The sequence below is a fragment of the Pontibacter lucknowensis genome, from assembly GCF_900156415.1.
Lineage (GTDB): Bacteria > Bacteroidota > Bacteroidia > Cytophagales > Hymenobacteraceae > Pontibacter > Pontibacter lucknowensis.
Genome location: NZ_FTNM01000004.1, coordinates 173015 through 288357 on the forward strand (window position 1 = coordinate 173015; position 115343 = coordinate 288357).

The 115343-nt window shown below is 51.3% G+C and carries 106 protein-coding genes and 1 tRNA gene (2 of these 107 running past the window's edge); 52 read left to right on the forward strand and 55 right to left on the reverse strand.

All coding sequences use genetic code 11. The features are described 5' to 3' along the window. On the forward strand, positions 1–494 hold the 3' portion of the coding sequence (locus BW972_RS13865; RefSeq protein ID WP_076422571.1) for a DinB family protein. It extends 49 nt beyond the left edge of the window; the window shows 494 of its 543 coding nt (coding positions 50–543); its start codon lies beyond the left edge, outside the window; its stop codon occupies positions 492–494. A gap of 12 nt (positions 495–506) precedes the next feature. Here BW972_RS13865 and BW972_RS13870 read toward each other — a convergent pair whose 3' ends face one another. From BW972_RS13870 to BW972_RS13890, 5 genes are all read right to left on the reverse strand, one after another. After that, positions 507–1490: an ABC transporter ATP-binding protein gene (locus tag BW972_RS13870; protein WP_076422572.1), complete on the reverse strand. Its 984-nt coding sequence runs from the start codon at positions 1488–1490 to the stop codon at positions 507–509. Between the two features lie 3 nt (positions 1491–1493). Then, positions 1494–1880, reverse strand: a complete 387-nt coding sequence (locus tag BW972_RS13875) for an SRPBCC domain-containing protein (protein ID WP_007652404.1) — start codon at positions 1878–1880, stop codon at positions 1494–1496. Positions 1881–1901: 21 nt separating this feature from the next. Further along, positions 1902–2117, reverse strand: coding sequence for a VF530 family protein (locus tag BW972_RS13880; protein WP_076422573.1), 216 nt, complete (start codon positions 2115–2117; stop codon positions 1902–1904). Between the two features lie 85 nt (positions 2118–2202). Next, positions 2203–3411, reverse strand: coding sequence for a porin (locus BW972_RS13885; protein WP_007652400.1), 1209 nt, complete (start codon positions 3409–3411; stop codon positions 2203–2205). A 265-nt stretch (positions 3412–3676) separates the two neighbouring features. After that, positions 3677–4876 (reverse strand): phosphoglycerate kinase, encoded by a 1200-nt coding sequence (locus BW972_RS13890; RefSeq protein WP_007654840.1) that lies wholly within the window; start codon positions 4874–4876, stop codon positions 3677–3679. A gap of 817 nt (positions 4877–5693) precedes the next feature. On the opposite strand from BW972_RS13890, the gene BW972_RS13895 reads away from it, so the two are divergent. The 4 genes from BW972_RS13895 (at position 5694) to BW972_RS13910 (ending at position 11578) form a co-directional block, all read left to right on the forward strand. After that, a complete protein-coding gene (locus tag BW972_RS13895; RefSeq protein ID WP_076422574.1) occupies positions 5694–8420 on the forward strand; it encodes a D-alanine--D-alanine ligase family protein in 2727 nt (908 codons plus the stop codon). Positions 8421–8640: 220 nt separating this feature from the next. Further along, positions 8641–9417: a PASTA domain-containing protein gene (locus BW972_RS13900; protein ID WP_040573912.1), complete on the forward strand. Its 777-nt coding sequence runs from the start codon at positions 8641–8643 to the stop codon at positions 9415–9417. A 50-nt stretch (positions 9418–9467) separates the two neighbouring features. Continuing rightward, positions 9468–11279, forward strand: coding sequence for a T9SS type A sorting domain-containing protein (locus tag BW972_RS13905; protein ID WP_076422575.1), 1812 nt, complete (start codon positions 9468–9470; stop codon positions 11277–11279). Further along, the gene (locus BW972_RS13910) at positions 11276–11578 is read left to right on the forward strand and encodes a rhodanese-like domain-containing protein (protein ID WP_007654834.1); all 303 of its coding nucleotides are present in this window, start codon (positions 11276–11278) and stop codon (positions 11576–11578) included. The genes BW972_RS13905 and BW972_RS13910 overlap by 4 nt, the downstream gene beginning before the upstream one ends. A gap of 614 nt (positions 11579–12192) precedes the next feature. Here BW972_RS13910 and BW972_RS13915 read toward each other — a convergent pair. Then, on the reverse strand, positions 12193–13479 hold the full coding sequence (locus BW972_RS13915) for a site-2 protease family protein (protein WP_076422576.1): 1287 nt from the start codon (positions 13477–13479) through the stop codon (positions 12193–12195). Further along, positions 13466–14098 carry an HAD family hydrolase gene (locus BW972_RS13920; protein WP_076422577.1) on the reverse strand — a complete coding sequence of 211 codons (633 nt, stop codon included), beginning with the start codon at positions 14096–14098 and terminating at the stop codon, positions 13466–13468. Before BW972_RS13920 ends, BW972_RS13915 begins: the two co-directional genes overlap by 14 nt. A 91-nt stretch (positions 14099–14189) precedes the next feature. Between BW972_RS13920 and BW972_RS13925 the strand changes: the two genes are divergently transcribed. Continuing rightward, positions 14190–14263, forward strand: a tRNA-Ile gene (locus tag BW972_RS13925). Between the two features lie 47 nt (positions 14264–14310). Here the strand turns inward: BW972_RS13925 and BW972_RS13930 are convergent. From BW972_RS13930 to BW972_RS13950, 5 genes are all read right to left on the reverse strand, one after another. Next, complete coding sequence (locus BW972_RS13930) at positions 14311–15174, reverse strand: nucleotidyl transferase AbiEii/AbiGii toxin family protein (RefSeq protein ID WP_076422578.1); 864 nt, start codon at positions 15172–15174, stop codon at positions 14311–14313. Further along, a complete protein-coding gene (locus BW972_RS13935; protein WP_076422712.1) occupies positions 15149–16153 on the reverse strand; it encodes a type IV toxin-antitoxin system AbiEi family antitoxin in 1005 nt (334 codons plus the stop codon). The genes BW972_RS13930 and BW972_RS13935 overlap by 26 nt, the downstream gene beginning before the upstream one ends. A gap of 424 nt (positions 16154–16577) precedes the next feature. Then, on the reverse strand, positions 16578–17477 hold the full coding sequence (locus BW972_RS13940; RefSeq protein ID WP_076422579.1) for a hypothetical protein: 900 nt from the start codon (positions 17475–17477) through the stop codon (positions 16578–16580). Continuing rightward, positions 17467–18720 (reverse strand): hypothetical protein, encoded by a 1254-nt coding sequence (locus BW972_RS13945; RefSeq protein WP_076422580.1) that lies wholly within the window; start codon positions 18718–18720, stop codon positions 17467–17469. The genes BW972_RS13940 and BW972_RS13945 overlap by 11 nt, the downstream gene beginning before the upstream one ends. Before the next feature lie 2 nt (positions 18721–18722). Beyond that, the gene (locus tag BW972_RS13950) at positions 18723–19136 is read right to left on the reverse strand and encodes a hypothetical protein (protein WP_076422581.1); all 414 of its coding nucleotides are present in this window, start codon (positions 19134–19136) and stop codon (positions 18723–18725) included. Between the two features lie 468 nt (positions 19137–19604). Between BW972_RS13950 and BW972_RS13955 the strand changes: the two genes are divergently transcribed. Next, a complete protein-coding gene (locus BW972_RS13955; protein ID WP_083674183.1) occupies positions 19605–20342 on the forward strand; it encodes a hypothetical protein in 738 nt (245 codons plus the stop codon). Between the two features lie 104 nt (positions 20343–20446). Here the strand turns inward: BW972_RS13955 and BW972_RS13960 are convergent, their stop codons facing one another. After that, entirely contained in the window at positions 20447–21148 is a 702-nt protein-coding gene (locus BW972_RS13960) for a peptidoglycan-binding protein (RefSeq protein ID WP_076422582.1), read from the reverse strand. A 258-nt stretch (positions 21149–21406) separates the two neighbouring features. Between BW972_RS13960 and BW972_RS13965 the strand changes: the two genes are divergently transcribed. Continuing rightward, positions 21407–21844 carry a hypothetical protein gene (locus BW972_RS13965; RefSeq protein WP_143732086.1) on the forward strand — a complete coding sequence of 146 codons (438 nt, stop codon included), beginning with the start codon at positions 21407–21409 and terminating at the stop codon, positions 21842–21844. A 61-nt stretch (positions 21845–21905) separates the two neighbouring features. Here the strand turns inward: BW972_RS13965 and BW972_RS13970 are convergent, their stop codons facing one another. From BW972_RS13970 to BW972_RS13990, 5 genes are all read right to left on the reverse strand, one after another. Further along, positions 21906–23306, reverse strand: coding sequence for a SusD/RagB family nutrient-binding outer membrane lipoprotein (locus tag BW972_RS13970; RefSeq protein ID WP_076422584.1), 1401 nt, complete (start codon positions 23304–23306; stop codon positions 21906–21908). Positions 23307–23317: 11 nt separating this feature from the next. Further along, positions 23318–26542, reverse strand: coding sequence for a SusC/RagA family TonB-linked outer membrane protein (locus BW972_RS13975; RefSeq protein WP_076422585.1), 3225 nt, complete (start codon positions 26540–26542; stop codon positions 23318–23320). 177 nt (positions 26543–26719) lie between these two features. Next, positions 26720–26911, reverse strand: a complete 192-nt coding sequence (locus BW972_RS13980; RefSeq protein WP_007652002.1) for a CsbD family protein — start codon at positions 26909–26911, stop codon at positions 26720–26722. A 79-nt stretch (positions 26912–26990) separates the two neighbouring features. Then, positions 26991–28676 carry a PAS domain-containing hybrid sensor histidine kinase/response regulator gene (locus tag BW972_RS13985; protein WP_076422586.1) on the reverse strand — a complete coding sequence of 562 codons (1686 nt, stop codon included), beginning with the start codon at positions 28674–28676 and terminating at the stop codon, positions 26991–26993. Positions 28677–28712: 36 nt separating this feature from the next. Then, a complete protein-coding gene (locus BW972_RS13990) occupies positions 28713–31157 on the reverse strand; it encodes a bifunctional aminotransferase class I/II-fold pyridoxal phosphate-dependent enzyme/GNAT family N-acetyltransferase (protein ID WP_076422714.1) in 2445 nt (814 codons plus the stop codon). Between the two features lie 67 nt (positions 31158–31224). Between BW972_RS13990 and BW972_RS13995 the strand changes: the two genes are divergently transcribed. Continuing rightward, a complete protein-coding gene (locus tag BW972_RS13995) occupies positions 31225–31626 on the forward strand; it encodes a DUF7793 family protein (protein WP_449421176.1) in 402 nt (133 codons plus the stop codon). Between the two features lie 52 nt (positions 31627–31678). Here BW972_RS13995 and BW972_RS14000 read toward each other — a convergent pair whose 3' ends face one another. From BW972_RS14000 to BW972_RS14010, 3 genes are all read right to left on the reverse strand, one after another. Next, entirely contained in the window at positions 31679–34177 is a 2499-nt protein-coding gene (locus tag BW972_RS14000; RefSeq protein ID WP_076422715.1) for a TonB-dependent receptor, read from the reverse strand. A 699-nt stretch (positions 34178–34876) separates the two neighbouring features. Further along, a complete protein-coding gene (locus BW972_RS14005; protein ID WP_076422588.1) occupies positions 34877–35290 on the reverse strand; it encodes an OsmC family protein in 414 nt (137 codons plus the stop codon). 63 nt (positions 35291–35353) lie between these two features. Continuing rightward, on the reverse strand, positions 35354–36073 hold the full coding sequence (locus BW972_RS14010; protein WP_076422589.1) for a hypothetical protein: 720 nt from the start codon (positions 36071–36073) through the stop codon (positions 35354–35356). A 168-nt stretch (positions 36074–36241) separates the two neighbouring features. On the opposite strand from BW972_RS14010, the gene hpf reads away from it, so the two are divergent. From hpf to BW972_RS14030, 4 genes are all read left to right on the forward strand, one after another. After that, a complete protein-coding gene (gene hpf / locus BW972_RS14015; protein WP_007651995.1) occupies positions 36242–36547 on the forward strand; it encodes a ribosome hibernation-promoting factor, HPF/YfiA family in 306 nt (101 codons plus the stop codon). A gap of 108 nt (positions 36548–36655) precedes the next feature. After that, positions 36656–37438 (forward strand): SDR family NAD(P)-dependent oxidoreductase, encoded by a 783-nt coding sequence (locus tag BW972_RS14020; RefSeq protein ID WP_076422590.1) that lies wholly within the window; start codon positions 36656–36658, stop codon positions 37436–37438. Positions 37439–37489: 51 nt separating this feature from the next. Beyond that, entirely contained in the window at positions 37490–38128 is a 639-nt protein-coding gene (locus BW972_RS14025; RefSeq protein WP_076422591.1) for a DsbA family protein, read from the forward strand. Between the two features lie 186 nt (positions 38129–38314). Further along, positions 38315–38674: a DUF1801 domain-containing protein gene (locus tag BW972_RS14030; protein WP_076422592.1), complete on the forward strand. Its 360-nt coding sequence runs from the start codon at positions 38315–38317 to the stop codon at positions 38672–38674. Here BW972_RS14030 and BW972_RS14035 read toward each other — a convergent pair. Next, the gene (locus tag BW972_RS14035) at positions 38661–39590 is read right to left on the reverse strand and encodes a cation diffusion facilitator family transporter (RefSeq protein ID WP_076422716.1); all 930 of its coding nucleotides are present in this window, start codon (positions 39588–39590) and stop codon (positions 38661–38663) included. The genes BW972_RS14030 and BW972_RS14035 overlap by 14 nt on opposite strands. A 116-nt stretch (positions 39591–39706) precedes the next feature. Here BW972_RS14035 and BW972_RS14040 point away from each other — a divergent pair, with 116 nt between their 5' ends. From BW972_RS14040 to BW972_RS14055, 4 genes are all read left to right on the forward strand, one after another. Next, positions 39707–40387: a response regulator transcription factor gene (locus tag BW972_RS14040; RefSeq protein ID WP_007651979.1), complete on the forward strand. Its 681-nt coding sequence runs from the start codon at positions 39707–39709 to the stop codon at positions 40385–40387. Then, entirely contained in the window at positions 40384–41781 is a 1398-nt protein-coding gene (locus BW972_RS14045; RefSeq protein ID WP_007651977.1) for an ATP-binding protein, read from the forward strand. The genes BW972_RS14040 and BW972_RS14045 overlap by 4 nt, the downstream gene beginning before the upstream one ends. Positions 41782–41952: 171 nt before the next feature. Next, positions 41953–43524: a SulP family inorganic anion transporter gene (locus BW972_RS14050; RefSeq protein ID WP_007651976.1), complete on the forward strand. Its 1572-nt coding sequence runs from the start codon at positions 41953–41955 to the stop codon at positions 43522–43524. A 14-nt stretch (positions 43525–43538) separates the two neighbouring features. Beyond that, positions 43539–44174 (forward strand): carbonic anhydrase, encoded by a 636-nt coding sequence (locus BW972_RS14055; protein WP_007651974.1) that lies wholly within the window; start codon positions 43539–43541, stop codon positions 44172–44174. A 488-nt stretch (positions 44175–44662) separates the two neighbouring features. On the opposite strand, the gene BW972_RS14060 is transcribed toward BW972_RS14055, so the two are convergent. Next, entirely contained in the window at positions 44663–45286 is a 624-nt protein-coding gene (locus BW972_RS14060; protein ID WP_007651971.1) for a porin family protein, read from the reverse strand. Positions 45287–45478: 192 nt separating this feature from the next. Beyond that, positions 45479–46471 carry an SWFGD domain-containing protein gene (locus tag BW972_RS14065; protein ID WP_076422593.1) on the reverse strand — a complete coding sequence of 331 codons (993 nt, stop codon included), beginning with the start codon at positions 46469–46471 and terminating at the stop codon, positions 45479–45481. Positions 46472–46902: 431 nt separating this feature from the next. Here BW972_RS14065 and BW972_RS14070 point away from each other — a divergent pair, with 431 nt between their 5' ends. After that, positions 46903–47304, forward strand: a complete 402-nt coding sequence (locus BW972_RS14070) for a hypothetical protein (protein ID WP_007651966.1) — start codon at positions 46903–46905, stop codon at positions 47302–47304. Between the two features lie 40 nt (positions 47305–47344). Here the strand turns inward: BW972_RS14070 and BW972_RS14075 are convergent, their stop codons facing one another. Next, positions 47345–49777, reverse strand: coding sequence for a type IA DNA topoisomerase (locus BW972_RS14075; protein WP_076422594.1), 2433 nt, complete (start codon positions 49775–49777; stop codon positions 47345–47347). A gap of 112 nt (positions 49778–49889) precedes the next feature. Between BW972_RS14075 and BW972_RS14080 the strand changes: the two genes are divergently transcribed. Together BW972_RS14080 and BW972_RS14085 are read left to right on the forward strand one after the other, a co-directional pair. Continuing rightward, a complete protein-coding gene (locus tag BW972_RS14080; RefSeq protein WP_007651962.1) occupies positions 49890–50111 on the forward strand; it encodes a DUF2905 domain-containing protein in 222 nt (73 codons plus the stop codon). A 66-nt stretch (positions 50112–50177) separates the two neighbouring features. Continuing rightward, positions 50178–50942 carry a YdcF family protein gene (locus tag BW972_RS14085; RefSeq protein WP_076422595.1) on the forward strand — a complete coding sequence of 255 codons (765 nt, stop codon included), beginning with the start codon at positions 50178–50180 and terminating at the stop codon, positions 50940–50942. A 211-nt stretch (positions 50943–51153) separates the two neighbouring features. Here the strand turns inward: BW972_RS14085 and BW972_RS14090 are convergent, their stop codons facing one another. Next, positions 51154–52515: an NAD-dependent succinate-semialdehyde dehydrogenase gene (locus BW972_RS14090; protein WP_076422596.1), complete on the reverse strand. Its 1362-nt coding sequence runs from the start codon at positions 52513–52515 to the stop codon at positions 51154–51156. A gap of 256 nt (positions 52516–52771) precedes the next feature. On the opposite strand from BW972_RS14090, the gene BW972_RS14095 reads away from it, so the two are divergent. The 5 genes from BW972_RS14095 to BW972_RS14115 are packed head-to-tail and all read left to right on the forward strand — an operon-like array spanning position 52772 to position 55977. After that, on the forward strand, positions 52772–53392 hold the full coding sequence (locus BW972_RS14095) for a TIGR04282 family arsenosugar biosynthesis glycosyltransferase (RefSeq protein ID WP_007651954.1): 621 nt from the start codon (positions 52772–52774) through the stop codon (positions 53390–53392). Between the two features lie 57 nt (positions 53393–53449). Next, positions 53450–53785, forward strand: coding sequence for an arsenosugar biosynthesis-associated peroxidase-like protein (locus BW972_RS14100; RefSeq protein WP_076422597.1), 336 nt, complete (start codon positions 53450–53452; stop codon positions 53783–53785). A gap of 3 nt (positions 53786–53788) precedes the next feature. After that, positions 53789–54853 (forward strand): arsenosugar biosynthesis radical SAM (seleno)protein ArsS, encoded by a 1065-nt coding sequence (gene arsS / locus BW972_RS14105; protein ID WP_076422598.1) that lies wholly within the window; start codon positions 53789–53791, stop codon positions 54851–54853. Beyond that, positions 54804–55379 carry a rhodanese-like domain-containing protein gene (locus BW972_RS14110; protein WP_234986389.1) on the forward strand — a complete coding sequence of 192 codons (576 nt, stop codon included), beginning with the start codon at positions 54804–54806 and terminating at the stop codon, positions 55377–55379. Before arsS ends, BW972_RS14110 begins: the two co-directional genes overlap by 50 nt. Then, the gene (locus BW972_RS14115) at positions 55372–55977 is read left to right on the forward strand and encodes a TIGR04282 family arsenosugar biosynthesis glycosyltransferase (RefSeq protein WP_076422600.1); all 606 of its coding nucleotides are present in this window, start codon (positions 55372–55374) and stop codon (positions 55975–55977) included. The genes BW972_RS14110 and BW972_RS14115 overlap by 8 nt, the downstream gene beginning before the upstream one ends. 3 nt (positions 55978–55980) lie before the next feature. Here the strand turns inward: BW972_RS14115 and BW972_RS14120 are convergent, their stop codons facing one another. Then, positions 55981–57147, reverse strand: coding sequence for a L,D-transpeptidase family protein (locus BW972_RS14120; protein WP_076422601.1), 1167 nt, complete (start codon positions 57145–57147; stop codon positions 55981–55983). A gap of 203 nt (positions 57148–57350) precedes the next feature. Between BW972_RS14120 and BW972_RS14125 the strand changes: the two genes are divergently transcribed. Next, complete coding sequence (locus tag BW972_RS14125; protein ID WP_007658465.1) at positions 57351–58034, forward strand: DUF2461 domain-containing protein; 684 nt, start codon at positions 57351–57353, stop codon at positions 58032–58034. A 5-nt stretch (positions 58035–58039) separates the two neighbouring features. Here BW972_RS14125 and BW972_RS14130 read toward each other — a convergent pair whose 3' ends face one another. From BW972_RS14130 to BW972_RS14155, 6 genes are all read right to left on the reverse strand, one after another. Next, the gene (locus tag BW972_RS14130; RefSeq protein WP_076422602.1) at positions 58040–58633 is read right to left on the reverse strand and encodes a hypothetical protein; all 594 of its coding nucleotides are present in this window, start codon (positions 58631–58633) and stop codon (positions 58040–58042) included. 10 nt (positions 58634–58643) lie between these two features. Beyond that, a complete protein-coding gene (locus tag BW972_RS14135) occupies positions 58644–59252 on the reverse strand; it encodes a hypothetical protein (RefSeq protein ID WP_007658462.1) in 609 nt (202 codons plus the stop codon). Positions 59253–59433: 181 nt separating this feature from the next. Then, positions 59434–60189 (reverse strand): subclass B1 metallo-beta-lactamase, encoded by a 756-nt coding sequence (bla, locus tag BW972_RS14140; RefSeq protein WP_143732090.1) that lies wholly within the window; start codon positions 60187–60189, stop codon positions 59434–59436. Positions 60190–60301: 112 nt separating this feature from the next. Further along, positions 60302–61660: an MptA/MptB family glycosyltransferase gene (locus tag BW972_RS14145; RefSeq protein WP_076422604.1), complete on the reverse strand. Its 1359-nt coding sequence runs from the start codon at positions 61658–61660 to the stop codon at positions 60302–60304. Next, positions 61657–63138, reverse strand: coding sequence for a cellulose synthase family protein (locus tag BW972_RS14150; protein WP_076422605.1), 1482 nt, complete (start codon positions 63136–63138; stop codon positions 61657–61659). Before BW972_RS14150 ends, BW972_RS14145 begins: the two co-directional genes overlap by 4 nt. A 19-nt stretch (positions 63139–63157) precedes the next feature. Continuing rightward, positions 63158–63850 carry a glycosyltransferase family 2 protein gene (locus tag BW972_RS14155; RefSeq protein WP_076422606.1) on the reverse strand — a complete coding sequence of 231 codons (693 nt, stop codon included), beginning with the start codon at positions 63848–63850 and terminating at the stop codon, positions 63158–63160. 135 nt (positions 63851–63985) lie between these two features. On the opposite strand from BW972_RS14155, the gene BW972_RS14160 reads away from it, so the two are divergent. After that, complete coding sequence (locus BW972_RS14160) at positions 63986–64474, forward strand: peroxiredoxin (RefSeq protein ID WP_007658458.1); 489 nt, start codon at positions 63986–63988, stop codon at positions 64472–64474. Between the two features lie 77 nt (positions 64475–64551). On the opposite strand, the gene BW972_RS14165 is transcribed toward BW972_RS14160, so the two are convergent. The 5 genes from BW972_RS14165 to BW972_RS14185 all read right to left on the reverse strand — a co-directional run bounded on the left by BW972_RS14165 (position 64552) and on the right by BW972_RS14185 (position 71942). Then, the gene (locus BW972_RS14165; RefSeq protein WP_143732092.1) at positions 64552–65133 is read right to left on the reverse strand and encodes a hypothetical protein; all 582 of its coding nucleotides are present in this window, start codon (positions 65131–65133) and stop codon (positions 64552–64554) included. A 147-nt stretch (positions 65134–65280) separates the two neighbouring features. Then, the gene (locus tag BW972_RS14170) at positions 65281–65856 is read right to left on the reverse strand and encodes a hypothetical protein (protein WP_143732094.1); all 576 of its coding nucleotides are present in this window, start codon (positions 65854–65856) and stop codon (positions 65281–65283) included. Positions 65857–65999: 143 nt separating this feature from the next. Then, positions 66000–66239 (reverse strand): hypothetical protein, encoded by a 240-nt coding sequence (locus BW972_RS14175; RefSeq protein WP_007658453.1) that lies wholly within the window; start codon positions 66237–66239, stop codon positions 66000–66002. Between the two features lie 210 nt (positions 66240–66449). Continuing rightward, entirely contained in the window at positions 66450–70076 is a 3627-nt protein-coding gene (locus BW972_RS14180) for a T9SS-dependent M36 family metallopeptidase (RefSeq protein ID WP_076422607.1), read from the reverse strand. A gap of 507 nt (positions 70077–70583) precedes the next feature. Next, the gene (locus tag BW972_RS14185) at positions 70584–71942 is read right to left on the reverse strand and encodes a neutral/alkaline non-lysosomal ceramidase N-terminal domain-containing protein (protein ID WP_076422608.1); all 1359 of its coding nucleotides are present in this window, start codon (positions 71940–71942) and stop codon (positions 70584–70586) included. 239 nt (positions 71943–72181) lie between these two features. On the opposite strand from BW972_RS14185, the gene BW972_RS14190 reads away from it, so the two are divergent. Beyond that, positions 72182–74434, forward strand: a complete 2253-nt coding sequence (locus BW972_RS14190; RefSeq protein ID WP_007658447.1) for a Tex family protein — start codon at positions 72182–72184, stop codon at positions 74432–74434. A 225-nt stretch (positions 74435–74659) separates the two neighbouring features. Continuing rightward, the gene (locus BW972_RS14195; protein WP_007658445.1) at positions 74660–75301 is read left to right on the forward strand and encodes a porin family protein; all 642 of its coding nucleotides are present in this window, start codon (positions 74660–74662) and stop codon (positions 75299–75301) included. Between the two features lie 141 nt (positions 75302–75442). Here the strand turns inward: BW972_RS14195 and BW972_RS14200 are convergent, their stop codons facing one another. Further along, entirely contained in the window at positions 75443–76789 is a 1347-nt protein-coding gene (locus BW972_RS14200) for a PKD domain-containing protein (RefSeq protein ID WP_076422609.1), read from the reverse strand. Between the two features lie 298 nt (positions 76790–77087). On the opposite strand from BW972_RS14200, the gene BW972_RS14205 reads away from it, so the two are divergent. Continuing rightward, positions 77088–77837 carry a YgaP-like transmembrane domain gene (locus tag BW972_RS14205; RefSeq protein ID WP_007658441.1) on the forward strand — a complete coding sequence of 250 codons (750 nt, stop codon included), beginning with the start codon at positions 77088–77090 and terminating at the stop codon, positions 77835–77837. A 186-nt stretch (positions 77838–78023) separates the two neighbouring features. Then, positions 78024–78635, forward strand: coding sequence for a hypothetical protein (locus BW972_RS14210; RefSeq protein WP_234986390.1), 612 nt, complete (start codon positions 78024–78026; stop codon positions 78633–78635). 2 nt (positions 78636–78637) lie between these two features. Here BW972_RS14210 and BW972_RS14215 read toward each other — a convergent pair whose 3' ends face one another. Then, on the reverse strand, positions 78638–80053 hold the full coding sequence (locus tag BW972_RS14215; protein WP_007658437.1) for a high affinity choline transporter 1: 1416 nt from the start codon (positions 80051–80053) through the stop codon (positions 78638–78640). A gap of 175 nt (positions 80054–80228) precedes the next feature. On the opposite strand from BW972_RS14215, the gene BW972_RS14220 reads away from it, so the two are divergent. The 8 genes from BW972_RS14220 (at position 80229) to BW972_RS14255 (ending at position 86683) form a co-directional block, all read left to right on the forward strand. Further along, positions 80229–81146, forward strand: coding sequence for a M48 family metalloprotease (locus BW972_RS14220; protein WP_234986391.1), 918 nt, complete (start codon positions 80229–80231; stop codon positions 81144–81146). A 104-nt stretch (positions 81147–81250) separates the two neighbouring features. Continuing rightward, on the forward strand, positions 81251–81973 hold the full coding sequence (locus BW972_RS14225; protein ID WP_076422610.1) for a head GIN domain-containing protein: 723 nt from the start codon (positions 81251–81253) through the stop codon (positions 81971–81973). A 14-nt stretch (positions 81974–81987) separates the two neighbouring features. Beyond that, the gene (locus tag BW972_RS14230) at positions 81988–82578 is read left to right on the forward strand and encodes a hypothetical protein (protein ID WP_076422611.1); all 591 of its coding nucleotides are present in this window, start codon (positions 81988–81990) and stop codon (positions 82576–82578) included. 215 nt (positions 82579–82793) lie between these two features. After that, positions 82794–83003: a hypothetical protein gene (locus tag BW972_RS14235; protein WP_076422612.1), complete on the forward strand. Its 210-nt coding sequence runs from the start codon at positions 82794–82796 to the stop codon at positions 83001–83003. A 55-nt stretch (positions 83004–83058) separates the two neighbouring features. Beyond that, complete coding sequence (locus BW972_RS14240; RefSeq protein WP_076422613.1) at positions 83059–83979, forward strand: M28 family peptidase; 921 nt, start codon at positions 83059–83061, stop codon at positions 83977–83979. Between the two features lie 242 nt (positions 83980–84221). Continuing rightward, positions 84222–84959 carry an outer membrane beta-barrel protein gene (locus tag BW972_RS14245; RefSeq protein WP_234986392.1) on the forward strand — a complete coding sequence of 246 codons (738 nt, stop codon included), beginning with the start codon at positions 84222–84224 and terminating at the stop codon, positions 84957–84959. Positions 84960–85088: 129 nt separating this feature from the next. After that, positions 85089–86108 (forward strand): SDR family NAD(P)-dependent oxidoreductase, encoded by a 1020-nt coding sequence (locus BW972_RS14250; RefSeq protein WP_076422614.1) that lies wholly within the window; start codon positions 85089–85091, stop codon positions 86106–86108. A 23-nt stretch (positions 86109–86131) separates the two neighbouring features. After that, positions 86132–86683 (forward strand): NUDIX domain-containing protein, encoded by a 552-nt coding sequence (locus tag BW972_RS14255; protein ID WP_234986393.1) that lies wholly within the window; start codon positions 86132–86134, stop codon positions 86681–86683. Between the two features lie 74 nt (positions 86684–86757). Here the strand turns inward: BW972_RS14255 and msrA are convergent, their stop codons facing one another. The 3 genes from msrA to BW972_RS14270 form a co-directional block, all read right to left on the reverse strand. Further along, positions 86758–87300: a peptide-methionine (S)-S-oxide reductase MsrA gene (gene msrA, locus BW972_RS14260; RefSeq protein ID WP_076422615.1), complete on the reverse strand. Its 543-nt coding sequence runs from the start codon at positions 87298–87300 to the stop codon at positions 86758–86760. A gap of 111 nt (positions 87301–87411) precedes the next feature. Continuing rightward, positions 87412–88110 carry a hypothetical protein gene (locus tag BW972_RS14265; RefSeq protein WP_076422616.1) on the reverse strand — a complete coding sequence of 233 codons (699 nt, stop codon included), beginning with the start codon at positions 88108–88110 and terminating at the stop codon, positions 87412–87414. Between the two features lie 80 nt (positions 88111–88190). Continuing rightward, the gene (locus tag BW972_RS14270; protein WP_234986394.1) at positions 88191–90014 is read right to left on the reverse strand and encodes a glycoside hydrolase family 3 protein; all 1824 of its coding nucleotides are present in this window, start codon (positions 90012–90014) and stop codon (positions 88191–88193) included. A gap of 299 nt (positions 90015–90313) precedes the next feature. Between BW972_RS14270 and BW972_RS14275 the strand changes: the two genes are divergently transcribed. The 4 genes from BW972_RS14275 (at position 90314) to BW972_RS14290 (ending at position 93399) form a co-directional block, all read left to right on the forward strand. Continuing rightward, complete coding sequence (locus tag BW972_RS14275) at positions 90314–91111, forward strand: rhomboid family intramembrane serine protease (RefSeq protein WP_076422618.1); 798 nt, start codon at positions 90314–90316, stop codon at positions 91109–91111. Positions 91112–91140: 29 nt separating this feature from the next. Further along, on the forward strand, positions 91141–91860 hold the full coding sequence (locus BW972_RS14280; RefSeq protein WP_076422619.1) for a TVP38/TMEM64 family protein: 720 nt from the start codon (positions 91141–91143) through the stop codon (positions 91858–91860). Positions 91861–92199: 339 nt separating this feature from the next. After that, positions 92200–92760 carry an RlpA-like double-psi beta-barrel domain-containing protein gene (locus BW972_RS14285; RefSeq protein ID WP_234986395.1) on the forward strand — a complete coding sequence of 187 codons (561 nt, stop codon included), beginning with the start codon at positions 92200–92202 and terminating at the stop codon, positions 92758–92760. A 75-nt stretch (positions 92761–92835) separates the two neighbouring features. Next, positions 92836–93399 carry an HD domain-containing protein gene (locus BW972_RS14290; protein WP_076422621.1) on the forward strand — a complete coding sequence of 188 codons (564 nt, stop codon included), beginning with the start codon at positions 92836–92838 and terminating at the stop codon, positions 93397–93399. A gap of 66 nt (positions 93400–93465) precedes the next feature. Here BW972_RS14290 and BW972_RS14295 read toward each other — a convergent pair whose 3' ends face one another. Further along, positions 93466–93657, reverse strand: coding sequence for a hypothetical protein (locus tag BW972_RS14295; protein ID WP_007655743.1), 192 nt, complete (start codon positions 93655–93657; stop codon positions 93466–93468). Positions 93658–93850: 193 nt separating this feature from the next. Here BW972_RS14295 and BW972_RS14300 point away from each other — a divergent pair, with 193 nt between their 5' ends. Next, positions 93851–94846, forward strand: coding sequence for a sterol desaturase family protein (locus tag BW972_RS14300; RefSeq protein ID WP_076422622.1), 996 nt, complete (start codon positions 93851–93853; stop codon positions 94844–94846). Positions 94847–94898: 52 nt separating this feature from the next. Here BW972_RS14300 and BW972_RS14305 read toward each other — a convergent pair whose 3' ends face one another. Next, on the reverse strand, positions 94899–95333 hold the full coding sequence (locus BW972_RS14305; protein WP_076422720.1) for a hypothetical protein: 435 nt from the start codon (positions 95331–95333) through the stop codon (positions 94899–94901). A 129-nt stretch (positions 95334–95462) separates the two neighbouring features. After that, positions 95463–96512: a nucleoid-associated protein gene (locus BW972_RS14310; RefSeq protein WP_076422623.1), complete on the reverse strand. Its 1050-nt coding sequence runs from the start codon at positions 96510–96512 to the stop codon at positions 95463–95465. 248 nt (positions 96513–96760) lie between these two features. On the opposite strand from BW972_RS14310, the gene BW972_RS14315 reads away from it, so the two are divergent. After that, entirely contained in the window at positions 96761–97441 is a 681-nt protein-coding gene (locus BW972_RS14315; RefSeq protein ID WP_076422624.1) for a porin family protein, read from the forward strand. A gap of 71 nt (positions 97442–97512) precedes the next feature. Here BW972_RS14315 and BW972_RS14320 read toward each other — a convergent pair whose 3' ends face one another. Further along, positions 97513–98229, reverse strand: a complete 717-nt coding sequence (locus tag BW972_RS14320; RefSeq protein WP_076422625.1) for a response regulator transcription factor — start codon at positions 98227–98229, stop codon at positions 97513–97515. A 73-nt stretch (positions 98230–98302) separates the two neighbouring features. Next, complete coding sequence (locus BW972_RS14325; RefSeq protein ID WP_076422626.1) at positions 98303–100504, reverse strand: sensor histidine kinase; 2202 nt, start codon at positions 100502–100504, stop codon at positions 98303–98305. Between the two features lie 142 nt (positions 100505–100646). Between BW972_RS14325 and BW972_RS14330 the strand changes: the two genes are divergently transcribed. Continuing rightward, positions 100647–101750 carry a T9SS type A sorting domain-containing protein gene (locus BW972_RS14330; RefSeq protein ID WP_076422627.1) on the forward strand — a complete coding sequence of 368 codons (1104 nt, stop codon included), beginning with the start codon at positions 100647–100649 and terminating at the stop codon, positions 101748–101750. Between the two features lie 117 nt (positions 101751–101867). Beyond that, a complete protein-coding gene (locus BW972_RS14335) occupies positions 101868–102863 on the forward strand; it encodes an alpha/beta fold hydrolase (RefSeq protein ID WP_007655726.1) in 996 nt (331 codons plus the stop codon). A gap of 20 nt (positions 102864–102883) precedes the next feature. Here BW972_RS14335 and BW972_RS14340 read toward each other — a convergent pair whose 3' ends face one another. Beyond that, the gene (locus tag BW972_RS14340; protein ID WP_007655725.1) at positions 102884–103111 is read right to left on the reverse strand and encodes a hypothetical protein; all 228 of its coding nucleotides are present in this window, start codon (positions 103109–103111) and stop codon (positions 102884–102886) included. A 204-nt stretch (positions 103112–103315) separates the two neighbouring features. On the opposite strand from BW972_RS14340, the gene BW972_RS14345 reads away from it, so the two are divergent. Next, on the forward strand, positions 103316–103687 hold the full coding sequence (locus BW972_RS14345) for a hypothetical protein (RefSeq protein ID WP_007655724.1): 372 nt from the start codon (positions 103316–103318) through the stop codon (positions 103685–103687). Between the two features lie 74 nt (positions 103688–103761). Here the strand turns inward: BW972_RS14345 and BW972_RS14350 are convergent, their stop codons facing one another. Then, positions 103762–105192 carry a DEAD/DEAH box helicase gene (locus tag BW972_RS14350; protein ID WP_076422628.1) on the reverse strand — a complete coding sequence of 477 codons (1431 nt, stop codon included), beginning with the start codon at positions 105190–105192 and terminating at the stop codon, positions 103762–103764. 293 nt (positions 105193–105485) lie between these two features. Between BW972_RS14350 and BW972_RS14355 the strand changes: the two genes are divergently transcribed. Beyond that, entirely contained in the window at positions 105486–106064 is a 579-nt protein-coding gene (locus tag BW972_RS14355; RefSeq protein ID WP_076422629.1) for a helix-turn-helix domain-containing protein, read from the forward strand. A gap of 11 nt (positions 106065–106075) precedes the next feature. Then, the gene (locus BW972_RS14360; RefSeq protein ID WP_076422630.1) at positions 106076–106525 is read left to right on the forward strand and encodes a DUF305 domain-containing protein; all 450 of its coding nucleotides are present in this window, start codon (positions 106076–106078) and stop codon (positions 106523–106525) included. Between the two features lie 100 nt (positions 106526–106625). Here BW972_RS14360 and BW972_RS14365 read toward each other — a convergent pair whose 3' ends face one another. Further along, the gene (locus tag BW972_RS14365) at positions 106626–107042 is read right to left on the reverse strand and encodes a response regulator (protein WP_040574064.1); all 417 of its coding nucleotides are present in this window, start codon (positions 107040–107042) and stop codon (positions 106626–106628) included. 2 nt (positions 107043–107044) lie between these two features. After that, positions 107045–110392, reverse strand: coding sequence for a PAS domain S-box protein (locus BW972_RS14370; protein WP_076422631.1), 3348 nt, complete (start codon positions 110390–110392; stop codon positions 107045–107047). A 295-nt stretch (positions 110393–110687) separates the two neighbouring features. Here BW972_RS14370 and BW972_RS14375 point away from each other — a divergent pair, with 295 nt between their 5' ends. Continuing rightward, the gene (locus tag BW972_RS14375) at positions 110688–112922 is read left to right on the forward strand and encodes a heavy metal translocating P-type ATPase (protein ID WP_076422632.1); all 2235 of its coding nucleotides are present in this window, start codon (positions 110688–110690) and stop codon (positions 112920–112922) included. Positions 112923–112957: 35 nt separating this feature from the next. Beyond that, the gene (locus BW972_RS14380) at positions 112958–113167 is read left to right on the forward strand and encodes a heavy-metal-associated domain-containing protein (RefSeq protein WP_007655716.1); all 210 of its coding nucleotides are present in this window, start codon (positions 112958–112960) and stop codon (positions 113165–113167) included. 73 nt (positions 113168–113240) lie between these two features. Here BW972_RS14380 and BW972_RS14385 read toward each other — a convergent pair whose 3' ends face one another. The 3 genes from BW972_RS14385 to BW972_RS14395 form a co-directional block, all read right to left on the reverse strand. Beyond that, entirely contained in the window at positions 113241–113633 is a 393-nt protein-coding gene (locus BW972_RS14385; protein ID WP_007655715.1) for a transmembrane 220 family protein, read from the reverse strand. 131 nt (positions 113634–113764) lie between these two features. After that, positions 113765–114781, reverse strand: a complete 1017-nt coding sequence (locus tag BW972_RS14390; protein ID WP_007655713.1) for a PorP/SprF family type IX secretion system membrane protein — start codon at positions 114779–114781, stop codon at positions 113765–113767. 6 nt (positions 114782–114787) lie between these two features. Further along, a protein-coding gene (locus tag BW972_RS14395; protein ID WP_076422633.1) for an Ig-like domain-containing protein crosses the window boundary here: on the reverse strand, positions 114788–115343 show its final stretch. It continues 5981 nt past the right edge of the window; 556 of the gene's 6537 nt are visible here — the last part of the coding sequence; its start codon lies off the right edge, out of view — the gene reads right to left on this strand; its stop codon occupies positions 114788–114790.

Genomic DNA, 115343 nt, shown 5'->3' on the forward strand with positions numbered 1-115343 from the left:
ACGTACCTGCTTTGCTGCAGCCAGTAGCCCATGCGCTGCTGCAAGCCCGCGAAGAAGTCGGAAGTTTTATGCAGGACTTCCCGGACGACCTGCTCTGGGAGCGACCTGCCGGAGTGGCTTCGGTGGGCTATCACCTGCAGCACCTCACCGGCATATTGGAGCGGCTCTTTGCCTATGCCCGTGGTGAGCAGTTAAGCGAGCCCCAACTGGCCTATCTGTATGCCGAAGGCAAACCGGTAGGGGAGGACAAGCAGTCCGAAACGCTGGTGCAGAAGTTTAACGAGCAGGTAGATAAGGCCATGGACCAATTACGGCAGACTGATGAAAACAGCCTGACCGAAAGCCGAAGGGTAGGACGTGCACAGGTAGAGTCCACGGTGATGGGTCTGCTTTTTCACGCCGCGGAACATAGCATGCGCCATGTGGGGCAGCTGCTGGTAACGGCACGGGTGCTGCGGGAGCGGGAAATGTCAAATGGGAGTATAGTAGACTGAGGCTATTCCTGATCAGACAAAACTAATCTGCTCCAGTTCAACAGTCAGGTATACCTTCTCGCCGGTAGCGGCAGGTATAGCTTGTGTTCTTACATTGATGCTGGTGCCCGAGAGTTGTATCTGCACGTCGTAAAATCCACCGTAAAATGTGATTTTTTGCACGGTGCCAGTCAAAGAGCCAGCGGCTTCGCTTACAAACCGAATGTGTTCCGGACGAACCAGTATGTCACGGCCCTGAGGTGCTATACCTAGCTTGGCTACGAATTCAGAAGCCGCCTCAGCAGGGATCAGGTTGAAGCTACCAAAAAGACCAGCGGTATAAGTATCGGTTGGGTGGTGGTATACCTGCTCGGGTGTGCCTTGCTGGATGATCCGGCCGCCTTTGATCACGAGAATGCGGTCGGCCCAGGAGAGCGTGTCGTGCGGGTCGTGGGAAATGAGGATGCAGGTAATGGCAAGCCGCTCGGTGATGTCGTGGATAACCTCTTTGAGTAATTCCTTGTGGCCTTTGTCGAGGTTAGAGTAAGGCTCGTCGAGCAGCAGCAGACTGGGCCAGGTACTGAGCAGGCGAGCCAGGGCAATGCGCTGCCGCTCCCCGCCTGAAAGCTGGTTGGTCTTGCGCTGCTTCAGATGACTGATGCGGCATACCTCGTACAAGGTTTCGGCTTCGTCGCCCTGCAGCATGTTGGCGTAGCGCAGCACCTGCTCCACTCTCAGAAATTGCGGCAGATCATAGTGCTGCGACAAATAGGCGATGCCTTCATGACCCGGCACCAGCTTGTCGTGCGGACCGATCACGCGTTTGCCTTCAAACGTGATCTGACCGGCGCTGGCCTGCACCAATCCAGCAATGGTTTGCAGCAGCGTGCTTTTGCCGGACCCGGTTTCGCCTGCTATCGCAATTTTCTCGTACTCGCCCTGCTCAAAGCTGATGTCGTGCAGCACGGTATGGCCGTCTTCATCCACCTGGATACCGGATACTTCTAGGAAACTCAAAGCCTAAAACTCATCCTCGTAAAACTCGATCAGGGCACCGAAGTACGCTTCGTTCCAGCCTTCCACGATGTCATCATAGTCCTCGTCAGGGATGTTGAGGTGGCGCAGCTCGGCGGAGGTGCCATGTTTGTGTGGGTGCAGCTTAATGGTGACAATCGACTTGTCTGTCTGTTCGCCGAAATACCACTCCTGCACGATCATTTTGCCTTCCTCAAACTCCAGATTCCTGCCTACGATGTTACCCTCAAAAAGCGAAAACTCCGAGCCCGGCTCCGTCGACATCTCTGCCGGGTCGCCTGTCCATAGCTGAATAGTGCTGGGGTTGGTCAGGGCCACATACACCTCCTCAGGGGCAGCCGGAATGATATAATATTTTTTGTAGTCTTTCATATCGATCGCTTTCGTAAGGTCCTAGCTGAAGGTTCTGATGTAGAGCTCCTCTACTTTCTGCCTTGCCCAGGGTGTTTTGCGCAAAAACTTTAAACTGGAGTTGATGCTCGGGTTGTTGTTGAAACTATTGATGTTGATCTTATAACCTAGCTCTTCCCAGCCATAATAGTCTACGAGCTGCACCAGGATGCGCTCCATTGTTTTGCCGTGCAGGGGATTGTTTTTCTGTTCTTCCATACGCAAGTGTTAGGGCTCGCAAGTTCCATACATTATCCTGAATACGCAATTTAATTAGCCGAAGGCTGCTATACCTGTTCGTGACCTATATCCCCAGTTCGACCTGCACACCAGTCGTCCAGTGATAGTCGTTGTTCACGGGCAGGAAAGGATTGAAGGAGTGGTAGCCCACATTAGCCTGTAACTTAAGGCGGTGTGCCCGCAGGTATTTGGTTACGCCCGCCAGGTAGGCCTCTTCGGTGTTTTCCAGAGAGCGCACTTCCTGGTTGGGTGTTATGCGGGAGTAGCGACCTGCCAGCTCCACATTGTTCGGGAAGATATAGCTCAACTGGTAATTTTGTCCACGGCCGGTCAGGATGTGGCGTCGATCGCCTGCAGCATTGAGCGTGATCGGGTTGTCTGCCTCCCGCGCCATATATTCGGCATAAAGGGCCATCCCTCTGTACTTGAGCAGACCATCAAAAATATAGGTTTGAATGTCCGTCTGCTCGTACAGGTCACGACCGATCTGGCCACCCGTGCGGCGGGCACCTTCGTTATGGCTCATACCACCTGCCAGGGAAAGTTTTGGGGTCGGTTCACGCTCCAGGTCGCCTTCAAAATAATCGCCTCCGTTGGTGAACTTGCCAAAGGGTAGGAGCTCCAAGCGCCCGGTATAGGCCAGACCTTTGTCAGTCGAGAACACGTTGCGACCCTCACCAGCCGTCAGAGCACCTTTGAGCATATAGTGGAAACCCCCGAACTGATTGCTATACACCGCCTGAAAACCAAAGTCACGGTCAACGTTAAAGGCCACATTCACGATGGAGCGGTCGATGAACTGCTGATCACCGGAAGAGATCACACGCTGTCGGTTGCCAGGAAGTTTGGTCTGTCCGAAAGCGAATTGCCAGTTTTCGTTAGGCCGGTAGTATACCACGGCATCGCGCACCACATTAGGGCTGGTGTTGATGTTGGATTGGTCGCGCATGCTCCAGTCCATGTCGCCGCGCGAGAAAGAGAGTTGTATGTTATAGGTCAGTTTGGGAGAGTACATAAAACCCTCGAAGCGCAGACGCAGACGGCGCACCCGCATTTCATATTCTGACACTCCAAAATCGTCCTTTGCAATGGAGTTATACATGGCCCGGCTTTGCACACGAAACCGCATGTTGATCGAGAAGGAGCTGTCCGGAGTCACAAGGCCAACACCGCGTTTGAAGTTGAACAGTGGCTGATTGCTTTCTTGAGTCTGGGCAACAGTTGCAACAGGACATGCCAGCAAAAGCGCCAGCAATAGGGTATAAATTTTCATGTTTAGTCTCTGGCTCTTATGGAGTTCATCTGGTCTTCAGAGCTTAAAAAGGACCAATGTAATCAGGTGTAAATTCAGTGGAAACAGCAAGTACTGTGAGATCAGATGCTGGCTGCTGTTTAGCAAAATCCCCCGCTACTGAAAAGCAGCGGGGGATTTCTTGAGTTAATAGTGTTCTTGCTTGTTCTATGCCTACTGCCCTCGCTCGCGAGACGCGAGCGAGGGTGTCAGGAGACGGTTTAACTAGCGCGTTAGTTTTATTAGATTAATAGTCGTCACGCTCAATGGCGGCCACACCTGGCAGGGTCTTGCCTTCCATGTACTCCAGCAGCGCACCGCCACCAGTCGACACGTAAGACACGCGGTCGGCATAGCCCAGCTGGTTTACAGCAGCGGCAGAGTCACCACCACCGATCAGCGAGTAAGCACCACGGCGGGTTGCATCTACCACTGCTTCAGCCACGGCTTCAGTTCCTACTGAGAAGTTCGACATCTCGAACACTCCCATCGGGCCATTCCACAAGATCGTTTTCGAGTTGCGAATCACATCAGCATACATTTCGCGGGCGTTTGGTCCGATGTCAAGGCCCATCCACATCGGCTTGATATGGTGGCTTAGGGAGGTGTCCACGTTGGCGTCGTTGCTGAACTCATCGGCGATGATGGAGTCAACAGGGATCATCAGGTTCACACCTTTTTCTTTGGCCATCGCGATGAGGCGTGCAGCAAGTTCTACTTTATCTTCCTCCACCAGCGATGAACCGATCTGTCCGCCATCAGCCTTCACGAAGGTATAGCTCATGCCACCACCGATCAGCAGGTTGTCCACGCGGTCCATCAGCTTCTCGATGATCAGAATTTTGTCAGATATTTTGGCACCACCCATAATAGCGGTATAAGGACGTTCGGCATTGTCCATCACGCGGCGGGCATTGTCGAGTTCAGCATGCATCACGTAACCCATTACCTTGTCGTTCGGGAAATAGCGGGCGATCACGGCTGTAGAAGCGTGCTCTCGGTGTGCGGTACCAAAGGCATCATTCACATAAACATCACCTATACTGGCCAGTTGTTGTGCAAATTCCGGATCACCTTTTTCCTCAGCCTTGTGGAAACGAAGGTTCTCGAGCAACAGGATTTCACCTGGCTGCAGGTCTTGTGCCAGTTGTGCCGCCTCAGGGCCTATGCAGTCAGTAGCAAACTTAACAGTAGTGTTGAATTCCTGTGAAAGACGATCCACGAGGTGACGCAGGGAGTATTTCTCTTCCGGTCCGGCTTTCGGGCGGCCCAGGTGCGACATCAGGATGACAGCACCGCCATCGTTCAATATTTTCTGGATAGTCGGCACGGCCGCACGGATACGGGTGTCATCGGTAATGCGGTAGTCAGCATCCAGCGGAACATTAAAGTCCACCCGGACAAGCGCCTTCTTGCCGGCAAAGTTATACGCGTCTACAGTTCTCATGATTTGTCTTTTTCGTTAGTCTTACTCGTTTTTCGTTTTTACGGAGTTTTTGTTTCCGGTATGCGCAATTGGGTGTACAAATATAGTGAAAAGGGTATTTGTCTGAATCAGGATTTTCAGGATTTTAGGATTAACAGGATTTTCACAGATACCGGGCCCAACCACCCCTAGCCACAGATGCTTTCAACTCAAGGAATAACGATTCTTCACTGTCATCTCGACAGAATGGAGAGATCTTCATTCTTTGAGAACAGCGGACTATTTTAGATTTCTCGCGAATAGAGGGCTCTTGACCCTTGCTTGTCAATAACAGGGGAATTGAGAACGATTGTCATCCCCCTGCCCCCTTAGAAGGCAGGGCTGTTAAGTTCTACATTATATGGTCAGTTCATGGCACCACCATTAGACATAGCAATAGCCAAGTTCTCCCCTTGAGGGGAGCCAGAGGGGTGTTGGCGGTAGGCATAAGGCCCGCCCGGCCAGGGCAAGCTATGAAACAGCACCGGTTGCTATACCTGCAACAACCGCCGCTACGCTAGAAAGAGCAGTTATACTGGGCCAGAGGCCCTACCATAGCAAGTCACGAGCGAGAACGCTCGCGCCATAACATATTGCGATAGGCAACTCGCGCCACGATACTCCCAGCCGGCAGCAAGTCAAACTACTCCTCCCTTGGTTAAACATTGAATTTCCACCCCATCTCCACCGTTATACCTATACCGGGCATCATAAATCCCGATTTCGCTATGTATTTCCAATTGCATCCTGTATCTTTTGCCCCTTAAAATACTGAGTGTATTTGTTACCTTTGCATACCATGAGAGTAGGAATAATATTTGGCGGACCGTCCCGTGAGCGTGAGATCTCTTTCGCAGGCGGCCGTACCGTGTACGACAATTTAGACAAAGCCCTTTTTGAGGCCGTTCCGGTGTTTGCCGACAGCCTCGGTAACTTCATTTTGCTGGACTGGCAGTACATCTACAAAGGCACCATCCGTGACTTCTACCCGCCGGTGGAGGCCCTGCCGGAGAGTGAGCACGGACTGCAGATCTACCTGGAGTCGCTGGGCGAACTGAGCATCGAGGAGCAGGACCGCATCATCGCCAAAGCCGGCAAGCGCCTGTTGCCGCACGAGTTCAAGAACCACTTCGACTTCGCTTTCCTGGCGCTGCATGGACCTTATGGTGAGGATGGCAGCATTCAGGGATTGCTCGAGTGGTACCATATTCCGTACTCCGGATCAGGTATACTGCCATCTTCCATAGGTATAGACAAAGCCGCACAGAAGGAAATGCTCAAGCAGCATGGCTTCCCGACGCCGGATTACTGCAAGGTGCAGTACGTGGAGTGGAAAGATGTTAACAACCGCAAGCAGCTGTTCGAGTCGCTGGTAGCCGACTTGGGTCTGCCGCTAGTGCTCAAGGCGCCGCATCAGGGTTCTTCTATTGGCGTTTCCATTGTGAAGGAGCACAACTACGAGCTCTTTGAGCAGGGCATGGACCGTAGTTTCTTTACCAAGAACATCTACAAAGCGCAATGGCAGGCGCTGGGTGAGGAGAAGCAGGTAGCTAGTATGAAGCAACTCGTGGATATCCGCGAAGGCATTGGCATGCCGGTTGTGCTCGAAGATGGCACCATCCTGTACCACCCGGAAGAGCTATTGAACCATATCAACCATACCTTCGCTACGACTGATACCGAGACGATCGTGCTGACAAGTGTGGAGCATGAGCAGCAGGTGTTGGTAGAGGCTTTCATCAGCGGACGTGAGTTCTCATGTATCGTGGTGCAGGACGAGACTGGTGCGCCGATCGCTTTGCCGCCGACTGAGATCGTGAAGGGCAGCGAGGTGTTTGATTATCGTTCCAAGTACCTGCCGGGTCTGGCGCGTAAGATCACGCCGATCAACCTGCCAAGTGGGCAGATTCAGGAAATTCGTAAGGCCTGCAGCAAGCTGTTTGTCAATCTGGGCTTCAACGTGTATGCCCGTCTCGACGGCTTCATCACTGAGGAAGGCAATATCTTCCTGAACGACCCGAACACGACGTCAGGGATGCTGCCGTCGTCGTTCTTCTTCCACCAGGCGGCTGAGATCGGCTTGAACCCTTCGCAGTTCCTGACCTACATCATCCGTACGTCGGTGGCCGAGCGCCTGAAGTCAGGTAAGGACACCGTGACGTTGACGAGACTGTTAAGCCAACTCGACAATGCCATCCGTGAGGAGAACGCCCACCGCCACGACAAGATCCGGGTGGGGGTGATCATGGGTGGTTATTCCTCTGAAAGACACATTTCCGTGGAGAGCGGTCGTAACATTTACGAAAAGCTTTCTTCGTCTACCAAATACGAGCCGCTGCCGATCTTCCTGACAGGTAGCAACGAGGAGCATCGTCTGTACAGCATTCCGATCAACATCATGCTGAAGGACAATGCCGACGACATCAAAGAGAAGATCCAGCATTTTGAGCACGGTGGCAAACCGCATCCGGTGCTGCAGGAAATTATCAGCGAGGCCGAAAGCATCACCCGCAAGTATACCGGTAAGAGCCTTGACGAGCCACAGCGCATCACTTACAGCCAGTTGCAGAACATGGTGGATGCGGTGTTCATCGCCTTGCACGGTCGTCCGGGCGAGGATGGAGCCCTGCAGCAGGAACTCGAGAAACTGGCTATACCTTACAACGGGTCCGGCATCAGCTCTTCGCAGATCACGATCAACAAATACGACACCAACGAAATCCTTGCCAAACACGGCGTGCCGGTAGCGCATCACCGCATGGCCTGGAAAGACGATTGGCTGAAAGATAAAGAGGCTTTCTACCAGAGTCTGGAAACTGAGTTCCGCTATCCGTTCATTGCCAAGCCAGCGGACGATGGCTGTAGCTCGGCTGTGAAAAAGATCAAGAACCGAGCAGAGCTGGATGCTTTTACGACCCTGATCTTCCGGGAGATGGAAGAACTGGATACGGAATGCGCCAGAACGCTGTCGCTGGGCTTCAAGGAGGAATTCCCGAACAAGCAGGGCTTCCTGGTAGAAACACTCATCAGCAAGAACGGCGCGAAGCACTTCCTGGAAATTACCGGTGGCCTGCTAACCACTTATGCACCAGACGGTACAGTTGCGTACGAGGTGTTTGAAGCTTCCGAAGCTCTGGCTGAAGGTGAGGTATTGTCGCTGGAAGAGAAGTTTTTGGCAGGGGAGGGGCAGAACATTACGCCGGCCCGCTATGCACAGGACCCGGAGCGCCGCCAGAAAATCTCTGACAAAGTGAAGGAAGACCTGAAGCGCGTAGCCCAGATCCTGAACATCGAAGGCTATGCCCGTATCGACGCCTTTGTGCGCGTGCTGGAAAACGACGAGGTGGAGACCATCATCATTGAGGTGAACTCCCTGCCAGGTATGACCCCGGCGACCTGTATCTTCCACCAGACCGCCATCAACGGCTACAAGCCTTACGAGTTCATCGACCGCATCCTGACGTTTGGAGTAGAAAGAAACGAGCGGGTGAAAGAACTGCAGGGGTATAAGTCGAGGAACATTTGAAGTTAGCCAGTTAAACCTATACCTGTCATTTCGAATGCAATGAGAAATCTGAGTTATCGTGGAAACCATGAAGTTATCCAGATTTCTCACCTTGTTCGAAATGACAGTAATGCCAGAGTGCTGAGATATAGCGAGTAAAATGCATTTGATACAATTCACTCATTCACTAATTCAAAAATCAAAAAGCCCCCACAGGGGCGAACAATCAATAATTAATTAAATGTTAAAGACGAATTCATTTGTGGGGGTGCTGGTACACCTGGCCTTGATGGGAGTGATTGTGGCCGGGTTGATCTTCGGATTCTTCTACCTATACCTGCCGTCGGCTACGAACCATGGCGAGACGATTTCGGTGCCGAAGATCACAGGTATGCAGTTGCCGGATGCTGAGGCGTTTCTGGAAGAACAGAACCTGCGCTATTTCGTAAACGACTCGAGTTATCATCCGGAGTACAAGCCTTTCGAGATCCTGACACAAGATCCTGCACCGGGCTCCAAAGTAAAGGAGAACCGCAAGATCTATATCAGCATCAACATGAAAAATCCGCCGATGATCAAGATGCCGAAGCTGATCGACGGATCGGTGAAAAATGCGGAGCTTATCCTGAAGAGCTACAACCTGCGTCGTGGCAAGATCACGAACGTGCCTGACCTGCAGCATGGTGCTGTGCTGAAGCAGTTCGTGAACGGCAAAGAGGTGCAGCCGGGTGACCAGGTACCAAAGGGTGCGGTGGTAGACCTGCACGTAGGTGACGGCCTTGGTAACACTGAATTTGAGGTGCCGGACGTGGTAGGTATGCCGCTCGACGAGGCTTCGGTGCTGCTGGTTGGCCAGAAGTTACAGCTGGGTAACATCATTTATGTGTCAGGCAGCGGCAAGCCGGATGGCACCATCATTCGTCAGCGTCCGATCGCTGATGTGAAAGCCATGATCAGAACGGGCGAGCTGGTGGACCTTTGGGTAGCCGGCGAAGAGCCAGTGCAAGGTATAGACTAACAGATGCGCCCGCTACTAACCGTGTCGGGCGCATTTTATATAACAAAGGTATGGGTATAAGACAGTTTCTGTTTACGCTAGTACTGCTCTGCTGTGGCTCTTTAGTCTCGGCTCAGGGAGTCCTGATGCCCTTGCAACAGGATCCGCAGCGTATACCTGCCGGAAACCCATACCAACTCCGAACAGAGAGTAATCACTTGTCCCTGCCTTTTTTTGACGATTTTTCCGGTGCTACCACCACGCCCGATCCGGCCTACTGGATCAACGGCGGGGTTTACGTGAACAACCGCTTTGCCCTACGACCGCTTACCCGCAACGCAGCTACGTTTGACGGGCTCAATGCACAGGGCAACCCCTACGGCAGCAACATTGGCGGACCAACCGATACCCTCACTTCGCAGCCTATCCGGTTAGCAGGGCTCACGCCAGCCGACTCGGTATACCTGAGCTTTTACTGGCAGTCGGGTGGGCAGGGGAGTGCGCCGGAGCGGAATAATAACAACCCGCGTCTGCTGCGGCTGGAGTTTAAAGAAAGCAATGGCACCTGGACACAGGTATGGCAACAGACCGCGCCCGGTCAGGTAACGGAGTTTGCCCAGGCCTGGGTGGCTGTGAGGGAGCAGCGCTTTATGCACGACGAGTTTCAGTTCCGCTTCCGAACAGAGGGCACCCGCAATTCCATCCGCGACATCTGGAACCTCGACTACGTAGAGCTGGACCGCAACCGCCGCCGGGGCCAAAACACGACCCGTGACATCGGCATCAGCGAAAGCGTGTCGCCGCTCATGGACTACAGCGCGGTACCTGCCCGTCAGTTCCTGGCCAACCCCGGGCTATACCTGCGCGACGAGATCTCCGCCAGTCTGAACAACCTCGGTGACCTGCCGGGAGCGATTGCCTGGCGTGCTTTTATACAGCAGGTAGGTGTTACGCCAGCCGATACCTTCCTGCGCGAAGAAGCCCTTATACCCGGGCAGGCCCGGCAACGCCAGATCACGGCCACACCGCGCATCAGCAACCTCAACCTCAATCCGGAGGGCTTTGTGCTGCAGCATGGTTTCTGGCTCGATACCAAAGAACAGAACGCCCGGCAGCGCGCCAACGACAGCACCCTGCAGCGCACCACCTTCAGTGACTACTTCGCCCTGGACGATGGCACAGCCGAGGCCGGTTACAGCAGTCTCTATACCTATGGAAATACCCAGGTGGCGCAGCGCTTTGAACTAGCAACAGCAGACCAGGTACGTGCTTTCCGGGTGCATTTTCCGCAGGTAGGTGTGCGGCATAACAATGTGTCTATTGTCTTCCGCATCTGGGCTGACGACAACGGTCGACCGGGCCGCACCCTCCACGAGCAATCCTTTCCGGTGCAACAGAACGAGGGACTCAACACCTTTTATGAAATAGAACTGAGCCAGCCGGTTCCGGTGGAGGGCACCTTTTATGTCGGCTTCAGTCAGCCTGCAACTCTCTACCTGAATATTGGCTTTGACCGCAATGCCGGTGCCACAGGCCGCTTGTTTTACAATACCGTGGTAGGTGGCTGGCAGCGGGACAGCGTCAATGCAGGTGCTGTGATGCTACGCCCTGTGATGGCTGGTCAGGCACTGGGTCTGGAGGAGGAGGCACGTGACGCTGACCTGCAGGTATACCCGAACCCCAGCAACGGCATTTTACATTTCTCCGGACCTTACCGTTCTTTTTCGATGTACGATGTAACCGGAAGGGAGATTTTGCGTCATAAAGCAACGGTATGGCAGGAACCGGTACGCCTCCCGAAGCTTTCGCCGGGCTTATATACTATCCGAATTGAAACCGACCATCATACATTTACTACCAAACGCATCCTAATAAACTTATGATCACAACAGACATTACGGCCGAGGAACTCAAGGAACGATTGGCCAAGGGCGAAACGCCCGTTATCATCGATGTTCGCGAGGACTGGGAACATCAGGAATCCAAAATTGAAGGTGCACAGAACATCCCGCTCGGTGCTTTACCGCAGCGCCTGGATGATATAGAGGATTATAAAGACCTGGAGGTAATCGTACACTGCAAGTCCGGTATGCGTTCAGCATCTGCCAAAGCCTTTTTGCAGCAGCAGGGCTTCAAGCAGGTTCGCAACCTGCTTGGCGGGATTACTGGCTACCAGGGATAATTTGATTTTTGGATATGGCGCGAGCGTCCGCGCTCGTGACTACTATAGAGGGGCCTCTGGCCCCTTTTTCTATTAGATGTTATTTGCACCGCTCTTGTTCAGTATACCGCAAGTTTAGCGTTAGCGTAACTTGTGGTTGTATATTGGGCCAGTTTGCAACTGGCGTAACGGCTGTAGGTATAACAACCAGTGCTGTTTCATAGCTTGCCCTGGCCGGGCGGGCCTCACTTTTTTCCTTGATGAAAAAATCGAGGGCCCCTACCCCCAGTAAGCAAAAAAATCAAGACCCTCCAAATAGAGGGCCCCTACCCCCACTCGCTGAACGCTCGAACAGTGGAGTGTCGTAAAGCGCACCTAGCTTACGCTGTCTGTTTCATAGCTCAAGAGGCAAGTTAGTCTTGCTATACCTGCCAGTGGTGTGTACCGAAATTACAGCGCGCATACCTGTGAAGAGGCAGTAATAGAAAGTCCCCCTTCGAAGGGGGCAGGGGGATGACAATCTTTCTCAATTCCCCTCTCGAGAGGGGCAGGGGTGTGTTAATCGTTAGTGAGAATCCTGCTAATCCTTAAATCCTGAAAATCCTTGGGGTAGGGGCCCTATGTGAAGATTCTGACTACTCAATCACAAACGGCGTCGGACTGAAGCACAGCAAAAAGATCACAAAGGCCAGCACTCCCAATACCTTGCGTCCGGTCGTGATCGGCGCCTCATTCGGACAGGAAGGATGGAAGATGCCCATCAGCCTTGAGAGCAGGAGGCCGAAAACCAGCCAGCCGCTGTAGCCGTCGGCAGTTGGGTATAGCCAGGCGATCAGGACCTGTACCACTACTACGATCAGCACCAGGTAGGCTGTAAAGCTCAGTTTTGGGGTGGCAGGCTCCAGCACGAAGAACAGGTACAGCACATACAGCGGCCATGCCCAGATGTAGCCTGCCAGCTCCGGGAAGGTCTCGGCCAGGCTATACTGCGCCAGCAGCATCCCCAGCGCAGCAAGCAGGCCGTGGCGGTTATCGTGCAAAATACCCCGGAAGGCAAAGAACACAAAGGGCGCCAGTACCACCAGCAGGCTATCGTCCCAGAGCGGTTCGCGGTGCGGCGAGATCATGCCCATACCGGCATACAGAATAAAAAAACTGAAGAAGATCGGGGAGAGTTGGTTGAAGCGCCTGTACCCGATCAGGCCGTAGAGCACGTGTCCGCCGTCCAGCTGGCCGATGGGCAACAGGTTGAGCGCTGTGAAGAACAGCGCCAGGTAGCCCGCAAAGAGGAGCGGGTAATGGATCACTTCATAGGCATTGGGCACCAGCGCCGGGTCTGCCACATACTTTTCAAAAAACAGGAAAAGCAGGTTCTTGCCGAGCGAGAAATTGCCCTCGCCCTGGTACACGTACCGGGCATAATCCTGACCGAACTGCTGGTACTCCGGGTGAATGGTGAAGATAAAATCCGGGTCGGGCAGGTGCGTAAAGCCGTACCATAGCAGCGGAATGGCTACCACAAAGCCCGCCAACGGACCGGCTATACCTATGTCGAAGAACTGCTGTCGGGAGAAGATGCGGCTCCTGATCCGGATGAAAGCGCCCATGGTGCCAATGGTGGACGTGATGCCAAACCACAGCGGGATATAATAAGGCAGCGTAACATTGGCGCGGTAATGTTTGGCAGTGAAGTAGTGCCCGAACTCATGCACCGTGAGCACGCCCAGAAAAGGTATAGAGAAGTATAGCCCGGCTGCCAGTTCGGTCCAGGTAAATGTACCCGTCCACGAAAAGCCCTCTGCTCCCCAGAAGAACAACTTGCCGAAACGCCATTCGGCCCCGGCAATGGTCGTCGTGATCAGGGTGAGTACAAAGAGCAGCAGGTGCAGGCTATACCTGTTTTGCCCCTTAGGAAACCGCATCCTTAAACACCTGGTTGATGGTGAGCGGCGGCTCCAGGAAGAGCGTCTGCAGACCCACTTTTCGGGCACTCTCAATGTGCTGAATGCTGTCGTCGATAAAGAGCGTCTCTTCGCGCTGCAGGCCGTTCTGCTCCAGTATCTGCTCAAACACGATGGCGTCGGGCTTGCGCTGCCCGATCAGGTGTGAGTAATAGGCCTGCTCAAAAAGCGAGTCGAGGCTCGGCATGGTAAAGCTGTGGGCCACCATCTCGTTGAAGCGCTTCAGGTGGATGGCATTGGTATTGCTGAGCAGGAAGATGCGGTATTTCTTGCCCAGCTCGCGGAGCAGCTCAATGCGTTCGGCCGGAATATCGAGCAGCATGGCGTTCCAGGCCTCGTCGATCTGCTCGTCGGTAGCGTCGAGGTGGTAGGCTTCGCGCAGGTGCTGGCGAAACTCTTCGGGGCTGCTGTTGCCGGTCTCGAAGAGGTCAAACAGGTGAGACTGTGCGCGTTGGCTGTACTCGATGGTATGGCCCGCGGTGCAGTACTGCTCCAGCTCGCGTATGCTTTTATGGTAATCTATGTTGATGATGACCCCGCCGAGGTCGAAGATGATGTTTTTAACAGTAGTCAGGTCCACGAAAATATTTTGGTCTGGTATTTGAAATTGTCCCTACAAATATGTAGAATTGCACTCCCAAATCAAAGGAAGCACATTCTTTTAAGGGAACGGGCCTATAGCTCATTCGGTTAGAGCAACTGACTCATAATCAGTAGGTGCCTGGTTCGATTCCAGGTGGGCCCACAGAAAATCAAGCACTTATCTCGGAGAGGTAGGTGCTTTTTTTGTTTTTAGGTTACTTCAGTTATTCCTTTCTGCACCAACTTTAGTAGTTTAGTACAGTCTTCCACTGTCCTGCCTGTTGTGCTGGCCATGATAGCTGCAATCCGGCTGCTGGTGACACTCTCTGTATTCTCCTTCAATATCTGTGTTAATCTGTCCGATAAAGTCTTGTTTCTTCCTGCTATTCTGCCCACCTCACGCCCCAGCGTCTGAGCAGCCACTTTTGTCAAAAAGTTTTCATCATCGCTTTCTTCAAACAAATCGCTATGGTGATCAAATATTTGCTCGCTGAACATCTCGAAGTAGTTAAGCAGGATATCTGTGATATCCTGTATGTCGCTTACCCTTACCTCAGGACGGTCATGCCAGGCGATCAGCTTCAAAAGGACGATACCAGGTATAGTGCAAAACTTAAACCTACTGCTGTCCTCAAGCTCCACTTCTGGCAGGCCTGCTTCGTAAACTTCTTTAAAGCCAGTTACGTGCAGCGTAGTTAACCCAGTGCCCTCTACTTTTACCTTTCCATCATGCTCAATGCTGCCAAATGGCATCAGGTCAACTTCCTGCCCGTTTTTCCAGATGAGCACGAACGTATTTTGGTGATAAGGGTGGAAGCCTTCTTTCTCAATTAGGTAATCCCTCAGTTTTTCATATACACCACGCCGGTTGATCAGAACAGCGAAATCTATGTCTCCTGTAGTACGCTTAGGTGCGATATCATTTATAGCCCGCATCCACACATCTCTTGCCACTGCACCGACGAGATAGAAATCAACGTTAAACCGGCTGAATCCACGCTCTAGCGCCTCTAACATTTTTCCTGTCTCAGGGTTCTGCCGTAGTCGTTTATAGTTTGTCTTGTAAGAACTCATGGTATATTTTTTCTGCTGTTTCCAAACATCTTCTGTCTCCTGTGCTCATTAAATCGACATAGACTAAAAGCGGAGATACGATGTTTTTGTACTCTTCATCCTTAGTCCAGAACTTCTCATATGCATGAACATTTCCCTTTGAATCCGGAATTAGGCGGTAGTTCTTAATGAGTTCACTTCTACTCTCCAGTGTGTAGATTGTTAGTATCTCCGGTTGAAGATAGTTTGTGTATAGATCGGCACCGGCTTCACCTCCCCACCACGAGTGGCCACTCTTCAGGGGAAGTTGCTTCCAGTTAGTAAAATCTTCTGGTTTAAGAAAGCGGAAGGTACCAATATGCAGCGAAGGTTTCAGGTCTTGCTGATAGCCGATTATCCATCTATTTAGCAATTCCTTTTTGTTTTGCAGTTTATACACCTTTTTGTTGAGAGGGAGCAGGAAGCCCTGTTCTTTTAGCCCTTTCAGAATATTGGGGACATTGCCTAGAGCAGTGCCTGTAATCTCGGCGATGGTTCTGTATGGGAGGTTAATATCTTCTTCGAAGCGTAAAAAATGAAAAATAGCTCGAAGACCCGTTTTAGTAAAAGCTCTGTTGCCCAAGCTTTTTTCCTGTTTTAAGGGCTTGCTGTGTTCCAGCCAAAATAAGAGTTTTTTATGATGGATGAATAGGTTTCCGTTGCTTTCCAGATAGGGAATATCCAGGTCCCGAAGTTCCTTTTTTGCATTGGGCTCTATGCGGTACGCAACGAGCATGATATTACCTTTATGCTCTTTAACTAATTTCTCTAACTGTAAGAGATGACTTGCTCTAAAGTCCTGCATTATTTCAACAGGTAGCTCAAGCTTATCATCTTTGTAACTAATAGCAACAGTCCCACTCAGACCATTCAATCTTTTATGATTGAGCCATTTTGCCCTTAAGGGAGTATTCTTCTCTAGGTTCTCTATTGCTAAGCTGATTATTCTTTCTGGAGCCATGTTCACGTATTTTGTTTGTTCATTATTAATGAACATTTAAAAATAATGAACATTTGACGTTAAAACAAATAATGAAACTAATTGGACCTAGTTCGAATTAAGGTGGGTCCACAAAAAATCAGGCACTTATCTCGGAGAGGGGTAGGTGCTTTTTTTGTTTGCGTAAGATCTGCATACATTTTTTTTTATAGCGAAGCCTAATCTTGTAGGGGCTGAGATAGCCAGTTTTAATAAGCCGAAAAAATTTTTATTTGGCTCGATATTGTTTGATTTTTGAGCTGAATAAGTATTGTATTCGGCTCATGATCTACAATTAAAGCAATTGAAGAACCTATTTGTAAACCGTTGATGCTTTTAAAATAACTGGAAACTCTAATATAGAAGCTAAAAAAAGAAAGGCCCCAATCTTGGGGCCTTTCTTTTTTTAGCTTCTAAAGAAGTTTTCAATTCTCTTGTCTGTATTTGAGGGTAGATCGGTGGTATGCAGCACCGGATCTTCAATGTTCATATCCCGGAACCACTGGTTGAGGTAAGCCTTGATAATGTCTTCTTCTTTCTTGTGAGAATCTGAAGCGTTAATTTCCAGCACCATCACCTCAAGGTTATCGATTGACTGATTTGTACTGATCAAGCCATAGTTGTCTTTCTCCATTTTCTCACGCCAATTGTCTCCTTTTCTAAAACCTTCATCCTGCAGAAACTTCGGTGTGATGTAAGAGGTTTTGTTTTGCTGACGGTCTTTTGACTGTTCATGATAAAGATAACCATCCGTCACGATAACCACGATGTTACGGTATTCAGGATTAGGCTCTATACACAGGTCCTTCACATCATTCTTAAAGAAACGCCAGATATCAGAGCCTACCCAATTTTTGCTATCAATCGTTTGGGTATAGATCTCCCGTAAGCCTTCCTCAAAGTTGGTGGTAATGTTATCGTAAACTTCTTTCTTCTGTTTGTTGTCCATCTTAGACAAGTCAACCGACAGCTTTTTTGCGATATTGTTAATATTTGGGTCGTCCGGAGCAGGCTTGAAAAGCACTCTTATTTTGTCTTTCGACTGAAAGGAACCTTTTGCTTTCATGTTACTTTTAAACACCTCTGTCAGTTTGCCTACGATCTGGATATCACGCTCAGCCTGTGTGGGCTGCATAGGTTGTATTACTCTGTCTGACAGATCCAACACAATGCTGATGTTAAGCATTTGGGGTTTCACTTCTGCAGCCTGTGGCTCTACTGATGCCTTCTCAATATTGGCTTCTTCAGAACTACCGCAACTGAATAGGGCGAAGGCAAGAAATAGGGATAGTAGCTTATTTTTCATTGTCTTGGGCAAGGGCTTGCATAGGTTTAACATTCAGTTCAATAAATTCACATACCAGGTTGTGCGCGTTCTGGCGTGCTGCCTCGTCGCGGCTATTGAAGTTGAGGAACTCAAGCCAGCCATCCAGGAATCGCATGAGGGAGTGCTCCAATTCTTTTGGCTTGATGATATCAGAATGATCTAATATGGTTTTCAGCTTCTCTATCTCGGTGTTGTTTGTGCCGATGACATTATTCAACTTGTCTGTTTCTTCCTCCAACTTATGCAGTTGCTCTTCCTTTTTTGCGATTTCCTCCCTCTTGGCATTTACGATCACGCTGAGTTGGTCCAGTTTTCCGTAGGCCTCCATCACAAAGTCAAAAACTAAACCCCATACTAGGTACACCACAAATCCTGCAAAAATGATGAGCCAGAAATTGACCGATTGAAATGCCATGGCTACGGTATATGGCGGGATATCGTCAAAGCTGTTCTCGGCTTTTATGTTATAAATCTTCTCTGTGATCTCGTAAGCGAGTATCGCGTCAAAAATAAAAGTTACCGCTATCATCATAGCAATCCTGGGGTATTTGGCCCAGCCCTTTACTTCCTGGAACTTGTGGATCAAATAGCCAAGGCCCAGAAATACAAATGGAATAGTCAGGATAAGCACGAGTTCAGTAAAGCCATCTCTATAAGCCTTGGTGAGGGCCTGAGCGTCAAAGATAGAGTTGGCTACGCCGAGTTCACCTACTGTAAACTCTTTAAAAAAGGCGGAGAACGATGCTGAACTGTAGAAGATGAAGAGGTATACTGTAAGGAAAGTGAGGATGATGGTACCGATCACAAAACCAGCCTTGCCAACTTTGTCGCCAATGAAATCCTGCGGGTTCCTTTTCATTTCCCGGATCTCTTCCTGCAGAGCTTCAATTTTCTCCTCAATCTTAGGTACCTCTACATGCTTGATCTTCTCGAGGCGGTTGTGGTATACCTCGTTCTTCATCGTGTATTCTCTGAGCTTCACCCGGAAAGGCTGCTTCGCCTTTTCCTGCTCTATTTCGTCTTGGCGCAGAATCTCTTTATGGTTATGGTAGATTTTGCCAATGCAGGTTTTTAGTCCTGTCTCGGAAGCGCCGTGGTTCTGTGCTTTCGCTTTGCCTTCGTCGTACCAGTCGATCAGCACAAAATCCTGGTAGGATGGGGTGCGTTCCAGTACTTCGGCTGGTGCTGCACTATCGAATATGCCTTTGAATAGTTTTACCATGACTATAAAGTTTGTTTTACCTGCTCAATTATTTCTCTCTTGTCTGTCCCGTTCATGGCTTCCTCAATCAGGAACTGCATGATAGCTGGGACGTTACGCTCGTCGAATCCGAACTTCAGACAGAATTTTTTTAGTGTAAGATGCTCATGCTCGTCCACTTTTCCATCAGCCAGAATCATGGTTACGTAGTCGTAGAGGTACTCAATTTTAGTAACGGTATCCTGTGGGATGGTGAATTTTGTGCTGTCAGGCTGCAGAATTATCTGTTCGATTTCTTCTTTTTGAATACCTCTTTCTTGCCCAAGCTTAAAAAGCATTTCGAGCTCCTGTGTGTCGATTTGGGTGTCAGAAAGGGCAAGGAAATAGAGGTTAAGAAAATGTGTTTTAAGCTCGTGATCCAGTACAGTTGTTTGCATAAAACTTGAATTAAAGGGTTATAAAGTGAGATTTTCAGGTATACCAGAAGAGCAGTTTTTCTAAAAAACTAATCCGTCAGACATACCTCTGCCCAACCAGATTCTGCTCTGCTGGATTTTATAGCCTTATTTTGTACTAGGTAGCTGATGGAGGCGCTTGCTCTTTATCAATTCTGAGGCAGAATAGCTAAAGGAGGGAAGTAATTTAGTCTAGGTTAACCAATATTGTTTCGTGATGTAATACTAATTTAGGTAAATTATATCAGTTTGCAACTATATGGTAACATTTTATATAGGAATTGGATATGTTATACTTGATTTATATAGTTCAAGTTTTTAATATTTTGATACTATATAAAATAGTAAATGAATTAAATGGTTCTATTTATTCAATTCAATTTTTTGTATAACATTCTAAAAAATGTTTATACTGTTATAAAACGATTGTGTTGCTAACTGAGAGGTATCTTGAAACTAGAAATTGCGCAAATGAATTTTGTCGAAAAATTAAGGGCTGAGGCAATCAAAGACATCTATGCCAAAGTAGATTTGATGAAGCAAGAGTATTTGATAGCTTCAGAGAATAATCTTATTGTATATTATGCTCCTTTTGATTACATCAATAAAGATGCTTCTGTGGTAATTGTAGGTATAACCCCTGGCTGGACTCAGATGGAAAAGTCTTTTAGAACCGCAATCGAAGAATTAAATAAAGGAACTACTCTTGATGAAGCGTTTAGAAAAGTAAAATCTGAATCGAGTTTCGCAGGTTCCATGCGTTTCAATCTAATTAATATGCTGGATGAACTAGGGCTACAGTATAAGCTGAGTCTGAATTCAACAGCTGAACTGTTTGACATTGATAATGATCTGTTGCATTCAACATCAGCTTTGAGATATCCGGTTTTCAATAACGGAAAGAACTATACAGGCTCTTTACCATCACCGTTGAAAAGTCAGTTGCTCTGGAGTCAAATTGAGGCGAACCTGATACCAGAGATGAATCATTTTACAAACTCTTTGGTGATCCCATTGGGTAAGAATGTAGATGATGTCTTTACAATGCTGAAAGTCACAGGAAAATTAAATAACAACTCTGTATTGACAGGCTTTCCCCACCCTTCTGGAGCTAATGGGCATAGAGCCAAGCAATTTGAAATGAATAAAGCTCAAATGAAGGAAGCTATAGCAAATTGGAATCCTTAATAGTCAATTCGCAATTCGCGAATCGCGAATCATCACCCCACCCAAGCCACCTCAAAATGCATCCCATCCTGCCGTGTGAAATGCCCGCCCCAGTAAAACCCATTCTAGTGGGCGATCTGCACGAGCTGCCGTACTGATCCTTTCTGCCCGACCAAAGCTGGTTGGGTGCCAAGCTTGTTCCAGGCGTAGTTGATGTCGAAAGCCGTACCGAAGGCATGATTGCTGAGCACCCTGCGGCTGCCCCGTACGAAGCGCGGCACAAAAGAGCCTTCCCAGGTATGCACGTGGTGCAGCAGACCGGCCTGTTCCCAGTCGCGCCAGAGCTGCACCAGCTGGTCGGCGGCAAAGCGGTGGAAGTAGACCGTGGCGCTGCCTTTGACAGGTATAAGCTGCGGCACCTGCACCGGTATAATGTGGCGGCGGTCCCAGCCGTCGGTGATGCGGATGTTCTCGGGGTTGCCAGGTAGAGGGTGGGGGAGGTAATTGAAATAGCCGAATACCCGGGCCCGGTCGGCATGGCTGAGCAGTGGCCGGAAAGGAGGACGCGGTGGCCAGTGAGCACTCAGTATACCTGTGCGGTCATCGGCCAATACCCCAAAGCCCAGCGTCATCGCCATACCTGTTGTCTTGTTGCCTGCAATGCCATCGGACTGCAGGATATGCTCCAGCTGAAAAATGATGGTGGCTGCTTTGGTCTTCTCCCCAAAAATGCCATCGGCTATACCTGGGTCATACCCCTGCCCAATCAAAAAATACTGCCACTTCCGGACGTCATCGCCCCGGCTTCCGATTCTGAGTACATTCATGTTTATTGCATTTTGTATATATTTAAATCTTCAATTTAATACGTAATTAATACACTGTAGCTTCAGGCGTTAAAAAATAGTGCAAAAAAAAATAGGGAAATAAGTGCGCTTGGTTTAATTTGCGATGCAGGAGCTTCTTATATTGTATCGTGCGAGTCAAAAAAAATGAAAATAATTGACTGGGCAGTGAGAAGGGGTTTCTGGAATTGATATTTGTATTTTTAAGGCCCTGTGCGCTGGCTGGCAGGAGCAATTTCGATGAAACATACCATTACACCACCCGAAAATCTGCAGCAGGTATGTTGCCTTTCAACTGATTTTGTAGAGATCATACATGATGTCAGGCATGCCATGCTGCTTGTGCGTTGGCTGCGACCGGTGCAAAGCCACGAATACCGCTTTGGAATAGAGGAAACAGGTCGTGTGCTGTTGGAACTGGGGCTGCAGAAACTGCTCGTGAACAACCAGCGCATGGGCGTGCTAACAATGGATGACCAGGGCTGGCTGGCAGCTATCTCTATCCGGATGATCTCGCAGAGCAAGCTGAAGCAGCTGGCGATCATTTCTTCCACCGATTTCTTTCAGCAGCACACCAACGAGAAGCTCGACGGCCGGGTAAAGGAACAGACACCGTTTTTTGACACACAGTACTTCCTGATAGAGCGCGAAGGGCTGGAATGGCTGAAAACAGCTTAAACAAAAACGCCGCCTCCCATCAGGAGAGCGGCGTCTTGTAACACACTCAAACAATCTAAACTTACTTATCCCACCATACGCGGCCGTAGAGGTTGTCCTGTCCGCCGAACTGGCGCTGCACAGCCTCATTGTAGCTGGCGGCGTTGTTGAAGGCTTCGTTGGCCGGGTAGCTGTTGCGGCGTGGTACGGCGCGGCCACCGTCTGGCTCCACCAAATTGGCAGGATAGCCCGTGCGGCGCCATTCGGCCCAGGCTTCGTAGCCGTGCATGAACAGGTGGATCCAGCGCTGCGTCGCGATCTGCTCAATGGCATTGTCCGCGTCGTAGGCCACACCTTCCTGGCTCAACAGGTCTGAGGCACCGGCTGCGCTGCCCGTCCACTGCAGGAGCGACTGCTCAATGGCTTTGTTGTAATTGGCTTCAGCCTCGGCATCGCCACCGGCAATCCAGCCTAGCTTGGCAGCCTCAGCCTTGGCGAAGAGCGCCTGTGCGTAAGTTACCAGCTGGATGTGCGCGTCCTGCTTCCAGATGGCCTGACCCAGCAGCGAGTAATTGGTCACGTTTGGCAGACCTTCCACGCGGCCGTATGGCAAGCCCACATACTCACCGGAGGTACGGGCGGGTGCGCCGTATACCTGCAGGCGTGGGTCTTCTACCGGCTTCAGTTCGTTTACGAGTCGCTCAGTCAGTGCCCACCATTCCCGGTTCTGGTTCGATACCTGCCCAAACCAGTAGTTCTGGTTATTGGCGTCGGCCAGGTGGCGGAACGCGAGGTTGTCGGCATTGGAGGTCATGATACCGGCTTCCAGCGCCTTCTTAAACTCGGCGGCACCTTTGGCAGGGTCTACCTCAGACAGGCGCAGGGCCATCAGCATGCGGATGGTATTGGCCAGGCGCTTCCACTTGTTCACATCCCCGTTGTAGATGATGTCGTTGGAGATGTTGCCGGCCGTGATCTCATTATTAGCCTGCTCCAGCTGTGCAAACAAGCTGTTGTAGATCGACTCCTGGGTGTCATACTTCGGGGTGAAGTTTTCGGAACCTCGCAGGGCCTCCGTGTAAGGGACATCGCCCCAACGGTCTGTCACGTGCCAGAAGTAGTAGGCCTTCAGGATACGGGCTACCGCCAGCTGGTTGTTCACCGGGCCTTCCGTAGCGCTCAGGTTATCTGACGTCAGCACCGTTTCCAGGTTCATTAGCGGCCCCTGGTAGATCCAGTAGAAGCTGGTGCCGCCCTCCGGGTAGAGGGAAGCGCCCGGATACTGTGTTTCGGACAGGTACTGGGCATGGAACTGGGCCGAAGGCGAGGAGCTCAGGCTCGACAGCGAGAGCGCCGAGTTGGCGATCAGCTGGGTGCCGGAAGCATTGCTCGGCTGGTTCGGGTTGATGTTGATGTCCTCATCAAACTTGTCGCAGCTTGCCAGCATAAAGCACGACAATAGCACTGCATATATTTTCTTCATTCTCATCTTCCTTATAAAGTAATGTTTAGGTTAATGCCGTAAGAGCGCACAGAGTTGGTCATACCTGACTCGTACCAGCTGATGGACTGGGAGCCGGTTGAGATCTCAGACGGGTCGATGCCCTCAGGGGCTTTCTGCCACAGCTGCGCTACGTTACGGGAGAACACGGCAACGCCTACGCTCTGGAACGGCAGACGGCCTAGCATAGACTTGTCGAGGGTATAGCCCAGGCGCAGTTCACGCAGCTTGATGTAGGAGGCGTCATATACCCACTCTTCGTACACACGGCGACCTACTACGGTGTTGTAGTAAGACTGGGCGTTTACGTAGTTAGAGGCCGGCTGTCCGCTCACATCCACACCACCCACGATCGTGCCTGGTGCGTAGATGCCCTCTACTTTCACGCCACCGCCTTCTTCCAGCGGATCACGCACATTCGCGCCGCGGTCGTTGGTTGCCACCGTGATCGGGTCCTGACCGGTACGCACCGCCAGCATTTTAGAACGGCTGAAGAACTGGCCACCGAACTGGTAGTCGATCATGGCAGAGAGGTCAACCTTCCAAATACGGAAGATGTTCTGCCAGCCACCTGTCGCATCAGGCTGCACCGTGCCAAAGTCATGCGTCGCGTCAGTATACAGCGGCATGCCGTTCGCACCGATCAGTTTCTGTCCGGTGGCAGGGTCACGCTGATACGCCTGGCCTACGAGGCTGCCATAAGGCTTGCCTTCATAGTGGTTGAGGTAGGAAGTAACAGAAGAGTAGGTGGTAGAGTACTGCGTCAGCACATCCACATCCGGGTGAAGCTCCACGACCATGTTGCGGTTGCGGTTCGCATTGAAGGATGTGTTCCAGGTGAAGTTGCTCGTTTGGATTGGTGTGCCGCTGAGTACTACCTCTATACCTTTGTTCTGGATCAGACCGGCGTTGATCGTGGTAGTGCTATACCCGCTGGTGCCTGAGATAGGCAGTTGCAGGATCTGGTCTTTGTTCTTCAACTGGTACAGTGTCAGGTCGAGTCCTATGCGGCCATTGAGGAAGCGCAGGTCGAGACCGGCTTCGTAAGCGTGCGCGAAAGAAGGTCTTACGTGCGGGTTGTTCAGGTTGTCCGGAACAGACAGCGTGTTAACAGTCGGGCTGCCGGCATACACGGTGCCTACATTGTAGAAAGGTGTGGTGAAATACGGGCTCAGGTCAGAGCCTGCCTGTGCGTAGCTGGCCCGGATCTTACCGAATGAAAGCGGCGACCAGTCGATCAACTCGCTGAACACCATGCTACCTGATACTGATGGATACCAGTAGGAGTTGTTTTCTGGCGGCAGGGTAGAGGAGATGTCATTACGAATGGAAGCGTCGATGAAATAGGTGTCTTTATAACCCACCGAGGCCATCCCGTACATACTGCGGATCTGCTTGCGGCGAAGTGTCTGGTTGGTAGTAGGACGGTCAATGGAGCCGTCGATGTGGTAGAAGCCCGGTGTGGCAAGCCCACCTACCGAGCCCATGTAGAGCGCCGTGTAGCGGGTGTCGAACAGGTTACCGCCGGCATTCACGTTGAGCGAGAAATCACCCAGTTGCTTCGTGTACTGCGCCAGCAACTCGAAGTTCGTTTCGCGGCCCTGGTATTTGCCTGTCGTGAACTGAGGTACTCTCCTGCCGCCGAAGGCCTGGCGGGTTTCGATGTTCTGGGTATAGCTGTCGTTGCGCACATGGCCGCTCACTTTCAGGTCAGGCAGGATCTGGTAGGTCAGACCCACGTCGCCGAATACACGCTCGCGGTTGTCATTGCTGATGTTCTCGTATGCCTCGAAGTAAGGGTTGTTCCAGTACAGCGGGTTGAAGTTGGTGATCTCGCCTGTAGCTGTGCTTGGGCGGCGCAGGTTCCAGTTCAGGAAAGTGCCGTCGGCGTAGCGGTAGTTCTTCATGCGTTTCATGTCCACGTTACGCTGGAACCACTGCACCATGTAGCGGGCACCGTACTCCGATCCCTGCGACGGACGCTGGGCATTGTTGCGGGCGTAGTTGATGTTGGTCGACACTGTCAGCTTTTTAGACAGGTCCAGGCTGCCGCTTACGCCCACGTTGTTACGGTTGAGCCAGGTGTTCGGCTCCACACCCTCTACGCGGGTGTCGTTTACGCTCAGGCGGAAGGTGCTGTTCTCGTTGCCACCCGTGATGGTCACGCCATTGTTCAGGTTATAGCCTGTTTCGTAATAGTCTTTGATGTTGTCAGGATGCGGTACGAAAGGTGTCAGCTGACCATACTCCGGATCCTGTGGGTAGAAACTGAAGATCTGGCGAACCGGTGTACCGTCCATTTTAGGGCCCCAGCTTTCATCTACGGACACGTCTACATACTTATCGCCGTTTGGCAGGGTGCGCCAGGTCTGGCTGGAACCGCCGCCGTACATGTTCTGCATCGGCATGAAGTTTACGGCACGCTCCACCGAGAAGGCAGAGTTAAGCTGCACGCTTACCTTTTTAGGGCCTTTCTGACCTTTCTTGGTGGTGATCATGATCACGCCATACTGCCCACGGATACCGTACAGGGCAGAGGCCGCAGGGCCTTTCAGCACGTTCACCGACTCAATGTCCTCCGGGTTGATGTCCTGTGCCAGGTTACCGTAGTCCGCCTGGTCGGCACCGGCGAAGTTGGCGTTGGAGATCGGGGTGCCGTCCACTACGATCAGCGGCTGGTCTACGCCGGCAATCGAGTTAACGCCACGTATCTTGATCTTCTGGGTGCCGCCCATGCTGGCGCCCGAAGAGCCTGTTACCTGCACACCGGCTACTTTACCTGCAAGCGAGCCCAGTACGTTCTGCTCTTTGGTGAAGGTCAGGTTGTCGCCCTGCACCTGCTGCGTGGCATAGCCGAGGGAGCGCTCGCTACGCTCGATGCCGAGGGCCGTCACCACCACCTCGTCGAGCTGGCGGGTGTCGGTCTGGAGGCTTACATTGATTGTACTCTGGTTGCCCACCACTGCCTCACGGGTGGTATAGCCCAGGTAGCGGAACACGAGGGTGGCATTGGCATCGGGTACCCGGACCTGATAGTTACCCTCCGCGTCCGTTGCAGTGCCGATGGTTGTGCCTTTGACGGCAACACTCACCCCGGGCAGGCCATTGCCTGACGAGGCTTCTGTCACCTTACCGCTTACTGCCCTGTCCTGGGCAAAGGCGCTGGCGGACCAGAGCACCATAAGCGGTAAAATGATGGATAGTAGTTTTTTTCCCATAATTCAACATGTAGTTTAAAGGTGAATAGGTTAGTTTCGTTGAATATAGGATATATTTAATTAATATAAAAGCAATATTCGTTATAACATGATGCACGAATGTGCGGATATAAAAAAACACCCCGCAGCAGGCCGTAGCCTGTGCGGGGTGTTTGTACTTGTCAAAAAGCTGTCAGCTTACAGCGAATCGATCCATTTTTTGAGTTCGCCTTTCGCCTTACCGGTCTTCTGCTGCAGTTTGCCGAGCCATTCGTCCTGCTTGCCTTCGTCGTAGGTCAGGTCATCATCGGTCAGGTCGCCGTAACTCTGCTTGATCTTGCCTTTCATTTCGTTCCAGTTTCCTCTGGTTCTATATTCTGTTTCGTTCATCGTATTTTAGACTTTAAATTTATATAAATCTTATACCTTGTTTTACGGATGAAACAGGACATACGTTTGAAACGAGAGGCTATACCCACTTCCTGAGCAGCCCAACAAGGTCGCTTTGCTCGAAGGGTTTGCAGAGGTAGTCGTTCATGCCCGAAGCCAGGCTGTTTTCGATGTCGCTGCTGTAGGCGCTGGCCGAAAAGGCGATGATCGGCGTGTCACATTTTTCCTGGCGCAACATACGGGCTGCCTCCAGGCCACTGATGCCGGGCATCTGCACATCCATAAAGATGAGGTCAAACTTGTCTTTGCGTGCCAGGTCGATGGCCTCTTGCCCGCTGAAAGCAGCAGTTACCTTCGCCCCGAAGTTTTCGAGCACCGTCTCGAGCAGCATCACGTTGATCTCATTGTCATCTACTACGAGCAGGTGCTTGCCTGCAGGCACCCGGTAGTTACTGTCGTCCTCCACTTCCTGCTGCACAGGCTGCCTGACCTGCATGCGCTTAAGTCGGATCGTAAACCAGAACAATGAACCCTGTTTCTGGCCGGGCAATGGGCTGATCACCTGCAGGTCGCCCTGCAGCAGCCGGGCTAACTTCTTGCTGATTGCCAGGCCAAGCCCTGAGCCGCCGTACTTGCGGGAGGTAGACTGGTCGGACTGGGTAAAAGACTCAAACACCAGGGCCTGCTTGCTGGCAGGTATACCGATGCCGGTATCACTCACAGAGCAGTAGAGCAGCAGCTCATCGTCGGGCAGCTGCTCGGCCTTGAACAGCACCTCAATGCTGCCCTGTTCTGTAAACTTGATGGCATTGCTCACCAGGTTGATCACCACCTGGTTGATGCGGGTCGGGTCACCGATCGCCCACTGCGGCACACTAGGATCAAAGGCGCAGTCAAAGCGCAGCCCCTTGCTCTCGGCCAGGTGCCGGTACGGGCCCAGACTGGCCTCCAGGTTTTCGCGCAGCTCAAACGGGATGGCCTCCAGATAAATTTTGTTCTGCTCTACGCGGTGGAGGTCCAGGATGTCGTTGAGCAGTTTGGTGAGCGTAGTGCCCGACGATTTGATCAGGTTGATGTACTGTTTTTGCGTGTCGTTCAGCTCGGTGCCCAGCAGCAGGTCCGTAAAGCCCATGATGCCATTGAGCGGCGTCCTGATCTCGTGGCTCATGCTGGAGAGGAAATTGCTTTTGGCCTCGTTGGCAGCTTCTGCTTTGCGTTTGGCCTTGCGAAGTGCTTTCTCGTTCTGTTTCAGTTCGGTGATGTCTTTGGCCACGATCAGCACACCGTCTACTTCCTTGTGGCTGTTGCGGATGTGGGAGAAAGAGCAGGAAACCGGCACTGGCTGGCTTTGCCTTGTTTTGAATTGCAACTCCTTGTTCAGGCACTTGTCCTGGGAGCGGCACTGTTCCATCAGCGACACCAGCGTCGGCACATGGTCTTTGGGGAGCAGCACCGACAAATGCTTGCCTTGCAGTTCATCTTCCCGGTAGCCCAGCGCTTCTTCCAGGGACTCGTTTACGGACCGGATCGTAAAGTCAGCATTGAGTACGAGGAGCATGTCCACCACGCCGCGGTAAATGCTCTCCATAAAGTCCCGGGACACCGTGGAGCTTTTGAGCTCCTGCCCCAGCATGTTTATACCTGCAATCACGGCATCCATTTCGTCGCCTGTTTCGGAAGTTTCGATCTGGTAGTCGAAGTTTCCGCTGGCAACCTCGGTGATCAGGGACATGATCTCCTCTATTCGCTCTTTTAGTACTTTCACTCGCTTCGTTTTTTCACCGCTCCCGGTGTTATTGACCTATTCTTTTTCAATGGCAAAGGTGGCACCCATCATCTCCAGTGCAAAGTTGTCTTTACTTTGGTAATAGCCAACTTTGGGATAAGGAGTTGCGCCTACTTTCTTCTTTTCGATAGTGGCCGATATTCCCATGTTTACCTGTGTGCACTGCAGGGCATTGGCGCGCTTTATTACCTGGTAAAGCGTCTGCCTGTATACCCCGTAAGTCATCAGGTATTCATAATCCATCCCGATCAGCATAAAGCTATACACATTCGCGACATTTCTGTGGCAGAAGGCAACGGCTACCGGCTTGCGGCTGATCGAGTATTCCTCTTTTATATAGAGTACGATAAATTCCCAGGACTTGCTTTCGTTGAGCTGCTGAAACATCTTCTCCGGAAACAAAAAGTTATTGATGGCGAAGTTGTTGTTTTTCACGTTGCGGAACAAAGCCATGGCGTGCTGCAGCTCTTCAGCGTCGAGCTGGTCTTTGACCACCACGTCGTAGAAGTGCTCATTGCGCTTGATCTTCTGCACAAAGTTCTCGCGTCCTTTCTTGGAGAGCGTCTTTCTGAAGCCATCCTCATCTGTCCAGTTCAGATCCTCGACCACACAAGACTCCGGCAGGTGCATTTTCACGAAATCCTGCTCCACCATAAATTCATCCAGTTCCGGATCCTTATCGTCGAGGTCGCGAAGCAGGATGCTGCTGGCCTGGTTCGCTTCCTGCTCTTTGCTCAGCTCCGATAACAGTGCCTTCAGCGCTTCTTTCCAGTATGGGCTGGTACGGTCCAGGTAGAGGTGGTTTCCCTCGGTGAACAAGCTGCCCAGCACGATGCCGGTGGTGGTGAGGTAATAGGGGTTGGCTTCCCGTTCGCGTTCCAGTGCTTTGGAGATAGAGGCCTGCGAAAACATGTCCTCTTTAAGCAAAGCAATGGCGGCAAAGGTCAACAACACCACTTTCCCCTCCGGGTCCTGCACGGTGTAGTAGCGGAAATCCCAGTTGTTTTCCTTCTCAGGGTTATTGCTGAACGAATCTTCCAGAAAGTGCATGCCTTCCCAGTCAAACATAGCCCGGCGGCCCAGGTGCTTGTTCCAGAGCCCTGCCTCGATCTGAGTGATGGAAGTATAGCGCTGCAGGCTGATGCCGCTGGCAGAAGTTGGCTGAGCAACTGCCGGTGCAAGGGGCTGAGCAGGCGGCGCCATCTTAAAGGCCTTTCGGATATTCTCCTGCGTCTGGTTAGTAGCGGCCAGTGCCAGGTGGAAATGCAGCTGCAGCTTGCGTACCAGTTCTTCGATGTCTTCGTCTGAATTGGTGAGTGAGATGGTAATGCGCACCCCGATGTTCTTGGCCGGTACAGCCGGGAAGGTAGCCAGGTTCACATAAACGCCATCCTGCAACAAGGCCTGTACCAGGTGGTTGCCCATTTCCATGGTGCCGGTGCCGATGTAGAAGATCGGGCTCTCGCTTTCGTGTACCAGGGGCAGATCGGTTTGCTTGAGGAGGTGGTTAAAATAGGCGATCTTGCGTTGCAGTTCCTGCTGGTAGGTATAGATCTCGTCGCTCAGGTGTATTTTGGCCGATGCAATGGCGGCTCCCAGCGTGGCAGGCTCTATCTGCACCGAAAAGGTGAGGGGGCCACCAAAGTTGTTTACTCTGTTATACCATTCTTCATTCGGGAAGAGTGACAGGCCGCCGCAGGCGCCGAAGGCCTTGCCCAGATTGGCGGTCAGGATCATTTTGCGGTAGAGACCATCCGGCATTTGGCTCATGGCATAGCCTGTACCATGTTTGCCAGCCCAACTCATGCCGTGCGCATCGTCCACGTACAGGTATAGCTGCTCGTATTTTTCGGCGAGGGCAATCAGGTCTTTGATAGGGGCGAAGTCGCCGTACATGGAGTACACACTGTCGGCCATGTACCAGATGCGCTCAAACTTGCCTCGCTGCTTTTTAATGCGGTCTTCGAGCATCTCGAGGTTGTTATGGCGCACCATTTCCACAGTCACCCCCTGGCTGAGTAGCTTCTTCACGGCTTCCTGCACACTGGCATGTACCTGGTGGTCAAGTATAACCAGGTCTGACTGGCGTATAATGCTAGGTATAACGGTGAGGTGCGAAAGTGTACAATTTTTAGAGATAACGACCGGTGCGTTGTACAGTTGCTTAATCAGAACCTCGAGTTCGCGGTACAAAGGATTGGAGATGTAGGTGCGCGACATCGGGAACTGCGTGCCGTAACGCTCGATGGCATCGATGGCGCCGCGCTTTACCTGCGGGTGGTGCTCCAGCCCCAGGTAGCCACAGGTGCCAAAGTGCAGCACCTGCTTGCCATGCAACGTTAAGTGCTGACCACTAAGGTTTTGGTCTTCAGCATGCAGGTGAATGATCCCCTTTTTTTTAGAAACAGAAAGTACGGAATCAACCGTATCAATGATGTTATTATGTCGTATCTTTGCCATGTGTTTTGCTATGTTCGCAGTCTCGATAAAGCAGAACATGCGAACGATAGATCCAATTCAAATTTGAATGGCAAATTTCGAAAAAGAATACGAAAAGAGTCCAATTAAAACGGATTGCCTCGAACTTTATTTGAGAGAGGGAATCTTGTATTGTATTTATAACGAGGTAAGAGAGCTTGATCTGGAAAAAGCCCGTATCTGCGTGCAGGACCGATTAAACTACATTGGCGAGCAGGTATACCCGAGTCTGTTCGACATTACGCAGGTAAAGCACTCTACCAAAGAAGCACGGGACTATCTGGCCGACGAAGGTAATACAGGGGTTGCTGCCAGTGCAATTCTGGTGACTTCGCCCATGGTGAAGATGGCTGCCAACATTTACATTCACGTGAACAGGCCCAAGAATCCCACCCGCATGTTTACGAGCAAAGAGGAAGCCGTGCAATGGCTTTCGCAGTATAGAGCATAAACAAAAAGCCCTCCTGTCAGGAGGGCTTTTTGCTGGTTAAGGGTTTTAGGTTTTAGTTCATGCCGTTGCTGTCTCCCTGCTTGGCGTCATCGTTTTTAATGCTCTTCTTGCGCCTAGGCGGACGCTGCTGCTCCATCTTACCGAAGTTGTAGTTGAAGCTCACACGCACCCCACGGTTGAAGTTGTTGATGCGGATCTGCTGGGTATAGGCTCTTGGGTTGGTAGGTGATTCCTCCACACGCACATCGTTACGCATGCGCATGCTCTCTCTGAACGGGTTGTCCAGGCCCAGGCTGATACCACCTCTCTTGTCGAACAGGTCTTTCTTGATCGCGATGGTGTGGTACGAGAAGGCAGCAAACTCACCCAGCAGCTGGATGCGGCGGGAGTTGAAACCACCGTTGAACTGTGCTGATATACCTTTTCCGAAGGTATAAGATGAGTTGGCGTTGATGTTGTACATCCAGCCACTGTTGCTGGCATACTTGCCGTTGAGGTCTACATAATAGATGTTGGAGCTACCGCCGATGGTCCAGTTGTTGGTCGGTTTGGTATTTCCGAACAAGCTTACCCCATAAGTTTTGTTTTTGGCGATGTTGTCGAATGTAAGAGTCGTCACGTCCACAGGCAGGCCGTTAGTGTCTGTCTCCCTTTCGATGTTAGCCACCGTTTCGATCGCATTGTCCGTCTGGCGCATGTAACCGGTCACACTGAGGGATGTCGTCTTGAAGAAGGTGCTGTAGCCCAGTTCAAACAGGTCCGTCAGTTCGGCATCGAGGTTCGGGTTACCCTGCACACGGGTGTTGGAAGTCTGCTCCTGCACATATGGGTTCAGGTAGAACAGGGAAGGACGCTGTATACGCTGCGTGAAGTTGGCGCGGAAGGTATGCTTCTGATTCAGGTTGTAGGACAGGGCCACGCTCGGTATAAAGTTATCATAGTTCAGCGCGTAGTCGTTGTCTCCCTGCAGGTCGGCGTTGATATCGGTATACTCGTAACGGCCACCCATTTTCACGTTCAGCTTTTTCTTCAGCATAAAGCCGTAGGTCATATAAGTAGCGTACACATCCTGCTCATAGAAGAAGGCATCGGTGCGGCGGGTTTCGTCCCCAGAGCTCAGGATGTCGCGGTACAGGGCGTCACTTTCCACATCACGGAAAATAGACTTGGTACCCAGCTCCAGCATCGTTTTGTTAGCAAACGGATGGGTATAATCCGCCTGGAAGGTCAGCTCTTTGTTAGCACCTTCGTTCAGGTTGCGCTTCAGCAGGTAAGGGTTCTCGCTTTCGTTCAGGTAGTCCTGGCGAATGTCGTTGTCAGTATTGGTAACCGAGTAAAGCGACAGGAGCGCAAGTTCCTGGCCGGGCTTCTTGAACGTGCGGGTATAGTCCAGGTTATAGTCTGTGCCGATGCGCTCGTTGCGGTTGCGGATCTCGTTGCGGAAGTCCTGGATCAGGGTATTGCCTTCACGGCTGCTCACCTCCTGGTCATTCTCCATTTTGAAAGTACCACCGTTGCTGCGGATGCTGCCCGAAATGTTGTTCTTCGGATTGAGGTCGTAGTCAAAACCGATCAGCGCGTTCATGAACGAGCCATTGATGCGTGTCTTGCCAGACTGGAAACTGGTAGTATTGCCGGCGAGGATGGTGTTGCTCATGTTGCCGTGGTTATAGAACATGTTGCCACCAAAGGTGCCGTTGATGCCCAGTTTGCCGCGACGGATGTTGAGGCTGGCATTGGCATTGCTGTTTCGCGTGCCCGCTGTGGCAGCTACCGAACCGGTCACACCTTGCAGTCCACCGTCTTTTTTGGTGATGATGTTGATGATACCAGCTGTACCTTCGGCGTCATACTTCGCAGAAGGGCTGGTGATCACTTCCACAGACTTGATCTGGTCGGCCGGGATTTGCTTAAGAGCATCTGCCACGCTACCCGCCATAATAGCAGACGGCTTATTGTTGATGAGTACACGCACGTTAGAGCTACCGCGCAACTGTACGTTGCCGTCTGTATCCAGCGAAAGGGCAGGTACCTTTTGCAGCACATCCGCCGCATTGCCACCCGAATTGGTGATATCCTTTTCGGCGTTGTATACCGTGCGGTCGATCTTCTCTTCTACCAGCGGCTTCTCGCCTGTGATCACGACTTCGCTCAGCTTCTTGGCATCAGAGGCAATGGCCACGGCACCCACATTCACGCTGGCGTTGTCGGAGCTCACTGTCACATCCTCTACCAGCTTCTGCTGATAGCCCAGGAAGCTCACCTGCAGTCTGTACTTGCCTACGCCTACCTTGCTGATCGTAAAGCGGCCCTTGTCGTCAGCCATGGCCCCGTCAATCGGTTTGCCTGTCGCCAGGTTGATCAGCGCAACAGTAGCAAACTCCACAGGCTTTTTAGTGTCAGCGTCCTGCACGGTACCTGTGATGGTCGCGTTGCCGCGCGGCACGGCCATACCTGAGGCGGCCTGCTGTTGTGGGGCAGCCTGCGGTGCCTGTGCCAGAGCCGGCACTGTGCTCAGTCCCAGCAGGGCGAGCAGCAAGCTCTTTTTCATAGTTTTTTCGAGTTGGTGTATACGTTCTCTTTTCATATTTCCGGTCTTCTGTAAATTCTTGCTGGTGTAAAGAAAAACCGGGTTTTTGACTCCTGAAAACGGAATATACCAAGGCGTCGCATTTCTATATGAATAGCCTAATATAGCCTATAAGCCATTCGTCGGTAAATAGGGGAGGTTCGTGGAGGGAAAGGTGGTTTGTTAAGGTATAGTGGGATGGTATAGTAACTTGGCCTGGCCGGGCGGACTCTACTTTTTTTCTTGATAAAAAAATCGAGGGCCCCTACCCCCACTCGCTGAACGCTCTCGAAAGAGGGACCCCTTCACCCCCAACAGTGGAGCGCCAAAAAGTGCACCTGGCTCAGTGATCTGTTTCATAGCCGCCGTGCAAGTATGTCGTGCTATACCCGCCAGTGGTATGTGTGCTACGAAGCCTATACCTGTTGAATGGCAGTGGCAGAAAATCCCCTCTTGGGAGGGGCAGGGGTGGGTATAACCAGCAGGAACAGCTAAAGACAGAAATTACGCAGCTATACTTGAAAATAAGCAGCTTCTAGAGAAGTCCCCCTTGGGGGTAGGGCCCTCGACAAAGAAGGGGGCAGGGGGATGATAATCGTTCCCAAGTCTCCCTCCCCTGTCTTGGGGAGGGGCCCTCTTTAAAAGGGGAGAGGTGACCTACAAGGGGCAACTAACCCCTAACTACACAATCTCAAAAGAATGTGTGATCGTGGCTGTTTTATATAGAATCGCGGCGACAGAGCAGTATTTCTCCAGCGAGAGCTCAATGGCACGGCGTACTTTGTCCTCGTCCAATTGACCACCGATCTTGAAGTGAATGTGAATGGTGCTGAAGAGATTGAATTCCTCTACCTTCTGGCGCTCTGCTTTTACATTGATATCAAAGCTTTCGATGGGCTGGCGCTGCTTTTTGAGGATGCTGATAATATCGATGGCACTGCAGCCGCCCAGGCCCATCAGCATGAGCTCCATCGGGCGGGCGCCCTCGTTGTGGCCCCCAATTTCGGGGTTGGCATCTATGTTAATGGCGACATTGGCGGCGCCTCTGGCTTCGAAGTGATAGTCCTGGTCTACGCGGGTGAGGTTGATCTCCATGGTGTATTTCTCGTTTTCTGAAGTTCGAAGGTATAAATTTATACCCTTTGCACCAAGTCCGGCTTAGGCTGCCAGGCGCGTCACATACTTCACCAGCGATCGTTTGGCTATGGGAAGCAGGGCGCTGTCGAGCGGGCAGGGAACCTTGGCGACCACCACAAACGTGGCAGGATTGGGCAGCTCCTGGTTTTCTTTGACCAGCTGTACCTTCAGGTTTTCGTGCGTCTGGGCAAGCCCGCGGCGCACGGTGCGGACCAGCTGTGTGTTGATACCCCGGTACTTCTCATAGGTGTTCTCAAAAACGGTGATGCGGTATACGTACACCTGCGTTTCCTTGCCCGGAAAGGCGTCCAGGAATAGGTAGCCCTCGTTGAAATACATCGGCGTAATACCCACAGGATTGATTTCGAGGTGACGCTCTATAAAGTCATACAGCTCCCTGCCTTGGTACACGGCCTCCTGAAAAAGCGGCGCGGCATACTGGATCACCTCTTCGATCTGGGCCATGGTTTCGTCATCCTCTACGATCTTTTCATATACCAGCTCCAGCTTCTCAAAATCTGCGCGGGTGATCTGCTGAGGAAAGGCTTCGTATACCAGCTTCTTATGCTCGCGCACCTGTTGCAGGTTACGGTAGTGCATGATCAGGTCAGAAAAGACAGGGTAGAGGCGCTGTTGCCCGAACTCGGACCGGACTGCCTGCAGGTAGGCCAGCAGGCGGTATTTTTTATATTCAAAGTCAAGCAATCCTTCTGTCAGCCAATTGATGGGTAAGTTTTGCATAACGGTAAACCTTGGGTGATTATGCATAAAAACGAACGGTGCCGGGGCGATGTTGCTTCGCAGGGCACTTTGTCAGCGTAAACCTTAATGGCAGGCGACCGTTTAATTTCAGCACCGGGATGCTCTGAACAAAGCCTCCCGTTTTACACCATACTTATAAGACAGAACATGAATTATACAGAGAATTTCGAAGGAATCAAGATTGACGTACAGGCTGTAGACATATCAATTACAGACGACGTGCAGCAGCATATTCGCAACACAATCTCTAAACTGAAGCGCCATGCCAAAAAGATAGACTCTGTGGACGTGTACTTCAAGGAAGAGGCGAACCACGCGACCGATGCCAAGAAACTGAGCATGCGAGTAGGTATACCCGGCACCGACGCGTTTGCCGAAGACAATGGCGACAACTGGTATGAGTTGCTGAAGAACGTAGAAGATAAACTCAAGCGCCAGCTCGAGAAAAGATAAGCCGACGGGCACAGCAATGCAAACCCGCTGCGTGGCCAGGTATAGCACCTGCCCGGCAGCGGGTTTGCTGTTGGATGCAGACAGGTATAGAGAGATAAAACAGAACGTATGGCTACAGCAGATTATACAAAAAAAGTAGTACTGGTTACCGGCGGAGCGCAAGGTATAGGCTTGGGTATAGCCCAGGCTTTTGCGCAGGCGGGGGGTCACGTCGTGCTGACAGACACCGATGAGGAAGCTGGACAAGAGGCCTTGCAGCGCCTGCAGGCCCGACAGCTGACTGCCAGCTTTATGCCCTGCGACGTGAGCGTCGAGCAGGAGGTGGTTTCGCTGATGCAAAAAGTAGAGGAGGAGCATGGGCAGCTGGACGTGCTGGTGAACAATGCAGGTATAGCCGATCCTTTTATTGGCAATCCGGATGAAATGCAGATGTCCGAATTTGACAGGGTGCTGGCTGTAAACCTGCGTGGGCCAATGCTTTGTGCCAAATATGGTTTGCCGCTGCTGCGCAAGTCAGCGCATCCTGCCATCCTGAATATCACGAGCACACGCGCTTTCATGTCTGAACCCGATACCTTTGCCTACTCGGCCTCCAAGGGCGGACTGGAGGCGCTCACGCATTCACTGGCCGTTAGTCTGGCACCTGACCGCATTCGGGTAAATGCCATCGCACCCGGCTGGATCGAAACCGGGCCCTGGCAAAAAGAGAAGAATCGCTACGAGCCGCAGCATACCCGCCAGGACAAGGAGCAGCACCCGGTAGGCCGTATAGGAGAGCCGCAGGATATCGCTGAAGCAGCGCTTTTTCTGTGCTCCGACAAAGCCGGCTTTATCACAGGGCAGCATTTGGTGATAGACGGCGGCATGACCATAAAGATGATTTATGCCTGAACCTATCTGCCGGCATTGGGGTAAAACCTAAGGGAAGTGTAAAAATTGCCTATGACCAATAGTCCTTACAACCCTGTACTGCTATATGTGACCGACCCGATGTGCGCCTGGTGCTACGGTTTCACGCACGTGATCCGCCGTTTGCGCGCCTTATGGCATGGTCGGTTGACTGTAGAAGTTGTGGCCGGAGGGCTCCACCCGTTTGCCCGAGAGCCTATTTCGCGTGAGCAGCGGGAGCGACTGGCGGTGAACTGGCACCGGGTGCAGGAGCGTACCAGTCTGCCGTTTAACTACAGCCTGTTTCTGCGGGAAGACTTTGTGTACGACACAGAGCCCGCCTGCCGCGCCTTGCACGTGGTGCGTCGCCTCAGGCCTGCGCTCACGCTTGAGATACTGCGGGCCATGCACTCTGCTTTCTATGCCGATGGCCTGAACCTGGCTGATCCGCAGGTGCTCGCCCATGCGGTCCGCCCTTTTGGCATCCAGGAAAACCTGTTCTATACCTTGTTTGAGGCTGAGGAGATCATTGACGCGACCGAGAAGGAGTTTGAGTTTGTCGAAATGCTAGGGGTTACGAACCTGCCCAGTGTATACATGGAAGGAGGTATGGGGCCGGAACTGCTCACCAGCGGCTTCTGCCAGCTCGACGAATTGGAAGAAAGGTTATTACAGCATCTGGAAATGGCCTGACCCTATACCTGAGGTATAAGTATTTGTGAAAGACAGGTTTATCTACCCGAAACTACGTAGTGCCTTGCAACCGAATAAGAAGGACCTTGTATAAGCGATGACAGATTTTTTGCTCCAATATTAAAAGATATGTATATTTAGCTGTAAATTAACGGCTCAGGCCACACAGGCCGATACATACCCTGTATGAGAAGCAAGATATCCACTAACCAGGTCGATGAATACATCGACAAACTTACACCTGAGAAACAGCTATTAGCGCAAGCAGTACGCCGCATCATCAGCCAGACGGCTGCTCACCTGGAAGAGTGTGTGCGCTGGGAAAATCCCTGCTATTTCTTTTACGGCCCCGTATGCTACTTCGCCTCTTCGCGTAGCGGACTTCATTTCGGCTTTTTCCGCGGAAAAGAACTTGATGACCCCAACAAGCGCCTGGTAAGCCGCAACGGGCAGCTGCCGCACATCAAGCTGCGTACGCTCGAGGATATTGACGAAGAATATTTCAGCGACCTGGTGCGCCAGGCGGTGCAGCTTAACCAGAATTAGGCAGGTCAGGGGTACAGTACTCCTGGCTGCATTCCTGCCCCGGCATTTCCAGTTCTACCGTTACATGGTCTATGTGCGCGTCCTGCATGGTATCGCGTATACGCTGCTTCACACCGTGCGCCTCTTCTAAGTTCAGGTTTTGATTTACGACGGCGTGCATGGTCAGTACATGACTCATGCCGTCCAGCGTCCAGAGATGGAGGTCATGCACGGAGCGCACTTCAGGGAGAAGTTGCAGCCGTCGGCGCACTTCCTGCAAACTGATGTTGGCGGGAGTGCCCTGCAGCAGGATTTGAAGGCCCTTGCGCAGATTGCGCACCACATTGTAGAGTATGAAGCAGGTGATGAGCAATGAAAGCAGCGGGTCGATGATGGGCCAGTCAAAGAAATAGAGAAGAATACCACCTACGAGCACGGCCACCCAGCCCAATACATCCTCCATCAGGTGGAGCATGGCCACCCGCTCGTTCAGCGATTCCCCCTTGTTTAGGCGCAAGGCAGCCGCTCCGTTCACCAGCACGCCCAGTATGGCAAATCCGATCATACCAGGTGCATGCACGGGCTCCGGGTTAAAGAGGCGCGGGATCGAAACCCAAAGCACGATACCTGAGCCAATTAATAAAACGATTGAATTGATAACAGCGCCCAGGAGCGAAAAGCGTTTATACCCGTAAGAGTACTGCTGATCGCTGCCTTTGCGGGAGAGACGGTCAAAGTACCAGGCAAGGCCCAGCGAAAGCGAATCGCCCAAATCATGCAGGGCATCCGAAAGGATGGCCATGCTGTTGATCCAGAGTCCGCCAAATACCTCGATCACAGTGAAGCCCAGGTTCAGGAAGAAAGCAACCTTGATGTTGTCACCTCCGTGGTGATGGTGATGGCCGTGGCCTCCGTGATGGTGATGATCGTGTGCCATAAACTGTTTGTCTTCATCTAAAATATACAGATATTGGCGCAACTGCAAGCTGCCGGACGGCTCAGTAGCGTTTTTTCGTATCTTGTCCGGGTAAACACGTAAACGGTGACTGGAATATGAGAATACTGCTGGTAGAAGACGAACCCAAAGTAGCTTCCTTTATCAAAAAGGGTCTAGAAGAACAGTCGTATGAAGTGGAGCAGGCCTACGACGGTAATTTTGGTCTGAAGATGGCCATGCAAAACGAGTATGATCTCATTATACTGGACATTATTTTGCCGCACATGAACGGGCTGGAAGTGTGCCAGGCTATCCGGAAGAAAAAGTCGCAGGTCCCGATCCTGATGCTCACAGCGCTTGGTTCCACCGACGATAAGATCACAGGGCTGGATGCCGGAGCGGATGACTACCTCCCCAAGCCTTTTGAGTTTAAAGAATTGTTGGCCCGCCTGCGTGCCCTTACCCGTCGGTCAGGTGATAACGGGGGAGGGGAGAAGCTCTCCATAGCAGACCTTGAAATGGATATGGGCAGCAAAACAGTGACCCGCGGCGGAAAACCCATCAACCTGACAGCCCGGGAATTTGCCCTGCTGCACTACCTGCTGCGCAACCGGGGGCGTGTCGTTTCGCGGGTCGATATCACCGAGAACGTATGGGAAACCTCTTTTGACACAGGCAGCAACGTGATTGATGTATACATTAACTTCCTTCGCAAAAAGATAGACAAAGGCTTTCCTGGTAAACTGATCCATACCCTGGTAGGCATGGGCTATGTGCTCAAGGAGGACGACGCATGACCATCCGCAATAAACTGACCCTGCAGTTTGCAGGTATATTCGCCCTGATCCTGGTCCTGTTCTCGCTGGTGATCTATTACTTCACCTCCCTCTACCGGCAGGACGACTTTTACAAGCGCATCGAAGGCCGGGCCTATGACACGGCCGCCCACATACTGGAGGCCGACGAGGTGAGCGAAAGGGCACGCCGCAGCAATCAGATCCGGTACTACCGGGTGCTTCCTTATGAAATGGTGAGCATTTACCGGCAGGACGGCAGCCTGTTTTTCTCAGACGGAGATGGGGAACTGGAAGTGGCGCCTGAGGTGCTGGAGCGAGTGAAGGAGGAGCGCATGGTGCAGTACGCACAGGACGAACGCCAGGTCGTGGGCATCCTCTACGAAGATAATGAGGGTGATTTTATCGTGCTCTCCTCTTCCGTGGATGCCTATAGTCTGCGCAAGCTGCAGCACCTTAAGGTCATCCTGATCGTGGGCTTTCTGGGCTCGATGGTCGTGATCCTGCTGGCGGGCTGGGCCTTTGCCCGTGAAGCACTGCGTCCTATTACCAAAGTGGTAAGCGAGGTAGAAAAGATCAGCGCCTCCGACCTGCACCTGCGCCTGAGCGATGCGGACGGCAAAGACGAGCTGTCGCACCTGGCCCAGACCTTTAATAAGATGCTGGACCGGCTGGAGATGGCTTTTGAAATGCAGAGTACCTTTGTGTCGAACGCCTCCCATGAACTGCGTACGCCGCTGACAGCCATGATCGGTGAGTTAGAGGTGGCGCTGATGAAACCCCGCGAGAAAGAAGAGTACCAGCGGGTGCTGGCCTCCACTCTCGAAGATGCCCGGCTCTTGGCTGAACTGTCGAACGGACTGCTGCAGATAGCGCAGGCAAGCGTGGATACCTCTAAAATCAAGCTGTCCCAGTTGCGTTTCGACGAGTTGCTGTGGATGGCACATGAGCAGGCGCTAAAGCGGCATCCGGGGGCGCTGTTCAACATAGATTTTGACAACCTACCTGATGATGAGGACCGCCTGATCGTAAAGGGCAATGATGCGCTGCTGCTGATTGCCATTGTCAATGTATTGGAAAATGCCGCCAAGTTCTCACCGAAGGGAGAGTACAGCACCGTGCGGCTTTCCGCTGACCGGCGGGAGGTTGTGTTGCAGGTTGCAGACAAGGGAGTAGGTATAGCACCGCACGACCTGAGGCATGTATTTGTGCCATTTTTCAGGGCAAACAATGTGCGCAATATTACGGGTCATGGCATTGGTCTGCCCTTGACAGAAAGCATCATAAAACTCCACAAAGGCTCCATTTCGATAGATTCCCGTGTAAACGAAGGGACAGTCGTGACCTTGCGTTTACCGCAGGCAATCGGATTTATTTCGGCCAAAAACGCATTTTAATTTCATTTTAATGCCGTTTTAATACTGGCTTAATACCTCCCCCGTACTTTTGTAAACATAAGGTGAGTATTCTGACTTACGTTCCTGCAGCTGGCCTGTTGGTCAGCGCAGGGATGTGAGTTGGGACTTTTAGTTTACATGCTTGCCTAATTTTTTACTCTCCACCTTATTATGAAAAACACCTCTTCCAAATCAGATTATTTTGCCAGTCTGGGTAAAGACATTCCCGCTGGCCTCGTCGTTTTCCTTGTTGCCCTACCACTTTGTTTAGGTATATCGCTTGCTTCCGGAGCCCCACTTTTAGCTGGTATTATTACCGGTGTAGTAGGAGGTCTGGTGGTATCCTTGCTTAGTGGTTCGCAGTTAAGTGTGAGTGGTCCGGCAGCTGGTCTGACAGTGATCGTGCTTAACGGTATCGAAACCCTGCAGTCGTATGAAGCCTTTTTGCTGGCAGTTGTATTGGCGGGTGTGTTGCAGGTTGCGCTTGGTTTCCTGAAAGCCGGTGTCATTGGTCTTTATTTTCCCTCCTCTGTCATCAAAGGTATGCTGGCCGCTATTGGCCTGATCCTTATTCTGAAGCAAATTCCGCATTTTATGGGTGCCGATGATGACTTCTTCGGTGAAATGAACTTCTTACAGCCGGATGGGCGCAATACTTTCTCTGAAATACTTCATGCCTTCACTGCCATACAGCTGGGTGCGCTGATCATTGGTATTATCTCGCTGGCGATCCTGATCTTGTGGGAGCAGCCATTCATGAAGCGCATCAAGCTCTTTAAACTGGTGCCGGGTGCCCTGATCGTGGTGATTGGCTCTGTCGGTATCAACTATTTGTTCCTCAACTATTCCCCTGAGCTGGCGGTAGCAGGTACACACCTGGTGAACCTGCCAAACATTTCGAGCATGGGCGAATTACAGAACGAGCTTCGCTTGCCTGCATTTGATCAATTGACGAACCCTTCACTCTATGTGGTTGCGTTTACAATTGCGATTATTGCCAGTCTGGAGACTTTGCTGAGTGTGGAGGCCGTTGATAAGCTCGATCCACACAAGCGCCGCACTCCAAACAACCGCGAACTGAAGGCACAGGGTGTCGGTAATATCATAGCAGGTATGCTGGGCGGTATCCCGATGACTGCCGTAATTGTGCGAAGCTCTGCCAATGTCGCTGCAGGTGGCAAGACCAAGATGTCAGCCTTTATACATGGTATATTCCTGCTGCTGTCTGTCCTGTTCCTGGCTGGCTTCCTGAACCAGGTACCGCTTTCAGCATTGGCCGCCGTGCTTTTGATGGTGGGTTATAAACTGACGAAGCCAACCCTGTTCAAAGGGCAGCTTAAATTAGGGCATGAACAGTTCATTCCGTTTGTGGTAACGATCGTGGCCATCCTGTTTACTGACCTGCTGGTAGGTATCCTGATCGGTCTGGCTGTGGGGGTATTCTTCATCCTGAAAGCCAATTACAAGTCGCCTTACTTCTTCCACAAAGAAGAGCACCGCGACAAAGAAACAATTCGCATCAAACTGAGCGAGCACGTGTCGTTCCTGAATAAAGCAAGCATTGTGCTGACGCTGGAGAAACTGCCGGATAACAGCCATGTGATCATCGATGGTGCAAATTCTGAGTATATTGACTACGATGTGCTGGAGGCCATACACGAGTTCAAGAAAACAGCGCACGAACGTGGTATATTTGTGGAAGTGTTTAATGTAGAAGAAGTACAGGTGCTGGATATGCACTAGGAATAAATAAAACTATGGAAAAAATATTTGAGAATAATAAAAAGTGGGTAGAGCGTAAGCTCAACGAAGACCCGGATTACTTTAACAAACTGGCTAAGGGACAGACGCCACGTTACCTGTACATAGGCTGTTCAGATAGCCGCATTCCTATAAATGAAGTAACCGGCACAGGCCCGGGTGAGATTTTCGTGCACCGCAACATCGCCAACATGGTGGTACATACCGATATGAACCTGCTCTCGGTGCTACAGTATGCGGTGGAGGTGCTTAAAGTAAAGGACATCATTGTGTGTGGCCACTACGGTTGCGGAGGTGTGGCGGCGGCTGCCAGCAACAAACAGTTTGGACTGATCGATAACTGGCTGCGCAACATCAAGGATGTGATACGCCTGCACGAGCCGGAGCTTCTGAGCATCAAGGATGAGGAACAGCGCCATCGTCGCCTGGTGGAGTTGAACATTATTGAGCAGGTGCTTAATCTGTCCAAAACGTCTATTATCCAGAATGCCATGCAGACTGACAATCCTCCGAAGTTGTACGGTCTGGTATACGATTTGAGCGAGGGGCTTCTGAGAGACCTGAACGTGCTTGAGCAAAGCGACTACATGAAACGTTATGAGCACATCTACAGCCTGGAGCAAGATGCTTAATCGTATTAAAAAACCACTACTACCTAGATTTTTCTATTAACTACATTGAACAAAACCCTTGCATTTGCGAGGGTTTTGTTTTTTAGGGACGATCAGAAAGCAAAATATCCTGTCTTTTGTCATCCTGAAAGGATCTTGGTGAAGAGGAATCCTGCCCCAGCAAATAATACCGCCTTTATCTCAGGTGGAAGGGACCACTACTGTTCGAAACCTGCTGAATAAGCGTTTCTGCACGAACGAGGCTGGTTTTGTAGTAAGAAAAGTGTCCCCTAGAGAGGACCATAAGGGTGTAGATGACCCGGCCTATACCATGTAGGTGGTATATCGTGGGAAACTGGCCAACTGGATACCCCTGTTGAGCTTCGCTCGCAAGTTTCGAACTGCCGTTCTCACTTGTCCACAAAGAGACAGTCCTGCTTTGCTCTCGTCTACCCAAAATAAAAAGCCCTCCTGATAGGAGGGCTTTGGGATATATGGTAAGGTTACTGCTAGCGTCCGCCGAGCAGGTAGCTTAGCATCAGGCTGAAGCCGGCATTGCGACGCTCACGATTTGCAAAGGCACCCTCGTCATCTATCTTTTTCAAACCGCCGGTGTAGCGTATTTCCAGGCCAATGCCATTGGTAGAACGGTAGCCCACTGAACCAACATAAGCAAAGTCAATGGTGTAAGGGTTGTCTGAAATGTTGTGCTTGGTGGTGACAATCTTATCGCCGTTGCTGGAGTGCGCCTCGTGCACATGACTGGCATTGTAGATAAAGGATACCTGCGGACCAAGATCGAAAAATACCCCACTGGCAGATACGTGAAAGAGCAAAGGGATGTCGATGTAATTCAGCTTAAATACCTCAGCTGTCTGAAGATTGCTACCTGAGTAGATTTCGCGGCGAGCTCCCTTGGAGGTATAAAGTGCCTCCAGTTGCAGACCCATCATGTTGTTGATGTGCTTTTGCAGAAATATACCGCCTGTATACCCAACCCGATACTTGTAATTGTCGGTGTCAGCACCGGTAAATGTTGTGTAGGTTGCACCGCCTTTAAAGCCAAGTTGTTGGGCGAAGCCAGTGCCTGACATAAGCGCAAAGCAGCACAGAATCAGTAAGAGTCTTTTCATAGGAAATACCTGTTTAAATGGGTTGGTTTAATCAGGGTGAAATTACTGAGAAGGGGAAAACAGGTCAATGGAGGATATATATAAATTGTACTATTTTTCTCATGCAAAAAGCCCGGCCAGTATTGGCCGGGCTTTTCTAAACTTGGTATGGTTTATATCAGGTCATCGACTAATAAGCCGTTTGCCTTCATATTACCATTCGTAATCTCTGCGAGAGGATGAACCATAAGAGTACGGAGGTCCACTGTAGGTGTTACCGTAGCTGGTATGTGTTCTTTGGCGGCTGTTGTAGTCGCTGTCGTGATCTCTGTCACGCATTTCATCCATTCTTCTTCTGCGCTCTGCTTCTTCGTCACCGAACCATGACTTTACTTCGTCACCGGCACGGTCAAAGAAACCTCTGTCGTGGTCTCTGTCTCTGTCACGATCCCAGTCGCTGGAGCCGCGGTTGCTGCTGTAGCCTGAAGAACCATAGCTGCTGCCGCTGCCATAGCCAGAACCATAGCTCGACGAGCCATAATTGCCTGAACCATAGTTGGAAGAGCCGGAACCGTAGTTGCCAGAACCGTAGTTGGATGAACCCGAGCCGTAGTTAGACGAGCCCGAGCCATAGTTAGAAGAGCCGGAACCGTAGTTGCCGCTGCTATAACCACTGCCATAGTTTGATGAACCCGAGCCGTAGTTAGAACCACCATAGTTCGAGGAACCACTGTAGCCGCGGTTTGATGAACGGTAGCTGTCGCTGCCACGATCACGCATATCATCCATTCTTCTTCTACGCTCAGCGTCGTCATCGCCGAACCAGGATCTTACTTCGTCGCTACCGCGGTCCCATGCATCACGGTCGCCTGAGCGGTTAGATGAATCCCAGTCGCTGCTGCCGTAACGGCGGTTTGAGCCCGAACCGTAGTTAGAGGAACCCGAGCCGTAGTTAGAGCTGCCAGCGGAGCGGCCATAAGATGAAGTGCCGCCATATCCTGATGAGGAGTAGCTGTCGCGGCCGCTACCGAAACCACCCATGCGGGAAGAATCGCTGCTTCTGCCTGATGACTCGCTACCATAGGAGCCTCTTATGCGGCTGGTCGGATCGTAATCTCCTGAATAATAATTTCTGCCTGAGCCTCTGCTCTCAGACCTATAGTTGTCATTGTATGGGTTGCTACCCAAATTTTCATAGCTTCTCATAGCTTTACTTAATTTTTAGGTTTGAAAAAAGAACAAATTTAAGGTGTGCCCAAATAGGCACGCCGGTATTTTTTACGGGTATAGTGCGCATAAGTTATTGATGGAAAAGCCTGATATGAGTGCAGCCAAAAGCTATGGGCATAACATAGCATATGGGTAATATGTGTAGAGTGACAAATTGTATTTAATTATTAATAAACTAAGGCTATGTATATATGTGAAATTGAATTATTAAGGGTGGTTTAAATTTTATTTGCTGAGCTGAGTTTGTTTACAAGATTTGAAATCAGTTTGTTGTGCCGGTTTTGGGGTTGTGTAACTAATCGTAATGCGGGTTGTTAAATTGAATATTTTTTATTTTATGATTTTTGTAAATTATATTGATTTAGTAAATTGCGGGCCTTTAGATTATTTTCTCTATTTACTATCTTATGAAGTTTACAAAATTGCTGGCCTCAGCGGTGATGGTTGTCTCTTTGACGGCCTGTGAAGATGTGTTTGAGGATGGGAGCCTGCAGCCAGATGGTTCAAAGCCCGCTTTAACGATCCGAAATCCAACTAACAACCAAAAGTTATCAAAGTCGTCAGGACTTCGTGTAAAGCTGACAGCCTCCGACAAAGACAAAGTAAAGGAGTTGCAGGTACGTGTGCGTGCGGTCGGTGGTGATGCAGACCACATCAACTTTACTACCTTACCCGATAAGAAGATACTCGAATTCGATACACTGCTGAACGCAAGTGATCTGCCACAGGGCGACTATACCTTATGGATTCAGGCCACAGACTTCCGTACGAATGTCTCAACTGGCGAAGTGCTGTTTTCAGTGAAGTAAACCGTATACCTGCTGGCTATACCTATAGATCTTGTGCTGGTTAGTTCAGCAGGTAAACGACCTGCCAGTTGTCGTTGATGGTAAGCGCAGCGTCAAAGCTGTTGCCGGTCTTGGCTGAGGTGAAGCCTTTGATCTTGCCAGTTTTGCCTTTAGTGAGTAAAGTGCCGATCTGTTTATCAGTAAGCTGCTTGCCACCCATCTCGAAAGGTACTACAAACTGGCAGCCCTCCCGGAAGCGACTGCAACCATAGGCCGTCTTGCCTTTGAGCATGCTGCCCTGCTGACACCGTGGGCATGTAGCGAAAGGGTCTGCCTCGGGTGTTTTCTCCGCTTTCTCCAATACCAGCTGCTTGTTACCATCCAGCCTGAGAGTGGCATCGAAGCTGTTCCCTTGCTCGTCTTTAAATCCTTTGATCACTGGCGTCTTGCCTTTGCTGAGCAAGGCTGTGATCTGTTTGTCGGTGAGGGACTTCCCCTGTTGCTCAATCGGGATCAGGAAACGACAGCCTTCCTTAAAGCGGATGCAGCCGTAAGCCTTGGAGCCTTTCAGGATGTGACCCTCGCCGCAGGCCGGGCATGCGCCAAGGCCTTTGCCAGGTATTGCCTCTGTGGCGGCTTTCGGTTTTTTGGCAGTTCCTCCTTTAGCGGGGGCAGGCTCCGGCTGCGCCTCCATGGTTACGGTGGCTTTATCGTACTTCACCTCCTGCACCAGACTCACCACAAACTCCTGCAACTCCTGCAGAAATGCCTCCGCTTTAAAAGAGCCTCCTTCGATCTGGCGCAGCTTACGCTCCCACTGCCCGGTCATCTCGGCCGACTTCAGGGTCTGGTTACGAATCACGCCGATCAGGTCGATGCCCATCTGGGTGGGTATAATCTTCTTTTTGTCTTTGCGGATATACTGACGCTTGAACAACGTTTCGATAATGGCTGCACGGGTGGAAGGACGCCCAATGCCGTTTTCTTTCAGTGCTTCTTTCAGTTCTTCATCGTCTATCTGCCGGCCAGCTGTTTCCATGGCACGAAGCAGGGTCGCTTCAGTATACTCCTTTGGCGGGTTCGTCCATTTCTTGTCAAGCAGCGGCGCATGCGGACCGTGCTCACCTTTTTCGAAGTTGGGTAGTATGCCGGCTGTTTCCTCTTCCTCTTTATTCCCATCCTTGCCCGTGCTGCTATCCGACTTTACATCATCAGCACCATAAAGCACGCGCCAGCCTGGCTCCAGGATCTGCTTGCCTCGCACCCGGAAGGTATAGCCTGCCGACTCCGCCATGACTGTCGTGTTGCTCACGATACAGTCGGGGTAGAAGGCAGCCAGGAAGCGACGCGTGATGATGTCGTATACATCCGCCTCACGACCATACAAACTGGCTTGTGCACCGGTCGGTATAATGGCGTGGTGGTCGGTTACTTTATTGTTGTTGAAGACCTTCTTGCTCTTCCGGATCTTGCTTTGAAGCAGCGGCGCGACTTCCTGTTGGTAGCCACTTAGACCCTGCAGGATGCCCGGAATCTTAGGGTAGATGTCATCCGGCAAGAACACGGTATCTACACGCGGGTAGGACACCACTTTCTTCTCGTAGAGGCTCTGAATGGTTTTGAGCGTTTCGTCGGCCGACATGCTCAGCTTGTTATTGCACTCGATCTGCAGCGAGGTCAGGTCAAACAGCTTAGGCGGACTCTCGGTACCTTTCTTGGTTTCGATATCCGTGATGGTGAGCTCATCTTTTTGGATGGCTTCCAATATCTGCTGACCTTCTTCCTCTTTGTGGAAGCGGCCGTTGGTGCTCGAAAAAGTTGTTTCGCGGTATACCGTCTTGAGCTCCCAAAAGGGCTGCGGTACGAAATTGGCGATCTCGTGATGACGGTTCACGATCATGGCGAGGGTAGGGGTCTGCACCCGTCCGATAGAGAGCGTCTGCCGTCCCTGCGCATACTTGAGCGTGAAGAGTCGGGTGGCGTTCAGGCCAAGTAGCCAGTCTCCGATGGCGCGACTTTTGCCGGCCTGGTAGAGCGAGTCGAATTCGGAGCCTTCACGCAAGCGGGCAAAACCCTGGCGGATGGCATCCTCGGTAAGCGATGAGATCCAGAGACGCTTGAAAGGTTTACGATAGTTAGCCTCGGTGAGCACCCAGCGCTGTATCACTTCCCCTTCCTGTCCGGCGTCACCGCAGTTGATCACCTCCTCGGCATTGTCGAGCAGCTTTTTGATGATGTTGAACTGCTGCACCACACCCTTGTCCTGCATCAATTTGATGCCATACCTTTCGGGAAGCATAGGCAGATCATAGAGGCTCCAGCGCTTCCACTCGGGGCGGTAGTCGTCGGGCTCGCGCAGCGTGCAAAAGTGGCCGAACGTCCAGGTGACCTGGTAGCCGTTGCCTTCGTAATAGCCATCCTTACGGGTTTTGGCTCCAATTACCTGGGCAATCTCACGTGCAACACTCGGTTTCTCAGCAATGCAAACTTTCAAGGTATAGGGTAATTTTAGGGTGACTCTAACATTCAAATTTACGCTTTTAGGCTCTAAATCCCTAAACTTGCTTTGCCGTAAACTAAGGCATTATACCATTAAGCGTCAGAAAATGCAGCCAATCGGAAAATACATTATCATTATCGGGGTCGTGATCGTGGTGATCGGGCTTATCGTCTGGTTGGCCGGGGATAAACTGGGGTGGTTTGGCAACTTGCCCGGTGATATTCGGGTGGAGCGGGAGAATTTCAAATTTTACATGCCCATTACGAGTATGATCCTGGTGAGTATTCTACTCTCTTTGCTGCTCTGGATCTTCAGAAGGCTCTTTTAAGGTATAGCCTTTCAGGGATGCAATGCCTTTTATACCTTTGCGGCGTCTGCTATACCTGAAACCCTTATGTTTTTTGTCCTTTCGAAGCTGCTGCAGTATTTCCTGATGCCCATTATCTGGATTGCCATACTGCTGCTGCTGGCCATCTTCCTGAAATCTGCCAAGTGGCGACGCATTACGTTGGTGACAGCTACGGTGCTGCTGCTGGTTTTCTCGAACCCTTTTCTGGCGAATGTTACCATGCGGGCCTGGGAGCTGGAAGCGGTGCCGCTGGTGCAAGTGGAAAATTATGACGTGGCTATCATTCTGACGGGTGTGACTCAGGCCATTGGCTTTGCTGATGACCGGGTGCATACGAACAAAGGGGCAGACCGCTTTCTGCATCCGCTCAAGCTCTACCGCATGGGCAAGGTCGATAAGTTTCTGATCACGGGAGGTATCGGCACCGTTGCCTTAGACCGCAGGCCGGAAGCGGAGATGCTGCAGGAAATCCTGTTGCTGGCAGGTGTGCCGCAAGAGGACATCATCATCGAGACTCGCAGCGACAATACCTACCAGAATGCCATCTTCACCGGAGATGTGCTGCAGAAGCACCCGGAGCTGCAGCGCCGCCTGCTCGTGACATCCGCCTTTCACATGCGCCGCTCCAAAGCCTGCTTCGACAAAGCAGGTATAGCCACCGATGTTTTCCCGACCGATTTCTATACCTCCGAAATCCGCTATACCCCTGATGAGCTGCTTATACCTAATCCCGACGCCTTCCGCCTCTGGCACCGCATCATCCACGAAGTGACGGGCTTTGTGATATATAAGCTGGTGGGGTACGCTTAATTTTTGAATTAGTGATTGATATTGAACGGTTAATTGTTAAATGGCTAAATTGTTAATGGTGTGAATCAAAGGGCTTAAGAGCGTGATTTGCTGTCTTGGGTTCTCCAGCTGACCATACCTCGCCTTAGTGGCTTCTCTTAAATTGTTCATAATAAAACGATCAACAATTTAACTACTCCCTAATTCACTCAATCACTCATTCACTCAATCCCTAACCCACCCAGATACTCTTCTGGTTGGTAAACTCCCGGATACCGATGTAGGAGAGCTCGCGGCCGTAGCCTGATTTTTTAATGCCGCCGAAAGGCATTTCGGGGGTTGAGGCGACCATGGCGTTGACGAACATGGCACCGGTCTCGACCTGTCGCGCTACACGCAAGCCACGTTCCTGATCACTGGTAAATACAGTACCGGCCAGGCCGTACTTATGGTCGTTTGCTATTTTGATAGCTTCTGCTTCGTCTTTCACCACAAACGCGATGGCTACCGGGCCAAACAATTCGCCTTCGTAGGCAGGAGAGCCGGGCTTCGGATCCTGGATGATCATCGGCTTGAAGTAGGCGGAGCCTTTTTCGTGGCCACCTTCCAGCACGACTTTGGCGCCTTTCCGGATAGATTCCTGTACCTGCTGCTCCAGTTCCTCGGCCAGGTCTTGGCGGGCCATCGGACCATAATCACAGTCTTCGGTGAGCGGATCGCCGGTACGGAGGGTCTGCATTTTCTCCTTCATCCTCTTCAGGAAAGCATCGGCTATACCTTCCACTACAATGAAGCGCTTGGCTGCAATGCAGCTCTGGCCCGTATTGACCATGCGCGATTTTACGGCAGTAGTGGCGGCGGCTTCGAGGTCAGCATCTTCGAGGATGATAAACGGATCACTGCCGCCCAGTTCGAGTACCGTTTTCTTGATCTCGCTGCCCGCTTTTTCGGCTACTTTAGAGCCAGCGCCTTCACTGCCGGTCAGGGTCACGGCCTTTACAATGGTATTTTCGATGATCGCATCTACTGCCTTTGAGCCAATGAGCAGGGTATGGAAGACATCCTTCGGAAAACCTGCCTTATGGATGATCTCTTCAATGGCCAAGGCACACTGCGGCACGTTGGAGGCATGTTTGAGTACGCCTGCGTTGCCCGCCATCAGGGCAGGGGCCAGGAAACGGAAAACCTGCCAGAATGGGAAATTCCAAGGCATCACGGCCAACACCACCCCCAGCGGTTGGTAAGCGATCAGGCTACGGCTGGCACCGGACTCGACCTCCTCGTCTTTCAGGAATTCAGCAGCGTGTTCGGCATAGTAACGGCACACCTTGGCGCATTTCTGTACTTCGGATATGGCATCCTTCAGTGGTTTGCCCATTTCCAGTGTGATAATGCGCCCGTACTTTTCAGCTTCCTCTTCCAAAATGTCAGCACAGCGGTTCATCAGGCGGGCTCTTTCCTCAAAACCGGTGTTTTTCCATTGCTGAAAAGCCTCATCGGCTGCTTTCAGTTTCTGCTGCACCTGATCGGAAGTATGCTCCTCAAATGTTTTGATTACTTCGTTGGTTGCAGGATTTATTGTTTGTATCGCCATTTGTTTCAGATTCTAGGTAAGATGTGCTGTAAATATACGGTTGCCGGACTATTTATGCTGCCGGAGACAATAAACTGATAAAAAAAGGGTTAAATATTGTGTTGTTAAAGTTCTATTTGCGGGATTTTGCGGATATTGTTACTTCTTTCGCAAATATTCCCTTTTTTATAGATTGTTTCTTACTAAATTGCCTTCCACTAGAGTTTAGAATGGATTTTACTCCAGAAATAAAAACTCTTTATTTTAAATTATTCTTTTGAATACGCTCCAACACGATACCGTCATTTTGCTGTTTGCCCAGATGCCTGAGCAGCAGATCCGCTTTAAAACGTTCACTGAGGAGCATGGCCCTGAACTGAACAAGCAAGCGGCCGACCTGCTGTTGCAGCATACCTTGTTTGTGGCCAAGGGTTCCGGTATCCCGCTGGTGGTGATCTACCCGGAGCGGCAGGAGGGAAGCAATTTCGGGGAGCGCCTGGCCAATGCCTTTCAGGAAGTTTACTCCATGGGCTACCAGCGTGTGATCTGCATCGGAGCCGACTGCGTGGACCTGACCCCGGCTGACCTGCTGCTGGCCCAGGATGCGCTTAGTAAAGGCCGCATGGTCGTGGGACCCGGTACAAATGGCGGTGCTTACCTGGTAGGCCTGCACATCGACTGCTTCGACCCCGAGGCACTGGCCATGCTCAACTGGCAAACCGACGAACTGCTGAACGAACTCGTGCTCTATGGCTACCGCATGCAGGCCAGCATGGGCAGCTTGACGGTGCTCGACGAAAAGACCGAAGCAGGAAGCGGAGCCGACCTTTCCCGCCAATTGAACATCCTCCCCGTATACCATCATCTGCACAGGCAACTCAGCGCTATTCTGAGCTAACCAAACAGGAGTCTTAGTTTCTTGTTACCTTTAAGGTAAATAAGACTTTATTTTTCTATGGATAATACGTATTACAATCCGGCGGACCTGAAGAAATTCGGGAACATCAGTGAGTTGCAGCCAGAGATGGGCCGCAAGTTTTTCGATTATTACGGTGAGGTATTCAAAGAAGGCGCCCTGACCGAGCGCGAAAAAGCCCTGATCGCCCTGGCCGTGTCACACGCCGTGCAGTGCCCTTACTGCATTGATGCCTATACCTCTGACTGTCTGGAGAAAGGTGCTGACGAAAACCAGATGATGGAAGCCGTGCACGTGGCTGCCGCCATAAAAGGAGGCGCTGCGCTGGTGCATGGCGTGCAGATGATGAACAAGATCAAGGACCTGACCATGTAGCCCATGCCTATACCTGTTAAATCGCTGAAGGCGCAGCAGCACCAGTTTGCCAACCCGGCTTTTCAACTGGAGGTGCTGCAGCATGCGGGAACGGAAGAAGGCGATTTTCCACTTTTCGGAGCCAAGTTGCGCGAGCACGAGCTATACCCTTTGCGACCTGCCGGCACCAGCATTTTGCAGGTGAACGTGGGCAAGATGTGCAACCAGACCTGCCGCCACTGCCACGTCGACGCCGGCCCGGATCGCAAGGAGATCATGACCCGCGCAACGATGCAGCTCTGCCTCGATGCACTGGCCAGATCCCCTCAACTCACTACCGTGGACCTGACAGGCGGGGCGCCGGAAATGAACCCTGATTTCCGCTGGTTTGTGGAGCGACTGTCGGCGATGGGGCGGCAAGTCATTGTGCGCTGCAACCTCACCATCATCCTGGCCAATCCCAAGTACTACGACCTGCCGGAGTTTTTCAAGAAACACCGGGTGCAGGTGGTATCCTCTTTACCATATTTCTCGGCTTCCAGAACCGATGCCCAGCGCGGCGATGGCGTGTTTGAGAAATCCATTAAGGCGCTTCAGATGCTCAACAAGGTGGGCTACGGGCAGGAGGGGAGTAGCCTGGAGCTGAACCTGGTCTACAATCCGTCGGGTGCTTTCCTGCCCGCAGGTCAGAAATCGCTGGAGGCTGAGTTTAAACGGCGATTAAAGAGTGGCTACGACATAGAATTCAACAACCTGTTTTGCATCACCAACCTGCCGGTCAGCCGCTACCTCGACTACCTGATAGAGAGCGGAAACTACAGCAGCTATATGGAGAAGCTAGTGACGGCCTTCAACCCTGTAGCGGCGGCAAATGTGATGTGCCGCAACACCATTTCAGTTGGCTGGGACGGTGCGCTGTACGACTGCGACTTTAACCAGATGCTCGAGCTCAAGGTACAGCCCGGCACGCCGCAGCACATCCGCGACTTTGACCTGAAGCAGCTCGACGAGCGACAGATCGTGCTAAACCAGCATTGCTATGGCTGCACGGCCGGGGCCGGTTCCAGTTGCGGCGGCTCTACCACCTGATCTGCTTATGCGCTATACCTGGCATCATCGGCTATACCTGGTTTTATCTCTTTGCCTGCTGCTGTCAGCCTGCAATCAGCCTTCCGATGCGGCTTACAACCTGATGCTCCGGCAGCTCTACAGCAACAGCGTTGATACCATTTCGGCTGGTCAAGTGCAGCAACAGCTGCGACAAGGTATAGCGCCGCTACTACTCGACACCCGCAGCGAAAGCGAGTACCAGGTGAGTCACCTGCCCGGGGCCCGGCATGTAGGGTACGAAGACTTTGACCTTTCTGACCTGGAAGACGTACCCCCAAATACACCCCTCGTGCTATACTGCTCGGTCGGCTACCGCAGCGAAAAAGTAGGGGAGCAGCTGCAGGCAGCAGGGTATACCCAGGTGCGAAACCTGCACGGCGGCTTATTTGGCTGGGTGAACCAGGGACTGCCTGTTTATGACGGGCAGGAGCAAACTACAAAAGTGCATGGCTATACCCGCGCCTGGGGAGTATGGCTGCGCAAAGGAGAGAAAGTATATGACTGAGAAAAACCTGTTGATGCTCTTTGTCCGTAACCCGGAGCTGGGCAAGGTGAAAACTCGCCTGGCAGCCAGTGTGGGACCCGAAACGGCACTCGATATTTACCTGCACCTGCTCCGCCATACCCGCGACATCACCCAGCACCTGCCCCTGGATAAAGTGGTATACTACTCCGAAAAAGTGGAGCAGAATGACCTCTGGCCTGCGCAGCACTACCACAAGAAGCTACAGTACCCCGAAGGTGATCTTGGTGAGAAAATGAAAAAGGCTTTTGAGGCTGCTTTTGCTGAAGGCTATACCTCGGTTGTCATCATCGGGAGCGACTGTCCGCAACTTACTCCCGAGATCATCAACCAGGCATTCGAAGAATTGAAAACACATGAAGTGGTGATCGGTCCGGCCCTGGACGGCGGTTACTACCTGCTCGGCATGAAGCGCCTTTACCGTGATTTCTTTCAGGACAAACGCTGGAGTACCGAGCACGTCTTTCCCGATACCATCGCCGACATAGAACGCCTGCACCTGAGCCATACCTTGCTGCCCTACCTTTCGGATGTGGACGAGCTCGAAGACCTGCAGGAAAACTGGCCGGAACTGGGTTAGGTTCTACTGCCCCAGCCCAATCTCCTCCAGGCTGTCATACCCATATATATCCTCCCGGAACTGAATAACCGAAAACTCATCGGCCCAGGCTGTCATGTACACAATAATCAGCGGCACCGGCTTTTTGAGTCGGATGAACTGCTCGTCTTTGTCAGATGCCAGCACCTTTTCGATGCGATTTTCTGATAGTCCGCTCCGTTCCTGCAGCAGGTATAGCGCCAGGTCTTCGGGATTTTGCAGCCGGATGCAGCCATGGCTGAAGGCTCTTTTCTCGAGGGAGAACAGGTGTTTGTCCTTCGTATCGTGCAGGTATTGGCTCACGCGGGTATCAAACAGAAACTTCATCTGCCCCAGCTCATTATGCGGACCGGTTACCTGCACGATCCGGTAGTTGAAATCCGAGGCGCTTACGGTGCTCCAATCCACATCCCAGGGACTTATCTTTTGCCAGCCACCCAGCAGCTTGGGTTTGAAAAGCTCCATGTCACGACTCTTCAGGTAGCCGGGATTGCGTTTGAGCAGGGGCAGAATCTCTTTGGAGGCAATGGAGTTGGGGATGTACCAGTAGGGATTGAAAACAATCGTATGCAGCTTGGTATGGTTGACGATAGTGGGCAGGTTTGGCTTGCCCACGATGGTGCGCAGGTATAGCTGCACGCTGTTCTGGTCGATCAGCCGCAAGGTATAGTCCGGTATGTTGACAATAATGTAAGGCTGTGGCAAGTCGCGACTGAAGGCTTCCCAGCGGTACAGACTGTTCTGCAATTGGCGCAGTCGCTGCAGGGGTGGCACATTAAGCGCAGCCACAGTGCGAGGACCTACAATGCTGTCGGCTTTGAGTGCGTGCCTTGCCTGAAAACGCACGACGGCCGCTGCTATCTCGCGGGTATATAGCATTGAATTATCAGTAGTGTCAGAGTCGGCCAGGTCGCCGGTCAGGAGCAGGTTGGCGCGCAGGTTTGGGGTGTGCCGGCTGGAGTCGCCGGGGCGGAGCAGCAGCTTGTCGGGGAAGGTATGCCAGGGGCGGTCGCTCAGGCCCTGGTAATGCGTAATGGCCTGCCGGAGTTGCTCTTTCTGGTCTGGCACAAGCAGCCATACCTCCGTAGAGTCGCTGGCTACACCCGAGAGCGAGTACAGAAACAGCGAAACAATGAAAAGCAGGCGTGCCATGGGCGTTAAGAGAGCAGTGGTATTAAATGTACGCAAGCGGCAAAAATAAGACGCTAGCCTCTCTGTTTTAACAACTTACAAGATTGATTGGTTTGCTTGGAAGAAAGGTATAAATTGGCTTATCCGGCATAGCCATAAACAAAGCCGGCGCAAGGACTGTATAATAGCCCAATGCATCGCTAAAAGCACGAAGAAACCAGCCCATGGCAACAACGATAGACAAAACCACACTGACTTTTCTGGCCGATCTGACTCAAAATAACAACCGCGAGTGGTTTCAGGAAAACAAGCCCCGCTATGACGCCGCCCGCAAAAACTACCTGGGCTTTCTGGATGAACTGATGGAGGAGATGGCGCTTTTCGAGCCTGTGGCGATCGGACAGAAGGGCAAAGACCTCGTATTCCGGATTTACCGCGACGTGCGGTTTTCTAACGACAAGAGACCTTACAAAGATCATTTCGGAGCCTACATAGCCGAAGGGGGGCGCAAATCCATTTTGCCGGGCTACTACCTGCACCTGGCCGCCAACAACAATTCCTTTCTGGCCGGTGGTCTGTGGATGCCGCCTGCCGATTACCTGAAAGCCGTGCGACAGGAAATTGATTATAATCTGGACGAACTGGAGCGGATCATTCAGGAGCCTTCTTTTAAAGACCGCTTTGGCAGCATTCAGGGTGAGCAACTCAAAACCACGCCCAAGGGATACGACAAAGACAATCCGGCCATCGAGTACCTTCGCTTCAAAAGCTGGAACGCTACGATGCAGCTGCCTGACAAAGTGGTGCTCAGCAAGGATTTTATGAATACGGTACTGGAGGGCTTTAAAGCTGTGAAGCCATTTAATGATTTCCTGAGGGAACCGTTGAGGGATATTGGGGAAGAGTAGTTCTTTTACTTTATCATCCACAATAAAAAAGATCCAAATACAAGAAAAATAGCCAAAATCAGGGAGCAGCCAGGCTTAGTTGCTTCCTGATGATAGCTTCTGTCAGGACTGAAAGTTTTTAACGGAGAAAAGTCTTGTGTCTCAAATAGAGGCTCAGAAAAAGAAAACTCCTTTTCCTCTAAAACCTGATACTCCTCTCCGGAAGCGAAGCCCATTTTGATGGCACTTTTATGTCCCTCGAAGACTGCACACACATTGTCACCCTCTGTATCCTGATCTGATACATAGACTAAAGCTCTTTGACCAATATACTTTCGGGGTAGATTATCTTCTGCTGTTACTGTCCAGTACCCAAGAACCTTCGCTTTGAAATTATCAACTTCGGGGTATGTCAGGTAATTCACAAAATATTTGAATCTCTCAAAATCAGGCTGATTTGAAAAATACAGCATATAGAGATTTTCTTTGACAGTTGACATATTTACTGTAATTCCGTCGGTAAAACCAGACTCAGAGTAAAGATCAGCAAGTTGTTGAACAGCACTGGTTACATCTTCCTGTCGCGGGCCATAAAGCAATATATAGTTAACTGGTGCCATAAATATCAAGTTATTCCAAGGTCATTGTCATGGTGCTTAGATCGTAATAGCCTTTAAAGCTTTTCTGAAGCAGAGTTTTCCCGTTGCACTTATATTTCAGGTTGCTTGTGATGATGATTGAGTCCCCGTGCAGCTGGTACTTAAATCCTGAGGAGGTGGAACTGTAATGGCAAGGGGTGTTTGGGCTGGCGTCCGCAACAGCCGGCGCAAGTGCCTTTCTCCAAAATTCAATTCTGATCAACTGCCCATCGACTTGCTGGTACTTCCTAAATCGTAGGGCCAGCGAATCGTTATGGACCTTGAACATCCGGGGTTTGATGCTTGTGATAGTAACATAGTTTTTGCCAAAATAAGTATAGGCATCGTCCTTGTATAGCTCTTTGCAGTTAATATCAAGCTTAACCGGGTATTGATTGGCTATCCACACCTGAAAAAACTGCTCGACTGTCAGCTCGGTAACATGCTGTAGCTGCTCTCCTTTACGGACTTGATTCGTACTAACTGTGCTTTTGGAAGATTGGCAACTAATCAAAACGTTCACTGCCAAAAGACAACTAAAAAGCGATGTTCGGTATAGCGGTCGATGCTCCATATAGGCCTGTAGTTTGCTGGAAACCATGTGAAAATGCTTACGCTGACGGCCTGCTCCGTAGTGCGGAAAGTCAGCTTGGTAACGCTATACCTATACCCTACAGACATTCGAAAGCTTGATGTTGAACACCGAAGGGTACTGCGCCATTGATTCTCCCAAGGCGTAGAAAAAGACACAGTTAAAAATGCTACATTACTCTAGCAATATATCATTTTTGCTCAAACAGACGAATAGTGTAGTCGAACAATTGTTGCCCACCTGCTTTGCCATGCCCCGGTATAACATGTTTCACTTGTGGGAAAGTAGCTTTCAGTTTCGCTACCGTTTGCGGCCAGGCGATCGTGTCGGCATCGGCCAGGTTGCCTTTGCCAGCGCCCTGTTCCTTGATCAGGCAGCCGCCAAACATGGTCTCCGCCTTCGGGAAATAGCCGACTACATTATCGTGCGTGTGCCCCTTGCCAGGGTATAGAACCAGTACTTTTTCGTTTCCGACCTTCAAAGTCAGCTCTTCCTCAAAGCCATGCGCTGGCACGGCTGTATTGTTGTTCTTAGCCAAGGCAATGGTCCTGTGGCTGGCGTAAGTCGGGATGCCCCGTTGCTCGAAAGCCTGCAGTCCGCCCAGGCAGTCGTCGTGAAAGTGCGTGGCGACAACTGCTTTTACTTTGCAACCCAGGCCTTGCTCCACCCAGTCGATCAGCTCCACGGAGGCCCGGTCTGTTGCCGGCGTGTCAAAAATGATGGCTTCCTGCTGGTCAATCACCACCATACCGTTGCAGGGCACTTTGCCAAAGCTTTGGGTTTCCAGAAAGGACAGGTGTTGGTATACCTGGTCTGCTATTTTATGTATCTCCAGTGTTCCGGAGGTATAGCTCTGGCTATCATTGGCGGCTATACCTGAGGCTTTCTTTTCAGCAGCTATCTCGTTGGTTGCCTTTGGAGATTGGCAGGAGAGGAGACAGCTCATAAGCAACACCCCTAACAATGGTGGCTTATTCGCTAGACCGCAAAGTATACTTGGAACGTACTGGCAGTGGTTTTTCATAAGGTGAGTGATAGACAGGTATAAAGTTTACTTTTTACTTGGGCTGGGCAACACTCTGCCGGGGCAGGTTGGCGTGCTTTTTCTGTTGTCGGTACAGGTATAGCTCGGCCAGCAACCAAAGTCCGACCAGGGTATACTCCAGGGCCACAAGCCACAGGTTTTCAGTGTAGGCGCTGGTGCGGTAGGCGGAGTAACTGAAAATAGCCAGGCAGCTCCAGACAGTTGCGTAGCGGAAGTGGCTCAGGGTGGTCAGCGCAACCAGTGTGGTGATGTACCAGGGGTGCACCGTGGTGGCTAGCAGCAGGTATACCGTGAGGGCCGCCGCCATGTAGCCGGCCAGTCGGCGCACCGAGCCCAGCTTCTTCACCGCCGCCATCGACAGGATAGCAATAAATGTTGCCAGCGAAAGCAAAGGACCAATCACGGCAATCTGATTGTAGCCTGTTAGCTGGTAGCCCAGCCAGCGGAGCAGGTAGTAGACGCTGGCATTGAACTCAAAACGCTGAAAATACAGATCGATGCTCTGCCAGATATTGTGCAGCACCTCCCACGAAAGCAAGGGCAGAAAGAGCAGCAACAGAACAGCAGTCATCACTACACTAAAACTGATAAAGCGTCTTAGCCCCAGCTTGCGCCACACAATGGGCAGGAACATCAGCGGCAGGAGCTTGCTGCCGACGGCCAGGGCAAAAGGCACCGCCGCGATAAAGTAGCGCTGGTAGTGCAGCTGGTACAGGAAGAGCAGCAGGAAAAAGATCAGCAGCGCCTCCATGTGCAGGTTGCCCGTCAGCTCGAGGATCACCAGCGGATTGAGGGCATAGATATGGACGTAGCGATCGGGCAGGGCCATGCGGCGCAGGAGGCGTAGCAAAAGCAATATGGAGCCTGTCTCGGCAGCCAGGATGATCACCCGCATCACCAGGATGCTGCCTGTCAGGCTATCTGGTGAGAGGGCAGCTGCCAGCCAGAATACACCTTGCAGCACCGGTGGGTATACCGAAAAGTAATGCTGGGAATTGAGCAGCAAAAACAGTTCAGCCGTGAGGCCAGGTATAGCAGGGGCTTCTTCGCCTACAAACTGTGCCGGCAGGTATAGGTAGGGATTTTCACCGGCCAGCAGCAGACGCCCGTCCCACACGAAGCGGAAGTAGTCGTCGGATAGCGCTGGTACAGCAAAGAGGAACAGCAGTCTGAAAAAGAGACCGGCCCCGATGCCGTGCCATACGTTCAGCTTCTGGTTGGTGACATAGGCGTAAATGCCAAAAGCCAGCAAAGTGAGCAGGAGCAGCTGCGTAAAGTTCTCACGAGGCGTCGCATAGCCCAGCGCCAGGTATACCAGGGCCAATATCCCCAGTAAGGAATAAGTTGCTATGTGCTTTCGGGCAAGGGTCATGCGCGGCGGCTATGGTTGAGCGAGTATACGAAAACGGCACCAAAACCGAGCATCAGCATCGCATGAAAAGGCAGTAAACCATAATCCTGCAGCCTGAAAGCTACCAGAATGCCATACCCGAAATAGATCGCCAGCAGCCCCTCCAGCAAGGTAACCGGATGGAGGCTGGTGATGGCATAGGCGTGCTGGCGCCAGGAGTCGTGGCGGTGCTGCAGGTTGTGCTTGGGTGTGCGGATAAAAGGCGTTTTCCGGCCCAGGTAGCCCTCCAGCACCGCCACTGTGTTGTGCAGCGACATCCCCATTGACATGGAAAGAAACAGAAAAAACTCAGGTATAAAGCGCCTGGTGGTATGCCATACCGAGCCGGTTTGCTGGTAGAGGGAGGTCCAGTAAAATGCCAGCAGGGCCAGCAGACTGACGATCAGCAGCGAGCCCAGCGCAAAAAGCAGTTCGAGCGCCGGTACGCTGTGTTTCAGGTATAGCATCGGTATGCTGAGCAGGGCCGTGAGCAGCACACAGACGAAGATGCTACTGTTGAGCAGGTGGAAAATTGCGTGCAGGCGGGTAGTGAAGGGCATGGGCGCGAGCAGTACCTTGCCCAGATGCTTGCGGGCAGTTTCGGCAGCGCCTTTGGTCCAGCGGTACTGCTGCGACTTAAGGGCTCCCATGGCGGCAGGCAATTCGGCGGGGGCTTCTACGCCCTGCAGGTAACGGAAATGCCAGCCCCGCAACTGGGCGCGGTAGCTTAGGTCCAGGTCTTCGGTCAGTGTGTCTGACTGCCAACCACCGGCATCCACAATGCAGCTTTTGCGCCATACCCCGGCCGTGCCGTTGAAATTGATAAAATGCCCGCCGCTGTTGCGACCGACCTGCTCGACGGTAAAGTGCGCATCCAGCCCGAAGGCCTGCAGCCGGGTAAGCAGTGAGTAGTCCTGGTTCAGGTGGCCCCAGCGGGTTTGCACCACGCCCACCTGCCCGTGATCGAAAGCAGGTATAGTGCGCTTCAGGAAATCAGGTTGTGGAACAAAATCAGCATCGAAGATGGCAATGAAGTCGCCGGTGGCTTGCTGGAGGCCGTACTGCAGCGCTCCGGCTTTGTAACCGCTGCGGTCAGGGCGGCGCACGTGCTCCAGTTGAAGGCCGCTGCCGGCGTGTTGGGCCATCTTTTGCCGGATCAGTTCACTCGTGTCGTCGGTAGAGTCGTCGAGCAGCTGGATCTGTAGCAGGTGGCGGGGGTAGTCGAGGGCGGCCACGGCGTCAATCAGGCGCTCTACCACGTAGCGTTCGTTATAGAGCGGGAGCTGTACCGTCACGGCAGGCCAGGTATAGCTTTCATCAGGTATAGCCCCGGGTGCAGGTATAGTTTTCCGGCGGGTCCAGTAGAGGTAGGTGAGGTGCAACTGCACCAGGCTGTAGCAGAAGATGAAGGCCAGGCAAAGACCATACACGGCAACAAGAAGAAGCTGAGGGATTGTCATGCGGTGGCGCTGGTTAAGGCTACAGGAGCTTAAATATAGTCAATATAATCTTATACCCTGCCAGCACCGAGCCCTTCACCGTACCCGATACTTTCGAAACGCCGATGCGCTTGCGGTAGTTTACAGGCACTTCTGCATACCTTACCTTTTGCTTCGCAGCCCGCGCCTGCATTTCCACGGTCCAGCCGTAGTTGCGGTCGCGCATGCCCAGCTGCTGCAGCGTACTGAAGCGGATGGCCCGGAAAGGTCCCAGGTCGGTATACCTGACGCCATAAAGCCAGCGCAGCAGGGTAGTGGCCAGCCAGTTGCCGAAGATCTGCTGCGGCATGAGGGCACCTGCTTCCCGCTGCCCCAGCACCCGCGAGCCGATCACCAGATCTGCTTTCCCGTCCAGAATAGGCTGTATTACCTGCGGCAGTTCGCCGGGGTAGTCGGAGTAGTCGCCGTCAAGGAACACAATAATGTCGGGCTGCTCCTGAGTGGGCTTGTTGGCGGTGTAGGCTATACCAGTGAGGCAGGCATTGCCGTAACCGGGCCGGGGCTCGTGGAGCACCGTGGCGCCGGCGGCCCGGGCAACTTCGGAGGTGCTGTCCGAGGAGTTATTGTTCACCACGATCACTTCCTGTACCAGTTCGGCAGGTATGTCGCTGATTACGTGTGTAATAGATTTTTCTTCGTTGTAGGCGGGGATGATGACGCTGATTCGGGGCATACTGCAAATTTGTGCAAAAAATATATGCTAAACTATTGAAGGTCAGGTATGGCTTTTGTAGTAAGAAGTGTATTAACTTTGCAAATTGAACCTTCCGGTATCGGAAAGGTTTTTAGAGAGTAGCTTTTTTAAATTATGAGTAGAGAAGTAGTTAAGATTGGAGATAAAGCCCCTGATTTTGAATTGCAGCGATTGGATGGAGGGTTTTTCCGACTTTACGAGTTGTTGAAGAAGAAAAACGTGGTGCTGTACTTCTATCCGAAGGACAGTTCCGCTGATTGCACCAAGCAAGCCTGTGAGTTCAGGGATCACTACGATACCTTCCAGGATCTGGAAACGGAGATTGTGTGCATCAGCTACGACAAGGCCGACGCCCACAAACGCTTTGAGCGGGTGTACCGTCTGCCTTTTACCCTGCTAAGCGACTGTGACGCTCAGATCCGGAACCTGTACGGGGTGCCGCGTAAGTTCGGTATCATGCCGGGCCGCGCCATCTACGTGATCGACAAGAAAGGGGAAGTGCAGTATGTGTTCAACTCGCTGTCCAAGCCAGCTGAGCACGTGCAGCAGGTACTGGACGTATTGGACGACATAAACCATGACAGTGTAGCCCAGTACGCCTAAGTTATTTGTATCACTTGAATAAAGCCAAAAGGCCCGGTGTTGTTCGCACCGGGCCTTTTGCATGTTCTTTTTTGGGGCTAGAATATCAGTTCCAGCTTTTTGTCATTGTAAAACTCCACGCTCAGGAAGCCGCGCTCCTTGGTGAACAGGATGCGCTTGACGTTTGTCGCTTTGCTTGCGTCGTTGTTTATCACTTCATACACATCGGTATACAGCACATCGTTTACCTCAACAGATGGGTAGGTGGGCTGGCCCGGGTTCAGTTTATACTCGCCGCGTCCATTCACTGCTACCGACACCTCCAAGCTGTTTTCACGCTTCAGGAAATAAGTAGCAATGCCCGGGCTAGCGTTCGTGTTCGTGTTGCTTCTGGTAATATCCTCCATCACGCTGTAAGCCTGCACATCAAAGTGGCCGATGCAATTGTCGGAGATGTTGTAGCCTTCGCCCGGTACCTGCTCCGCTATCAGCGCTGTGTTGGCGTACGTCACGGTGTCACCTGTTTCGTTCAGAAAACGGATGGTGTCATTTCGATCATACACAAGCCATTCCACATCCTTTTCGTCAAATTGAGTTGTGGTGGTGTCACAGTCTTTGCAAGAGGTAAAGAGCAGTGTTGCCAGCATGAATACGCCTAGAAGTTTAATACTGTGTGTCATTAGGGTGAAAATTAGTAGTAAAGGTAAATGTTTAATTGTCGCATATCAGGTATAGCTATACCTAATGGTAAGAGTCGTTTTGGAGGCAAAGCGTTGCAAGCAGTGCAAAAATAATTGTTATAACTTAGCTGGTAAGGCGAGCAGGGCTTAAGGTGCGTAACGGGTAAAGGTGCGGCCATTAAAATAAGCCACCTGCAGAAAGCCAAACTCGCGATTGAACAGGATACGGCGCACGCCGGTAGCCGTACTATCCGGATTTGTCAGGTCGAACACATCCTGGTAAGTTACGCCGCCAACGGGAAGGGTGGCGTGGTCAGGCGTGTTTACATCCGGTATGCGAAGCTCGGCCCTGCCGGCTACTACCAGGCTCACACGGATAGAATCAGGCATGCGCACGGCTACTACTGTCAGAGCCGGAAAGCGGCGGTTGTTGTGCTGCATGACGCTGGTGCGGCGGGTATAGTACTGCTCAATGCACACATCGGCCGGGCCAAATCCGTCGCCAGGTATAGGGTCGGAGTTAACCCGTGTGTTCAGAAACACGCGAATTGTATCCGGTGTGTTACTGTCAACCATGAGGAGGCTGTCCCGGGCATTGTACACGGTCCAGCTGCTATCGCCATTTTCAAACTGCGCTACTGTTGTCTCGCAGTCGTTGCAGGAGCTAAGCCAGAGAGAGGCGCCGAACAAGGACAGGTATAGTAGTAAGCGAATTGACTTCATAGGTTCATTGGCTATACTGCAAATTAACGAACTTAATCTGTTTGATAGTCTATAAAACGCAGATTAGTGAATGGGGATGGGCAAAAATGAAAGCAGCCGGGCAAATACCCGGCTGCTTTCCAAGTTAAATCACATTTAAAATATTATTCCTGAACCCTTACCCATACAGGCTCCGGTTTGAGAGCTGGTCTGAACACCAGCCAAAGTATTACACCCAGCAGGGTACCCGTCATGAAAGCCGGAACTACTACCAGCCATCCCATCACACCGCGGCTTTCCGCATCATGGTAGGTCCATACCAGCATAAAAATCACCAGGAAAGAGTAAACGGCAAAGGTTAAGAAAAAGAGTAAACTAGCTATATCAGGCAAAAACGTTTCCATTATCAAAGATTTAAGTATCACATAAAGAGGAACATAGCCCCTACATTATTTTAAACCTGAAAAGCTATGGATTTGTTTATAACTATTCTAATACAATGATATGAATATGGGTGATATGGAAATGGTATATTGTATTTATTCTTGCGGTCAGGTATAAAAAGAGAAAAGCCACCCCCATAGAGGGATGGCTTTTGCTCGGGGTTTATAAAGTTATTTTCTGATGATCACCTTGTGGGTACTGCTCTTGTCACCACTCTGAACCGTGAAATAATAGATGCCATTTGTCAGATCCTCCAGCGGTATAGTTGCTCCGCTTCCTGCGTCTTCAGCTGAAATCTCGTGTTGTGCCACCTGCTGCCCTAAGGCATTGGCAACCGTGATCAGCACAGGGCCTATTGCATTCTCGGCCAGTTTCAGACTGATTCTATTCTGGGCTGGGTTCGGGAACAGGATCTCCCGTGTTTCGGCAGCTTTGGCTGTGAGCACACTGCTCTGCGACAGACTGCCTGCTTTAAGCACGAGCGTTTCGGTGGTCGCGTTGGCATCTCCTCCGAATCGGGAGGTAACGTAGGCGGTGCTGCTCACCACAGTCGGATTCGACACAATGTCCACGTCATCCACATACCAGCCGGTGGCGCCTGTGAGCACGTCGGAGCCCATGCGGAAACGGATCAGTACGTTTTGTCCTTTGTAACTGCTCAGGTCCACAATGGTCTGGATGTATCCGTCGCTGTTGCCCGTAAAGGCTGGCCCGCTGATAGTAGAGGCGTTGAGCAACGGAATTTCCCCGTTATAGCCGTTCTGTATCATTTTGCTGCCGAGGTTGCTCCAGGTGAGGCCTCTGTTTGTGCTGATCTCAACTATACCACCGTCGAAGCCGTCTTCGGTTGCAAAACTATGCCAGAAGCGCAGCAGCGCATTTTCACCGACCGTTACCGGCTGCGCAGTGGTGAGGTACTGGTCGCTAAAGGCGTCCGGATCCACGGCAAACCAGGAGCTCGTGCCGCTATTCGGATTCTTCGTGCTTAGCTGCCAGTCACTCAGGCCAATACCGCGGGCTGTCTTCCACTTGCCAGTGCCGCTTTCCATGTCGTCGTGGAAGTACACGGTCGTGCCGGTGCCTTTGTTCACGCGTACCTTGAAGGTACGCTCCAGGGTCTCGCCCTGCGCCATCTTCACCGATTTGAAAGTGACTACACCTTTTGTCAGCTTAGGAGCTTCTGTGCCTGACTCCTGTACAAACACAGTACCCTCTGGCAGCGGGTTAGTGATAGACACATTGTTTACAGAACCAGCTGTTTCATTTGTCACGGTGATCTTGTAGGTCAGTTCTTCGCCGTCAGTTACCGGAGAAGGTGTGGCTTGCAGTTTTATGGCAAACTGAGGCTCGCAAGACGGTGGCATGTCAAAAGCCTCGGTACCGTCGGTGAGGTCGTTGTTGCTGCCCTGGGTGGCGCTGTAGCCGAGGCCGCGCTTGGCGAAAGCACGCCAGATGTGGCACTGATTGGCGCCGCCGTTGTTGATGCGGTCAGCTGCCAGGATGGCGTCACGGGCATCGATGAAACCGGGGCTGCAAGGTTGCAGTTTCAGGCCGTCCATGACCAGCTGCAGGGCAATGTTGTTACCGCCTTTGCCATTGTGCAGGTCTGGGTCGTAGCCATATTCCTCGATCAGGTTCCAGGTCATATCCCAAAGCATCGTCGCCCAAATGAAGCCCACACCGTGCGGCACAGAGATCTCCGGGTTGGCGATCATCTTATAGGTATAAGGGTTGATGCCCATGTCGGTGCTGTAAGGGGCGGGGCGGATACCATTTCCATCGGTCCCCTCTGAGAGCACATAGGTGCCGATGCCTCGACGCTGCGTACCGGTGTCACCATCCCGCATGGTCATGATCAGTCCAAAGAAGTCGCTCCAGCCTTCGCCGCCCTGTTCAGCACCTGACAGACACTGCGTGCTCGGGCCACCGGTGAGGCGGGTAGAGATGCCGTGGCCATACTCGTGGGCGATGATGCCGTTGTCGAGGTCACCGTCACGCATCGGAGGTACGCCGCCTTCCAGTCGCAGGGCGCCGGTCAGGCCTTGGGCCAGGGCAGTTTTCAGTTTATCGCCGTCAGCTTTGCTGATCATGATAGCAGGTATGAGTACAAGCGCACCAGTTTCATCACCGCCCATCGACATGGCCGGACCGTCTATGTTGTTCACAACGATAACTCCCGTGGCTCCCGAAGCCTGTGCATTGAGCGCCTTGGAGATGAAAGAACAGTCGCCGCGGTCTACTATGGCAATATTACCAGTGATTTCCGCCTGGTTGTTGAATGGCAAAGGAACAGAGCCAGCCGGCAGCTCAGGAGCACCGTTGCAGCCATTTGCCGGGTCAGCCATCACAATCTTGCCGGATACGCCCTTTTCATCAATCGCCGGACCAAAGGCCGCCTGCACCCCGGTATAAGAGCCCGCAACTGAGGAAGGGGCTGTGATATGGAGCAGTTTGGCAGGTACGGAAGAAGTCCACAAGTACATCTGCATGCGGCCAGGAACGCCGTCCTGCAGCGTCAGGAAATTGGCGTTGTTAGTACCGCCGCCATCCTGTGCCTCCGCCATCACGGCGTCAAGCCCAGCGCCTTCACCTGTGAAGTTCTTTTGCTGAAAGTTGCCGCTGGCCTCGTCAAAACCATAGAGGTAAAAAAGGTCATGGATGATGTTGTTCCAGTAAAACAGATTAGTAGTGGCTGCCTTTACATAGGTGTCCGGCTCTTTGGAGAGGTCCAGCGGAAAGTCGAAGTTGAGGTCGAAGCCACCGTCCGGACTGGTACCGGCATTGGCGCCGAGGCGGTCTTCGTAGGCGTGCACGTTGTTGCCTTTCGTGATGGTGTATGTCAGCAGGCCGTCGTTGTGCCAGCCAAGCGGAGACGCAAGCGGATTTTCCTTGCCCGTTACCAGGGTTCTGTCGCCGTGGCTTGGTGTCTCGAAGGGTGCATCGTATATGCGATAGGTACCGCTGGAGGCAACTGCCGCTGCTGCCACACTACGTGGAGCAAAAGCCTGGGTATAGAAGTCCTGCTGTGCTTTCAGGCGTTCCGCTTTCGTCGCCACGCGACCTTGTCTGTTCTGCTGCACAATGGCCATTTTCTGATGCGGGTCATCGGTTACCACAGGCAGACCCCAATTATCGTGGATAACCAGGTCCTGCTGTTTCAGCACCTGCCCGGTGGCAGCGTCAATGCGCATGTTCCAGTAGTGCTGGGCATCTGTGTTGTAGATGTCCACTTCCCAGGCCAGGCGCACATCGCCGTTCGGCATCGGCTGGTATACCAGTTTGGCAGGTATGGGCTCCAGCGAAATGCCTCCATCGGTCAGCACCACGGCCTTGGCGGCGGCAGGCAGCTTCTGTGTAGGAGCCTTTCGTTCTTTAAGTTTAATGGTTTGCTTGGGTGTGAGCTTGAGAGCCGCTGCTGCTGCATTGGCGGCCCGTTCAGGAGATAGGGCTGCTGCATTTCCTTTGATGGCACCGCGCAGATTCGGTATAAAGCGGTTGCCCATGTTGATCACATTGCCCTCACGGTCGATGTTGATATTGATATTTGCATCCACCACCTCTATGCCCTGATGACGCTGGCGGAGGTAAATGTGCGTGATGCCGTTGTGCTTGGACGTATACTGGTCGGTTACTACATAGTCGGAGAGGTCGGCGGCATTGAGCTTGTAGTCCGCTTTGGTCTGGTCGATGTGCCGCAGGGCGACGTCGAGGGGAGACTGGGCACGTACATTGCCCGAAGCCAATAACAGAATCAATCCCAACAGGTACAGGGGATTGCACGTTAATTTTAGTTTCATAGAGGAGAGTTTAGAATTAGAAATGCTACATAAGGTATTTTTTACTAGGTGTTGTAGATCAGATGCTGGTATCGTGCTTTGTATTATATAAGTATGGGTGACCTGTCCGGAGCAGGAAGGCACCAGAAGGTATTTTCCTGCTTTTCGCTGACATTGATGCATTTACGATGCCGGATACTATCTGGATTTGTGCGTCATAACATCGTTGTACAGCTGATTGCATGCCTTTTTGCACCTTTTGGGGATTCTGTCTGGAGAGTTTGAGAGACAGTATGGAACTGACAGTTCTGAAAGTGTTTTGAATGTTATGAAGGGCAAAAGTGAAGGAATAAGAAGTCGGGAGGGGATAACCTTACAAAGGTATTACGGCTAAGTATTGTATTATTTTATATTGCCGGATTGGGTATAAAAAATATGAAATAGGATATAATCTATCTATAAACTGCTGCTATAAAACTGAAATATTGGACTAAAATTCTTTGAAAGAAATTTAAACATTTTTGCAAACTAGTTGTTGCGTCCGTCATTTGGCTGATAACTGCGCATTATTTTTTCCATAATCTCCGTCAGATAGCTTCCGCTTTGGGGACCGTAAAAGTTCATGGAGCGGGTTTCGTATTTCTTTAAATGGTAATGCCGGTCAGGTGTTATATAGCCGATGTACCCGCCATTGAACCCGGTCACGACCACAGGCCGACCTTGCTGCTCCAGTTCAGGTATAAGCTCACCCGAATAGTCAGCCGGCACACCAAGCAGCACAACTTCGCCCAGCTGCATACTATTAATATAGGTGGGGTATTTGCCGAACAACCCATTAAACAGGAAAGGAGCAAACCGGTAGTTGGTGTTAAGGCGCCACTGTGGCCTGGGCAGCAGGAGGGGGTGTCTTCCATAACCGAGCGGGACAGTGGATTTAAGCTCAACTGCCGGCAGCTTCTCCATTATGGCAACTGCCAGCTGCTGTCCGACGGCGGCTGTGCTCTCATAGGTGTCGCCGTGGGGTGCCACTACGGCCTGACTGCCAACCGCACCCGCTGCAAAAGCAGCAAAGTCCACACTTTTTTCCAGTTGGTCTACCAACTCTCCCGGATAGTCTCGTGAAAGCACTGGGTCCATAGAGGGCAGGATGGTGGGGTGCGCTGCGAAAGTGGCCAGCACGGCTGTTTTACCGGAAGTTTGCTCTATTTTGAAAAAACGAATGGTCGTGTCTCTCCCCGCCAGAGAGCCAGTCAGGCGGTTGCGAACCAGATGAGGGGCATAGGCAATGCCGTAGCCGATTTGGGCGGGTTGCTTGTTCTGTCTGGCCAGTTGTATGCTCTGCACTATATGGGCGGTCGTCTGCTGCACCAATTGCCTGCTATACCTGCCAGCCATTAGTCTACCCACCAGTTTCTGTCCCCAGCCTCCGAAACTGGTATGCGTATGGGTGGCGCTCAGGTATACCTGTCCGGGGCTGAGTCCCAGCGCGGCATACTCCTTCTCCAACGCGTCAGCCACCGTCATCGGGGCAATGAGCATATCCAGGGCCACAAAAATGACCTCTGCACTCCCGTTGTCAAACGCAAAGGTGCGAACCCACACCGAATCGTGCACTGTGCTATACCTGAGCCCTTTGCGTTTACCGTAGCCAGCCAGTGGACTGCCCACAGGAGGGGTGATATTCACTTTGGCCCAGCCCGCCTGCAGCGAGTCACCCTCCCTGGCAACCGGAGGCTGTTCATCAAGCGCCTGCAAGGTATGGCGGTAGTAATCGGTCTTTGCGTAGGGGGTATGGTCAATGCGCTGCACCACACAGCTCTGCATCGAGCAAAGCAGCAGGCTGAGCAGCGCAAACAAGCTGATCGTATCGTGTTTCAGGAATCTCAAGCTTACGAAGGTATAAAAATATTAAGCAAACAGTGCGACAGCCTTTTAAGAGCAGCGGTTAATTTACAGGCCTGAGATGTTTCGCTTTCTGGCAATATCGTTTAAATTTGACGTTCCTTAAGCAAGAAGGTATACCCCGAAACAGGGGAAAATGTGCGGGCGAATCATGCAGGGCTTAGTTTATACCTTTCGCTGCGCTTTTCCCGCCTGAAAGTTTAGATTACTCTTTACCCAAATACATGGAATTAAACGTTGACCATTTAATCAAGATTGCCACCGAGCTCTCCATCACCATCAAGCAGGTGGAAGCCACGGCAACCTTGCTCGATGAAGGTGCCACGGTACCTTTCATCTCCCGTTACCGAAAAGAGGCCACCGGCTCGCTTGACGAAGTGCAGGTAGCTGCCGTGCGCGACCGCCTGGAGCAGTTGCGCGAGCTCGACAAGCGCCGCGAAAGCATCCTGAAATCCATACGCGACCAGGAGAAGCTCACGCCGGAGCTGGAGGCGCAGATCATGGCTGCCGAAACCATGGCCGTGCTCGAGGACATCTACCTGCCCTACAAGCCGAAACGCCGCACCCGTGCCACCATCGCCCGTGAAAAAGGACTGGAGCCGCTGGCACAGCGCATTTTTGAACAGGAGAACATCGATGTGGCTGCGGAAGCTGCCAACTTCATCTCAGAAGAAAAAGAGGTGAAAGACGCCGAAGAGGCATTGGCCGGCGCCCGCGACATCATGGCAGAGTGGATGAACGAGAATGCCGAGGCCCGTGCCACCATGCGCCAACTTTTTGAGAAGAAGGGCACCTTCAAGAGCCGCGTGATGATGGGCAAGGAAGAGGAAGGCCAGAAGTTCAAGGACTATTTCGAGTGGGAAGAGCCGATCGAGAAAGCGCCTTCGCACCGCATCCTGGCCATGCGCCGCGGCGAAACCGAAATGGTACTGTTGCTAAGTGCGCAACCAGACGAAGAAGAAGCACTTGACAAACTCGAGCGCATGTTCGTGAAAGGCAACAATGCCGCTTCGGAGCAGGTGAAGCTGGCCGCCAAGGATTGCTACAAACGCATGCTCAAGTTAAGCATGGAAACCGAAGTGCGTCTATCGTCGAAAAAGCGTGCTGACGAAGAGGCGATCCGCGTGTTTGCCGATAACCTGCGCCAACTGTTGCTTTCATCGCCGCTTGGTCAGAAAACCGTACTGGCGCTCGACCCGGGTTTTAGAACCGGTGTGAAGTCAGTGGTACTCGACAAGCAGGGCAAGCTGTTGCACAACGAAACGATCTACCCGCACACGGGACAGCACAAGGAAAGTGAAGCGGCACAGGCCGTTAGGTATATGGTCACCCGATTTGAGGTAGAGGCCGTTGCCATTGGTAACGGTACCGCCAGCCGCGAGACGGAGGCTTTTGTGAAGAGCCTGAAGCTGCCGGCTTCAGTACAGGTGGTGATGGTGAATGAAAGCGGTGCCTCCATCTATTCTGCCTCAGACGTAGCCCGTGAAGAATTCCCGGATCAGGATGTGACCGTACGCGGTGCCGTTTCTATTGGTCGTCGTTTGATGGACCCACTGGCTGAACTGGTGAAGATCGATCCGAAGTCGATCGGCGTTGGCCAGTACCAGCACGATGTGGACCAGACCGCTCTGAAGCACTCGCTGGATGACGTAGTGATGAGCTGCGTGAACGCCGTGGGCGTGGAAGTGAACACTGCCAGCAAGCAACTACTGACGTATGTTTCCGGTTTAGGCCCTTCTCTGGCGCAGAACATCGTGGAATACAGAAACCAAAACGGACCATTCCGTACGCGTACTGAACTCAAGAAAGTACCGCGTCTGGGCGATAAGGCTTTTGAGCAGGCGGCGGGTTTCTTAAGAATCCGTGATGCTAAAAATCCACTGGACGCCTCTGCTGTTCACCCGGAAAGCTACCCGATTGTGGAGCAGATGGCAAAGGACCTGGGTGTGACCGTGCAGGACCTGATGCAAAAAGAAGAGCTGCGCAAGCAGATCAACCTGAAAAACTACGTAACCGACACAGTTGGTCTGCCAACGCTGCAGGACATCCTGAGCGAACTGGCCAAGCCTGGCCGTGACCCGCGCCAGACCTTTGAGGCATTCAGCTTCACAGAAGGCGTGAACGAGATGAAAGACCTGCGTGAAGGCATGAAGCTACCTGGTCTTGTGACAAACATCACGGCTTTCGGCGCCTTTGTGGACATAGGAGTGCACCAGGATGGACTCGTGCACGTGAGCCACCTGTCGGACCGCTTCGTGAGCAACCCGCATGATGTGGTGAAGGTGGGGCAGAAGGTAGATGTGACCGTACTGGAGGTGGATGTGCCGCGCAAGCGCATCTCCCTGAGCATGAAAGGCGATCCGGCTGCAGCCCGCCCAGCAGGCGGTGGCGGCAAAAAAGGTGGTGCTAAGCGCGAAGAGGAGCCAGCCAATGATTTTGCGGCAAAGCTGGCCATGCTGAAAGGCAAATTTAAATAAGCCATACCTGAACTAAGTATTGAAATTGAGTATAGAGGTAGCCCCAGCGATCAGCCGGGGCTACTTTTTTTTATGATCCATTCTATTTCCTATCATTTGAAAGTCAGGGGAAAAGGACAGAGAGGAGAGAGTTCAGAAGAAATGATTTTATATAGGTCTAGCTGTATATTTTGAAACATGAATATTTATAATGTGATTTGCGCATATTTTAAACCAACGTTTTTTATGAAAATCAAATTTTTACTCACGCTGCTGTTTGCTGTAGGTATGGCATTTACATCAATGGCACAATCTGTTTCTTTCGGTCCTCGTGTAGGTGCCACCTTCTCAAAAATCAGCTTGTCAGATGGAGATGGGAACGAACTGGAGGATGAACTGAAGTACACGCCAGGTTTGCAGGTAGGTGTAGTTGCTAATTTTAATGTAAGCGAGTTGCTGTCCATTCAGCCAGAACTTCTTTTTGTTCAGAAAGGCTACAAACTTGGCGACAGTGATACCCACATTAAGGGTACCAGTAACTATATAGAGGTGCCTGTTTTAGCTAAGATTACATTTGGCTCTGAACAAGTAAAAGGCTTTGTAACAGGTGGACCAACTGTAGGCTATCTAGCCAGCGGCAAAATGTCGATGAAGTATGACGGTACAAAGGCAAGTGATAGCTACGAGTTTGAGGACGAAGACAACAGAATGGAACTGGGCGCAAGCTTTGGCGTGGGCTTAGGCTACAATCTGGGTGCGGGAGCCCTTAACCTGGACGTACGCTACGGATTGGGTCTGACCAGCCTGTATGAAGTAGAATCCGGCGAAAGCAAATCCAGAAACCGTGTGCTGGGTGTTTCTGTAGCTTATCTTTTCGGAGGTAAATAAGCTGAAATAAGTTTAGAGCAAAGAGGGAGCCTCACACGGGGCTCCCTCTTTTTTTTTATAAGTGATCCTTAGCAGCAAAAGAAATTCAGACGACCAGACCGGCTCACGATGTGCACGCCAGCCAGGTCAGCAAAATGCACTTTAAAGGACGGATAGTCTGTGCGTGAACGACGCTCCCATAAACTGAATCCGGACATAGTAAATGCCCCGGCCAAAATCACTCAGGTCCAGCTGCAGATTGCGTGACGTACTGGAAAAGGTGTGCTGGATAATGGGACGCCCCATCGCATTGTGCACCGAAAGGTGTACCGGAAAAGGGAACGGTGGGAAACTGATGGTAAACCGGCCATCTGTGCTTGGGTTAGGATATATTTTGATTGGTCCCACATAAATGGGCCTGCCTACAGGTTTTTTGTCTTCCGCCACCTGCACCGTCATGCGCTGCATGGCCATCATCCCGTTTTCGTTCGAAGCCCTCAGGGTGATCATGTAGGTTCCCGGTTGGCTGTAGGTATGGCTCGGGGACGTTGCATTGCTCACGCTACCGTCTCCAAAGGTCCAGTAATAGAGCCAGGCGCCTCTGGTTTCGTTGGTCAGGTTAACCGTAAGGCCTTTCGTCGAACTACGGAAACTGACTAGCGGTGCCTCTCCGGTGACTGGCAGGTTGACAATGGGGGAGTCGTAGATCTGACGGAGTGAAAGGCCCTGATAGAAAAAGGGATTACTCCAAAGTGCGGTGCGTTCCACCGTAAGAAGTCCCCAGGGGCTTTCAGAATCAGGTGCTTTGTCAGGGTAACTCCAATGCGTCTGCATGATACTGTGATAAGCAACGGCGCGTGTGCTTTCGTGGTCGTAGGGGTGAGGCAGACCAAAGGCATGGCCTAACTCGTGGGCCATAGTGCCGTGTGGTACGCAGGGCCACATCAGACCTGTCGGGTCAGTAGGGCAGATCCCAAAATCATTGAACTCCGGGAAATTCTCCACCGCGGTGATGGCCACGCCGCAATAGCCATTACAAGACTGGGCTCCTCCTCCCAATCCTTCAGGCCGACCTGATTTGATCCACAGGCTCACTACAAAACCCGGTTCCCAGATCGGATGCCCCAGTTGTTCCATCTCTGCCAACAGCAGGCCCCACCAGTCCTCCCGGTAATAGCTGGTGCTCTCCTTCGCCTGGTAAAACAGGACGGTGTCTGCATAGGCAAAGGTATAGGTAAGGCCGCCGGTGTTCACCTGAAACCAAGCCTGTATCTCCCGGGTGGCTTTCTTTATCGCGTCGTATTCAGCTTGGCTGTAGGTTTCGTCACTTGCCACGACATAGTATACCGCCACTTTGTTCTCAGTCAATGCCGCCTGTACCTGTGCGGTGCTCTGGGCAGTCGGAGCGGGTTGCCGCTGGCAGTCTGCCAGCTGATTATTGCGCTGGGCCTGTGCAGGAATGAAAAATTGAAATAGAAACAGGATGGTGATAAGTAATGATGTTTTCATTAGAGAAGAAGTAAAAGCTTGGAATACAGCTGTAACAGGAGAGGACAATGCCATAGCACTGATCAGGAAGCAGATCTCTGGTAAGATCCTATGAGGAGGGGTATATAAGGTATACGTTTATGGGATGTTTAATTTAAGGATAAGATATAACTTTCAGTGTATGATAATATTAGGAGTGTGGAGGGCCATATTTGTGTGACGAGATACATACCAAACCAGAGGGGAGCACAAGCACAGCAACTATAATAGCCCTAAAGCACGTATCCATTAAAACGGAATAGAACAAAACAAATAAACTATGGATACATACAAACCTAATTACTCCAAAATGCTTCACACGGAGCATATTTTTCCGCCTGCTTCCGGGTCGAGCCACATCAATGTGAGCCGGCCGGAGCGTGTACTCTCGGCAGTGGGTGGAGCGGCACTTGCACTTGTGGGGCTGCGACAGTCAGGAACTGCCGGTTTGCTGTCCACGCTGGCGGGAGGCCTGCTGCTTTTCAGAGGCTTTACCGGTTACTGCCCTATGAACCAAATGATTGGCCGTGATACTGCTGAAAACGAAGATATTTCAGTGGACATCATCAAGACCATCACAGTGCAGCGCCCACGTTCTGAGGTTTTCCAGTTCTGGCGCATGCTCGAGAACCTGCCTAAGTTCATGGAGCACCTGGAAAGCGTGCAGTCAAACGGTCCGCAGCGTTCGCATTGGGTAGCTAAGATCCCGGGTGGTGTCGGCACCATTGAATGGGATGCGGATATCATCAATGAGAAAGAAAACGAACTGATCGCATGGCGCTCCCTGCCAAACTCGGAACTTGACAATGCAGGTGAGGTCCGTTTCTCTGATTCGCCTGATGCGCAGGGGACCATCGTGCAGGCAGTAATCTCTTACAGTCCACCTGCAGGGTCGGTGGGCGGACTGGCTGCGAAGATGCTCAACCCGATGCTTAAGAAAATGGTGGAGAATGATCTGCGTTACTTCAAGCGTTTTATGGAGACGGGTCAGGACGTGCACAAGCCTAAACAGCCGCTTGGAGCCAATTAGGATATAGCAACACTGAGTAAATCATAAGTAAAACCAGGTATAGCCTCGCTGCTATACCTGGTTTTTGTGTATAGATGATTTTATTTTCATCAACTTTACTAAATTAGTATTATAAAAGCTTCGTTTGAAACACTTTAGGCAACCGTGAGCGTTATCTGAAGCAGATAATATTTAGGACATCTTAGCATGAATAAGATATGGAGCATGGCCTTGCTGCTGATGCTGGCAATGGTCATCTATTCCTGTAAGCAGGCGCAGGATATAAAAGCCTTTACAGAAGCAAAGTACAGCCTGCAAAGCGTCCGGGACATAAAGCTCAACGGGATCGATGTAGAGCAGCGCATTCAGGAGCGCCGTGGCTTTTCGCACGAAGAACGGGACAGTCTGTTGGCTACCGTTACCAGTAACTCGCTGGAGTTTAGTTCTACGCTGGCCCTGCATGTCACCCTGCAGGAGCATAGCGAGGAAGCACGACACCTGACCATCACGCGCATGAAATGGCTGTTGGAAGTGGATGGCGAAGAGGCTTTGACAGGTGTTATCGAGGAAACCATGGAGTTGCAGGAGGGGCTGAACCTGCTGCCGATCGCGACGCCCGTAGGCTTGGTTTCGGATGGAGATTTGCCTAACTACACAGGTCTGTCCAGGTTGATCACTCTGCTGGGACAGCGTACGGATATACGGGAGCATGTGACGCTCAAGATAAAGCCGACGATCAAAACTCCGGTGGGAAACGTAGAGTCGCCCGCGTATATCACAGTGACCAAACCAACCGGGATAGTGGCTTTTTTTAAATAAGCCTATACCTGTTTTTTTATGGCCAATGGCTCAGCAGGTATAGGCTTTGCCCGCAGATGGGATATCAGTTGGCCGACAAGCAATCCGGCTACACTGGCACCCAGCCCATAGAGCATCGGGTTGACGGTGGTCTGTAGGTATAAGCAGAGCAACCAGCCGGCCATACCTGCGAGGATAGACGCATTGGCAGCCAGCGCAGAGGTGCGCTTCCAGTACAGACCTGCTACCAGGGGCACAAAGAGTGAGACCAGACTCAGAGCAGAGGACTCACTTACCAGTTCATAGATATTGCTGCGCAGCAGCGCCATTCCCAGCGAGACAGCCGCTACCACGAGCACACTGATGCGCGAGAGCAGCAGCATTTGCTTATCGCTGCGTTCGCCAAGTAGCGGGCGTAGCATGTTCTCACTCAGCACAGCTGCCGGAGCCAGTATGCCGCCGCTGGCGGTGCTGATGATCGCCGAGATCAGCGCTCCGAAGAAGAGCACCTTGATCAGCATGGAGTCCAGTCCCATGATCAGGCCGGGTACCAGTAGCTGGGCGTCCTCCTGTAGCAGTTCGGGATGCAGCGTGCGGGCATAGAGGGCCAGCAGCAGCGGCATGAACGCCACCGTCAGGTATAGCAGACCAGCGCCCAGCGAAGCAGCGACCGCCACTTTCTCCGACTTTGCCGACATTACTCTTTGGAACACATCCTGCTGCGGAATAGAACCAAGCCCGATCGTGATCCAGAGAGCAAAATAGTTGAGCCAGGTGGTTGGGCTGCGGTCAGGGGGCGTCATCCGGAAGAAGCCGTCGGGCAGGGTCGCCGTGATCTGCTCCAGCGGCATACGCTGCAGCAAAGTATAGGTGATGAAAATAAGTCCTCCGATGATCATCACGGTCTGCACAAAGTCCGTGATTGAAACTGACCACATACCGCCCATGTAGGTATAGCCAACCACGATCATACTGCCAATGATAATGCCGGCGGCTGTGGAAACCCCGAATACCTGGTTCATCACAATGCCCAGGGCGACCATCTGCGCCGCGATCCAGCCGAAATAGGAGATGACCATGAAGAAGGCTGCGATCTGCTCGGTGGTGCGGTTGTAGCGGATGCGATAGTAGTCGCCAATAGTGAGCAGGTTGAGGCGGTAGAGTTTTTTAGCGAAGAAGAGGCCGACCAGCACCAGGCAAAGCGCTGCGCCGAAAGGGTCTTCGATAACACCCAGCAGCCCGTGCGAGGCAAACTCCGAGGAAGCGCCGAGCAGTGTTTCGGAGCCAAACCAGGTGGCAAACACCACAGCTGTGGAAATATAGAAAGGCAGACTCCTGCCAGCCAGCAGGAAATCGCTGGTATTATGTACCCGTCTTGATGCCCAGAAGCCCACCCCCATGTTAAAGAGCAGGTAAAGGATCACAAAAATTAGCAGCATACTCCCAAATCAGTCAGGCAAAATTAGAAATAATTCGTGCAGCTGCCAAAATGCCCTTTTGGGAGGGTGAGACGCTCAAGTCTGGCAAAGTACTTGCATGGAAGGGTATACCAGCTTCCGCCCATTTTTCGTTTTGGATATGCTGTGTTCATCCATCTACAGAAAGGGAAACAATATGAATCGATTGAATAGAATAAGCCTGGCACTGCTGCTGGTCCTGACCCCGTTGCTGGCGGCAGTGGCAGAGACAGTGCCTGCTCCGGAGTCTTATGCCGCTACCAAAGCCGCACCCCGTGATGTGATTGGTGAGATCATCGACGTGATCGGGCTGAAGCCACGTTTTGAGGTGCGATCTGCCAACATCGAGAATGCCGCTGCCGTGATCTACAATGGGAAACGCTACATTCTCTATAATGAAAGCTTCCTGGCTGCCATCAACAATGCCGTACATACCGACTGGGCTGGCGTGAGCATCCTGGCGCACGAGATCGGCCATCACCTGAATGGTCATACTTTGTCGCGACAGGGCAGTAACCATGCTGATGAACTGGAGGCTGATGAGTTCTCCGGCTTTGTGTTGCGAAAGATGGGGGCTAGTCTGGAGGAGGCGCAGGCTGCCATGAAGGTATTGTCAGATGAAAGAAGCTCTGCCACGCATCCGGGCCGCAGCTACCGGTTGGCGGCTATCAGCAAAGGCTGGGGTAATGCCGATGCGCAGCTGCTGGCCAGTGCAAACGGCCAGCAGCGGGAGTCGCAGGCCATGGCCGGCAACAGCCAGCCGCCCCAGCAGGCAAGGGAGCAACTGCGACAGCAGCCAGTCAGAACCAACACAGCCTCACAGGGTCTGGACAACCGACTAGTGCTACGCAAAGTAGTGTTTAACAATGCGCCGGACGAGCAGTTTTTCCTGACTACAAGGTTGCAACTGGTGCACATGACCGAGCGTGGTGCCCGCATCATTGGCAAACTGGCCCGTACCAACAACCGCAATTACCCTTTCTACTTCGAGAGCGAATACCTGCAGGGTTTGTTCGTGACCGATAATGGGGTGCTGGTAAACCAGCGGGGACAACGAGTGGGGCATTTTAGCTAATTAATTAGTAATGGCCCCAAAATATTGAGCAGACGGAGCCGTCAGTTTTATGCAGCTGAAGCAGGAATAATTAACTTGCAACATTAATTAAGCTACATAAAACTATGAAATCTACTAATTTTACATGCCTGATGCTTTTGCTCATCCTGCCTGTTCTCTTGCTTGTTTCCTGCGGTGATGAAGTGGATTGTATCAGGGGAAGAGGAGATGTGGAGAGCCGGGATTTTAACCTGGATGTAGTCAACGGGCTGCGAGTGAACGGCGATACCCGTGTATTTGTTAGACGGGGAGCTACTCAGCGCATTGAAGTAAGAGCACAGCCTAACGTACTGGATGCGATCAATACGAATGTAGCCAACGGGGTGTGGGACCTCAGCTTTGACAGGTGCCTGCGCAGCCATAAGACCGTTGAAGTATACATGACCGTGCCGGAGCTGAGCAGTGCCGAAATGATTGGGTCGGGGCGGGTAGAGTTGCAGGATGAATTTGAAACTGACAACTTCCGGGCTGTGCTGGATGGATCAGGTTATCTCTGGATTAATGTATCAGCCACCAAAGTAAGCAGCAGGCTTACAGGTTCGGGGAAGATTGATCTGGTAGGTACGGCTGAAGTAGAAGAGATCAACCTCTCCGGCTCGGGAAGCATAAAATCTTTTGGTCTGAGCAGCGAGAATGCCGGTGTGGTATTGAGTGGCTCGGGCAGTGTGGAAGTACATGCCGCCAATGAATTGGCCGTTACGATCAGTGGAAGCGGTAATGTGTACTACCAGGGAAATCCGACTATTAATTCAAATATTTCAGGCTCAGGCAAAGTGATAAAGCGCTGAGCACAACAAAGCAAATGATCAAAAAAACAAATCTCTTAAGTTTCGCTCTGCTGCTAGGTATAGCCTTTTTCGCATTCTCATGCGGCACCAAGAGCGACGTGGATGCTTTTAAGGAAGCAAAGTATAGCTTGTCAGGTATAAATGAAGTAAAGCTCAATGGCGTGAACGTGCTGAACAAAAAGCGGCCGGAGGATTTCTCACTCGGAGAAGCAGCCCTGCTTTTTACGGCCTTCTCTGACAATAACCTGTCCGCCTACTCCAGTTTGGGACTGAATGTAGAGTTGGACGAAGCAAACCAGGAGCGCAGCATGACCGTGACCAAGCTGAAATGGCAGCTGCTGCTCGACGGCAAGCAAACGCTGAGCGGCATTGTGGACGAACCGGTGGAGCTCCGTCACGGACTCAATACCATCAACGTGCGCACTCCCATCCGGATAGCCGAGGAAAATGGCAGACCAGGGTATAACAACTTGCTGCGCCTGGTCACCATGCTCACCAAAACAGATGGCACCAGCCGACCGGATGTGGTACTTCAGATCAAGCCAACCATCCAGACATCTGTGGGACCAGTAGAAGTGCCTTCCTTTATCAATGTAAGAAACTAAAATACAATTAGTTGTGATAGTAAAACGGGCTGGTTTTTATACCGGCCCGTTTTATTTTCAGGCCTTTTTATGCGCTCTTGTAGCCCTTTGTGTAAGGATATGTAGTTTGTTTTAAAATTGTTGTAACATTTATAGTCAGTGAACGTATGTGGCACGCTCCTTGTTTAAATACCATCTGATAACCATTTGTAAGACCATTTAAAACAGGAACGAACATGGAATTCGACGTAATCGTAGCAAACGACTTGCAGGCACTTGTAACAAGAGTACAGGACTATGTAAAAACAGGATGGGTGCTGAAAGGTGAGGTGTTTGAAAAAGATGGAAGCTACACGCAGGAGGTAGAACGCCGTGTGGCTGATCAGCAGAAGAAAGCCACTGCACGCCAGAAAAGCTGGATCAACTGGCCTGTTGTGAACGGCTAATATATTTTGAGGGCGGGTTAGCGTATTTATGCTAATTTCGCCTAAAATAAAACTTATGAAACGCCGCCTATCCCTCACTTTTGTACTGATGTGTGCCCTGCAGCTGACTGCAGTCGCCCAGAAACAGGTGCTCGACCCACAACTCCTGTTGCGTGACGTGCAGGTACTGTCTGCCGACTCGATGTCAGGCCGGCTGAGCGGCACCGAAGGCAACCGGATGGCGCAGGATTATATAGAAAAGCGTTTCAACGAGATCGGACTACAACCCTATAACAATAGCTACCGCCATACCTTCCGCCTGGAGGGTAGGGGCATTGTAGTAGAAGAGGCCGTGAACCTGATCGGCTTTATACCTGGCAAAACGGACAAAGCCATTGTCCTGACCGCGCACTACGACCATGTGGGCGCACGCAAGGGCGAGATCTACAACGGAGCCGACGACAATGCGTCCGGGGTAGGAGCCTTGCTGGCAGCTGCCGCTTATTTCAAGACGAATAAACCCTACTATACCCTGGTCTTTGCCGCGCTTGATGGCGAAGAGCTGGGTCTGCAGGGCGCTAATGCCTTTCTGGAGAATCCGCCGCTTGCTCTGGACCTGATCCAGTTGAACGTGAACATGGACATGCTTAGCCTGAACCAGCAAGGTGAACTGTATGCCAGTGGCGCCTACCATTATCCGGTATTACTGCCGTTGTTGCAGCAGGTGAAGGCAAGACCTCAGGCCAGGCTACTGACAGGCCATGACCAACCTGAGCAAGGGCAGAATGACTGGACCAGGCAGTCTGATCATTATCAATTCCATAAACGCCAGATTCCTTTCATTTACTTTGGCGTAGAAGACCATCCGCACTACCACAAGCCCACGGATGACTTCGAAAACATCAATTCCACTTTTTATCCGGATGCGGCTGCGCTCGTAATCGATTTTGTTCAGTTACTGAACAAGAAGCGTCCGGCTCTCCGCACAACTAATTAATACCTTGGATCTTAAGTTTTGATAAACTAATTGTATCCAAGTAGGAAGGTATAGCACGTATTATAGTATGATGGCTATATTATAATGTATTCATAAAAATTAATGATCCTTTCTATTGGCCCTGCGTAGATAGGGGGAGCAGGCCCACCACAGCCAATACCTGGGCTGCATGCCACACAACACTTAAAGAGAAACCTGTCTGAAGCATGAGCAGGAGCAGATACGTCCTTCTATTACTATGTTTGATTACCCTTACAGTTTGCACTACCGCCCAGGCGCAGGATAGTGTCATACGCCGCATGGGGGTGAGTAAGATTCCGGAGCGCGGACTGGTCATACAGGCTGGTGCAGGTATAGCCGCTGTGAAAAGCGATATATGCGGCAGTTATGATTGTAATGATCTTGGTCCTGCTTTCAGCATTGGCGCCCTTTTCAAGTATAACCCCTTTTGGTCCATAAGTGGCGAAGTGGAGTACCTTAAACTAGGTGCCTCCGAGAAAACCTATCAGGATAATATCACTTTTGAATCAAGGGTGATCGAGGTGTCAGGCATGCTGGTTTACAACCTGATGGACAGCTACGCAGGATCCAATAACTACCGCTCTACCCGTAAGCGCTTTGCTGTGCCGTTTGTGAAAGGCGGGATTGGCTTTGTGTACTACACCCCAAGTTCTTACCCGACCAACCGTGCCCCGAACTCCGACATCACCTACGACCGATTAAGGTCATATCCAGCCATAGCCGGCGTAATTCCTTTTGGTGGGGGTATACGCTTCCGTTTCTCCGACCAGATCAGTATTGCACCAGAAGTAATGTACCAGATCACCACAACTGACTATCTTGATAATGTTACCCGGATAGAGAATACAAAAGATCACTACGGCGTGGTATCGGTCAAGCTGCTCTATACCCCGATGCCTAAAAATGAGGTGTTCACGAGCAAGCGACAAGGCATAAACCCTTTCAAAAAGAAAAAATAAGCAGCAGAAACAGCACTACACTTGCTGTTCCTGGTTCCCGAACCTACATACCCTGCCTTCCCGTAGACAAAAAAGCCAGATCAGCTGTATGTACGCTGCTTCCGGCTTTATTTGCTATACCTAACATCTATGAAAACAGAACAGAAGAGAAACCTGTGGTGGCTGGCAGCCGGAGCGGGAGCTTTGCTTGCAGCCCGAGCCATTAGCCGCAAACTGAATGCCTATAACTTCCGGAACAAAGTAGTGCTGATAACCGGTGGCGCCCGTGGGCTGGGCTTTGTGATGGCGCGGCAGCTGGCCAAAGAAGGGGCGCGACTGGTGCTGTGTTCACGCGACGAGATGCAACTGGAGGACGCACGCATGGAGCTGGCAGGCAACGGAGCTGATGTGATGGTGCTGCCCTGCGATGTGACCCAGCAAACCCAGGTGGAGCAGATGGTAGCACGGGTGCAGCAGGAGTTCGGCCCGATTGACGTGCTGATCAACAATGCCGGCATCATCACGGCGGGACCGCTGGAGGAGATGACTGTCGGGGACTTTGAGGAAGCCATGCAGACGCACTTCTGGGGACCACTTTATACCACGCTGGCCGTACTGCCTTCCATGAAGGAACGCGGTGCCGGCCGTATCTTGAATATCGCTTCAATCGGTGGCAAGTTGGGTGTGCCACACCTGGTCCCATATAGCGCCAGCAAGTTTGCGTTGGTCGGCTTATCGGAAGGCTTGCGTGCCGAACTGAAGCAGTATAACATTACGGTTACCTGTGCTTCGCCTGGTCTGATGCAGACGGGAAGCCCACGCCATGCGAACGTGAAGGGGCAGCATGAGGAGGAATATACCCTGTTTAAAATAGCCGACTCGAGTCCGCTGACCTCTATCAGTGCAGAGCGATCGGCCAAGTCGATTTTAGATGCCTGCCGACACGGGGATGCAGAAGTAGTGACGTCTATACCTGCCAAGATTGGCGCTTTTGTACACGGGTTGTCTCCGGAGACTACCACCGATATTTTTGCCGTGCTCAATCGTATGCTTCCCGGTCCTACCGGAGAACAGCGGGCCAAGAAAGGCTATGAAAGTGAGACTCCGCTTTCCATGTCTGGCCTGACGGAACGGACCCAGAAAGCGGCATTCCGGAACAATGAATTGTAACGATACACATTAACCTATACCTAATGGCAAGCTATACCCTGGCATTGCCTATATTCGCCCTTATGGAAATTAAAAAAAGAGAGACAGCCTACGATGGCTATTTCAAGATCTATAAACTGACAGTAACACAGAACGGCCATACCTTTACCCGGGAACAATTTGACAGAGGCACAGCGGTTGCTGCCTTGGTCTACGACACAGAAAAGCGGCGCTATATCCTGACCAGGCAGTATCGGGTAGGTTCAGAGTCGGACCTGGTGGAAGTGGTGGCAGGTATGGTAGACAAAGGCGAAAGCCCTGAAACCAGTATTGCCCGCGAAATAGAGGAAGAAATCGGTTACAGCGTGGACAATCTGACCCACCTGCACACCTTTTACTCTTCGCCGGGCGGCACGACTGAGAAAGTACTGCTATACTATGCCGAAGTATCGCACCAGCATGCAGACGGAGGTGGCAAGGAGGATGAGCACGAGGATATTGAACTGGTGAGCTATACCCGGGAAGAGCTTCTCAAAGAAAGCTTCGCTGATGCCAAGACCATCATCGCCCAACAATGGGTGCAGCTAAACAGCTAGTAGCGTTCTAAATAGCAGGTATAAAAAAACCTCAGCTACCTATAAGACGGCTGAGGCTTTTCTTTTGTACTTGACTACTTTCTGGCCTCAGGCTTGAGTTTGTCAGCAAACACTTTTCTAACCTTGTCCACTTTCGGCCTGATCACAAAACTGCAGTAAGGCTCATGCCCGTGGGTGTTGAAGTAGTTCTGATGATAGTCTTCGGCCGGGTAAAACTCCTGCAGCGGCTCGATTGTCGTCACGATCGGATCAATGAAGGCACCCGCTGCATCCAGTTCCTGCTTATACCTTTCGGCTTTCTCGCGCTGCTCGTCGTTGTGGTAGAGCACAATAGAGCGGTACTGTGTTCCGATATCATTGCCCTGCCTGTTCAGGGTAGTGGGATCATGGGTTTTCCAGAACACCTCCAGCAGTTCATCATAACTTATGATGGCAGGGTCGTAGGTGATCTGCAATACTTCTGCGTGTCCGGTGGTGCCAGAGGTTACCTGTTTGTAGGTTGGGTTTTCCATATGTCCGCCTGCATAGCCGGACTCCACTTTCTGCACGCCTGCCAGGTCCTGAAACACTGCTTCAGTACACCAGAAGCATCCTCCTCCAAATGTCGCTTTTTCCATGGTTTTTGCTTTTAATTTAGGTACAGGCAATCATGCCCAGGGCTATTGGCTATACCTGTGCAAAGGTATAAGGCCTAAACCACAAAGCCTCTAAATAGTTTTCCCAGGCCTCTAGTTACGCATATTGCGCATAGTGCTTTGGGCATCGGCGGCACCTTCCAGGGTCAGGTACTCTGCCTGCAGGGCTCTGATTTTGAGCTTGTCGCTGTTGGAAATCTGGTTTTCTACCTGCCGGCGACGCTGGTTCAGCTGTCCGTACACATTGTCCACGTAGTCCCAGTCGTGCTGGGTCCAGTTGCGGCGCTTGGCCCGTACCACGCCCATAAAGGTCAGGTATGCCTCCCGCATATCCTGGGGCGCTATGTTTTCAATGTTGTTGAACTCACGGAGCAGCTGCTCTTCCCACTGGTCCAGTTCAGAGCGATCGAGCGGGGTGTTCAGCCGGCGTTCCTGTCTGTTTTCCCAGCGTTCGTAGCGCTCTTTCAGTCGTGCGTACTCCGCTTTGGAGTCAGCTGAAAGACTGTCCAGGTTCTGCTCTATCTCAGCGGTGCGTCTTCTGAAGTCCTCCTTGATTTCAGGCATCTCGCGCTGTATGGCCGTGTCGCCACGCTCCACTTTCTCGTTCATCCAGCCGCGGAGTGACTCCAGCCGATCGCCCACGGTGCGGCCGGTTCGTTCTACACGGGCAGTGTCAGCGGGTACATCTACCGTTATTTCTTCTGTTTCCTGAGCGGTGCGGTTTCCTTCGCAGCTCCAGAGTAGTGAGACAGCCAGCAGGCCTAAAAGGTAAGTTGTTCTATTGTTAAGCATTTCTTTTTCACAGTTTTAGGGTTGGTGTAGTCAGGCGATGCCTATACTTGGCATAATACGCAAAGCACCCATACAAGATACTATGGACTTACGGCGAGTAGCGGTTTGTCTTTGCTAATGCCGTGTCCATACTGGTAGTGCCTGTTGACGGTAACGGGCAGCTTGCCGCGTGCAGGTATCTTGCCAAACAGCAGTTTGGCTGCCGCCACCTGCGCGTGCATGTGGGCTTGGTAAGCCAGTATCAGTACCCGGCTCTTGTGTATGTCCGGGAACTGGTTCAGGGTATAGGGGTTGTCAAAAAGCGTCATAATAGACCGGTTGGAGCGGGCCAGCTCTGTCACATAGGCGGTTGCTTCCTTAGAGTAACCCAAGCGGTTGCTAGGCGTCACGCTCGGGCCGTAGAGCCCCACCAGCACCAGGTCGTATCCTTTAAGTTTTTGCTTTATTTGTTTTACCTCTTTGGCATTGGCTTTTCGGGATATCACAAAGTCTGCGTCAATGCGGGCATGCCTGTTTATCTCCCGCTGGAAAATACTGGGACGTACCACACCGAAGGAGAGTGTGGCGATGCGCTGCCGTTTTTTCTGGCGGATGGGCAGGAAGTTCTTGCGGTTGTTGAGCAAGGTCATGGCTGCCTCGGCCAGCGCATGGTTGGTACTATCGGCTATACCTGGGTTCAGGTCCTCATACAGGTTTTCCAGTTCAACAGGCTTATACCTGTCCAAACCTACCCAGGCTTTGGCCGCCAGCATTTTTTTGCAGCGGCGGTCAATCTCCTCCTGCGACAGGTCACCACGGGCAATGGCCTGCTTGATTGCCTGAATGGCTTTAGGCACACTGTTAAGGCGCTCCAGTACATCGTTACCCGCCATCAGGGCGCGTGCCTCTGCCTCCCCCGGACTGAAGTATTTGGTAACGCCCTTCATCACCATGGCATCTGTAAAGACCAAGCCTTTAAACTGCAGCTGGTTCTTGAGCAAACTGGTCACGATGGGCTTAGATAGGGTAGAGGGCAGGTTGTGGGTCGTGTCGAGCTGCTGCATGTGCATGTGTGCGACCATAATACCGCCAATGCCATGCTTGATCAGCTCCCGGAAAGGATAAAGCTCCAGCGAGTCGAGCCGGGCACGGTCATGCGGAATCACAGGCAGGTCGTAATGTGAGTCCACATCCGTGTCGCCGTGGCCAGGGAAATGCTTGGCTACTGCGATGATGCCATTTTCCTGCATGCCTCGCATGTAGGCCAGACTTTTGGCTGTAACGTCTAGTTTGTTCTCGCCAAAGGCACGATAGCTGATAATGGGGTTCTGGGAGTTGTTGTTGATATCGGCCACCGGTGCAAAGTTGACGTGCATACCTAGCCGCTTGAACTCTTCGGCCACCTCGGCCCCCATGCGGTAGATCAGTCCGTTGTCTTCTACAGCCCCCATCATCATCTGAAAAGGATACTGCACGGTGCTGTCCAGGCGCATGCCCACACCCGTTTCGGCATCCATCGAGATGAGAAGTGGTACCTTGGAAGCGGCTTGCAGACGATTGTTCAAGACAGCCTGACGCACAGGGCCTCCCTGGAAGTAGATAATGCCGCCTACCTTGTATCTGGTTACCAGGTTCATGACGTCGGCCTCGTATTTTGGGCCTTGGTTGGAAAAAGCCTCAATAATAATGAGCTGTGCGATACGCTCTTCAGGGCTCAGGGTCCTGAATACAGAATCCACCCAAGGTGATGGGTTTTCAATCGCCTCCACCAAGGTGCTGGGTCGTGTATAAGAGACCTCTTCCGGGAAAAACTCGTGCTTTTGCTCTTCCTCACGCGCATAAGCGGCCCCGCTAGTGTCTGAGCTCTCGCAGGAACTCAGCAACAACAGCATACAGCACATCAGGCAAAGGCCTAGTGCTGACAAGCGTCTGGCTAAAGGGTGAAGTGAATTAGCGTGCATGGTACTGGTGGTGAAATCACCTTTTATACTTCTTAATTTTGGAATCGATTTTTTGACTATACCCTTATATGCTTAACAACAGGGCTGAAATGGAACTGTTACGATATAGAACGTGAAAAGTATGGATATAGCATACGATTTATAACCTACAGCCCGTATCTTGTCACTGTGTGGGATTATTTCTCCATGACTTGCCTTTACCTTTGTACGTATAGCCTGAGCACAGTAAAAAGCGCAATCACATCTGCTCCAAACAAAACCCTATGATGCAAGTAACCCCTTTGCAGAGCCACCAAAGCCTGAAAGCCGAACATGAACGTTTTGCTTACAGTTTTCTGCCGGGCACCTTGTTTGTAGGGCTCATTTGGTTGGTGGCGTTGCTTTCGTACCTGAATGAGGTGAACCTGACCTGGTTAGGCATTCATCCGCGCGACTTTCTGGGGCTGATCGGTGTGTTTATGGGCCCACTCATACATTCTGGTCTCATACACTTACTTTCCAATTCCTTTCCGCTGGTGCTGCTTTCGGGCTTTATTTTGTTTTTGCACCGATCGGTTGCACTGCGTGTGTTTGTGCTGGTCTACGTACTGAGCGGACTGTTCACCTGGTTTATTGGCCGTGATGCTTACCATGTAGGGGCTAGTGGGGTTGTGTACGGCCTGGCGGGTTTTCTGCTGTTCAATGGCATCGTTCGTCGCGACAGGGCGGGCCTGGCAATCTCTTTAGCTATACTTTTTCTGTACAGTGGCTTGTTTTACGGTTTGTTCCCATCAGAAGAACGCATCTCCTGGGAAGGGCACCTGGGTGGTCTGGTGGCCGGACTGGCAGCGGCTGTGCTTTACGGAGAGCATGTCGACAAACAGGTGGCTATACCTGCAGAACCTCCCCTTAGCCAAGGTGAGCGCTCGGCGCAGCAGCGGCATCAGAGCAGTACGCTGGTCAATCCACAGTATACCTGGCGTTACTCGCTTGCCACTCCCGAGCCTGGCAGGGTGTACAAACAGACAGCCCTGATAAACAAATCTAGTGGTATGCTCGAGCATCCAACCTCAACCAAATAATCTGCGTCTAAACAACGAAAGACTTCCTTATGGCGAACAATACGACAACCAAGCAAGAAGATACAAAACAAAGCAAATGGCCCCTCTTGGTAACGGCGGCAATTATTGCCATACTGGTAGGTGCTTATTTTATTTCATCAGACTTTCAGGCGAATATTCAGGAAGGCTGGGAAGTACTGACAAGTGGTGATGAGGAGCGCATTTCTTCCTGGGTGGAGCAGTTTGGCTTTTGGGGACCATTCTTCATTATTTTGGCCATGGTCGCTCAGATGTTCTTGCTGGTCATCAATGTGGTGGCGCTGATGTTAGTGGCCATCATTGCTTATGGGCCAGTGTGGGGGTCGCTTATTGCGCTGGCCGCTGTGCTGGTCGCCTCCACTGTCGGGTATTTAATTGGCAGAGGACTAGGTGAGGCAGGAGTACGCAGGATCATCGGGCATAAGGCCGAAGAGAAGGTGTGTGGATTTGTGTCAGAGTATGGAATTTGGGCGGTGATCATTGCCCGTATCTCCCCCTTTCTATCCAATGATGCGGTTAGTTTCGTTGCCGGTATTACCAAAATGGGGTATTTTAAATTCATTGGAGCCACTATGGCTGGCATTATTCCGCTCACCGTGTTATTGGCCTGGCTCGGCGAAGATGATGATCGTTTGATGAACGGCTTGATCTGGGTAGGTGGCATTAGCCTGGTGCTTTTTGTAGGCTATGTCATCTATGACAAGTACTTTAAAAAGCAGCATCAAGGTTAGGCTTCCGGTACTGTTACGAGGTTAATCTATGAAGCTTTGTAAATTACAATTTCAGGCGTTTTTTGATACTCATAAGCTTTAATTCTGAAAGTTATTTTATGCAATGATTTTAATTTTTACTATAAATATTTAGTGAAAATTTAAAAATCTTTTCTTATACTTCTCCTTGCCCTAAATCATTGAATTTAGAATATACTGGCACTATGTACTACTTTCCATAATATAAACTTTCACTATACTACGGTCCTAAATTCATCCATCTTACAAAACTTAATTTCTAAGCCTGCCGTTTAAGCGGGTTATTGTAATAGAAATGATGTTTCACGAAATGGATTGCATATGTTTAGGGTCAAAATACTCGCAGTAGTAGTCTCCATTTTTGTAACTTTTTTCGACGAAATGGCTTATCCGGAACCTGAGGAACCAAGCCCTGCAAGTGAGCATCAAGCTCCGGATTTATTAACTCCACGACTTATAGAAAAAATACAAGAATACCCCGAGTACCCAGAAACCTTTACCGTAACGGCCACTGTTTACTACCCCGAAAGAGGCCAGACTGACGGAAATCCCCTGATCACAGCCGACGGCTCCCGCATTAACCCCAAAAACCCTAAAAAACATCGCTGGATTGCTCTTTCACGTGATATGTTGTCACGTTGGGGCGGTGATATACAGTATGGTGATACGGTGTGGGTACGCGGAATTTCAGATGAACTGGATGGGCAGTACATCGTGCGGGACACCATGAACCGACGCTTCACAAATCGTATCGACATATTGGTAGGACGCAGAGACAAGATTTATGGCAAGTGGGACAACGTGCAGATTGCAAAAGCCGAATTTCCGGAAGTGGAGCATCACTTCCAGCCAAGTGATTTTGGCTTCGCTATGAACCGCTAAAACTTGTTTGGTTACTGGCAGCAGGCTTGTATGGTGATTTTGCTTATATTGGAGCTCCATCAAGCTTAAAGCAATATGACAAGAGACGAAGCACGCGCCATACTGGAGCAGATGACTACCAGCGAAAGCCTGCTGCGCCATGCCCGCACCGTAGAGCTGGTCATGGAGGCCTATGCAAATAAGTTAGGAGAGAACACTGAAGAATGGGCAATCGCCGGCCTCCTGCACGATGCCGACTACCAGGCCTACCCGGAGCAGCACCCGAATGTGATCGTAAACCAGTTACGTGAGAAAGGGGAGGAGCGCATTGCCCATGCCATATCGGCGCACTATACGCATTGGGATGTACCTTATGAGACTACCCTCGACAAAGCCCTGATCGCCTGCGACGAGATAACGGGTTTTATTGTAGCCTGTGCGCAGGTGCGGCCACAGCGACTCGAAGGGCTGGGGGCAAAGTCAGTGATGAAGAAACTGAAGACCAGTGGATTTGCCGCTTCTGTTGACCGCGAAGAAGTACGCATAGGTGCTGAGCTCTTCGGCGTGGATTTAAAAGAGCATATCGACTTTATCATCGGGGTGCTGCAGCAGCACCAGTCTGAGCTCCAGCTCGAACCTTTGGAGCAAGACGAAGCCTAAGCAGCATAATTTAAATTTATACAGGCCGTGCCGGTGCAGTGATTTTGCGTCGGCACGGCTTTTCTTTTAAGCCAGGTAGTAACGCAGCGCCTCCAGACCTTTGGTATCATCTTCGGCCTCTACTACTTCGTCTATTACAAACTGAATTTCCTGTTCGCTCCAGTTCTCCTTCTCAGCAGCTCTGACAAACAGGTCGATGGCGGCATAGCGGTTGATGCCGGCAGGTAGGGTGACTTTTACTTTCTTTCGGATATTCATGGTGTGTACTTGATTGGAGTAAGATTACGCAGCCTGATTCACAAAATCAATTTTTTTTGTTGATCCCCCTTTATCTAACGCAAGGCAGACCAGTGTTATACCCGCGTTTGTATAGCGAGGCCTGATGAAGAGACTAACCCTTTGCGGTGGCGGTCGTTACATTAAGCTATACCCCTGCAAAAATGGATAGCTTATGGAGAAGGAAATCTTTACTATGGACCAAATGGCAGAGCTGGATAATTTTACGATCATGCATTTGGCCGCGCCCATTATCGTAGCCTCCGTACTGATCGAATGGTATGTGGGTGTAAGAAAGAAGCGGAACTACTATGACAAGCGTGATTTTATGGCCGCTGTTTCCATCGGTTTGGGCAGTATCATACTGGGGGCTATGCTCAAGGTCACACTTTTTTACATATCACTGGTCATCTACAATGCGGTGCCCTGGGCCATACCGCGGTCCTGGTGGGGATTTGTTTTGGCTTTTGTGCTGGTGGATCTTTGCCGTTACTGGGCACATCGTATCTCGCACGAACAACGCTTTTGGTGGGCGACACACGTCACACACCACTCTTCTGAGAAAATGAACTTCTCAGTCTCCTTCCGCACCAGCTGGACCCAACACATCAAGTTCCTATTTTTCCTGCCCGTGCCTTTCCTGGGCTTTGATCCCCTGACATTCTTCGTATGCCACCAGTTAGCCGTGCTTTATCAGTTCTGGGTGCATACCGAGCTGGTCCGGAAGCTGCCTGCACCTATTGAATATATCTTCGTGACGCCCTCACATCACCGGGTACATCACGGCTCCAACCCCAAGTACATCGATAAGAACTACGGATCCACTTTCATTTTCTGGGACCGCCTTTTCGGGACTTTCCAGGAAGAAGAGGAGCGTCCAACATATGGCCTGACCAAACCTGTCAACTCTTACAACCCGGTCTACCTGGTGTTCCATGAATGGGTGGATATCTGGAGAGATCTGCTGCATGCCCGGTCGTTCAGAGAAGCCTGGGATATCCTGTTCCAACCACCAGGTGCTATCGTGACTGCTCACCAGCGTGAGGTATTGGCGACACAACAAGCTGAACCTCTCGAAGCTGCACCTGCCCTGCAAGTGGTCACGGCTATACCTGCCGAAATCGAACTAGAGGAACAAACTTCCCCGCCTGAAAACGGGCAAGTTGGCTGAAATAAAAAAAAGCATGATGGCTGCCATGCTTTTCTTTTTTGCTTTATACTGACTAGTAGTTGTTGTCGTACTGTTGCCCTTGGCCTTGACTTGGGTTACTTCTTGCCTCACGCGGCACACCCATCTTCTCTTCGCGGCGTGACTGGTACTGGGCAAACTGCTGCTCCGTGAGGATATCTTTGATCTGTGAAAGCCTGGTCTGGCTGATGATGTCCATTTGCTGGGCTAGTTTAGGCGGATTGTCCCGGTGCTTTAGGCGGGCTTCTTCCGCAAATTTCATGCTGCTGCGGTTCACATCCTTCAGTTGGGCGGCCTGTTTTGGACTTAGTCGCAGGTTCTTCACCATACCGGCTGTTATCTCATCAGCACGCTGTTCCAATGTTTTAGGCGCACTCTGGGTAGTGCCAGCCTTTTGTGCGGGGGCCTGTGCAACCACGGCGGTAGCGGCAAAGGCAAAAAGTAAAGTGGCAAGAACTGATTTTTTCATATCTCTTTTAAAGCTTATCATCGGTGCTTTCTTCTCTATCAAATACTGTTCCGGTATTTCGGCGCAGGTCTCTCTGCAACAAGCCCGGTTCAGGTATAGTTTCTATACCTGTTTGCTGGTCAGATAACGCTAGGACTCGGAGTGGAAGTATACCTTGTAGAAGTGCATGCCGCGCTCCTGATCGAAACCGCGCTCCACGTACTGTTCACTCTGCTCCGGGTTATAGCCGCTGAACTTGATCTCGATCTGGGTGTCAAGTTTGATGAAGTTGCGGAACTTGCGCTTCATGTTCTTCACCGTGTTTTTGTTGATCGCAAAATCAGTGAAGCCCTCGATATCGCGCTCCTCGGCAAAGGCCTGTGTGTAGTTTTTGAAGCGCTCAGCCGTTTCGGGTTCGTCGATCACGCTGCTGGTGAACTCCTCCAGATCAAAAGTCTCGCTCTTGGAGAAATAATCCACGGAGCGGCTAATGAAGTCTACCTGTGCTTTTTTGCTGTCGGTCTGGGCAAACACCTCTTCTGAGAAATCCTTACAGAGGTTGAGGGCCGTCTTGGTATTGAAGTTGGTGTCCTTGAGCTCCGTCACATGCAGGAAGTCCTCTTTCCAGAACACGGCGTCGGTGCTGTTGGCGTCTACGATCTTCACCCGGAAGCCGTCCTCGGCCTCGGTATTAAAGATCAGGCAGCCTTTGTCCACGCTCTTGATGTTCACCCCGAAGTGGTAGTTCATGCTCAGGTCATCGTCCTCTTCCTGAAAGGTCAGGAAAGTGTCCTTGTTCTCGGACTTGAAAATACCGATTGCGTCCACGATGTCGTCCTCCATTACACAGCCTGACAAAAGCACCACGTAGAGCTCTCCACTTTTCACTTTTGGATGGTCTGACTGTTCGTACAAGTGGTTGAGCACATGCACGGAGTACTCCAGAAACTTCTGCGGCTCTGTAAACATCAGGGCAGAGTATGCGAACATTTCGTTCAGGGCGATATCGGACACGTGGTGGAAACGGAAAAACTCCTCCTGCTTGAAAGGGGCCAGGAAGTAATTGGTCAGTAAATCACTCAGTTGTTCGTCCCTCAGGTCAACCAGTTCCTTCGAAGCGATCACACCCTCTTCCTTTGCCTTGTTGCCTACCCGGTGCACGGCCAGCCTGTTCAGCCGCACCTGTCTTTTGTCATTCATCTGCCTTTGCGTTTATACCTGCCCCTGTTCTGAGCCATGGGCTGCAAAGGTAAGGAGCAACTATACCTATGGGCAAATAAGATGCATGTAAAAAATATTTTAAACTATAATTAGCTGATTTTAAAATATTTACGTCTGATTATGAACTTTTTTTAAAACGTTAGGTCCAGATTTGGCACGATTCTTACATCAGGGTAATTAAGCTGCGCAGCTTATTTCTTGTTTTTCAATATTTAAGGATAGGTGTGATGAAAAAGATATTTCTACTACTGGCCGTCGTTCTGGGAATGGCGGTAACGCAGGCAAATGCGCAGCAAAAGCAGCCCGTGCGCATCGGTATAAAAGCGGGTGTGAACATGGCCGAATGGCAGGGACAGACCATTAACAGTGCCCAGGATCTGATGGATATGACTAATGGCTCCCTCAGCCGTGAGATGCGGGAAGGATTTCATGTCGGTGGTGTCGTGTCTATACCTATCGCACCTGGCTTTGAAATTGAGCCGGGCCTGCTATACTCTCAAAAAGGTATGCGCCTAGTTGGCAAAATCCCGATGGAACAGTTTGACTTCCTGAACGCGGGTGTTACCGTGACAAACAAAGCAGAATACATTGATTTGCCGATTCTGGCAAAGATTTTCATAGGCGACGGCTTCCATATTTTCGCCGGTCCTCAGTTCTCATACCTGTTGTCTAATAAAGTACAGGTACGGGCTGGAGCTCTGGGCTTTAATGCCCTGAACCAGGAGTGGGACATGAACAGCGGCTTCCGTGAACTGGATGTGGCGGCAACCGGTGGTATAGGCTACCGCTTTGCCAGTGGCTTTGACCTAAGTGCAGGCTACGACTACGGCCTGACCACGGTGGATGCCAACCGCAACTTCGACACCTTTAACCGGGTGATCAAAGCCTCTGTAGGATTTACTTTCTAAATAGATATTGTTTGTTAAAGTGTTTTGGTGAAACACACAGGCCGCTACTTCTGGTAGCGGCCTGTTTCGTTTTACAGCATTACCCCGTTGTGGGCGCACAGCCGGTAGCCCTGCCCATGTATGTTGATGATCTCGACAGCAGGATCGTGACGGAGGTACTTGCGGAGCTTGGCAATGTACACATCCATACTGCGGCCCGTAAAGTAGCTGTCCTCGTGCCAGATGCGGAGCAAGGCCTCCTCTCGTGGCATCACATCGTTCAGGTGTTGGCATAGCAGGCGTAGTAACTCGGCCTCTTTCGGTGAAAGCTTCTGGATATCGCCATTGTAGTGCAGCAGGCGCAGCTTGTACTGGAAGCGATATTGCCCGATGTTATATTCTGTCACTTCCTGCTTTTCAATGGTCGGGTTGCCGCCTTTGCGGTGCATGATCGCTTTTATTTTGTAAAGCAGCACTTCGGAGTCAAAGGGCTTGGTGATGTAGTCGTCGGCACCGATCTTAAACCCTTCGAGCATGTCCTCCCGCATGGCCTTGGCCGTCAGGAAAATCAGCGGCATATCAGGCTGCAGCTTCTTGATTTCGCGGGCCAGTGTGAAGCCGTCCTTGCCTGGCATCATCACATCAAGTATGCACAGGTCGAAGCTGCCTTTTCGAAAAGCCGTAATGGCCTGGCAGCCGTCGGGGCATAGCGTCACCTCGTAGTCATGCAGCTCCAGGTAGTCTTTCAGCACGATCCCAAAGTTCGGGTCGTCCTCGGCAAGTAGTATGTTCAGTCCTTTGTCGCTCATGAGGTGATGTATTTAGGTATAGGCTTTAGATTAAAGATGCCGCGCAAGGTGTACTGGTTGCATGGCGCACATATCAGGCACTGGCAGGTATAAACACCTCAAAACGGCTGCCTTTACCCGGCTCGCTTTGCAGCCGTATGGTTCCATTATGGGCTTTCACGATGGCTTTCACATAGCTGAGTCCCAGTCCGAATCCTTTCACGTTGTGCAGGTTCCCGGTTGGCACCCGGTAAAACTTGTCAAACACCCGCAGTTGCGTGTCGCGGGTCATGCCCATGCCTTTGTCCTCCACAGCCAGTAGGGTGCCACCGGCTGTGTTGTAAGTTTCTACGCGGATGGCAGGGCGATCTGGTGAGTATTTATTGGCATTGTCCAGCAGGTTGCAGATGACGTTGTAGAAGTGCACTTCGTCCAGCTCAAGCTCAGGGCCAGTGGCATGCAGCTCGGTGGTGATCACGCCTTGCCGTTCTGCTACCTGCAGGTGTATACTTTCAACGGCTTTGAGCACCAGGGCATGCAGGTCTGTCCTGGCCAGGTTCATCTGGTAGTCGTTCTTCTCGAGTCGGGCTATCTGCAGCACATTCTCCACCTGAGAGTTCATGCGCTTATTTTCCTGCCTGATGATGCCGGTGTAGTACTGCACCTTCTCCGGGCGAGCGTATACCTTGGGGTTGGAGATGGCGTCAGCGGCTAGCGAGATAGTCGCGATCGGCGTCTTGAACTCATGCGTCATGTTATTGATGAAGTCATTCTTCATATCGGAGAGCTTCTTCTGCCTGAAAATAATGTGAATAGTGGTGCCAAAGGTGGCGACCATGATCAGGGTGAAGAGCGCCGAGAAGGCAAGCATCATCCAGAGGGACTTGAGCGCATAGGCCTGGCTGTCAGGAAAGTAGACGGCGAGCTGGTCAGACTTGTCAAATATGTCATTGGGAAACAGGCTGGCCTTGTAAGTGGCAAAAGAGTTGATGCCGCTGACAGGAAGGTGGCTGGCCATTACGGTGTCCTGCTGACCGGATAGCACCCAGTAGCCAAAATCCAGTGCGATGCCTTTGTCCTGCAGTTCGCTCTGCAGCATAGGCTTCAGTTCGTTCAGGTTCATGCGCTGCGCCAGTGGGATGTCCTTTGCCACATACTCCACCACCATTTTCTCCACCACGTCATTCAGCTTTTCCTTTTTCGCCTCTATTTTGGCAAGGTCTGGCTTGGCAGCTACAGTCGGCTGGGCTGGCGTGCTCTGAGCAGGTTTTGAAGTTGTGGCAGGTATAGTACTCGATTTTGCCCTGGCCTGAAGTACTGAGTTGTTTGATGACGCCTCCTGCGCGGGTCTTCGCTCTTCTGGCCTGTGAATGCTCCGGAAGGTAATCTTACTACCCGAAAGAACCGCTGGATCTGATACGATGGTCTCGGTATAGTTGCTGCCACGGGCGGTATTTTCTTTCCTGTAAATGAAAATACTGTCCTTCCGCACGTTGATAGAGGCTATGTCAGCGGGCGAAAGCGTTTGGGTGATGAAGTTGTTACGACGGAGGCTGTCCAGGTGCAGGGCTATGTACTGCAGGGTATCCACCGAAAAGTGAACGGTTCTGCCATTCAACTGGCGGCTATACCTGACTGTACTGTCCGGTAGGCGACGTATACGCAAGGTGCTGTTCTGGCTCAGGCGCTGGGCGCGGGCCTGCATGGAGTCTACCTGGGCTTGCCAGGCGGCCATGTGCTGGATGTGCTCCATCGGGATGGCTGGCATGGCGGGCACACGAACTCCCGGAGGCATCAAATGCTGCACCATAGAATCTAAAGAGCTAAACTCCACCCGGAAACTGCGGTTCCCGGTATATGGAAAGGCCTGCCCTTTTATGCTTCTGAAATGCGTGGGCTCGTCTGACTGCTGCTTTTCTGTCGGCGCTATACGTGCTGCTGCTATACCTTTTGGTTTGCTTTGTGAGGCAACCGCGCTGTTGCCCTCAGGCTGATCAGAAGATTCTGACTGCCTGGCGTTCGTAAAAGATACTTCTGTAAGGGACGGTACGCCATGAAGCGGCACTGTTTCCTGTGCAGGCTGCTGGAGCGTAGCCATACCGCTAGCCACTGCTGAAACAGCCTCCTGCGTCTCCAACTTTTCGACCACCCGGGCAAGCGCCTCGTGCACGCTGCGGTCAAATTGCTCCTGCTTCACTTGTATGGCATCCGATATCCAATACAGCTGAAGCCCGACCATACCGAGTAACGATATGCTCATCAGCACGATAACACCTATGATAGTCAGTCTGCTCACATAACAAATTTACGTATTTCGTCCGGCTTGTCCATCACTTTAACTTTTCCTTAACAGACTTTAACCTGGCTTTAACGCTTCGGGCTCCCGTGCTGGCGTACATTTGTAGAAACGATTCGCTAACCCATTATACCCCAACACTATGAACCTCTTTCTCAATCTTCAGACCTTGCTCAGACTGGCCATAGCCTTGCTGATGGGGCTATTGCCCTTCTACCACGCCCTGGCGCAGGAGTCTGGCCAGCAAAAGCACAAGATGCATATCAAGTTGATCCGCACTGTGGATGGTGAAACTGTGGTGATTGATACCACTTTTACAGCCGAAACAGAGGAGGCCATCGGCAAAGCCCTCAAAGCTGCCCGGCTGGATACGGCGCACATGCGCCTGCTGGATGGGAAAGTCAAAGCCTATACCTTGGGAAAAGAGGGGAATGCCATGTTCAGGGCCAGGGTACAAAGTATAGAGGGAGATAGTGCCATGCGGCGTGCTCTGAGGGAGGTTCGGGTGCTAACGCTTTCTGCCGATAGTTTGAGTAAAGAGATGGTGAAGCGGATGGAAGTTCTGCGAGGTGAGGGTAAGAACCTGACGTTAAAGGGGCACCCTGACACTTATATTCGGATGCACCGGGACTCTGCTTTTACATTCAGGATACTTGACGGGGAGCGTCTGAAGGATATAAATCCGAAGGAAATAGAGCGCATTGTCGTGCATGCGATGCCAAGTCATGTCCGTATCGACTCGCTAATGAAACTGCACGAGAACCTGAATATCAAGGTGATTGTAAAAGACGGTGATAAGAAAGTATACCGCATCCATGAAGACGGTAGGGAAGAAGAAGTGACGGGCGAGGAAGTTGGATTGCACTTTGCAAGACCGGGCCGGGCTATTTTTCTCGTACACAAAGCCAGAGTAGAGGATGTGACCAAAGCTGACAAAGAACAACTGAAGGCATCCGGTGCTCCTGTGGAGATGAAGTCACGCGAGGAGCTCAAAATCGAGGAGATCAACTTCCACCCAAATCCAAACAATGGTCGCTTCAAACTTAAGTTCGCACTCAAAAACAAAGGCACCACCGTGGTTCGGGTGATGGATGACAAAGGTCAGGAAGTGTTTGTGGACACGATCGAGAAGTTGGAAGGTGTGTACGAGCGGGAAATAGACCTGACCCCATTTGGCCGGGGCTTGTACTTCCTGCAAGTGGCCCAGGGTGGCCGCTACCATACTAAGAAGGTGTTAGTTCAGTAAATTAGATTTGCAGCATAGTTCAGTAGAAAAGCCCGGTGCCTGCAGTGCCGGGCTTTCTGCTTTATAACTCTTCCGGCCCGCTGTAAGTAAAAAGAACAGGACTTATACCTGAATCAGATGAAAAACTTTATATACCCTTTCATATTTCTACTACTCTTCCAGGTTCCGGCAGAGGCACAATCGCAGCGCGCCTATGATGCCACTTTGAGCGACTATGCTTACCGTTACCCGGTGAACTACCTGGAGGTGGAGCAGGAGGGGCAGAAGTACAGAATGGCTTACATGGATGTGTCGCCGCCCACCAGTTTTAAAAATCCGCAGACAGTGGTGCTCCTGCATGGTAAGAACTTTCTGGGGGCTTACTGGCAACAGACGGTTAACTTTCTGGCAGGGCAGGGATTCCGGGTTGTCGTGCCTGATCAACTGGGCTTCGGCAAGTCAGACAAGGCAGAAGTGCATTATAGTTTTCACCAATTGGCGCAGCACACCCGGCAATTGCTGGATCACCTCAAAATCAGCGAGGCCGTTATGGTCGGGCACTCCATGGGGGGCATGCTGGCTACAAGGTTCGCACTTATGTATCCGGAGACGACCGCCAAACTAGTGCTTGAGAATCCAATTGGACTGGAGGACTACCGGCGCATCGTACCTTACAAGAGTTTGGATGAGCTATACCAGGAAGAACTGAAGCGCACGGAGGCAGGCATTCGGGACTACCACAAGACTTACTATACCTCCTGGAAGCCAGCCTATGAAGAGTGGGTGCGCATACCTGCGGCCCAGTTGCGCAGTCCGGACTACCCGCTGGTGGCTCGGGTGGCAGCGCATACCTATGCCATGATCTATGAGCAGCCAGTAGTGTATGAATTCAGCGAGTTAAAAATGCCTGTGCTGCTGGCCATCGGGCTGGAGGATCGCACGGTGGTAGGGAAGGCCTATATCAAAAGTGAAGAGGAGCGGAAGCAGTACGGACAATACCCGCAACTGGGGCAGCAAACGGCTGGAGCTATACCGAATGCCCGATTGCTGGAGTTGAACGGGGTGGGCCACATTCCGCATATCGAGGCAACGGACCAGTTTCATAAAGCGCTGCTGGAATTCCTGAAGCAGTAAGCTATACCTGGCGCCAGATCTTAATGGTGGTGGTGATGATCGTGCTCGTCGGGCTTGCTGTTGAAGTTGACAATCGTGCCCAATCCAAAGAATACAAACCAGCAAAGATATAGCGCATTGAAATTCTCCACTGTTTTGTCGATAAACAGTAGGATAATGTTCGCCAGTATAGTCATCACCAGACCCGTCATCGCCACAAACTGGTAAGAGTTCATCTCACGTGGGTCATATATTTTCGATAGTTTCATAAGCTTTCTTGCTGCCGGTTCTCTCTTTAACGCAATTGGGGTGCCATACGTGCCATTCGTTTGCGTTATTTCGCTCAAAGATAATCTAAAGATGTGGTAGATATATAATAGTATTCAGTTGATTACTTATGTTAAATAAAAATTTACCGCTCCTAACTGATCTCCCGGCAGAGCGTATACACAGGTAAACTAACGAATTGAATTATGGCAACCAGAGACGAAGATATACAGAACACGCCCAACAGCCCGAAGAATGTAAACGACGAGCATCGCAAAGGACAGACGATGGGCAACAAACCTGACCCATCTGCGAAGCGCAACGTGGGGTATGGGGGAGCGTTGGAGCGAGCTGACCAGAAAGATAGCCTGGAAAACCTGCATATACAGGGAAACGAAACGACCGGCTATGGCGCCAACAATCCTAAGAGCACGGAGGAGTTTGCACAGGGCCCCGGCTTCGAGTACGAGGGCAGCGACACGGCCATGGACGATGATGTGAACGGCATCCGCAGTCGTCAGCAGCCTTTCGGGGAGGATGATACTGAACCGAATGACAGCGACCAGAGTCGCATTTAAGACAGGCTATACCTAAATTCAGCAAAAAGCCCCGCCTCTTCAACAAGAGGCGGGGCTTTTTATGTTATGAACGGCTAGTATTCCAGATTTCCGGATGGCCTGCTTTGACCGCCGCCTTTTTTATCCCGCCAGTTTCTGCGGTTGCCGCCAGCTGAGCGGCTATTGGTTCCTGCGCTTGCTGTAGCACGGCTGCTTCCTTCGCTTCTGCCTGTACGACCGTTTGAATTTCCACCTGATCGTCCATTACCACTTCCGGATGGCTTGTTGCCACTTGCAGCACGGTTGCCATTGTTAGAAGCTGTTTTGTTCCGGGGCTCTCTTCCGGCTGGGCCTTTCGGCTTTTTGGCATGCTCGAGATTAACAGATAAGTGCTCTGGCAAAGCAAAAGGATGGTCTGCATTTACTTTTATCTGCTTGTTGATCAGCTTCTGGATGTCACGCAGGTAATAGCGTTCTTCCTCATCGCAAAACGACAGTGCTATACCTGCATTGCCGGCACGGCCCGTACGGCCAATGCGGTGCACGTAAGTCTCGGGTTCGTTTGGCAATTCATAGTTAATCACATGCGACAGCTCTTCCACATCGATACCGCGGGCGGCAATGTCCGTCGCCACCAGCACACGGGTAGAACCTGCCTTAAAGTTGCTCAAGGCACGTTGACGCGCATTCTGTGACTTGTTGCCGTGGATGGCTTCTGCCTGTATATTCGCTTTGTTCAGGTCCTTGGCTACCCGATCGGCGCCATGCTTGGTTCTGGTGAATACCAGCACACGGTCGATCTCAGACTCTGAAAGAAGGTGACGCAGCAGCTCCCGCTTGTCGTTTTTCTCTACAAAGTATACGGCCTGACCCACTTTCTCAGCGGTAGATGAGACAGGGGTCACTTCCACTTTTACCGGATTAATCAGTATGGTGTCAGCCAGATCCTGGATAACAGGCGGCATGGTAGCAGAGAAGAACAGTGACTGTCGTTGCTTTGGCAGCATCGGGATGATGCGCTTGACGTCATGGATAAAGCCCATGTCCAGCATGCGGTCCGCCTCGTCCAACACGAAGAACTCTACGTGCTTAAGCGAGATAAAGCCCTGCCCGATCAGGTCGAGCAGACGGCCTGGTGTTGCGATAAGCACGTCTACGCCACGCTTCAGGGTCTGAACCTGCGCATGCTGCGACACGCCACCGAAAATAACGGTATGGCGCACGCCAGTGTTTTTGCCGTAAGCGGCAAAGCTTTCGTTGATCTGTATGGCCAGCTCCCGTGTAGGAGTCAGGATAAGCGTTTTGATGGTGTTAGATGCTCTGTTTTTTTGGTTGTGCAGCATCTGTAGCACAGGTATGGCGAAAGCAGCTGTCTTGCCTGTGCCCGTCTGGGCGCAGCCAAGCACGTCGGTGCCAGCCAAAAGGTGTGGAATAGCCTGTTCCTGTATGGGCGTAGGCTGGGTATAGCCCTCCGCCTGAAGTGCCTTCAGGATAGGATCTATTAAATTTAATTCGCTAAATGTCATGTATGATTGATTATTGCAAGCTACAAAGGTAAGTCTATTATTCCGGCTTGCGCTTATTTATTTGTAAACCACTATACTGCTACTCAGCGGGTATAGGATGGTCGAATAAGGGTACAACAGGAAGTGTATCGTAATAATTCAAAGCAGGTATGCACAGGGCAGTTCTGTTTTGCAGCAGCCTGTAAATGCGGCAGGGCAAAATGTTTTATTAGATTTGCGTAGGTATAGGCAGGTATACCCGCACATAAGAAATTGTTGTGCAGCAATGACTTGCTTTTAATTTAACAAAGGAAATGATACAGCCACACACGTTGCACATCCGCAATATGGTATGCCCCCGTTGCCTCAAGGTGGTGACCCAGGAGCTCGATAAACTTGACTTAGACCCGGTAGCCATCCAACTGGGTGAAGTAAAGCTGGAGCAGGCGCCTACAACGGAGCAGTTGCGTAAGCTGCGGGAAGCGCTGCAGGAAAATGGCTTTGAACTGATTGAAGACAAGAAGGCAGAGCTCGTCGAAAAAATCAAAATTGCCATCATCGAACTGATCCGCTCGGGAGAGGTGGAAAATCTCAATGTTAACATCTCAGACTATCTGGCACAGCAGCTTGGCCGGGACTATCACTACCTGAGCACACTCTTTTCGGCCGAAGAAGGACTCACGATTGCACGCTATGTCGTGCTGCAAAAGGTAGAACGGGCCAAAGAACTGCTGGCCTACAACGAGTTGAGTCTGAGTCAGATCAGTTTTCAGTTGGGATATAGCAGTGTGGCGCACCTGTCGGCGCAGTTTAAGCAGGTAACCGGGATGTCGCCATCAGAGTATAAGAAAGCCGCAGCTCCATTGCGGAAGCCGCTTGATAATGTAAACTGATTCAACTGCTTATGGAGAAGGGAAATTACGGGAAGTTTATGCTGATGCTTGGGCTTTCCTTTTTGGTGATGTATGCCGTCATGTTCAGCAATGTAGCCGAAATAAGTCACATTCATCTCAACCTCAACCGGCTGTACATGACTATCCTGATGGTGGCTCCTATGGCTTTGATCATGCTAGGAGTAATGCGCTCGATGTACAGAGACCAAAAGATGAATGCCATCATCGCCGTCATGAGCATCATGGCCATTGTTGGATCATTTATTATGCTTCGTAACCAGTCCTATATAGGTGACAAAGCATTTATCCATTCCATGATCCCGCACCACTCTTCTGCTATACTGGTCAGTGAAGAGGCCAGAATCAATGATCCGGAATTGAAGAAGCTGGCAGAGGAGATCATCCGGTCACAGAAGAAAGAAATTGCAGAGATGGAGAAAATTCTGCAGCGGGTAGACTGAGTAAGCAGGAAGTAATGTAGTCCTAAATCACCAAAAAGCAAGAGCGCATGCTGCGTCGGTACTGACTTGGCATGCGCTCTTGCTTTTTGAAGCAGGAAAATTACTCTACCCGCATCAAAAATTCTTCTTTGATGAACTCGAGGATCTCAGGAGAAAGGGGCTTCGAGAAAAACTCCTTTACTTCCTTGTGGCTGCGGGCACACTGTATGTCTTTGCGGTCCACAGCTGAGGAAAGCATAAATAAGCTACACTTTTGGGTGGCGTATTCCGGAAGTTTGCGATACTCCTCTATAAAATTCCAGCCGTCCATTCCGGGCATGTTGATATCCAGGAAGATCAGATCAGGGAATTTTTCTCCCGAAGGTTCCACAGAAGATTTCAGAAAATCAAGTGCTTCTTCAGCTCCTTGAAAGCTGAAAACGTCCTCAGCAAAGTTCTCATTTCGGATGATGCTTTCACAGACAAAGTTGTTCACTTCATCATCATCAATCAAAACTACTCTTTTCAATATATTCATTACTACAGGGTGTGTCTAAAATAAATGTTAAAAGTAGTGCCGACATTCACCTGACTATCTACTTCTACTTTGCCGCCAAGCAGCTCAGCCTGGGTTTTAACAAGATGCAATCCCAAACCCCGTCCTTCTCCGTGAGCATGAAATCGCTTGTATAAACCGAAGACTTTTTCTTTTTCCTTACTCAGATCGATCCCAAGACCATTATCTGATACGCTGAGACAAATATAGTTAGGAATAGTGAAAGTTTTAAGCCGCAGATACAAATTTCTGTCAGGGGATCGGTATTTCAAAGCATTTGTGATGAGATTATGCATGATGCTGTGTACATAGCTCCGAACGCCAATCACGTTGGGCGCCTCTTCGAAGTCCCGCTCCAGCCTGATATGCCCTCCCAACAGCTCATTGGGGAGGCTATCATAGATTTCTTCATAAACATCTTCAAACTTAATCTCTTCCCGCACATTGTTGATTTCACTCCGGATCGTGAGTAGGTCGTTGAGGTCCCGAATGGTGGTGTCGAGTAGTTTGGCAGACTTAAACAGGTTGTCAATCACCCGGGGGTTCATAGGTGAGTCGGGCTTGTGTTTGTTGTATATGGTGGTGAGACCGAGAATGTTAGCAATTGGAGCTCTCAGGTTATGTGATACAATGTAAGCGAACTGCTGCAGATTCTGATTTTGCTTCAGCAGTTGGTCAGTCAACTCGTCCCGCTTTTGCTGAGCCTCCTTGTAAGATGTCATGTCAGAAGCAGAGCCGTCGAGACGGTAGACGTGTCCGTTTTCATCATTTCTGGGTGAAATACGCAGCATCAGCCATTTACACTGGTTGTCTTTTGTTATGATGCGTACTTCGTAATGCTGGCGCTCGCCCTTTTTGAGTTCAGGCAGAATATGCTGCTCTATGTAGGCTCTGTCTTCCGGGTGTATTCTGTTGCACCAGAGTTCAGCCTGTGCTGTAAACTCTTCTTCTGTATAACCCGTCAGTTCGAGGCACTGCGGACTCACATAGAGCATCTTTAGGGCAGTGTCAGCAGAGAATATCATTTCCGGTATGTTTTCCAGGGTTGATTGCAGCAGGTTTTTCGCCTTCAGGGCTTCCTGCTCAACCCGTTTGCGGTCAGTGATGTCCTGCACCGAGCCATGGAAACGGACTAGTTTGCCCTGCGCATTATATTTCGGTTCTCCAATTTCAAAGACCGTACGCCTCTGACCATCAGGCCGAACAATGGTGTGCTCCACCGATAGGATCCTGTTATTTTCAGAAGCTTCCTTTATCGCCCCCCATATGAGCTCATGTTCCTCCTCTGGCACAAAATGGATGAAGTTGAATCGGGATGGAATAAAGGACATCTTGTTAACGCCATAAATAGCATACACACTGTCAGACCAGGTCAGCTGGTCACGCTCCACATCGAGCTCCCAGTTGCCCAGCATGGCCAGTTGCTGAGCCCGGGCCAGTTGCTCCTCGTTGCGCCTGATAGTCTCCAGCGCCAGTTTGCGATCTGAGATATTGAGCACACTCAGGGCAACGGCCAGCACACGGTTATCTGGTCCAAGCACTGGACGAAATGCTATTTCATGCCAGAAATCGCCATGGCCATCTTCATACTGGATGATCTCACCTTTCATAGCACGTGCATGCTGTTCCCGAAACTGCCTGCCTTTTTCTTCGCCAACCAAATCCAGGAAGTTCATCCCTGTTTTTAGCTCTTTCATCAGCATGTTGTGCACATCTTTCTTTGCCACCGCATTGCACATCATCACACGCATTGATTTATCGAGCAGGTAGATCGCCTGTGGTGAGCTGTCAAGCAGTGCCCTCAGGTTTGCCTCACTCGCCATCAGTTTTTCCTGCGCTATGACCTGTTCTGTAATATCGATCATGGTGCCGTTCCAGATCACGTGACCAGCTTCTCGCCAGGTAGGCAGGCCGTGGGTCTGCACCCATTTCCATTGGCCGTCCTGCGGCTGCCTGATCCGGAAAATCACCACCAGGGGAGACAGACTGCGATAAGAATCAGTGATGGCACTCAGAACCTGGGGCACATCATCAGGCTCGATGTGCCGGTATAGCGCCGTAATGTTGCCATACACCTCCTCAGGACTTATATGGAAAAGGTCGTGGATGCCGTCACTGACAAATGTAAAGGCGTAATGGGACAGGCTCTTCATCTCCAGCTGAAAAACAGCGCCCGGTATACTGGAGCTGATCTCTCGCAGCTGTTTATCGTTTACCTGCAGTTTTTCGATCATTTCCAGGCGCTCATCCACGTTTATAGCGACAACCAGGCGCGGCATGCTTTCCCCAATGCGCGGCAGCGCATGAGAAATCGCCTCGACCTCAAACTCACTGCCATCGCTGCGTTTATGGCGCACCCTGCTTTGCTGCGACTCCAGCTCGTCTACCTGGTCCAGCCTGAACTTAAGAAGCGGCACGTCATGCTGCGGCCTTACGTCGAATATATTCAGCGCCAGGAACTCCTCTCTGCTGTAACCATACTCACGGAGGGCGGCCTTGTTTACGTCCAGGAACTGCATCGTGAGCCGGTCATACACCCACATGGGGATAGGGTTCATGTCGAAGAGCATCTTATACTTCAGCTGGCTCTCGGACAGCGCTTCCTGCAGCTCCTGACGTTTCTGCATTTCGGCGTTGAGCAATTTGTTATCAGAACGCAGCCGTTGAATGACATTGCGGAGCAGAAGAGCGGCGGCAATGCTTATCAGTATGATAATGGCAAGTACAAGCCGGTGACTTTGTACAAACGACGAGATAGAATGAGATGCCTGCTGGCTGCTTTCGCGGGTAGCCTGGCGTATACTTTCACTTAAATCCTTGAGGTAATTCTGGTGATGCCGGTATTCAGGGGTGATCACCATGCGGTTATAGGCCAGGGCTTCTGCTATGTTGCTACTGCGGCTAAGTTGCAGCAAGTGCTTGACCAGGGTATCGTGCGCAGCCGTCTCATTTTCGAAATTGATAAGAATCTGTTGGCGCTGCTCATCCTGCATCATGGCCTTCAACTGTGTGATGATGTCGGCACTCTGTGCCTGGGCCGCCTGAATGTCCTGTTCGTATTTGTCCTTCTCAGAAGGGCTGTTTGAAGTCAGGTGCAGTAGTACTGCCTGGTGTACGGCATCATCATTGGTCTGCAGGTCGTCGATCAGTTCAAGCTCCTGTAAGGCCAGTACTATATAAGCATCATGGCTGAGCTGAACCTGGCGGGCCTGAAAAAAAGTGTTGGAGATCAGAATGAGCAGGGTGATCAATAAGCCCGCGAATACAAACAGCACAAGATAGGTCGTGCGCGAAGCTGCATGCAGATGCGTGGGCTGGTTTGTTTTCAACATTGGTCAGGTACAGGTGCTTACTAAATTACGGAGCACAAGTATTTGGGTCGCGGATTTTGCACCGATTGTTATCAGTGTTTATCCCCGAACTTAAACAATTGCAACTCTAAAAACAAAAATACAGCCCCCAATAAGTTCCTTTCAATTGGTTTTCAAGTAAATATGATAAAGTTCAGGTATAGGACAGCAGCTCAATCCGTCAAAAATCTATAAACCTTTTAAAAGATAGTGTAACACACAGGGCATGAAAGGGGCGTACCTTTGTATTGATTGGAAGCTAAACCATCGAGATAACATGGAAACAATAGCAAAAACAGCCTATAAAAAAGATACCTTTCCGGTTGAGGGAATGACCTGCGCCTCCTGTGCCTCCAGCATAGAGAGTATGCTGCGTACAGTAGACGGTGTGCAGGAGGCCAACGTGAACTTCGCCGGCAAGACGGTGCAGGTAGCCTATGCGCCGGATCAGGTGAAGCCGGATCAGCTGCGCGATACCCTGGAGGAGATCGGCTTTGAACTGCTGATTGACCAGCATACCGAGGAGGAACTGGAGGAGCGTCAGGAAAAGGCACTAAATATACTCCGAACCAAAACCATTGTAGCAGGCGTGCTGGCATTTCCGGTATTTGTGCTGGGCATGTTCTTCCACAATGCCTTCAGCTGGGGCAACTGGGCCATGCTGGCTTTCACCACCCCGATTCTGCTGTGGGCCGGTCGTCACTTTTTCGTGAATGCCTGGGGGCAGGCGAAGCACCTGCGTGCCAATATGGACACACTCGTGGCGCTGAGCACAGGTATAGCCTTTATATTCAGCTTGTTCAATACCGTGTACCCCGAGTTCTTCCTGAACCGCGGGCTGGAGCCGCATCTGTACTACGAAGCCGTAGCGGTGATCATTGCCTTTATCCTGATGGGTAAGTACCTGGAGGAAGGCGCCAAGAGCCGAAGCTCCGAGGCTATTAAAAAGCTGATGGGCCTGCAACCCAAAACGGTGCGTGTGGTTCGTAATGGCGTGGAAGCCGAAATTCGCATAGAAGAAGTGCGTATAGGCGACCATGTGCTGTTGTTGCCGGGCGACCGGGTGCCGGTGGATGGTGAAGTGCTGTCAGGCGGCTCTTATGTGGACGAGAGCATGCTGAGCGGTGAGCCTTTGCCGGTGCAGAAACAAGTGGGAGACATGCTTTTTGCCGGTACGATCAACCAGAAAGGCAGTCTGCAGCTCATTGCCCGTAAAACCGGTGGAGAGACCATGCTGGCCCATATCATCAAAATGGTGCAGGAGGCGCAGGGAAGTAAGGCGCCGGTGCAGAAGCTGGTGGATAAGATAGCGGGTATTTTCGTGCCGGTCGTACTGCTGATCGCGATACTGACATTTGTTGCCTGGGTGGTGCTGGGCGGTGAGGCTTATTTGTCGCAGGCGCTGGTGTCGATGATCTCGGTACTGGTGATCGCCTGCCCTTGTGCGCTCGGACTGGCAACGCCTACCGCCATTATGGTGGGAGTGGGCAAGGGCGCTGAAAACGGTATCCTGATCAAAGACGCGCAGAGTCTGGAACATGCCTACAAGGCCAATGTCATCCTGCTTGACAAAACCGGCACGATCACCCTGGGCAAACCCGCTGTAACCGATGTGGTATGGGCAAAGGGCGTAGACGGGCAGGAGCGACTGGAGCAGCTTTTCTTTTCGATCGAAGCCAAGTCAGAACACCCGATTGCGCAGGCCATCTATACCTATTACAAAGAGCAGGGGATGCAAGTCTTAGAGCCGGAGTATTTCAATAGCGTGACTGGTATGGGAGTAGAAGCGGCTTTTGGAGGGAGAAAGTTCTTTGCCGGTAACGAGAAGCTGCTGCGCCAGGAAGGTATAAGCATTGAAGGTCAACTGGCAGATGCCGCCCGACAGCTGCAGGAGCATGCAAAAACTGCCGTATACTTCGCAGACGGACAGAAGGCACTAGGTGTGTTTGCGGTGAGCGATCCGATAAAACCCGCCGCTGCCGAGGGTATAGCCCGTATGAAAACGGCCGGTCTGGAGGTATACATGCTCACCGGCGACAATGCCCAGACAGCAGCGGCCGTATCGCGACAGGTGGGTATTACACACTTTGAAGCCGAACTACTACCCGGGGACAAAGCTGATTTTGTGAAGAAACTGCAGGAGCAGGGCAAAGTAGTAGCGATGGTAGGAGACGGTATTAACGATGCGCAGGCCCTTGCCACAGCCGATGTTAGCATTGCAATGGGGCACGGTACCGATGTGGCCATGGACGTGGCCGGCATTACGTTGATGCGCTCTGACCTTGTGCAGGTGGCAGCGGCCGTTAACCTGTCGCGGGCGACGGTACGCACAATCCGGCAGAACCTGTTCTGGGCTTTTATTTACAACGTAATCTGTATACCTGTGGCTGCCGGTCTGTTGTTCCCGTTCACAGGTTTCCTGCTTAATCCAATGCTGGCCGGGGCTGCCATGGCCCTTAGCTCGGTTTCGGTGGTAAGCAACAGCCTGCGCCTGCGTGGCAAGAAATTATAAAAGTATTTTTAATCAGTTTGTAAATTATGTTAAATATGAAGACTTATAAGTTTAAAACGACCATTAACTGCGGAAGCTGTGTGAGAGCCGTAACGCCACACCTCAATAAACTGGAAGGGGTACAGGATTGGAAAGTGGATACTGACAATCCGGACAAAATCCTGGAAGTGAACACCGACAGCCTGGATGCACAGGATATTAAAAGCACTGTCGAAAAGGCAGGATTTAAGGCTGAGCAGGTATAGCCTGTGATTAGCAGAGTACTCTGCCTGCTAAGTCAGGCAGAGCTATTTTATAACAAATGGGCAAGTTGAGGTATCAATTTGCCCATTTTCTTTGTCTATAGACGGGTTTCCTGGGGTGAAGCCGAGCCTTGCTTCTGTTCAGCAAAGCAAAGGTCAGCATAGAGGCACTCGTCAAGGCTAAGCCTAAGAACTCACGCGCTTCTTCAATGTTTTTGATATCTCCTCCACCAATGGCTAGCCCTTCCCATTTTTCAGGCCAGAAGAACACGGCACCTACCGCATAGGCAGCAAAGGCACTCAAAAGCACAGCCTGGCTGATTCTGTTAAGAGAAACCAGGAAACTGAAAATTGCTGCCAGTAGATAAATCGCTATCCAAATGGCAGCATCCGGGTCATTGTATTGCAGCGCAGCAAAGACAATGAAAACAATACCCAGGAGAATCGAGAGGATTTGTTTAAACGCCATAGATGATGGAGATGGTTATCTAGCTATACTAGAATAATTTATAAAAGTTTCGTGTTTTTGTTGTGCTTTTAAAGGCAAACGAGCAGCCTCAGGCTGCTCGTCATAAATTCACAAAACCTAAACTCAAAAACCTACCAGGCCCACTGCGGACAAATGATTTTAGCGGAATTGCGCAGTTTTAGACCTAACACCACTTCATGGCTACCGGAGTTTGTGCTGCCCAGTGGCGATACACTGGCATCGTATGCGTAGCTCAGATCCATCAGGTAGCTGATGTTTATACCTGCCATTACCGTCACCGATTCGTTATGACGATAAGAAGCCGCTGCCCAGATACGATCACTGTACAATGCCTTGAGCGTAGCATCTACTGATACCGGGCTTGGCTGGGCCATCTTTACCATCACCGAAGGTATAAGCGCCAGGTCAGGCGACACATCCAATCGGTAACCACCTGTCAGGAAGTAGTGCTTCTGTAATCGGCCGCTGTTGTCGGTGGCAGTGCCAGTAGTCAGGTGCTCGCGCTTGCTGGGTACGAGCTGTGCACCGGCTATACCTACATAGTAGTTGTAAGAATAGAGCCACAGGCCCATGTTCAAGTCAAATTTCATTTCGTTGATCCGCCCATCGTTGATGGCTCTGTCATTTGGGTTGATCACACGCACAGCGGTAGGGTCCAGGCTGTACTGGATCAGGCCTGGAGCTACACCGGCAGCCACACGCAGGGTGCGTGAAAGCGGCTGGTGGTACGCGTAGCTTACATTAAAACTGCTGCGCTTCAGTGGGCCCGTAGCCGTTGTCATGGCCATGGCACCCAAACCATGGTGCGGCCTGATACGACGGTAGGATGTCGGCTTTTTGGTAGTGGCCTCTTTGGCTGGCGAACTGTTGCGCTGCGCCGCTGTAACAGGGGCAACCTCTTTCATGATCGGCGCATGGAAGGTGGCATAGTAGGACACCGGGGCTCCCTCCAGTCCGGACCATTGTTGCCTGGTGCCGATTTTCACGTCAGCATAGTCCTCTATACCTGCTATGGCCGGGTTGAGCAGGTAGTTGTTGAGGGTGTACTGGCTGTACTGCGGCTTTTGCTGCGCCATGGCCTGTGTCGCCAGCAAAAGCACAAATCCTAGAGCTAAAAGTTTGTTCATAGACGGTTATTTAACAATTGTCACACTTCCTGAAAGCGGTTTTTCCTGGTTGTCAAGCTGAATGAGGTAGTAATAAGTGGCGATTGGCAGTTCTTTGCCGTTCTGGCGTCCGTCCCACGGCAGTTTGTAGCCCTGTGAGCTAAATACCACATTGCCCCACTGGTTGAACACCTGCACCTTACAGTTCGGGTACTGCTCGATGTTGAGGATCTCCCACACATCGTTCACACCGTCATGGTTCGGGGTAAAGGTGTTCGGCACATACACCAGCTGCTGCACCGTAATGGTCACCTCGTCTGTTGACACGCAGCCAGCCTCGTTGGTCACAGTTACGGCATAAGTCGTGGTTTTCTCCGGTTTGGCGTAAGGGTTGGCGATGTTAGGGTTGTTCAGGCCTTCCGCTGGTGACCAGCTGTAGGTCTCACCGCCACTGGCCTGCAGCTGCACCGTTCTGCCCAGCATCAGGGTCTGGTCCATGCCTGCGTTGGCACTTGGGGCAGGCACGGTTACCGTTACCGCACGGCGCTCGCTGGCGCAGGACGAAGCTACTTCCTGTACATAG

What these genes read in the sequence shown, in the direction of transcription:
- BW972_RS14160 (WP_007658458.1), top strand. Translation starts at nt 63,986, where the DNA reads ATGAGTAGAGAAGTAGTTAAGATTGGAGATAAAGCCCCTGATTTTGAA.
- BW972_RS14100 (WP_076422597.1), top strand. Translation starts at nt 53,450, where the DNA reads ATGGATAATACGTATTACAATCCGGCGGACCTGAAGAAATTCGGGAAC.
- BW972_RS14130 (WP_076422602.1), bottom strand. Translation starts at nt 58,633, where the DNA reads ATGGCACCAGTTAACTATATATTGCTTTATGGCCCGCGACAGGAAGAT.
- BW972_RS13895 (WP_076422574.1), top strand. Translation starts at nt 5,694, where the DNA reads ATGAGAGTAGGAATAATATTTGGCGGACCGTCCCGTGAGCGTGAGATC.
- BW972_RS14060 (WP_007651971.1), bottom strand. Translation starts at nt 45,286, where the DNA reads ATGAAAAGACTCTTACTGATTCTGTGCTGCTTTGCGCTTATGTCAGGC.
- BW972_RS14125 (WP_007658465.1), top strand. Translation starts at nt 57,351, where the DNA reads ATGGCAACAACGATAGACAAAACCACACTGACTTTTCTGGCCGATCTG.
- BW972_RS14320 (WP_076422625.1), bottom strand. Translation starts at nt 98,229, where the DNA reads ATGAGCGACAAAGGACTGAACATACTACTTGCCGAGGACGACCCGAAC.
- BW972_RS13990 (WP_076422714.1), bottom strand. Translation starts at nt 31,157, where the DNA reads ATGGCAAAGATACGACATAATAACATCATTGATACGGTTGATTCCGTA.
- BW972_RS14055 (WP_007651974.1), top strand. Translation starts at nt 43,539, where the DNA reads ATGGAAAAAATATTTGAGAATAATAAAAAGTGGGTAGAGCGTAAGCTC.
- BW972_RS14170 (WP_143732094.1), bottom strand. Translation starts at nt 65,856, where the DNA reads ATGAAGTCAATTCGCTTACTACTATACCTGTCCTTGTTCGGCGCCTCT.
- hpf (WP_007651995.1), top strand. Translation starts at nt 36,242, where the DNA reads ATGAATTATACAGAGAATTTCGAAGGAATCAAGATTGACGTACAGGCT.
- BW972_RS13935 (WP_076422712.1), bottom strand. Translation starts at nt 16,153, where the DNA reads ATGGCTCCAGAAAGAATAATCAGCTTAGCAATAGAGAACCTAGAGAAG.
- BW972_RS14050 (WP_007651976.1), top strand. Translation starts at nt 41,953, where the DNA reads ATGAAAAACACCTCTTCCAAATCAGATTATTTTGCCAGTCTGGGTAAA.
- BW972_RS14305 (WP_076422720.1), bottom strand. Translation starts at nt 95,333, where the DNA reads ATGAAAAAATCAGTTCTTGCCACTTTACTTTTTGCCTTTGCCGCTACC.
- BW972_RS13910 (WP_007654834.1), top strand. Translation starts at nt 11,276, where the DNA reads ATGATCACAACAGACATTACGGCCGAGGAACTCAAGGAACGATTGGCC.
- BW972_RS14200 (WP_076422609.1), bottom strand. Translation starts at nt 76,789, where the DNA reads ATGAAAACATCATTACTTATCACCATCCTGTTTCTATTTCAATTTTTC.
- BW972_RS14315 (WP_076422624.1), top strand. Translation starts at nt 96,761, where the DNA reads ATGAAAAAGATATTTCTACTACTGGCCGTCGTTCTGGGAATGGCGGTA.
- BW972_RS14340 (WP_007655725.1), bottom strand. Translation starts at nt 103,111, where the DNA reads ATGAAACTATCGAAAATATATGACCCACGTGAGATGAACTCTTACCAG.
- BW972_RS13900 (WP_040573912.1), top strand. Translation starts at nt 8,641, where the DNA reads ATGTTAAAGACGAATTCATTTGTGGGGGTGCTGGTACACCTGGCCTTG.
- BW972_RS13875 (WP_007652404.1), bottom strand. Translation starts at nt 1,880, where the DNA reads ATGAAAGACTACAAAAAATATTATATCATTCCGGCTGCCCCTGAGGAG.
- BW972_RS14120 (WP_076422601.1), bottom strand. Translation starts at nt 57,147, where the DNA reads ATGGCACGCCTGCTTTTCATTGTTTCGCTGTTTCTGTACTCGCTCTCG.
- BW972_RS14025 (WP_076422591.1), top strand. Translation starts at nt 37,490, where the DNA reads ATGACCAATAGTCCTTACAACCCTGTACTGCTATATGTGACCGACCCG.
- BW972_RS14335 (WP_007655726.1), top strand. Translation starts at nt 101,868, where the DNA reads ATGAAAAACTTTATATACCCTTTCATATTTCTACTACTCTTCCAGGTT.
- BW972_RS14110 (WP_234986389.1), top strand. Translation starts at nt 54,804, where the DNA reads ATGGCTGCACGGCCGGGGCCGGTTCCAGTTGCGGCGGCTCTACCACCT.
- BW972_RS13960 (WP_076422582.1), bottom strand. Translation starts at nt 21,148, where the DNA reads ATGAATGTACTCAGAATCGGAAGCCGGGGCGATGACGTCCGGAAGTGG.
- BW972_RS14330 (WP_076422627.1), top strand. Translation starts at nt 100,647, where the DNA reads ATGAACCTCTTTCTCAATCTTCAGACCTTGCTCAGACTGGCCATAGCC.
- BW972_RS14205 (WP_007658441.1), top strand. Translation starts at nt 77,088, where the DNA reads ATGGATACATACAAACCTAATTACTCCAAAATGCTTCACACGGAGCAT.
- BW972_RS14165 (WP_143732092.1), bottom strand. Translation starts at nt 65,133, where the DNA reads ATGACACACAGTATTAAACTTCTAGGCGTATTCATGCTGGCAACACTG.
- BW972_RS14350 (WP_076422628.1), bottom strand. Translation starts at nt 105,192, where the DNA reads ATGACATTTAGCGAATTAAATTTAATAGATCCTATCCTGAAGGCACTT.
- BW972_RS14390 (WP_007655713.1), bottom strand. Translation starts at nt 114,781, where the DNA reads ATGAACAAACTTTTAGCTCTAGGATTTGTGCTTTTGCTGGCGACACAG.
- BW972_RS14030 (WP_076422592.1), top strand. Translation starts at nt 38,315, where the DNA reads ATGAGAAGCAAGATATCCACTAACCAGGTCGATGAATACATCGACAAA.
- BW972_RS14375 (WP_076422632.1), top strand. Translation starts at nt 110,688, where the DNA reads ATGGAAACAATAGCAAAAACAGCCTATAAAAAAGATACCTTTCCGGTT.
- BW972_RS14300 (WP_076422622.1), top strand. Translation starts at nt 93,851, where the DNA reads ATGGAGAAGGAAATCTTTACTATGGACCAAATGGCAGAGCTGGATAAT.
- BW972_RS14020 (WP_076422590.1), top strand. Translation starts at nt 36,656, where the DNA reads ATGGCTACAGCAGATTATACAAAAAAAGTAGTACTGGTTACCGGCGGA.
- BW972_RS14115 (WP_076422600.1), top strand. Translation starts at nt 55,372, where the DNA reads ATGACTGAGAAAAACCTGTTGATGCTCTTTGTCCGTAACCCGGAGCTG.
- BW972_RS14345 (WP_007655724.1), top strand. Translation starts at nt 103,316, where the DNA reads ATGGCAACCAGAGACGAAGATATACAGAACACGCCCAACAGCCCGAAG.
- BW972_RS13975 (WP_076422585.1), bottom strand. Translation starts at nt 26,542, where the DNA reads ATGGGAAAAAAACTACTATCCATCATTTTACCGCTTATGGTGCTCTGG.
- msrA (WP_076422615.1), bottom strand. Translation starts at nt 87,300, where the DNA reads ATGGAAAAAGCGACATTTGGAGGAGGATGCTTCTGGTGTACTGAAGCA.
- BW972_RS13945 (WP_076422580.1), bottom strand. Translation starts at nt 18,720, where the DNA reads ATGGTAAAACTATTCAAAGGCATATTCGATAGTGCAGCACCAGCCGAA.
- BW972_RS14230 (WP_076422611.1), top strand. Translation starts at nt 81,988, where the DNA reads ATGATCAAAAAAACAAATCTCTTAAGTTTCGCTCTGCTGCTAGGTATA.
- BW972_RS14010 (WP_076422589.1), bottom strand. Translation starts at nt 36,073, where the DNA reads ATGCAAAACTTACCCATCAATTGGCTGACAGAAGGATTGCTTGACTTT.
- BW972_RS14355 (WP_076422629.1), top strand. Translation starts at nt 105,486, where the DNA reads ATGATACAGCCACACACGTTGCACATCCGCAATATGGTATGCCCCCGT.
- BW972_RS14180 (WP_076422607.1), bottom strand. Translation starts at nt 70,076, where the DNA reads ATGAAACTAAAATTAACGTGCAATCCCCTGTACCTGTTGGGATTGATT.
- BW972_RS14285 (WP_234986395.1), top strand. Translation starts at nt 92,200, where the DNA reads ATGTTTAGGGTCAAAATACTCGCAGTAGTAGTCTCCATTTTTGTAACT.
- BW972_RS14280 (WP_076422619.1), top strand. Translation starts at nt 91,141, where the DNA reads ATGGCGAACAATACGACAACCAAGCAAGAAGATACAAAACAAAGCAAA.
- BW972_RS14000 (WP_076422715.1), bottom strand. Translation starts at nt 34,177, where the DNA reads ATGAAAAAGAGCTTGCTGCTCGCCCTGCTGGGACTGAGCACAGTGCCG.
- BW972_RS14290 (WP_076422621.1), top strand. Translation starts at nt 92,836, where the DNA reads ATGACAAGAGACGAAGCACGCGCCATACTGGAGCAGATGACTACCAGC.
- BW972_RS14360 (WP_076422630.1), top strand. Translation starts at nt 106,076, where the DNA reads ATGGAGAAGGGAAATTACGGGAAGTTTATGCTGATGCTTGGGCTTTCC.
- BW972_RS13965 (WP_143732086.1), top strand. Translation starts at nt 21,407, where the DNA reads ATGAAACATACCATTACACCACCCGAAAATCTGCAGCAGGTATGTTGC.
- BW972_RS13890 (WP_007654840.1), bottom strand. Translation starts at nt 4,876, where the DNA reads ATGAGAACTGTAGACGCGTATAACTTTGCCGGCAAGAAGGCGCTTGTC.
- BW972_RS14080 (WP_007651962.1), top strand. Translation starts at nt 49,890, where the DNA reads ATGCAGCCAATCGGAAAATACATTATCATTATCGGGGTCGTGATCGTG.
- BW972_RS14255 (WP_234986393.1), top strand. Translation starts at nt 86,132, where the DNA reads ATGGCAAGCTATACCCTGGCATTGCCTATATTCGCCCTTATGGAAATT.
- BW972_RS14190 (WP_007658447.1), top strand. Translation starts at nt 72,182, where the DNA reads ATGGAATTAAACGTTGACCATTTAATCAAGATTGCCACCGAGCTCTCC.
- BW972_RS14240 (WP_076422613.1), top strand. Translation starts at nt 83,059, where the DNA reads ATGAAACGCCGCCTATCCCTCACTTTTGTACTGATGTGTGCCCTGCAG.
- BW972_RS13950 (WP_076422581.1), bottom strand. Translation starts at nt 19,136, where the DNA reads ATGCAAACAACTGTACTGGATCACGAGCTTAAAACACATTTTCTTAAC.
- BW972_RS14090 (WP_076422596.1), bottom strand. Translation starts at nt 52,515, where the DNA reads ATGGCGATACAAACAATAAATCCTGCAACCAACGAAGTAATCAAAACA.
- BW972_RS14210 (WP_234986390.1), top strand. Translation starts at nt 78,024, where the DNA reads ATGAATAAGATATGGAGCATGGCCTTGCTGCTGATGCTGGCAATGGTC.
- BW972_RS13885 (WP_007652400.1), bottom strand. Translation starts at nt 3,411, where the DNA reads ATGAAAATTTATACCCTATTGCTGGCGCTTTTGCTGGCATGTCCTGTT.
- BW972_RS13980 (WP_007652002.1), bottom strand. Translation starts at nt 26,911, where the DNA reads ATGAACGAAACAGAATATAGAACCAGAGGAAACTGGAACGAAATGAAA.
- BW972_RS14155 (WP_076422606.1), bottom strand. Translation starts at nt 63,850, where the DNA reads ATGCCCCGAATCAGCGTCATCATCCCCGCCTACAACGAAGAAAAATCT.
- BW972_RS14070 (WP_007651966.1), top strand. Translation starts at nt 46,903, where the DNA reads ATGAAGTTTACAAAATTGCTGGCCTCAGCGGTGATGGTTGTCTCTTTG.
- BW972_RS14135 (WP_007658462.1), bottom strand. Translation starts at nt 59,252, where the DNA reads ATGGTTTCCAGCAAACTACAGGCCTATATGGAGCATCGACCGCTATAC.
- BW972_RS13970 (WP_076422584.1), bottom strand. Translation starts at nt 23,306, where the DNA reads ATGAAGAAAATATATGCAGTGCTATTGTCGTGCTTTATGCTGGCAAGC.
- BW972_RS14225 (WP_076422610.1), top strand. Translation starts at nt 81,251, where the DNA reads ATGAAATCTACTAATTTTACATGCCTGATGCTTTTGCTCATCCTGCCT.
- BW972_RS13880 (WP_076422573.1), bottom strand. Translation starts at nt 2,117, where the DNA reads ATGGAAGAACAGAAAAACAATCCCCTGCACGGCAAAACAATGGAGCGC.
- BW972_RS14365 (WP_040574064.1), bottom strand. Translation starts at nt 107,042, where the DNA reads ATGAATATATTGAAAAGAGTAGTTTTGATTGATGATGATGAAGTGAAC.
- BW972_RS14265 (WP_076422616.1), bottom strand. Translation starts at nt 88,110, where the DNA reads ATGCTTAACAATAGAACAACTTACCTTTTAGGCCTGCTGGCTGTCTCA.
- BW972_RS14380 (WP_007655716.1), top strand. Translation starts at nt 112,958, where the DNA reads ATGAAGACTTATAAGTTTAAAACGACCATTAACTGCGGAAGCTGTGTG.
- BW972_RS13905 (WP_076422575.1), top strand. Translation starts at nt 9,468, where the DNA reads ATGGGTATAAGACAGTTTCTGTTTACGCTAGTACTGCTCTGCTGTGGC.
- BW972_RS14150 (WP_076422605.1), bottom strand. Translation starts at nt 63,138, where the DNA reads ATGACAATCCCTCAGCTTCTTCTTGTTGCCGTGTATGGTCTTTGCCTG.
- BW972_RS14065 (WP_076422593.1), bottom strand. Translation starts at nt 46,471, where the DNA reads ATGAGAAGCTATGAAAATTTGGGTAGCAACCCATACAATGACAACTAT.
- BW972_RS14370 (WP_076422631.1), bottom strand. Translation starts at nt 110,392, where the DNA reads ATGTTGAAAACAAACCAGCCCACGCATCTGCATGCAGCTTCGCGCACG.
- BW972_RS14040 (WP_007651979.1), top strand. Translation starts at nt 39,707, where the DNA reads ATGAGAATACTGCTGGTAGAAGACGAACCCAAAGTAGCTTCCTTTATC.
- arsS (WP_076422598.1), top strand. Translation starts at nt 53,789, where the DNA reads ATGCCTATACCTGTTAAATCGCTGAAGGCGCAGCAGCACCAGTTTGCC.
- BW972_RS14275 (WP_076422618.1), top strand. Translation starts at nt 90,314, where the DNA reads ATGATGCAAGTAACCCCTTTGCAGAGCCACCAAAGCCTGAAAGCCGAA.
- BW972_RS14175 (WP_007658453.1), bottom strand. Translation starts at nt 66,239, where the DNA reads ATGGAAACGTTTTTGCCTGATATAGCTAGTTTACTCTTTTTCTTAACC.
- BW972_RS13940 (WP_076422579.1), bottom strand. Translation starts at nt 17,477, where the DNA reads ATGAAAAATAAGCTACTATCCCTATTTCTTGCCTTCGCCCTATTCAGT.
- BW972_RS14035 (WP_076422716.1), bottom strand. Translation starts at nt 39,590, where the DNA reads ATGGCACACGATCATCACCATCACGGAGGCCACGGCCATCACCATCAC.
- BW972_RS14385 (WP_007655715.1), bottom strand. Translation starts at nt 113,633, where the DNA reads ATGGCGTTTAAACAAATCCTCTCGATTCTCCTGGGTATTGTTTTCATT.
- BW972_RS13995 (WP_449421176.1), top strand. Translation starts at nt 31,225, where the DNA reads ATGGCAAATTTCGAAAAAGAATACGAAAAGAGTCCAATTAAAACGGAT.
- BW972_RS14045 (WP_007651977.1), top strand. Translation starts at nt 40,384, where the DNA reads ATGACCATCCGCAATAAACTGACCCTGCAGTTTGCAGGTATATTCGCC.
- BW972_RS14235 (WP_076422612.1), top strand. Translation starts at nt 82,794, where the DNA reads ATGGAATTCGACGTAATCGTAGCAAACGACTTGCAGGCACTTGTAACA.
- BW972_RS14005 (WP_076422588.1), bottom strand. Translation starts at nt 35,290, where the DNA reads ATGGAGATCAACCTCACCCGCGTAGACCAGGACTATCACTTCGAAGCC.
- BW972_RS14085 (WP_076422595.1), top strand. Translation starts at nt 50,178, where the DNA reads ATGTTTTTTGTCCTTTCGAAGCTGCTGCAGTATTTCCTGATGCCCATT.
- BW972_RS14215 (WP_007658437.1), bottom strand. Translation starts at nt 80,053, where the DNA reads ATGCTGCTAATTTTTGTGATCCTTTACCTGCTCTTTAACATGGGGGTG.
- BW972_RS13915 (WP_076422576.1), bottom strand. Translation starts at nt 13,479, where the DNA reads ATGCGGTTTCCTAAGGGGCAAAACAGGTATAGCCTGCACCTGCTGCTC.
- BW972_RS13930 (WP_076422578.1), bottom strand. Translation starts at nt 15,174, where the DNA reads ATGAGTTCTTACAAGACAAACTATAAACGACTACGGCAGAACCCTGAG.
- BW972_RS14195 (WP_007658445.1), top strand. Translation starts at nt 74,660, where the DNA reads ATGAAAATCAAATTTTTACTCACGCTGCTGTTTGCTGTAGGTATGGCA.
- BW972_RS14250 (WP_076422614.1), top strand. Translation starts at nt 85,089, where the DNA reads ATGAAAACAGAACAGAAGAGAAACCTGTGGTGGCTGGCAGCCGGAGCG.
- BW972_RS14295 (WP_007655743.1), bottom strand. Translation starts at nt 93,657, where the DNA reads ATGAATATCCGAAAGAAAGTAAAAGTCACCCTACCTGCCGGCATCAAC.
- BW972_RS14310 (WP_076422623.1), bottom strand. Translation starts at nt 96,512, where the DNA reads ATGAATGACAAAAGACAGGTGCGGCTGAACAGGCTGGCCGTGCACCGG.
- bla (WP_143732090.1), bottom strand. Translation starts at nt 60,189, where the DNA reads ATGAGCTGTCTCCTCTCCTGCCAATCTCCAAAGGCAACCAACGAGATA.
- BW972_RS14220 (WP_234986391.1), top strand. Translation starts at nt 80,229, where the DNA reads ATGAATCGATTGAATAGAATAAGCCTGGCACTGCTGCTGGTCCTGACC.
- BW972_RS14145 (WP_076422604.1), bottom strand. Translation starts at nt 61,660, where the DNA reads ATGACCCTTGCCCGAAAGCACATAGCAACTTATTCCTTACTGGGGATA.